This is a genomic window from Streptomyces sp. NPDC101194, from assembly GCF_044767885.1.
Classification (GTDB): domain Bacteria; phylum Actinomycetota; class Actinomycetes; order Streptomycetales; family Streptomycetaceae; genus Streptomyces.
In genome coordinates this window covers 249,743-361,084 of the sequence record NZ_JBIWOS010000002.1, presented here as the reverse complement: position 1 = coordinate 361,084, position 111,342 = coordinate 249,743, and the positions used below count along the sequence as shown (strand labels likewise).

General features: G+C 71.8%; 105 protein-coding genes and 1 pseudogene. 46 read left to right on the top strand and 60 right to left on the bottom strand.

What is annotated here, in order from left to right:
- Nucleotides 1-381: 381 nt before the first annotated feature.
- Nucleotides 382-2,610, top strand: coding sequence for an acetate--CoA ligase family protein (locus tag ACIRP2_RS08310; protein ID WP_404247800.1), 2,229 nt, complete (start codon nt 382-384; stop codon nt 2,608-2,610).
- A gap of 67 nt (nt 2,611-2,677) precedes the next feature.
- On the top strand, nt 2,678-3,508 hold the full coding sequence (locus ACIRP2_RS08305) for an enoyl-CoA hydratase/isomerase family protein (protein ID WP_404247798.1): 831 nt from the start codon (nt 2,678-2,680) through the stop codon (nt 3,506-3,508).
- A gap of 142 nt (nt 3,509-3,650) precedes the next feature.
- Here the strand turns inward: ACIRP2_RS08305 and ACIRP2_RS08300 are convergent, their stop codons facing one another.
- The 3 genes from ACIRP2_RS08300 to ACIRP2_RS08290 all read right to left on the bottom strand — a co-directional run bounded on the left by ACIRP2_RS08300 (nt 3,651) and on the right by ACIRP2_RS08290 (nt 6,251).
- Nucleotides 3,651-4,535: a hypothetical protein gene (locus tag ACIRP2_RS08300; RefSeq protein ID WP_404247796.1), complete on the bottom strand. Its 885-nt coding sequence runs from the start codon at nt 4,533-4,535 to the stop codon at nt 3,651-3,653.
- A gap of 9 nt (nt 4,536-4,544) precedes the next feature.
- On the bottom strand, nt 4,545-5,534 hold the full coding sequence (locus ACIRP2_RS08295) for a helix-turn-helix domain-containing protein (protein ID WP_404247794.1): 990 nt from the start codon (nt 5,532-5,534) through the stop codon (nt 4,545-4,547).
- A 276-nt stretch (nt 5,535-5,810) separates the two neighbouring features.
- A complete protein-coding gene (locus tag ACIRP2_RS08290; protein ID WP_404247792.1) occupies nt 5,811-6,251 on the bottom strand; it encodes an ATP-binding protein in 441 nt (146 codons plus the stop codon).
- Nucleotides 6,252-6,407: 156 nt separating this feature from the next.
- Here ACIRP2_RS08290 and ACIRP2_RS08285 point away from each other — a divergent pair, with 156 nt between their 5' ends.
- Together ACIRP2_RS08285 and ACIRP2_RS08280 are read left to right on the top strand one after the other, a co-directional pair.
- On the top strand, nt 6,408-7,286 hold the full coding sequence (locus ACIRP2_RS08285; protein WP_404247790.1) for a helix-turn-helix domain-containing protein: 879 nt from the start codon (nt 6,408-6,410) through the stop codon (nt 7,284-7,286).
- Nucleotides 7,283-7,492, top strand: a complete 210-nt coding sequence (locus ACIRP2_RS08280; protein WP_404247788.1) for a DUF397 domain-containing protein — start codon at nt 7,283-7,285, stop codon at nt 7,490-7,492. Before ACIRP2_RS08285 ends, ACIRP2_RS08280 begins: the two co-directional genes overlap by 4 nt.
- Nucleotides 7,493-7,541: 49 nt before the next feature.
- On the opposite strand, the gene ACIRP2_RS08275 is transcribed toward ACIRP2_RS08280, so the two are convergent.
- Nucleotides 7,542-8,495 (bottom strand): hypothetical protein, encoded by a 954-nt coding sequence (locus tag ACIRP2_RS08275; RefSeq protein ID WP_404247786.1) that lies wholly within the window; start codon nt 8,493-8,495, stop codon nt 7,542-7,544.
- A gap of 148 nt (nt 8,496-8,643) precedes the next feature.
- Here ACIRP2_RS08275 and ACIRP2_RS08270 point away from each other — a divergent pair, with 148 nt between their 5' ends.
- Nucleotides 8,644-9,258, top strand: coding sequence for a flavin reductase family protein (locus tag ACIRP2_RS08270; protein WP_404249394.1), 615 nt, complete (start codon nt 8,644-8,646; stop codon nt 9,256-9,258).
- A gap of 184 nt (nt 9,259-9,442) precedes the next feature.
- Here ACIRP2_RS08270 and ACIRP2_RS08265 read toward each other — a convergent pair whose 3' ends face one another.
- From ACIRP2_RS08265 to ACIRP2_RS08255, 3 genes are all read right to left on the bottom strand, one after another.
- Nucleotides 9,443-12,418 carry a M48 family metallopeptidase gene (locus tag ACIRP2_RS08265; protein ID WP_404247784.1) on the bottom strand — a complete coding sequence of 992 codons (2,976 nt, stop codon included), beginning with the start codon at nt 12,416-12,418 and terminating at the stop codon, nt 9,443-9,445.
- A gap of 6 nt (nt 12,419-12,424) precedes the next feature.
- A complete protein-coding gene (locus ACIRP2_RS08260) occupies nt 12,425-12,958 on the bottom strand; it encodes a hypothetical protein (RefSeq protein ID WP_404247782.1) in 534 nt (177 codons plus the stop codon).
- Nucleotides 12,959-13,160: 202 nt separating this feature from the next.
- The gene (locus tag ACIRP2_RS08255) at nt 13,161-14,504 is read right to left on the bottom strand and encodes an MFS transporter (RefSeq protein ID WP_404247780.1); all 1,344 of its coding nucleotides are present in this window, start codon (nt 14,502-14,504) and stop codon (nt 13,161-13,163) included.
- Nucleotides 14,505-14,677: 173 nt separating this feature from the next.
- Here ACIRP2_RS08255 and ACIRP2_RS08250 point away from each other — a divergent pair, with 173 nt between their 5' ends.
- Nucleotides 14,678-15,013, top strand: a complete 336-nt coding sequence (locus tag ACIRP2_RS08250; protein ID WP_404247778.1) for a hypothetical protein — start codon at nt 14,678-14,680, stop codon at nt 15,011-15,013.
- Here ACIRP2_RS08250 and ACIRP2_RS08245 read toward each other — a convergent pair.
- The gene (locus ACIRP2_RS08245; RefSeq protein ID WP_404247776.1) at nt 14,961-15,377 is read right to left on the bottom strand and encodes a DUF2809 domain-containing protein; all 417 of its coding nucleotides are present in this window, start codon (nt 15,375-15,377) and stop codon (nt 14,961-14,963) included. The two genes, ACIRP2_RS08250 and ACIRP2_RS08245, sit on opposite strands and share 53 nt — an antisense overlap.
- Before the next feature lie 35 nt (nt 15,378-15,412).
- Complete coding sequence (locus ACIRP2_RS08240; protein ID WP_404249392.1) at nt 15,413-16,633, bottom strand: MFS transporter; 1,221 nt, start codon at nt 16,631-16,633, stop codon at nt 15,413-15,415.
- A 174-nt stretch (nt 16,634-16,807) separates the two neighbouring features.
- On the opposite strand from ACIRP2_RS08240, the gene ACIRP2_RS08235 reads away from it, so the two are divergent.
- The 3 genes from ACIRP2_RS08235 (at nt 16,808) to ACIRP2_RS08225 (ending at nt 18,549) form a co-directional block, all read left to right on the top strand.
- A complete protein-coding gene (locus tag ACIRP2_RS08235; RefSeq protein ID WP_404247774.1) occupies nt 16,808-17,791 on the top strand; it encodes a GlxA family transcriptional regulator in 984 nt (327 codons plus the stop codon).
- Between the two features lie 277 nt (nt 17,792-18,068).
- Nucleotides 18,069-18,320, top strand: coding sequence for a DUF6400 family protein (locus ACIRP2_RS08230; RefSeq protein WP_362440297.1), 252 nt, complete (start codon nt 18,069-18,071; stop codon nt 18,318-18,320).
- Nucleotides 18,304-18,549 carry a hypothetical protein gene (locus ACIRP2_RS08225; RefSeq protein ID WP_404247772.1) on the top strand — a complete coding sequence of 82 codons (246 nt, stop codon included), beginning with the start codon at nt 18,304-18,306 and terminating at the stop codon, nt 18,547-18,549. Before ACIRP2_RS08230 ends, ACIRP2_RS08225 begins: the two co-directional genes overlap by 17 nt.
- Before the next feature lie 136 nt (nt 18,550-18,685).
- Here ACIRP2_RS08225 and ACIRP2_RS08220 read toward each other — a convergent pair whose 3' ends face one another.
- A complete protein-coding gene (locus ACIRP2_RS08220; RefSeq protein ID WP_404247770.1) occupies nt 18,686-19,702 on the bottom strand; it encodes a LacI family DNA-binding transcriptional regulator in 1,017 nt (338 codons plus the stop codon).
- Nucleotides 19,703-19,816: 114 nt separating this feature from the next.
- Here ACIRP2_RS08220 and ACIRP2_RS08215 point away from each other — a divergent pair, with 114 nt between their 5' ends.
- The gene (locus ACIRP2_RS08215) at nt 19,817-21,709 is read left to right on the top strand and encodes an amidohydrolase (RefSeq protein ID WP_404247768.1); all 1,893 of its coding nucleotides are present in this window, start codon (nt 19,817-19,819) and stop codon (nt 21,707-21,709) included.
- Nucleotides 21,710-21,938: 229 nt separating this feature from the next.
- Here ACIRP2_RS08215 and ACIRP2_RS08210 read toward each other — a convergent pair whose 3' ends face one another.
- Together ACIRP2_RS08210 and ACIRP2_RS08205 are read right to left on the bottom strand one after the other, a co-directional pair.
- Nucleotides 21,939-22,988 carry a Zn-dependent alcohol dehydrogenase gene (locus tag ACIRP2_RS08210; RefSeq protein ID WP_404247766.1) on the bottom strand — a complete coding sequence of 350 codons (1,050 nt, stop codon included), beginning with the start codon at nt 22,986-22,988 and terminating at the stop codon, nt 21,939-21,941.
- Between the two features lie 43 nt (nt 22,989-23,031).
- Complete coding sequence (locus ACIRP2_RS08205) at nt 23,032-23,946, bottom strand: SDR family oxidoreductase (RefSeq protein ID WP_404247764.1); 915 nt, start codon at nt 23,944-23,946, stop codon at nt 23,032-23,034.
- A gap of 84 nt (nt 23,947-24,030) precedes the next feature.
- Here ACIRP2_RS08205 and ACIRP2_RS08200 point away from each other — a divergent pair, with 84 nt between their 5' ends.
- Nucleotides 24,031-24,957: a cyclase family protein gene (locus tag ACIRP2_RS08200; protein WP_404247762.1), complete on the top strand. Its 927-nt coding sequence runs from the start codon at nt 24,031-24,033 to the stop codon at nt 24,955-24,957.
- 50 nt (nt 24,958-25,007) lie between these two features.
- Here the strand turns inward: ACIRP2_RS08200 and ACIRP2_RS08195 are convergent, their stop codons facing one another.
- The 4 genes from ACIRP2_RS08195 to ACIRP2_RS08180 all read right to left on the bottom strand — a co-directional run bounded on the left by ACIRP2_RS08195 (nt 25,008) and on the right by ACIRP2_RS08180 (nt 29,406).
- On the bottom strand, nt 25,008-25,565 hold the full coding sequence (locus ACIRP2_RS08195) for an ATP-binding protein (RefSeq protein ID WP_404247760.1): 558 nt from the start codon (nt 25,563-25,565) through the stop codon (nt 25,008-25,010).
- Nucleotides 25,566-26,082: 517 nt separating this feature from the next.
- Nucleotides 26,083-27,036, bottom strand: coding sequence for an acyl-CoA dehydrogenase family protein (locus tag ACIRP2_RS08190; protein ID WP_404247758.1), 954 nt, complete (start codon nt 27,034-27,036; stop codon nt 26,083-26,085).
- Nucleotides 27,037-27,044: 8 nt separating this feature from the next.
- Entirely contained in the window at nt 27,045-28,199 is a 1,155-nt protein-coding gene (locus ACIRP2_RS08185) for an acyl-CoA dehydrogenase (protein WP_404247756.1), read from the bottom strand.
- Between the two features lie 7 nt (nt 28,200-28,206).
- Entirely contained in the window at nt 28,207-29,406 is a 1,200-nt protein-coding gene (locus tag ACIRP2_RS08180) for an amidohydrolase family protein (RefSeq protein WP_404247754.1), read from the bottom strand.
- A 191-nt stretch (nt 29,407-29,597) separates the two neighbouring features.
- Here ACIRP2_RS08180 and ACIRP2_RS08175 point away from each other — a divergent pair, with 191 nt between their 5' ends.
- Nucleotides 29,598-31,142 carry a class I adenylate-forming enzyme family protein gene (locus tag ACIRP2_RS08175; RefSeq protein ID WP_404247752.1) on the top strand — a complete coding sequence of 515 codons (1,545 nt, stop codon included), beginning with the start codon at nt 29,598-29,600 and terminating at the stop codon, nt 31,140-31,142.
- 96 nt (nt 31,143-31,238) lie between these two features.
- Here ACIRP2_RS08175 and ACIRP2_RS08170 read toward each other — a convergent pair whose 3' ends face one another.
- Together ACIRP2_RS08170 and ACIRP2_RS08165 are read right to left on the bottom strand one after the other, a co-directional pair.
- Complete coding sequence (locus tag ACIRP2_RS08170; protein ID WP_404247750.1) at nt 31,239-31,760, bottom strand: EF-hand domain-containing protein; 522 nt, start codon at nt 31,758-31,760, stop codon at nt 31,239-31,241.
- Between the two features lie 206 nt (nt 31,761-31,966).
- The gene (locus ACIRP2_RS08165) at nt 31,967-32,341 is read right to left on the bottom strand and encodes an STAS domain-containing protein (RefSeq protein WP_404247748.1); all 375 of its coding nucleotides are present in this window, start codon (nt 32,339-32,341) and stop codon (nt 31,967-31,969) included.
- A 280-nt stretch (nt 32,342-32,621) separates the two neighbouring features.
- Between ACIRP2_RS08165 and ACIRP2_RS08160 the strand changes: the two genes are divergently transcribed.
- Together ACIRP2_RS08160 and ACIRP2_RS08155 are read left to right on the top strand one after the other, a co-directional pair.
- Entirely contained in the window at nt 32,622-33,203 is a 582-nt protein-coding gene (locus tag ACIRP2_RS08160; RefSeq protein WP_404247746.1) for an RNA polymerase sigma factor, read from the top strand.
- Entirely contained in the window at nt 33,200-34,564 is a 1,365-nt protein-coding gene (locus ACIRP2_RS08155; RefSeq protein WP_404247744.1) for a zf-HC2 domain-containing protein, read from the top strand. The genes ACIRP2_RS08160 and ACIRP2_RS08155 overlap by 4 nt, the downstream gene beginning before the upstream one ends.
- Before the next feature lie 157 nt (nt 34,565-34,721).
- Here ACIRP2_RS08155 and purU read toward each other — a convergent pair whose 3' ends face one another.
- Nucleotides 34,722-35,600, bottom strand: a complete 879-nt coding sequence (gene purU / locus ACIRP2_RS08150) for a formyltetrahydrofolate deformylase (RefSeq protein WP_404247742.1) — start codon at nt 35,598-35,600, stop codon at nt 34,722-34,724.
- Between the two features lie 28 nt (nt 35,601-35,628).
- Nucleotides 35,629-36,075 (bottom strand): hypothetical protein, encoded by a 447-nt coding sequence (locus ACIRP2_RS08145; protein ID WP_351072820.1) that lies wholly within the window; start codon nt 36,073-36,075, stop codon nt 35,629-35,631.
- 174 nt (nt 36,076-36,249) lie between these two features.
- On the opposite strand from ACIRP2_RS08145, the gene ACIRP2_RS08140 reads away from it, so the two are divergent.
- Nucleotides 36,250-37,530 carry an ABC transporter substrate-binding protein gene (locus ACIRP2_RS08140; protein WP_404247740.1) on the top strand — a complete coding sequence of 427 codons (1,281 nt, stop codon included), beginning with the start codon at nt 36,250-36,252 and terminating at the stop codon, nt 37,528-37,530.
- A 69-nt stretch (nt 37,531-37,599) separates the two neighbouring features.
- On the opposite strand, the gene ACIRP2_RS08135 is transcribed toward ACIRP2_RS08140, so the two are convergent.
- Together ACIRP2_RS08135 and ACIRP2_RS08130 are read right to left on the bottom strand one after the other, a co-directional pair.
- The gene (locus ACIRP2_RS08135; protein ID WP_404247738.1) at nt 37,600-39,072 is read right to left on the bottom strand and encodes a hypothetical protein; all 1,473 of its coding nucleotides are present in this window, start codon (nt 39,070-39,072) and stop codon (nt 37,600-37,602) included.
- A 173-nt stretch (nt 39,073-39,245) separates the two neighbouring features.
- Nucleotides 39,246-40,628 (bottom strand): transcriptional regulator, encoded by a 1,383-nt coding sequence (locus ACIRP2_RS08130; protein WP_404247736.1) that lies wholly within the window; start codon nt 40,626-40,628, stop codon nt 39,246-39,248.
- A 286-nt stretch (nt 40,629-40,914) separates the two neighbouring features.
- Here ACIRP2_RS08130 and ACIRP2_RS08125 point away from each other — a divergent pair, with 286 nt between their 5' ends.
- From ACIRP2_RS08125 to ACIRP2_RS08115, 3 genes are all read left to right on the top strand, one after another.
- Nucleotides 40,915-41,613, top strand: coding sequence for a bifunctional DNA primase/polymerase (locus ACIRP2_RS08125; protein ID WP_404249390.1), 699 nt, complete (start codon nt 40,915-40,917; stop codon nt 41,611-41,613).
- Between the two features lie 84 nt (nt 41,614-41,697).
- A complete protein-coding gene (locus ACIRP2_RS08120; protein ID WP_404249388.1) occupies nt 41,698-42,507 on the top strand; it encodes an ABC transporter ATP-binding protein in 810 nt (269 codons plus the stop codon).
- Nucleotides 42,504-44,147, top strand: coding sequence for a transporter (locus tag ACIRP2_RS08115; protein ID WP_404247734.1), 1,644 nt, complete (start codon nt 42,504-42,506; stop codon nt 44,145-44,147). Before ACIRP2_RS08120 ends, ACIRP2_RS08115 begins: the two co-directional genes overlap by 4 nt.
- A 138-nt stretch (nt 44,148-44,285) precedes the next feature.
- On the opposite strand, the gene ACIRP2_RS08110 is transcribed toward ACIRP2_RS08115, so the two are convergent.
- Both ACIRP2_RS08110 and ACIRP2_RS08105 read right to left on the bottom strand, forming a co-directional pair.
- Nucleotides 44,286-45,185: an alpha/beta fold hydrolase gene (locus ACIRP2_RS08110; protein ID WP_404249386.1), complete on the bottom strand. Its 900-nt coding sequence runs from the start codon at nt 45,183-45,185 to the stop codon at nt 44,286-44,288.
- Between the two features lie 818 nt (nt 45,186-46,003).
- Nucleotides 46,004-46,696, bottom strand: coding sequence for a metal-dependent transcriptional regulator (locus ACIRP2_RS08105; protein ID WP_351072457.1), 693 nt, complete (start codon nt 46,694-46,696; stop codon nt 46,004-46,006).
- 207 nt (nt 46,697-46,903) lie between these two features.
- Between ACIRP2_RS08105 and ACIRP2_RS08100 the strand changes: the two genes are divergently transcribed.
- On the top strand, nt 46,904-47,659 hold the full coding sequence (locus tag ACIRP2_RS08100; protein WP_404247732.1) for an SIS domain-containing protein: 756 nt from the start codon (nt 46,904-46,906) through the stop codon (nt 47,657-47,659).
- 24 nt (nt 47,660-47,683) lie between these two features.
- Here the strand turns inward: ACIRP2_RS08100 and ACIRP2_RS08095 are convergent, their stop codons facing one another.
- Both ACIRP2_RS08095 and ACIRP2_RS08090 read right to left on the bottom strand, forming a co-directional pair.
- Entirely contained in the window at nt 47,684-48,865 is a 1,182-nt protein-coding gene (locus ACIRP2_RS08095) for a sensor histidine kinase (RefSeq protein WP_404247730.1), read from the bottom strand.
- Nucleotides 48,862-49,626: a response regulator transcription factor gene (locus ACIRP2_RS08090; RefSeq protein WP_404247728.1), complete on the bottom strand. Its 765-nt coding sequence runs from the start codon at nt 49,624-49,626 to the stop codon at nt 48,862-48,864. The genes ACIRP2_RS08095 and ACIRP2_RS08090 overlap by 4 nt, the downstream gene beginning before the upstream one ends.
- 127 nt (nt 49,627-49,753) lie before the next feature.
- Here ACIRP2_RS08090 and ACIRP2_RS08085 point away from each other — a divergent pair, with 127 nt between their 5' ends.
- Genes ACIRP2_RS08085 through ACIRP2_RS08070 form a run of 4 tightly spaced genes read left to right on the top strand, consistent with a single transcriptional unit; the run spans nt 49,754 to nt 53,341 of the window.
- A complete protein-coding gene (locus tag ACIRP2_RS08085; protein ID WP_404247726.1) occupies nt 49,754-50,278 on the top strand; it encodes a hypothetical protein in 525 nt (174 codons plus the stop codon).
- Nucleotides 50,279-50,292: 14 nt separating this feature from the next.
- Nucleotides 50,293-51,333, top strand: a complete 1,041-nt coding sequence (locus ACIRP2_RS08080) for a peptidoglycan-binding protein (protein WP_404249384.1) — start codon at nt 50,293-50,295, stop codon at nt 51,331-51,333.
- Nucleotides 51,330-52,112 carry an ABC transporter ATP-binding protein gene (locus ACIRP2_RS08075; RefSeq protein ID WP_404247724.1) on the top strand — a complete coding sequence of 261 codons (783 nt, stop codon included), beginning with the start codon at nt 51,330-51,332 and terminating at the stop codon, nt 52,110-52,112. Before ACIRP2_RS08080 ends, ACIRP2_RS08075 begins: the two co-directional genes overlap by 4 nt.
- The gene (locus ACIRP2_RS08070; protein WP_404247722.1) at nt 52,109-53,341 is read left to right on the top strand and encodes an ABC transporter permease; all 1,233 of its coding nucleotides are present in this window, start codon (nt 52,109-52,111) and stop codon (nt 53,339-53,341) included. The genes ACIRP2_RS08075 and ACIRP2_RS08070 overlap by 4 nt, the downstream gene beginning before the upstream one ends.
- 49 nt (nt 53,342-53,390) lie before the next feature.
- Here ACIRP2_RS08070 and ACIRP2_RS08065 read toward each other — a convergent pair whose 3' ends face one another.
- Complete coding sequence (locus tag ACIRP2_RS08065; RefSeq protein WP_404247720.1) at nt 53,391-54,746, bottom strand: PAS domain-containing protein; 1,356 nt, start codon at nt 54,744-54,746, stop codon at nt 53,391-53,393.
- A 360-nt stretch (nt 54,747-55,106) separates the two neighbouring features.
- Nucleotides 55,107-55,733, bottom strand: a complete 627-nt coding sequence (gene pdxH, locus ACIRP2_RS08060) for a pyridoxamine 5'-phosphate oxidase (protein ID WP_404249382.1) — start codon at nt 55,731-55,733, stop codon at nt 55,107-55,109.
- A gap of 218 nt (nt 55,734-55,951) precedes the next feature.
- Here pdxH and ACIRP2_RS08055 point away from each other — a divergent pair, with 218 nt between their 5' ends.
- The gene (locus ACIRP2_RS08055; RefSeq protein WP_404247718.1) at nt 55,952-57,061 is read left to right on the top strand and encodes a citrate synthase 2; all 1,110 of its coding nucleotides are present in this window, start codon (nt 55,952-55,954) and stop codon (nt 57,059-57,061) included.
- Nucleotides 57,062-57,232: 171 nt separating this feature from the next.
- Here ACIRP2_RS08055 and ACIRP2_RS08050 read toward each other — a convergent pair whose 3' ends face one another.
- The 10 genes from ACIRP2_RS08050 to ACIRP2_RS08005 all read right to left on the bottom strand — a co-directional run bounded on the left by ACIRP2_RS08050 (nt 57,233) and on the right by ACIRP2_RS08005 (nt 69,157).
- The gene (locus ACIRP2_RS08050; protein WP_404247716.1) at nt 57,233-57,817 is read right to left on the bottom strand and encodes a hypothetical protein; all 585 of its coding nucleotides are present in this window, start codon (nt 57,815-57,817) and stop codon (nt 57,233-57,235) included.
- A complete protein-coding gene (locus tag ACIRP2_RS08045) occupies nt 57,810-58,424 on the bottom strand; it encodes a TetR/AcrR family transcriptional regulator (protein ID WP_404247714.1) in 615 nt (204 codons plus the stop codon). The genes ACIRP2_RS08050 and ACIRP2_RS08045 overlap by 8 nt, the downstream gene beginning before the upstream one ends.
- Nucleotides 58,412-59,149: an enoyl-CoA hydratase family protein gene (locus ACIRP2_RS08040; RefSeq protein WP_404247712.1), complete on the bottom strand. Its 738-nt coding sequence runs from the start codon at nt 59,147-59,149 to the stop codon at nt 58,412-58,414. The genes ACIRP2_RS08045 and ACIRP2_RS08040 overlap by 13 nt, the downstream gene beginning before the upstream one ends.
- Nucleotides 59,150-59,219: 70 nt before the next feature.
- On the bottom strand, nt 59,220-60,827 hold the full coding sequence (locus ACIRP2_RS08035) for a 4-coumarate--CoA ligase family protein (RefSeq protein ID WP_404247710.1): 1,608 nt from the start codon (nt 60,825-60,827) through the stop codon (nt 59,220-59,222).
- Nucleotides 60,828-60,932: 105 nt separating this feature from the next.
- A complete protein-coding gene (locus tag ACIRP2_RS08030; RefSeq protein ID WP_404247708.1) occupies nt 60,933-62,093 on the bottom strand; it encodes an acyl-CoA dehydrogenase family protein in 1,161 nt (386 codons plus the stop codon).
- Nucleotides 62,090-64,084, bottom strand: a complete 1,995-nt coding sequence (locus ACIRP2_RS08025) for a biotin carboxylase N-terminal domain-containing protein (protein WP_404247706.1) — start codon at nt 64,082-64,084, stop codon at nt 62,090-62,092. The genes ACIRP2_RS08030 and ACIRP2_RS08025 overlap by 4 nt, the downstream gene beginning before the upstream one ends.
- Nucleotides 64,085-64,091: 7 nt before the next feature.
- Nucleotides 64,092-65,690, bottom strand: coding sequence for an acyl-CoA carboxylase subunit beta (locus tag ACIRP2_RS08020; protein WP_404247704.1), 1,599 nt, complete (start codon nt 65,688-65,690; stop codon nt 64,092-64,094).
- Nucleotides 65,687-67,414, bottom strand: coding sequence for an acyclic terpene utilization AtuA family protein (locus ACIRP2_RS08015; RefSeq protein WP_404247702.1), 1,728 nt, complete (start codon nt 67,412-67,414; stop codon nt 65,687-65,689). The genes ACIRP2_RS08020 and ACIRP2_RS08015 overlap by 4 nt, the downstream gene beginning before the upstream one ends.
- Nucleotides 67,411-68,205 (bottom strand): TIGR03084 family metal-binding protein, encoded by a 795-nt coding sequence (locus tag ACIRP2_RS08010; protein WP_404247700.1) that lies wholly within the window; start codon nt 68,203-68,205, stop codon nt 67,411-67,413. Before ACIRP2_RS08010 ends, ACIRP2_RS08015 begins: the two co-directional genes overlap by 4 nt.
- 343 nt (nt 68,206-68,548) lie before the next feature.
- Complete coding sequence (locus ACIRP2_RS08005; protein ID WP_404247698.1) at nt 68,549-69,157, bottom strand: TetR/AcrR family transcriptional regulator; 609 nt, start codon at nt 69,155-69,157, stop codon at nt 68,549-68,551.
- A 112-nt stretch (nt 69,158-69,269) separates the two neighbouring features.
- Between ACIRP2_RS08005 and ACIRP2_RS08000 the strand changes: the two genes are divergently transcribed.
- Nucleotides 69,270-70,046: an SDR family oxidoreductase gene (locus ACIRP2_RS08000; RefSeq protein WP_404247696.1), complete on the top strand. Its 777-nt coding sequence runs from the start codon at nt 69,270-69,272 to the stop codon at nt 70,044-70,046.
- Between the two features lie 25 nt (nt 70,047-70,071).
- On the top strand, nt 70,072-70,500 hold the full coding sequence (locus ACIRP2_RS07995) for an SRPBCC family protein (RefSeq protein WP_404247694.1): 429 nt from the start codon (nt 70,072-70,074) through the stop codon (nt 70,498-70,500).
- Between the two features lie 123 nt (nt 70,501-70,623).
- Here the strand turns inward: ACIRP2_RS07995 and ACIRP2_RS07990 are convergent, their stop codons facing one another.
- Nucleotides 70,624-71,079 (bottom strand): hypothetical protein, encoded by a 456-nt coding sequence (locus ACIRP2_RS07990; protein ID WP_404247692.1) that lies wholly within the window; start codon nt 71,077-71,079, stop codon nt 70,624-70,626.
- 95 nt (nt 71,080-71,174) lie between these two features.
- Between ACIRP2_RS07990 and ACIRP2_RS07985 the strand changes: the two genes are divergently transcribed.
- Entirely contained in the window at nt 71,175-71,705 is a 531-nt protein-coding gene (locus tag ACIRP2_RS07985; protein ID WP_404247690.1) for a GNAT family N-acetyltransferase, read from the top strand.
- Between the two features lie 123 nt (nt 71,706-71,828).
- On the opposite strand, the gene ACIRP2_RS07980 is transcribed toward ACIRP2_RS07985, so the two are convergent.
- The gene (locus ACIRP2_RS07980; protein ID WP_404247688.1) at nt 71,829-72,806 is read right to left on the bottom strand and encodes an EamA family transporter; all 978 of its coding nucleotides are present in this window, start codon (nt 72,804-72,806) and stop codon (nt 71,829-71,831) included.
- 234 nt (nt 72,807-73,040) lie between these two features.
- Between ACIRP2_RS07980 and ACIRP2_RS07975 the strand changes: the two genes are divergently transcribed.
- Nucleotides 73,041-73,976 (top strand): LysR family transcriptional regulator, encoded by a 936-nt coding sequence (locus ACIRP2_RS07975; RefSeq protein WP_404247686.1) that lies wholly within the window; start codon nt 73,041-73,043, stop codon nt 73,974-73,976.
- An 18-nt stretch (nt 73,977-73,994) separates the two neighbouring features.
- Here ACIRP2_RS07975 and ACIRP2_RS07970 read toward each other — a convergent pair whose 3' ends face one another.
- Nucleotides 73,995-74,399, bottom strand: coding sequence for a RidA family protein (locus ACIRP2_RS07970; protein ID WP_404247684.1), 405 nt, complete (start codon nt 74,397-74,399; stop codon nt 73,995-73,997).
- A 67-nt stretch (nt 74,400-74,466) separates the two neighbouring features.
- The gene (locus ACIRP2_RS07965) at nt 74,467-77,301 is read right to left on the bottom strand and encodes an FAD-binding and (Fe-S)-binding domain-containing protein (RefSeq protein WP_404247682.1); all 2,835 of its coding nucleotides are present in this window, start codon (nt 77,299-77,301) and stop codon (nt 74,467-74,469) included.
- Nucleotides 77,302-77,581: 280 nt separating this feature from the next.
- Between ACIRP2_RS07965 and ACIRP2_RS07960 the strand changes: the two genes are divergently transcribed.
- The 8 genes from ACIRP2_RS07960 to ACIRP2_RS07925 all read left to right on the top strand — a co-directional run bounded on the left by ACIRP2_RS07960 (nt 77,582) and on the right by ACIRP2_RS07925 (nt 84,988).
- Nucleotides 77,582-79,081, top strand: a complete 1,500-nt coding sequence (locus ACIRP2_RS07960) for an ATP-binding protein (protein ID WP_404247680.1) — start codon at nt 77,582-77,584, stop codon at nt 79,079-79,081.
- Nucleotides 79,078-79,518, top strand: a complete 441-nt coding sequence (locus tag ACIRP2_RS07955; protein ID WP_365691168.1) for a roadblock/LC7 domain-containing protein — start codon at nt 79,078-79,080, stop codon at nt 79,516-79,518. The genes ACIRP2_RS07960 and ACIRP2_RS07955 overlap by 4 nt, the downstream gene beginning before the upstream one ends.
- On the top strand, nt 79,515-79,877 hold the full coding sequence (locus tag ACIRP2_RS07950; RefSeq protein ID WP_404247678.1) for a DUF742 domain-containing protein: 363 nt from the start codon (nt 79,515-79,517) through the stop codon (nt 79,875-79,877). The genes ACIRP2_RS07955 and ACIRP2_RS07950 overlap by 4 nt, the downstream gene beginning before the upstream one ends.
- Nucleotides 79,858-80,508, top strand: a complete 651-nt coding sequence (locus ACIRP2_RS07945; protein WP_361445812.1) for an ATP/GTP-binding protein — start codon at nt 79,858-79,860, stop codon at nt 80,506-80,508. The genes ACIRP2_RS07950 and ACIRP2_RS07945 overlap by 20 nt, the downstream gene beginning before the upstream one ends.
- Nucleotides 80,505-81,785 carry a cytochrome P450 gene (locus ACIRP2_RS07940; protein ID WP_404247676.1) on the top strand — a complete coding sequence of 427 codons (1,281 nt, stop codon included), beginning with the start codon at nt 80,505-80,507 and terminating at the stop codon, nt 81,783-81,785. Before ACIRP2_RS07945 ends, ACIRP2_RS07940 begins: the two co-directional genes overlap by 4 nt.
- Complete coding sequence (locus ACIRP2_RS07935; RefSeq protein WP_404247674.1) at nt 81,782-82,990, top strand: cytochrome P450; 1,209 nt, start codon at nt 81,782-81,784, stop codon at nt 82,988-82,990. Before ACIRP2_RS07940 ends, ACIRP2_RS07935 begins: the two co-directional genes overlap by 4 nt.
- Before the next feature lie 119 nt (nt 82,991-83,109).
- A complete protein-coding gene (serC, locus tag ACIRP2_RS07930; protein WP_361445803.1) occupies nt 83,110-84,228 on the top strand; it encodes a phosphoserine transaminase in 1,119 nt (372 codons plus the stop codon).
- Between the two features lie 148 nt (nt 84,229-84,376).
- A complete protein-coding gene (locus ACIRP2_RS07925) occupies nt 84,377-84,988 on the top strand; it encodes a Uma2 family endonuclease (protein ID WP_404247671.1) in 612 nt (203 codons plus the stop codon).
- On the opposite strand, the gene ACIRP2_RS07920 is transcribed toward ACIRP2_RS07925, so the two are convergent.
- Nucleotides 84,989-85,390, bottom strand: a complete 402-nt coding sequence (locus ACIRP2_RS07920) for a DUF4259 domain-containing protein (RefSeq protein WP_404247669.1) — start codon at nt 85,388-85,390, stop codon at nt 84,989-84,991. It lies immediately after the preceding gene.
- Nucleotides 85,391-85,546: 156 nt separating this feature from the next.
- Between ACIRP2_RS07920 and ACIRP2_RS07915 the strand changes: the two genes are divergently transcribed.
- Entirely contained in the window at nt 85,547-86,977 is a 1,431-nt protein-coding gene (locus ACIRP2_RS07915; RefSeq protein ID WP_404247667.1) for an amidase, read from the top strand.
- A 38-nt stretch (nt 86,978-87,015) separates the two neighbouring features.
- Here ACIRP2_RS07915 and ACIRP2_RS07910 read toward each other — a convergent pair whose 3' ends face one another.
- From ACIRP2_RS07910 to ACIRP2_RS07900, 3 genes are all read right to left on the bottom strand, one after another.
- Entirely contained in the window at nt 87,016-87,531 is a 516-nt protein-coding gene (locus ACIRP2_RS07910; RefSeq protein WP_404247664.1) for a GNAT family N-acetyltransferase, read from the bottom strand.
- Between the two features lie 61 nt (nt 87,532-87,592).
- On the bottom strand, nt 87,593-88,420 hold the full coding sequence (locus ACIRP2_RS07905) for an ABC transporter permease (protein ID WP_404247662.1): 828 nt from the start codon (nt 88,418-88,420) through the stop codon (nt 87,593-87,595).
- The gene (locus ACIRP2_RS07900) at nt 88,417-89,409 is read right to left on the bottom strand and encodes an ATP-binding cassette domain-containing protein (RefSeq protein ID WP_404247660.1); all 993 of its coding nucleotides are present in this window, start codon (nt 89,407-89,409) and stop codon (nt 88,417-88,419) included. Before ACIRP2_RS07900 ends, ACIRP2_RS07905 begins: the two co-directional genes overlap by 4 nt.
- Before the next feature lie 94 nt (nt 89,410-89,503).
- On the opposite strand from ACIRP2_RS07900, the gene ACIRP2_RS07895 reads away from it, so the two are divergent.
- Entirely contained in the window at nt 89,504-90,286 is a 783-nt protein-coding gene (locus tag ACIRP2_RS07895; RefSeq protein WP_404247658.1) for a TetR/AcrR family transcriptional regulator, read from the top strand.
- A 39-nt stretch (nt 90,287-90,325) separates the two neighbouring features.
- On the opposite strand, the gene ACIRP2_RS07890 is transcribed toward ACIRP2_RS07895, so the two are convergent.
- Nucleotides 90,326-91,312 (bottom strand): WD40 repeat domain-containing protein, encoded by a 987-nt coding sequence (locus ACIRP2_RS07890; protein WP_404247656.1) that lies wholly within the window; start codon nt 91,310-91,312, stop codon nt 90,326-90,328.
- 59 nt (nt 91,313-91,371) lie between these two features.
- On the opposite strand from ACIRP2_RS07890, the gene ACIRP2_RS07885 reads away from it, so the two are divergent.
- Nucleotides 91,372-92,058 carry a GDSL-type esterase/lipase family protein gene (locus ACIRP2_RS07885; RefSeq protein WP_404247654.1) on the top strand — a complete coding sequence of 229 codons (687 nt, stop codon included), beginning with the start codon at nt 91,372-91,374 and terminating at the stop codon, nt 92,056-92,058.
- Between the two features lie 37 nt (nt 92,059-92,095).
- Here the strand turns inward: ACIRP2_RS07885 and ACIRP2_RS07880 are convergent, their stop codons facing one another.
- Together ACIRP2_RS07880 and ACIRP2_RS07875 are read right to left on the bottom strand one after the other, a co-directional pair.
- Nucleotides 92,096-92,704 carry a helix-turn-helix domain-containing protein gene (locus ACIRP2_RS07880; RefSeq protein ID WP_404247652.1) on the bottom strand — a complete coding sequence of 203 codons (609 nt, stop codon included), beginning with the start codon at nt 92,702-92,704 and terminating at the stop codon, nt 92,096-92,098.
- Between the two features lie 48 nt (nt 92,705-92,752).
- Nucleotides 92,753-93,391 carry a TetR/AcrR family transcriptional regulator gene (locus ACIRP2_RS07875; RefSeq protein WP_404247650.1) on the bottom strand — a complete coding sequence of 213 codons (639 nt, stop codon included), beginning with the start codon at nt 93,389-93,391 and terminating at the stop codon, nt 92,753-92,755.
- Nucleotides 93,392-93,817: 426 nt separating this feature from the next.
- Between ACIRP2_RS07875 and ACIRP2_RS07870 the strand changes: the two are divergent.
- A pseudogene (locus tag ACIRP2_RS07870) lies at nt 93,818-93,931 on the top strand (SAM-dependent methyltransferase); the annotation flags it as partial.
- Nucleotides 93,932-94,028: 97 nt separating this feature from the next.
- On the opposite strand, the gene ACIRP2_RS07865 reads toward ACIRP2_RS07870, so the two are convergent.
- The 6 genes from ACIRP2_RS07865 to ACIRP2_RS07840 all read right to left on the bottom strand — a co-directional run bounded on the left by ACIRP2_RS07865 (nt 94,029) and on the right by ACIRP2_RS07840 (nt 98,208).
- Nucleotides 94,029-94,682 carry a hypothetical protein gene (locus tag ACIRP2_RS07865; protein WP_404247648.1) on the bottom strand — a complete coding sequence of 218 codons (654 nt, stop codon included), beginning with the start codon at nt 94,680-94,682 and terminating at the stop codon, nt 94,029-94,031.
- Between the two features lie 151 nt (nt 94,683-94,833).
- Complete coding sequence (locus ACIRP2_RS07860; RefSeq protein ID WP_404247646.1) at nt 94,834-95,415, bottom strand: isochorismatase family protein; 582 nt, start codon at nt 95,413-95,415, stop codon at nt 94,834-94,836.
- A gap of 61 nt (nt 95,416-95,476) precedes the next feature.
- Complete coding sequence (locus ACIRP2_RS07855; RefSeq protein WP_391738533.1) at nt 95,477-96,340, bottom strand: ABC transporter permease; 864 nt, start codon at nt 96,338-96,340, stop codon at nt 95,477-95,479.
- The gene (locus ACIRP2_RS07850) at nt 96,300-97,172 is read right to left on the bottom strand and encodes an ABC transporter ATP-binding protein (RefSeq protein ID WP_404247643.1); all 873 of its coding nucleotides are present in this window, start codon (nt 97,170-97,172) and stop codon (nt 96,300-96,302) included. Before ACIRP2_RS07850 ends, ACIRP2_RS07855 begins: the two co-directional genes overlap by 41 nt.
- Nucleotides 97,169-97,624: a MarR family winged helix-turn-helix transcriptional regulator gene (locus ACIRP2_RS07845; RefSeq protein ID WP_404247641.1), complete on the bottom strand. Its 456-nt coding sequence runs from the start codon at nt 97,622-97,624 to the stop codon at nt 97,169-97,171. The genes ACIRP2_RS07850 and ACIRP2_RS07845 overlap by 4 nt, the downstream gene beginning before the upstream one ends.
- Before the next feature lie 98 nt (nt 97,625-97,722).
- A complete protein-coding gene (locus ACIRP2_RS07840; RefSeq protein ID WP_404247639.1) occupies nt 97,723-98,208 on the bottom strand; it encodes a hypothetical protein in 486 nt (161 codons plus the stop codon).
- Nucleotides 98,209-98,274: 66 nt separating this feature from the next.
- On the opposite strand from ACIRP2_RS07840, the gene pip reads away from it, so the two are divergent.
- The 3 genes from pip (at nt 98,275) to ACIRP2_RS07825 (ending at nt 102,847) form a co-directional block, all read left to right on the top strand.
- Nucleotides 98,275-99,270 carry a prolyl aminopeptidase gene (pip, locus tag ACIRP2_RS07835; RefSeq protein ID WP_404247637.1) on the top strand — a complete coding sequence of 332 codons (996 nt, stop codon included), beginning with the start codon at nt 98,275-98,277 and terminating at the stop codon, nt 99,268-99,270.
- 175 nt (nt 99,271-99,445) lie between these two features.
- A complete protein-coding gene (locus ACIRP2_RS07830; protein ID WP_404247635.1) occupies nt 99,446-101,731 on the top strand; it encodes an N-acetylmuramoyl-L-alanine amidase in 2,286 nt (761 codons plus the stop codon).
- 120 nt (nt 101,732-101,851) lie between these two features.
- Nucleotides 101,852-102,847 (top strand): aldo/keto reductase, encoded by a 996-nt coding sequence (locus tag ACIRP2_RS07825; protein ID WP_404247633.1) that lies wholly within the window; start codon nt 101,852-101,854, stop codon nt 102,845-102,847.
- Between the two features lie 26 nt (nt 102,848-102,873).
- Here the strand turns inward: ACIRP2_RS07825 and ACIRP2_RS07820 are convergent, their stop codons facing one another.
- The 4 genes from ACIRP2_RS07820 to ACIRP2_RS07805 form a co-directional block, all read right to left on the bottom strand.
- Entirely contained in the window at nt 102,874-103,197 is a 324-nt protein-coding gene (locus ACIRP2_RS07820) for a hypothetical protein (protein WP_404247631.1), read from the bottom strand.
- 354 nt (nt 103,198-103,551) lie between these two features.
- The gene (gene thpR, locus ACIRP2_RS07815) at nt 103,552-104,124 is read right to left on the bottom strand and encodes an RNA 2',3'-cyclic phosphodiesterase (RefSeq protein WP_404247629.1); all 573 of its coding nucleotides are present in this window, start codon (nt 104,122-104,124) and stop codon (nt 103,552-103,554) included.
- 156 nt (nt 104,125-104,280) lie between these two features.
- Nucleotides 104,281-105,615 carry an MFS transporter gene (locus ACIRP2_RS07810; protein ID WP_404247627.1) on the bottom strand — a complete coding sequence of 445 codons (1,335 nt, stop codon included), beginning with the start codon at nt 105,613-105,615 and terminating at the stop codon, nt 104,281-104,283.
- Between the two features lie 92 nt (nt 105,616-105,707).
- A complete protein-coding gene (locus ACIRP2_RS07805) occupies nt 105,708-106,148 on the bottom strand; it encodes a MarR family transcriptional regulator (protein ID WP_327273742.1) in 441 nt (146 codons plus the stop codon).
- 145 nt (nt 106,149-106,293) lie between these two features.
- On the opposite strand from ACIRP2_RS07805, the gene ACIRP2_RS07800 reads away from it, so the two are divergent.
- Nucleotides 106,294-106,509, top strand: coding sequence for a ribbon-helix-helix protein, CopG family (locus ACIRP2_RS07800; protein ID WP_404247626.1), 216 nt, complete (start codon nt 106,294-106,296; stop codon nt 106,507-106,509).
- On the opposite strand, the gene ACIRP2_RS07795 is transcribed toward ACIRP2_RS07800, so the two are convergent.
- On the bottom strand, nt 106,502-107,956 hold the full coding sequence (locus ACIRP2_RS07795) for an NCS2 family permease (RefSeq protein WP_404247625.1): 1,455 nt from the start codon (nt 107,954-107,956) through the stop codon (nt 106,502-106,504). The genes ACIRP2_RS07800 and ACIRP2_RS07795 overlap by 8 nt on opposite strands.
- A 220-nt stretch (nt 107,957-108,176) precedes the next feature.
- Here ACIRP2_RS07795 and ACIRP2_RS07790 point away from each other — a divergent pair, with 220 nt between their 5' ends.
- Together ACIRP2_RS07790 and ACIRP2_RS07785 are read left to right on the top strand one after the other, a co-directional pair.
- Nucleotides 108,177-108,500: a DUF2530 domain-containing protein gene (locus ACIRP2_RS07790; RefSeq protein WP_404247623.1), complete on the top strand. Its 324-nt coding sequence runs from the start codon at nt 108,177-108,179 to the stop codon at nt 108,498-108,500.
- A 206-nt stretch (nt 108,501-108,706) separates the two neighbouring features.
- Entirely contained in the window at nt 108,707-111,187 is a 2,481-nt protein-coding gene (locus tag ACIRP2_RS07785; RefSeq protein WP_404247621.1) for an HAD-IC family P-type ATPase, read from the top strand.
- The last annotated feature ends 155 nt before the right edge of the window (nt 111,188-111,342 follow it).

Genomic DNA, 111,342 nt, shown 5'->3' with positions numbered 1-111,342 from the left:
CGTCCGAGGCGTCTTCGCACACACGCTGTCCCCCGCACCGGTGCCCAGGGTGCGGGGGACAGCCCTTTTCGTGCCCCGGCGTCGCGGCGCGTCCGTCCGCCGCGGGCAGTGGCCGCTGCTCCACGGCAGTGAGGTCCGGACGGTCCGCCGGTCCGCGCCTCCGCCCGTGCGTCGGGCGCGGAAGCGGACCCGGTGGCACCGCATGCGACCGGAACGCACCGTCCGGCCGCGACCCGCACGGCACCGGGCATCCGCCCGTCTCAGCCTTTGCCTGCACACCCATTCCTGACGGAGCGTCAGTTCAGTAACCTGACAGAGTGTCAGCTTCGGGCTGGCCGAGCACGATCACCCGACGGACCTCTAGCAGGAGTGGGCGGAACGATGCTTGGATCGACTCACGGCACCCTCACCACCGACTTCCGCGCCAGGGTGGTGGCCTGCGGCGAAGAGCCGTACGCCATCGTCCACAGCATGGCGGCAGCCGCCGCGGAGGGCGATCTCGATGTCAGCGGCCGCCCGCTGCACGCGCCGGTGCCGGATCTGGACCGGTTCTTCCGGCCCGAGTCCGTCGCCGTCATCGGCGCGTCCGACACTGAGGGGCGGCCCCATACCGGGATCACCCGACAGCTGATCGGCTGGGCCGAGCGCGTCGGGGCGCGGCTGTATCCCGTGCATCCCAGCCGGGAGTCCGTGTTCGGGCGGCCCTGCTCCCCTTCCGTCGCGGACCTGCCGGAGGAGGTCGATCTGGCCGTGCTGCTGGTCGGCGATCCGCTCCCGGTCATCGAGGAACTCGCACAGGCCAAGGTGAAGTTCGCCGTCGCCTTCGCCTCCGGGTTCGCCGAGACCGGTGAGGAGGGAGCCGCCGCCCAGGCCCGGCTGGCCGCGGCGGTGGAACGGTCCGGACTGCGGCTGCTCGGGCCGAACACCAACCTCAACGCCTTCGAGCGGTTCCGGGACGACCTGGACGGGCCCGCCATCGCTCTGATCACCCAGTCCGGTCACCAGGGCCGCCCCGTCTACACCCTTCAGGAACTGGGCGTGCGGCTCTCGCACTGGGCGCCCACGGGCAACGAGGCCGATCTGGAGACCGCCGACTTCATCTCGTACTTCTCACAGCGCCCCGAGGTCGGGGCCATCGCCTGCTACGTCGAGGGGCTCAAGGACGGGCGCTCCTTCCTGCTGGCCGCGGACCGGGCGGCACGAGCCGGCGTTCCGGTGGTGGCGGTCAAGGTGGGGCGTACGGAGACGGGGGCCAGGATGGCCGCGTCACACACCGGCAAGCTGACCGGCGCCGACCAGGTGGTGGACGCGGCGATGCGGCAGTTCGGCGTGATCCGGGTGGACGGGCTCGACGAACTCCAGGACACCGCGGCCCTGCTGGCCCGCGCGCGGAAGCCGCAGGCCGACGGGGTCGTCGTGTATTCGATCTCGGGCGGCACGGGCGCGCACTTCTCGGACCTGGCGACCGGCGCGGGACTGAAGATCCCCACCCTGTCCGAGGAGAAGCAGCGCGAGCTGCACGAGTGGATCCCCGGCTATCTGAACGTGGCGAACCCGGTCGACAACGGCGGCCACCCGGTCGGCGACTGGCGCGGGCGGAAGATCATCGACGCGATCCTCGCCGACCCCGACGTCGGGGTGCTGATCTGTCCGATCACCGGCCCCTTCCCCCCGATGAGCGACAAACTCGCGCAGGACCTGGTGGACGCGGCGGAGACCACGGACAAGCTGGTGTGCGTGGTGTGGGGTTCGCCCGTGGGTACGGAGGACGCCTACCGCACGACGCTGCTGGGCTCGTCCCGCGTCGCCACCTTCCGTACCTTCGGCAATTGCATCACCGCCGTGAAGGCCTATCTGGACCACCACCGGTTCACCGCGTCCTACCGCTCCCCCTTCGACGAGGCGCCGCGCACGCCGTCGCCCTCGTTCCGCAAGGCACAGGCACTGATGCGCCCGGGACAGCAGCTGAGCGAGCACGCGGCGAAGCAGTTGCTGCGGGCGTACGGAATCCGCGTTCCGCGCGAGCAGCTGGTGACCAGCGCCGCCGCGTCCGTACGGGCGGCGGGGCTGGTCGGCTACCCGGTCGTCATGAAGGCGTCGGGCGCCCGGCTCGCCCACAAGACCGAGCTGGGCCTGGTCAAGGTCGGGCTCACCTCCGCGAGCCAGGTGCGCGACGCGTATCGGGAGCTGACCGACATCGCGCGGTACGAGGGCATCGAGCTGGACGGCATCCTGGTCTGCCAGATGGTCGAGCGGGGCGTCGAGATGATGGTCGGGGTCACGCAGGACGCGTTGTTCGGACCGACGGTGACGGTCGGACTCGGTGGCGTGCTGGTCGAGGTGCTGCACGACGCGGCGGTTCGCGTACCACCGTTCGGCGAGGACCAGGCGCGGTCGATGCTCGGCGAACTGCGCGGCCGGGCTCTGCTGGAGGGCGTACGCGGCGGCCCGCCGGTGGACGTGGACGCGCTCGTCGAGGTCGTGCTGCGGGTGCAGCGCATGGCGCTGGAACTGGGCGACGACCTCGCCGAGCTGGACATCAACCCGCTGATGGTGCTGGGGCGGGGGCAGGGCGCGGTGGCGCTGGACGCGCTGGCCGTCTGCCGCTGACCGGTCACCCCGCCGACCGCCTCGATGGCCACGCCACCGGCCACACCACTCACCCAGGAGCTGCCTCATGCCGTCCTCCCCCGAAGACACCGCCGAGTCCACCGAACCGCTTGATTCATTGGTACTCCACGCCACCGACAACGGCGTCTCCTGGATCACGCTCAACCGCCCCGAGGCGATGAACGCCGTCACCTGGGACCAGCGGGAACGCGTCATCGCTCTGCTCGCCGAGGCCTCCGCCGACCCGGCCGTCCGGGCCGTCGTCCTCACCGCCACCGGCCGCGGCTTCTGCGCGGGCGCCGACCTGCGCGGCGCCCCCGCGACGGGCGACCGGGTGCCGGGCGACGTCGCCCGCACCATCCGGCTCGGCGCCCAGCGCCTGATCGCCGCGGTTCTGGACTGCGAGAAGCCGGTGATCGCGGCCGTCAACGGCACGGCGGCCGGCATCGGCGCGCACCTCGCATTCGCCTGTGATCTGGTGCTGGCCGCCGAGTCGGCGAAGTTCATCGAGGTGTTCGTACGCCGTGGCCTCGTACCCGATGGCGGCGGAGCGTACCTTCTGCCGCGCCTGATCGGTCCGCGGCGCGCCAAGGAACTGATGTTCTTCGGCGACTCGCTCCGGGCCGCGGAGGCGGAACGGCTGGGGCTGGTCAACCGGGTCGTCCCGGACGAGGAGTTGGCGGCGACCGCCCGCGCGTGGGCGCAGCGGCTGGCCGAGGGGCCGACCCGGGCGATCGCCGCGACCAAGCAGCTCGTCAACGCATCGCTGGACTCCGACCGGGCGACGGCCTTCGCGGCGGAGGCGAATGCCCAGGAGATCAATATGACCACGCAGGACGCCAACGAGGGGGTGGCGAGCTTCGTGGAGCGGCGCACGCCGAAGTACCGGGGGCTGTGAGCGGCCCTGGGGCGCTCACAGCGTCCTCCCCTGCCGCGGGGTGCCACTGCCCGTGGTCCGTAGCCACGGGACTCCTGCCGTGCTGTGCGGTCGGGACCCGCCGGTTGACGTGGGCCACCGGCGGGTCCCGACCACAACCTGCCTACCCCTCGGCGAAGACATCCTCGACCGACGCGGCGGCGGGAGCACGCAGGAGCCAACGACTCAGAACGTCGAGATCGGCGCAGCCCAGGATGCGTTCACGCGCCTCGTCAGGCACGTCCACACCCGACTGCTCAAGGAAAAGCAGGATGCCCCGCGCAATGCCCTCCGCGCGGCCCTCTGCACGGCCTTCGTCCCGGATTTCCTCCGACATGAAGGACTTGTAAAAGGAAAGGTCCACGGCCACCAGGTTCCTCCACTGTTGTGCGGCCGGGCGGTTGCCCAGGCCTTGTGCGGTGAGTTCGACGATGGGGTTGGCGATGGTTTCCGGTACGTCCCGCAGAGCGGTGGACAGCGTTTTCAGTATGGCACCGATGTCCGGATCGCCTGCGTGTGTGATCGCCGCCAGCGTGGTCAGCGCCAGGTCCTTGCGGGCCTCCGCCACCTCCGTGATCACCGGCATGTTGTGCGGGCCCGCGACGAGGGCCTGCAGGGTGAGTGCAGGCGACTGCGGGTGGCCCACTTGGAACGGGCGGGCTGCCCATTCGGCGGTCGCTCTGTCCTGGCAGACGACCAGCAGCATGGGAGGCAGCTTGTACTTCGCCTGAAGGTACGACAGGTAGTACATCCAACTCGCGGGCTTGTCCGGGTCCTTCTTGCCCTGGGCCTCGATCGCGAGGAGGTACGACTGGTCGTCCTCCATGTCGATGCGCAGCAGGGTGTCGACACGGCGTTCGAGGGGCCTGTTCTCGGTGAGGTCCGTGGGCATGACGGTGGCCGAGGCGGGTGGGCCGATCGTGACCCCCAGTACCTCGGAGACGCGGGAGAAGAGCCCCGGGTACTCCTGAAAGATGCGGTGCATCGCCTCGTGGGACGAGCTGACCATGTGGGTTTCCTAGAGTTGTCGAACGGTCAAATGGATGTTGTCGGTCCGGCAGTCGGGGCACTCTCCTGACTGCGCCGCACGGAATGCCCGGTCGCAGCTCTCGCAGTTCTGCAGCGGGAAGGGCCGGGGCGGGAGATCGGCCGGGGATCGGAACGGAGGCAGCGGCGGAAGCCGGGCCGTCAGCCGGTGCGCGAGGAGCCCGGCGGGGCGGAGCAGCCGTTCGGGTGGGAGTTCGCTGGTCAGGGCGTGTTCCACGGCTGCGGGGCCGACCTCGCGCTCCAGCCATGTGGCGACCCCCGGGGCCAGGACGCCCACGTCCTGCACGGACAGCAGCAGGCGCGGGTCCTTGTGGTGCAGTCCGGCGAGCAGGTCGGCGGCGGTCCGGAGGAGGGACGCTGCGGGAAAGGCCGGCTGCGGCACGAGCAGGGGCGTGGACCGGCCGTGCGGGGCGCGCTCGCGACGTGGCGCGGGCTCGCGGCGCGGTGCGGGCGGAGTGCGGTCCGCAGATCCGAGCGGACACGTGTCGTCGGCTTCGGCCTCCCTGCGTGGTCGGCCGGGGGCGAGCGGCCGGGCCTTCCGTTGCGGGTGCGGCGGACAGTCGCGACCCGGCCGGGTGTCCGCGGGCCGCCGGTCGGCAGGCTGGTTGCAGGAGACGGTACGGGTGACGATGCGGCCGTCGGCCAGGCGCGTGCGGGAGCGTCGCAGGTAGCCGTGGGCTTCGAGTTCGCGTAACGCGGCGGCGATCCGGCCCTCGCTCTCGGGGAAGCGGGCGGCGAGGTCCTTGATGCCGATCCTGGCTCCGGCGGGCAGCGACTGGATGTGCGCGGCCAGCCCGATCGCGGTGAGGGAGAGCTCGCGGTGCTGGGTGAGGTGGTTGCCCACGACCGTGAAACGGCCGGTGTGCCGCGAGTTGTCGTGCACGACGCCGGAGTACGGCGTGGCGCCTCCGCGTGCACGGGACGGGGAGGGCAAGGGCGCGCTAATCTGCTGGGTATCCATCGGGAAGGTCCGTCTTCCTCGTTGGTCAGGCCCTCGATCGGGATGCCAGTCCCGGCCGGGGGCCGTCGCATGTCTGGTGGTTGATCGTCGCGGTGAGCATATTCCAGGCAACCCGCCTGAATGGCCGCCAAGTTGGCCAATCTCACCCATGTGGGTGACGGGCGGCAGGGTGGGGTCGGGAAGGTTCATTTCCCCAGTTCTTCAAGGCTTTTGATGTCGTGCGGAGCCGCGTCGCGGGCCACCGGGTCGCGGAAATCCGCGACCCGGTGGCGGCGGTCACGGCGCGAGGTCGAGTTCGGCCCAGACGGTCTTACGGGGAAGTGGTCCGGGACTCACACCCCAACGATCCGCGAGCGCCTCGACGATCAGCAGGCCGCGCCCGGATTCGGCGTCGTCACCCGGGACGGCCACGCCCGCCGGAAGAAACGGAAGGCAGTCACCACGGGCATCGCTCACCTCGATCCGCAGCAGCGCGCCGCCGTCGTGAACCGTGAGGCCCAGCCGGAAGTCCCGCCCCGGAACCCGGCCATGGACCACGGCGTTGGCCGCCAGCTCGGCAACGATCTGCGCGGCCGACTCCGACGGGATCCCCCACTCGCCCAGATGTGCGGTGACGAGCAGCCGGGCGAGCCTGGCTCCCCGGCGGGTGGGCGAGAGCAGGACGCTGAACGCGCGGCTGGGGGCGGGGGGTTGAGAGAGGGTGATTTCTTGATTCACGTCACTCAGCGTGGTCGGCAACACCTACGCTGACCAGTGATCAAGCGGATGCGTACGGTGACTGTCCGGCGCTTGTCCGGAGGTGTCCGGGCTGTCCGGAGCAGGCATGTGGGTAGGTGGTGCCGCGATCGTGACGGCACGTCGGAGGTGGCGCGAATGCGGGTGGATGCGAACAGTGCGGAACGGCCCGGGGTCGAGACGGACGAGCCCGGCTGGGAGGTCGACCCGGACGACGAGTCGGGAGCGGCCGTCGTCGCCACGGTGGGGCGGCAGTTGAGGCTGCGCCGGGAGGCGGCCGGTATGCGGGCGGCCGAGTTCGGCGTGGCGATCGGGTACGGGGAGGACCAGGTCTACAAGGTCGAGGCAGGGAAGCGGATTCCGCGCCCGGAGTTTCTGGACAGGGCGGACGAGGTGCTGGGCGCGGGCGGGCTGATCACCGCGATGAAGAAGGACGTGGCGGAGGTCCGGTACCCGAAGAAGATCCGGGACTTGGCGCGGATGGAGGCGCGGGCGGTCGAGCTGCTGTCGTACGGCGACCACAACCTGCACGGTCTCCTGCAGACGGAGGAGCATGCTCGGGCGTTGCTGAGGACGAGACGTCCGGCCCTGTCGGACGACGAAGTGGAGCGCGGTGTCGCGGCCCGCATGGCCCGACGCTCCGTCTTCGACCGCTCGCCGGCCCCGGAGCTGAGTTTTGTTCAGGAGGAGGCTACGCTCAGCCGCCCCACCGGAGGCAGGATGGTGCTGCGCAGGCAGCTGGAACACCTCTTGGAGGTAGGGCAGTTGCGCAACGTCGAAATTCAGGTGATGCCGACGGCGCACTGGGATCATCCTGGGACAGGCGGGCGGATTCAGATGCTGAAGTTCGAGGACGGCACGGCAGTCGGGCGTTCCGATGACGAGTTCGGCGGTCGCCCCGTCTCCAGCCCGAAGCAGCTACGGATCCTTGAACTCCGCTATGGCATCATCCGGGCGGAGGCTCTCAGCGCACGGGAGTCGCTGGCCTTCATCGAGCGAGCGCTGGGAGAGACATGATCCGGAAGACCTCTGCTGGGGAAGACTCCGAGCTGGCATGGTTCAGGAGCAGCTACAGCGACAGCAGCAATCCCAACGACTGCGTCGAGGTCGCAACCACGCCCGGTACGGTCCACGTCCGCGACTCGAAGAACGCGCGAGGCCCCCGGCTCGCCGTCACCCCCGACACCTGGGCGGACTTCGTCACGTACGCCGCCGGAAACTGACGCTCGAACACGCCCCGCCTCGCCTCGCCGGGAGGGAACGGGCGGCCGCTCACCGCCTGAGCGTGTACCAGTCCGGTGAGTCCAGATCGCCGTACTCCCGATTGAGTTCGGGCCGGTCCGGCGTGCCGCTGATGCGCCAGCCGTCGGCGTCGCCGCCGAAGGAGCAGCCCTCGATGTCGATCCGCACGCTCTGGCTCCAGGTGTCGGTCTCCCCGGGCTCGTAGGACCACGTACCCCGCCCAGAGCAGCGGTACTTCCCGGGTTCCGACACAGCACCGGACTCGACCGCGGAGTCGTGGGCCGTCAGCGCATCGGCGCGCGCCGTGCCGTCGGCGGCCAGTCGCAGCGTGCCGCCCTCTCCGTCGTTCCAGGCCCCGACCAGTCGAGCGGCGTCGACCCTCGGCGGGCGGTACTCCGTGATCAGTCCGGTGGTGAACACCGCCGTACCGAGCCCGAACACGGCCACGGCGGCGAGCACGCCGTAGCCGAGGATGCGCCGGAGCCGGCCCCCGCGCAGCGCGGCGTCCCGGGCCATGAGGGCCGCCCCCGTCAGCAGCACCGCCCCGGTGAACCAGCCCAGGATCAGCGGGCCGGCGCCCGGACGCCGGGCGAAGCCGAAGACCGCCGCGCCCGCGGTCATCAGCACCACGGCGACGACCGGCACCCACCACCACACGTCGCGGCCGGTGAACCGGGCGCTCGCCCAGCGGGCCGCGGACGCCGTGGGCAGCACCGCGAGCAGACTCGCCACCAGCGCGAACGGGCCACCGAAGCAGACGAGGAACGGTGTGAGGAGCAGACTCGTTCCTGGGCCGTCCGGCGGGGCGGGCGAGGGCACGGCAAGTTCCGCGAACCCCGCGACCTCGACGCCGAGCACGGCCCCCATGAACAGCGCACCCGCGCCCGCCAGGATCGACCGTCCGGTCCACAGCTCCGGCAGGCCGTGGAGCGCCTCGGCATCCCCGGGCGTCTTCTCAGCGTTTCCTGCGGCAGGTATCGGCATGTGGTCCCCTCCCCGTACGTATCCTCGCGCACGGGGGAGGGCCGGTCCCGGCACCTCGACCGGCCGGGTCGATCCGTGACCGAGCTCACGGGGGTTCCCATCTGACACATCGTCAGTTTCAATGGGAAGCGTGATGGGACACGCAGGCATGGCCGCCACCGCCGTCCGGTACCTCAGGTCCGTCGGCGCCTCCACCACTGCGGGGACGGCGCCGGTCGATCCGCTGCCGCGCCCGGATCTCCGGGCTGTCGCGGACGACGAGCGCCCCCCGGTCGACGCATCCGAATTCCGCCGTGTACTGGGTCACTTCGCCAGCGGGGTCACCCTCGTCACCGCGCACGCCCCGGACGACGAGGCAGGTCCGGCGGGCTTCGCCTGCCAGTCGTTCGCGTCGCTCTCCCTCGACCCGCCGCTGGTCACCTTCATGGTCGCCCGTACATCGACGACCTGGCCGCGCATCGCCCGCGCCGGGGCCTTCTGCGTCAACATCCTCGGCGCGGAACAGGGCGCGCTGTGCCGGAGCTTCGCGGTCAGCGGGGCCGACAAGTTCGCGGGCGTGCCGTACGAGCCGGCCCCCGCGACCGGGTCGCCGCTGCTGGACTCCGTACCGGCCTGGATCGACTGCCGCATCCACGCCGTCCACACCGGCGGCGACCATCTGATCGTGGTCGGCCGGGTGGAGGCCCTGGGGGCGGCGGACGGCGGCGATCCGCTGCTGTTCCACCGGGGGAGGTTCGGGCGGTTCGGGCCGCTGACCGGATGAGCGTGCGTCAGGACCCGGCTCCTGAGAGGCGGACCGAACGGCCCGCCCAAAGGTCGTGCCGGACGACGTCCGCGATCTCGATCGGCCGGTTGAAGGCACCACCGGAACGACGACCTCCACCGCCGGTACGGTGGCCTCCGTGGCCTCCACCGTCTCCGAGGCCCGGACGCTCCGAGCCGACCGGTCACCAGCCCGGCTCACGCGCCTTCCGCGTGGAACTCAAGTAGCCCTCGTAACCCGCATCGCGCAGCACAGTGTCGACTCTCCTCATGACTTTCACGGTGCTGTTCCCAGCCGTGATCAGTTCCCGCATCGCGCTGACGAACAGGGTGATGTCCTGCTGTTTCAGTGCGCGTTCACAGTCGGTGCTGCCCTTCTGCGCGCTGAGGCCGAGGGCCTGCCAGGCAGCCTGCGCCTCACGGTCGGGCACACGGAAGTAGGCGTGGTCCACCCAGCCGGCGATTCTGCCGAAGTCGGCGCAGGTGGGCCGGAGGCGAGCCAGATAGGGCAGCCGGGTGTTCTTGGTGTCCACCGCCGAGCGCAGGACGGCGCGCAGGTAGTCGTTGTCGGCCTTGGCATGTTCCAACAGATACCGGCCGCCCAGCCGATGCCAGGCGTGGACCTGCCGTGCCCTGGTCCCGGCGGACACCGTCACGACCGTGACATGCATCCACTGCCGAGCCGTTCGCTGGGTGGTGGCGGCGTCGGGCACCGTGGTGTGGAATTTCGCCAGGGAGACCGGTTCCACCACAGCGACCGCCATCGCCGCCACCACGGCCATGACCGTCCCCAGGCACGCGCCGAGGCGGCGGACACCGGCCGCTCGGCCGCCGGAGTGTGCGGGCTCCTCGCCCGACACGTCTGTCCGTCGCGCCCCTCGCGGGCGCACGCGTCGGACGAGTGATCCGGCTGCGGCCACCAGGAGCGCGCTGATCGCCGCGAGCGCGAGGACACTGTTGACCAGGCGCGGCAGCGTCCACGACATGGTGTCCCAGACCGGATGCCAGGAGCAACTGCTCTCCAGGGTGTTCAGCGGTCCGACGCAGCCGTCCGACGAGACGAGCAGGACCATCCCCGCGAGTCCCAGCAGGGCTGCCGACTCCGCCGCGATCAGGGCGGCGACCAGTCGGCGCCCTCGGCCCGACCGCGCCGCGGCGGCGGCCACTGCCGCTGGCACCACCAGGGCGACGAACAGCCATGCCAGATAGTTCGCTTCGTGGACGCCGGCCTGCTGCGGATCGGTCGGCGGTGCGGGCAGAAGAGCCTGCGCACCCGCGACAGCGAGCCAGCACGCGACCCCGCCCAGCGCCCCGGGCCGCAGAGCCCGGCGCAGGGGCGGCAACGGTTCCAACACCGCCGCCTTCCGGCCTCCACCGTCGGGCAGGGCGTTACTCACCCAGCGGGGAGTGCCCGGGGCCCGGCCGAGCGCCCAGGCCGTCAGCGGGACCACCCAGAGGGCCGCGATCGCGGCGGGAATCAGCGGCGAGGCGACAAATCCGCCCAGAATCGGCCAGACGGCCGCCATGGCGGTCACGACGGCCGAACGATCCGTCGCCGTACCACCGGAAGCACCAACACCGGGGAACACGTCCAGTACTCCCTGTCGCATGCCGCTGCTGCTGTACGACGCCCCGGCCGCCCAGGACGCCCCGTCCATGGTCCACCAGGCGAACCAGGCGGCCAGCACCAGCGTGGCGGACCCCAGACCGACCAGCAGCGGCGGACGGAGGGAGCGCCCGCGCCAGGTACCGACCCAGAGACGGGCGCACTGGGTGACCCACCAGGCGAACGCGACCCCGGCGCACACGACGAGGAGCAGTAGCACCGGCCGCTGCGGAAGCCATTGGGCACCGCTCAACCCGTATCCGGTCAACAGCCCGCCGACACCGAACCCAGCGCCGAGCCACAGACCGGCCCGCACTCCCGAAGGGACCCGGTCGCCCGTCAGGACCGCGTAGGACACCGACCGCCACAGCGCGGTCCCGATCACCCCTGCGACCAGAGTGGCCGGGGTCAGCGAGACCAACTGGACCCGCCACAGGCTGTACAGGTCGTAGGTCGACAGATAGGTCAGCAGATGAATGTTGACCATCGCAGCCGCGGCTCCGGTCAGAAACATCGGCAGAGCGCGGGCCCCGAACAGTGGTGCCGGATCTGCCAGAGCGCCGCGGCGTTCCTCCCACTGCGGATGCATACCCCAGAGCCCCCGCAGTGACCAGAGCGCGCCGCGGAGTCTGCCGCCAGCCGGGGGCCGTGCCGCGACGTCCCACTTGTGCGGGTCCGCGCCCCAGCGCACCGCCGCCAGATCCGCGTAGATCTCCCGGCTGCGCAGCACGTCCGACCGCGCCAAGTAGACCAGCGCGACCGTGAGGGCGGGCAGCAGCAGGACACGGGTGAGCGATGGTACGTCGCTGGGCTCACCCCACCTGGTGAGGAAGCCATGGACCTGCCTGCTGGACCAGACGAGGTAGGGAAGCAGGACCAGGGCGAGGAACACGCGCCAGACGGCGACCGTGCCGTAGGTGACGGTGATGTCCCGGTTGGCGATATGGGCGAACTCGTGGAGAATCACCGCCCGGAAGCGCTCCGGGTCACTGCGCCGACAGGCGAGCAGACCGCCGAACAGGCACACGGTCGGCCGACGGTTGCGGCCGAAAACCACGGCACCGGTGGCGAGCGAGGCCCGGTCCACGACCACCCGCGGCAGCCGGGCCAGACCTGCGGTCGCTGCCAAATCGGTCAGCAGCACCCGGATCTCGCCGTCCGGATCCGCCGATTCCAGCGGAACGGCAGACCTGTGCCGGGCCTTCCAGACGGGCAGCAGGAAGAACAGCAACGCAGCGGTGACGGACAGCAGGACCGGCCAGCTGTAGATCAGCCACTGTGCGGGCGGTGGCGCGTACTTGGCCATACAGCCCCGATAGGCCACAGCCTGGCTGAGGGCGTTGATCACCGAGACCATGTCCCCGCCCCGGTCCGGGTCAATCCCTGTCGCGAGAGAACAGCCCAACGCATCCGTACGGTGCAGAGATTTGATGACGGGCAGCATCATCGCCCCGCCCGCGGCGAGCATCAGGACCACCAGCAGGGCGAACCGCGCAGTCGTTCCCGCGCCCATCGCCCGTTCATCGACCCGGGGCCGGGGGGCCGTCGCGCCCATGGCGCCCTAGCCTTCCGGCGTGGAACCGGCGACGGCGGGCGAGTCCGGCCCGCCGTCGTTCGAAGAGGACGGATCGGCCAGGATCAGGCCGGCCACGACCGCGTTCGCGACCTCCGAGGCCTGCGCGGCGGCGAGACCGCGCTGCTCGGCGGTCTCCAGCACCAGCCGCTTCACTTCGGCAAGCTGCTCACGGGTGAGCGGGGGCACCATGACTGGCGGACGGCTTCTGCGGAACAGTCGGCGCAGCGCACCGACCGACTCCCTCGACGCGCGCTCCATGGCAATGTCGCCAATGCGCCGGGCCGCCTGGTCCAGGGCCAGCCAGGCCACCGGGGTGACCAGCACAGCGATCTCGCCCACGCCGAAGCCCAGCGGTTCCCGCCGCTGCCCGTGGCCGTTCAGACGCCGGACGGCGGTGGCGTCATCGAGTTCCAGAAGCCCTTCGAGCAGCGGAAGTTCGTCCGTTGCCAGCTTGGTGACCACCTCACGGACCAGATCGCGGACCGGGCGCCCTTGGGACGGGTGCGTCTCTGAACCCATGTGATCCCTCCCCCAGGAGCCTGGGCCTCTCCGCGATGACCGGGTCCGGCTCTGATAACCACTGTGGCACGGAAGCCAGGTGGCCGGCAGGAGAACGGTCCGACGCCCGACCGAACCGGCCACAGCCAGGGCAGCGGCCACCGCGTCCGCCCACCACCGTCAGCCGCGTCCGCCGTCAGCGTCAGCAAAGTCCGCCACACCCTCAGCCGAGTCCCGCGGCGGCGCCCGCCGGTTCCCTGACCCGTCGGATCACCAGCGCCATCAGCGCCGCCGTCGCGCACAGCGCCCCCGAGGCGTACCAGACCACGTCGTAAGAGCCGAACACGTCGCGCGCCACACCGCCCAGGAACGCCACCAGTGCCGCGCCGACCTGGTGGGAGGCGAGGACCCAGCCGAAGACGATGGCGCTGTCCTCGCCGTACTGCTCGCGGCACAGCGCCAGCGTCGGCGGGACGGTGGCGACCCAGTCCAGGCCGTAGAAGACGATGAAGAACACCATCGGCGGATGCACCGTCGGAGCCATCAGCATCGGCAGGAAGAGCAGCGAGACGCCGCGCAGCGCGTAGTAGACGGCGAGGAGACGGCGGGCGTCGAACCGGTCGGTGAGCCAGCCGGAGAAGACCGTGCCGATGATGTCGAAGACCCCGATGACGGCGAGCAGCGAGGCCGCCGCGGTGATGGGCATGCCGTGGTCGTGGGCCGACGGCACGAAGTGGGTCCGGATCAGGCCGTTGGTCGAGGCGCCGCAGATCGCGAACGTGCCCGCGAGCAGCCAGAACGGTCCGGTGCGCGCCGCGTCGGCCAGTACGCGTACGGTCCGCCTCGCCGCGCCGCGTGCGGGCGCGGGCTTGGCCACGTACGTGCCGCCGTACGGGGCGAGGCCCACATCGGCCGGGTGGTCGTGCAGCAGGAGCCAGACGAACGGGACGACGACCAGCGCGGCGAGCGCCACGGTCACCGAGGCCGGGCGCCAGCCGTGCTCGTCGACGATCCAGGCGCACAGCGGCAGGAAGACCAGCTGTCCGGAGGCGCCCGCCGCGGTGAGGATGCCGGTGACCAGGCCGCGCCGGGCGACGAACCAGCGGTTGGTGACCGTGGCCGAGAAGGCCAGCGCCATCGAGCCGGTGCCGAGGCCGACGAGCAGCCCCCAATAGATCATCAACTGCCAGGAAGCCGTCATCCAGACACTGGCCAGCGCCCCGGCCGCCACCGCGCCGAGCGCGACGACGACGACCCGGCGGATGCCGAACCGGTCCATCAGCGCGGCGGCGAACGGCGCGGTGAGCCCGTACAGCGCCATGTCGATGGAGACCGCGAGTCCGATCTCGCCGCGCGACCAGCCGAATTCCGTGTGGAGCGGGTCGATGAGGAGGCCGGGCAGGGAGTTGAACGCGGCGCCGCCGATGATCGTCACGAAGGTGACGACGGCGACGAGCCAGGCGCGGTGAACGCGCAGGCGGGAGCGCCGGCCGGGGGCTGCGGGGGTGGCCTGCCGGTCGTCGTCCCGGGCGGCGCTTTCGGTTGTCTGGGTCACGTCGCTCAGCATCCGGTCCGCGTTCCGATGCGGACGAGTGGCCGGAGGGACACCATTCGAAGAGATCGGGCCACCAGGGATCGACGTCTTCCGGCCCTGCGGTGCTCGAAGGCGCGTACGATCACCTGTCGTTCGGCGGCCGTTGCGCCGCCGCGCCTTCGCCGCGTACCGAACCGGGGGATCTCATGCAGTGGGCAGCACGCCAGCATTTCCACCACCGCTCCGCGCTGATGCAGGCCTGGGGCGCCGTGCTGCTGGTCGTCGCCTGCGTCCTGTGGGTCCGGCTGGGCTTCCTGCTGGCGGACCAGTGGGACGCGTACTGCTACCGCGTCTCGCAGTGCGAGGCGGTCACCGAGGTGCCGAAGCAGCTCACCCTTCTGGGGATCTCCGCCCTCCTGTCCGTCCTCGGCACGGCGCTGCTCGTCGCGGGCAGTGTGCGCAGGCAGACCAGCGCCCATGTCTTCGAGGTCATCGAGATGCAGAAGTCCGAGGAGCGCGAGCGGGCGAAGCAGCAGCGGTGACCGGGGCCACCACCGCCCAGGCGAACCCCGCCCCCACCGCGTACCAGAACAGATCGGGGGCGTTGAAGGTCGATCCCAGCACCAGCCGCGCGACCGCGCTGTGGCGGGAGAGTTCCGCGGGCAGCCCGGTCAGCTGCAGCAGCTCGACCGACCAGCTGAACAGGAGCGCCGCTCCGGCCTGGACGGCCGGCCGGGCGCGGGGCGCGGCCACGGCGACCAGGAAGCAGATCAGCACGGTGTAGAGCGCGTCCCCGGCGTACTTGGCGACGTCACCGTCCGCGAACGCTCTGACGCCGAGCCCGGCGAGGACGGTCAGCACCGCGGCCCCGGCTGCGACCGCGCGTGCCCGTGATGCCGTCCGCACCCCCCGGGACACCGTCCCCTCCGGCCCGCCCCCGCTCACCCGATCCGCTCCAGCCGCCGGATCGGCCGGGCCACCAGCAGTACCGCCACCACCACCAGGTTGATCACCGCTCCGGCCAGCAGCACCTCGGGAGCGCCCACCCGGTCCGCGACCGGCCCCGCCAGCGCCCGGCCCGCCGCCAGCATCAGCAGGGAGCCCGCCACGTCGTACGCGTGCAGGCGGTTCAGCGCCTCGGGCGGCACATGGGTCTGGACCGTCGTCGACCACATCACCAGCCAGAACGCGAACGCCGCGCCGGCCACGAACTGCCCCGCCCCGAGCGCGGCCACCGGCATGCCCAGGCCGAGCACCACCAGGTTCACGCAGACCGCGGTCAGCGCGACGGCTCCGGCCGCGAGCGGGCGGCGCGGTCGCAGCCGCAGGGCGAGCAGCCCGCCGACGACGCTGCCCGCGCCGTTCACCGCCATCATCACGCCGTACGTCCCCGAGCCGTGCGCCTCGGTGACCTGGACCGCGGTCAGCGGCAGCATCGGGCCGAGCACCGCGAAGCCGTACACCGTCCAGATCGCGATCACCCCCCACAGCCAGCTTCGGGCCCGGAACTCCCTCCATCCGTCGGCCAGTTCGGCAAGGAACGTACCTCGGTGCACCTCGTCCGCGGGAGCCGGGGCGAGCCGCAGCAGGAAGAGGCAGAGACCGGAGACCAGGAACGTCGACGCGTTCGCCGCGTAGACCGCGCCGGCGCTGGCGAACCCGACGAGCATGCCCGCGAAGGCCGGTCCCGCCATGGTCATGAGTGCCTCGGAGACCCGGAGCACCGCGTTGGCACGCTGCACGTCCGGGGCGACCCGGGGCACGGTCGAGGCGACGCCCGGCTGGAAGAGCGCGGCACCCACCCCGGCCACCGCGCTCAGTGCGTACACCGCCCACAGCGGCGGGTTGCCGACGGCGAAGGAGACCGCCAGCACGGAGGCCCCGACCAGCCGCAGCGCATCGGCGATGATCATCATCCGGCGAGGGGTGAACCGGTCCGCCAGTACGCCGCCGAAGAGCACGAAGAGCGCCAGCGGCCCCATCCAGGCCGCCAGCGCATACCCCACCGACGAGTGCGGCCGGCCGGCTCCCAGCAGGCCCGCGGTGAGCGCCACCGGGATCATGCCGTCACCGAAGAGCGCGGCGGTGCGGGCGACGAAGAAGAGCCGGAAGTTGCGGTTCCAGAGCTCGGCGGGCCGGATGCCCCCCAGGCCCGCGCCCAGGCCCGCACCGAGGTCACCGCCCGGCGGCTCCCCACGCGAAGAACCGGACAAAAGGGACGACGGGCTCTCGCCGCGAACGGCGGGAATGCGCGGGTGCTCCGCTGACTTTTCCTTCACGGCAGTGACATGTACCAGTTGAAGGTCTATACCACTAGGGGTGAAGGGAGTCCGCCAATGCCGCACCGAATCGCCGTCCTGGCCCTCGACGGGCTGCTCCCCTTCGAACTGGGCATCCCACAAAGGATTTTCGGCCTGTCGCTCGGTTTCGAACCGCACAACAAGGGCCGCAAACTCTATGAAGTCGTGACCTGTTCCATCCGCCCGCCGGGCCCGGTCCGCACCGACGCGGACTTCACGATCACCGTCGAACGCGGCCCGGAGACGCTGGCCACCGCCGACACGATCGTGATCCCCGCCAGTTACGAACTCGGCCCCGTCTACACGGAGGGCAGGCTCACCGACGAACTGGCCGCCGCGTTCGCGCACATCAGGCCGGGCACCCGGATGGTCTCCATCTGCACGGGCAGTTACGTGCTGGCCGCCGCCGGATATCTCGACGGGCGGCCCGCCACCACCCACTGGTCGCACGCCGACCACTTCCAGCAGCTCTTCCCCGAGATCCGGGTCGACCCGGACGTCCTGTTCATCGACGACGGGGACGTACTGACCTCCGCCGGGGTCGCCGCCGGAATCGACCTCTGCCTGCACATCGTGCGCCGCGACCACGGCACCGCCGTCGCCAACGACGTGGCCCGCCGCACGGTCGTACCCCCGCACCGGGACGGCGGGCAGGCCCAGTACATCCAGCGCCCCGTGCCCGAGGCCCAGCTCGCGACCACCACCTCGGCACGGGCCTGGGCGCTCGGCCGGCTGGAGCGTCCGATCCTGCTGCGCGACATGGCGCAGCAGGAGTCGATGAGCGTACGGACGTTCACCCGGCGGTTCCGGGAGGAGGTCGGGGTCAGCCCCGTGCAGTGGCTGACCCGGCAGCGGGTCGAGCGGGCCCGGCAGCTGCTGGAGTCGACGGACCTGTCGATCGACCAGGTGGCACGGGACGCGGGCTTCGGGACACCCACGTCGCTGCGGCAGCATCTGCAGGCGGCACTGGGAGTGTCCCCCACGGTGTACCGGCGCACGTTTCGCGCGGGGAAGGCCTGACCGGGCGCGCAGGCCGTCATTGCTTCCGCACCGCTCGGACCGCCCCGCCCCGACGCCCTGGACGACCTCATGAAGTACGTCACAGCGGCGCGGGTGGACCGCGCCCGCCGTCGGGGCCCCGTCGCCGGCAACGCCCCACCCCCGCCGACGGATCCGAGGATCGCTCCCCCCGGGCGTGGGGGCCGCTCCGCTCCAGAGCGGCTTAGGTCACCCTTCCCCGCCACCGCTCCCGCCTGATAGGCATGTGAAGCATCACCGGCACTTCGGAAGTTTCGCCATGAAAAAGGGAAATCCAGACAGTCTCATACCCTTCACCATCGATCTGACGTTCGAGGAAGCTCGGCGTCGGGCCGAGGTCGTGACCGCACTCGGACCCGACTGGGACCCGATCGCCGCCCTCCAGGGCGAGGAAGAGGCGTACGCGCTCCTCTACTCGGGCCTGGACGCCGAACAGCAGCGCACCTACGACCTGCTGGTGGCGGCCGGCGTCCTGCCGGGAAGGGGGCCGGGCCGTGCGACTGCCCATTGATCCGCAGGCGGACGTGGCCCGACGCGCCTGGATGCCCTGCCCCGTCTGCGACGACGCCCGTCACTGCGAGAACTGCGCCGACCTCCGTACCTGCCGTGAGCACTGGCGCTACCTGATCTCCAACAACGGACCGGTCGTCCATCTCCAGTGTCCGCAGTGCACCCACATGTGGTCCGTGAACACGCGCCCCGACGTCACCCCGCGCGACAGCGGCACCTTCGGCGGCTGACCGACGGCGACACTGCCGGGCGCGGTACCGGGACACGCGGGCCCGGCAGCGGGTCGAGCGGGCCCGGCAGCTGCCGGAGCCGACGGACCTGTCGATCGAGGCCCGGCTCCGGTCGTGTCCGGGCCGTCCGTCGGGATCACGGTGGCCCCTGTCGGCCGGGCCGGGTGCGGCGGCGCGAGGAGCCGCGGGGGTGCAGGACCGCCGGAACGGTCAGGGCGCCGGGGGTCGGTGGCGGGGCGGTGGGAGAGAGCCGGGAGACCAGGGCCGTCACCGCGGTCTCGGCGATCGTCGCGGGGCGCAGCGTCACGGTGCTCACCGACGGATCGCTCTCGGCGTAGGCCGGGTCCTCGCTGGCGCAGACGAGGAGCAGGTCGTCGGGGATCCGCAGGCCGTGGCGGGCCGCCGCGGCCACGACCTGACGGCCGCCGGGGTCGTAGATCGTGTAGACCGCGTCGCAGGCGCGGGCGGCGAAGACCGCGTCGAAGGCGTGGCCCGGGGTGTCGTAGGGGTCGCAGGTGAGGAACAGCGTCCTGTGGCCGTGCTCGCGGCACCACTGCTCGTACGCGCGGGTCACGGCCCGGGTGTAGTGCTCATCGCCGTACCCGGCATGCAGGGCGATCCGTCGGGCGCCCGAGGCCGCCAGGTGGCCGAGGACCTCGCGCGTGGTGGCGGTGTGGTCGTTGTCGACCCAGACGTCCTCGGGCCGCGGATCGACGGGCCGGCCGTCGAAGACGAGCGGGATGCCTCGGGCGCGCAGGGCACGCAGCACCGGGTCGCCCGCGGGGCTGTCGAGGAGCAGCATGCCGTCCACGGTGAGGGTGTGCCACGGTGTCTCGGCACCGCGGGCGGCGGGGAGGATGGTCAGGGCGTAGCCGTGGGCGTGCGCGGTGGCGGTGGCGGCGGTCAGGAGCCGGGCGAAGTAAGGGACTTCGAGGAAGTTCCAGGCCGATCCGGCGTAGGTCGTGACGGCCACGCCCAGGTTCCCCCCGGTCTGCGGGGTCCGCCGGGCGCCGTAGCCGAGCGCGGTGGCCACCTCGCGGACCCGGCGGCGCGTGGCGTCGGCGAGCCGGCCGGTCCCGTTGAGAGCGTGCGAGACGGTGGCGGTGGAGACCTCCGCGGCACGGGCGACATCGGCGAGGGTGGGCCCTGACATGGCGCCATCGTAGGGATTGCGGTGCGGATTCCGTCGTACGGGGTGGGTTCTGGTTACGGCGTTAATCAATGAGGGTCCGGCCACGGTAGACGCAGCCCAACCCTTGGAGCAGTCATGACTTCTTCTTTCGCCCGACGGAGCGTGCTCGCCGCGGGTGCGGCCGGACTGGTGGGTGCGGCAGCCGGCCCCGCGGCCGCCGCGCAGCGGGGTGCCGCGCACCGCAGTTCCGCGGCCATGGTCATCCACAACGCACGGGTGTTCACCGGGCTGCCCGGCGCCCGCCCCGTCGAGGCCGTGGCCGTCGGGCGCGACGGCCGGATTCTCGCCACCGGCCGGAATCGCGAACTGCGCCGCCTCGCCGGCCGGGACACCGAGATCGTCGATGCGCGCGGGGCCACCGTGATGAGCGGCATCCACGACGGCCATGTGCACCCGCTCGGCGCGGGCGAGCGTTCGCTGCGCCCCTCCCTGGAGGGCGCCGAGACGACCGCCGAGGAACTCCTTGCGATCCTCACGGGTTTCCTCAAGGACACGCCCGGCCAGGAGCCCGACGGCTGGCTGGTGGTCTCGGACTGGAACCCGGTCGGGCTGCTGCCGCAGGGCACCCTGCCCCACCACTCCCTGCTCGACACGCTCCCCACCCGTCGCCCGATCGCCCTCCTCGGGGGCGACGGCCACAACGCCTGGGTCAACGCCCGCGCCCTTCAGATCGCAGGCATCACCGCGGCGACCCCCGATCCGGTGGGCGGGAAGATCGTGAAGGGGCCGGACGGGAAGCCCAGCGGGGTGCTCAAGGACGACGCCCAGGACCTGGTGACCCGCCACATCCCGGAGCCGAGCGAGGCCGAACTGGTCGCCGCCTGCTCCCGGGTCCTCGCCCAGGTGGCGGCCTCCGGGGTGACCACGATGATGGACGCGGCCGTCGGGCTGGATCAGCTGAAGACATATCAGGCCCTGGCCAGAGCAGGGAAGTTGCCACAGCGGATCGTCCCCGCGATCAAGATCGACACGGGCCTGGCGAAGGACCCGGCGGCGGCGCTCGCTCATGCGCGCGGGCTGCAGCGCGCGTTCCGGGACGTACCCGGGCTGCGGTTCGGGACGAGCAAGGTGTTCCTCGACGGGGTGATCGAGTACCCGGCGCAGACCGCGGCGCTCCTGGAGCCCTATCTGGACGGCTCCGGACACCCGACGGACAACCGGGGTGAGCTGTACGTCTCCGGGCAGGACTACGGGCGGCTGACCGCGGCCTTCAACCGGGCCGGCTGGCAGATGCACGCCCACGGGCTCGGCGACCGCGCGGTGCGCACGGCACTCGACGGATATGCGTACGCCCGGCGCACGACCGGGCTGCGCGACGCCCGGAACACCATCGCACACCTCCAGTTGGTGGACCCGGCGGATCTGGGACGGTTCGCCGCGCTGGACGTCGTGGCCTGCATGCAGCTCCAGTGGGCGGAACAGGACACATGGACGATGGAGGCCCTCCTGCCGTACATCGGGCCCGAGCGGCACCGGTGGATGTACCCCGCCCGCTCCCTGGAGCGGCACGGGGCCCGGCTCTCGGGCGGCTCGGACTGGCCGGTGGACCCGCTCCAGGTGTGGAACCAGGTCCGTACGGCGATCGACCGCACGGGCGCGGAGGGCGACGGGCCGCTCCACCGGGAGCTGGAGGGGCTGAGCCGTACGTCGGCGCTGCGCATGCACACGCAGGGGACGGCATGGCAGCTGCGCATGGACCATCTGACGGGAACGGTCCGGCGCGGTCTGGCCGCGGATCTGATCGTTCTCGACCGTGATGTGACGCGCTGCCCGGTGGCGGACATCAGTGACACCCGTGTCGAACTGACCCTGGTGGACGGCCGGGTCGTCCACGACGCGCGCACCTCGGCGGGCCGGGCCGCGGCCGCGCGACTCGACCGGGCCGCCGCCGCGCCCCGCCCGTCGGCATACGCGGCGGTGCACGGCGGACGACACAACGCCTGCGGCTGCGGCAGCGACCGGCCGTAGCGGTCCTCGGCTCCGCGCCCCTGCCCGGCGAGCGGCGCCCGTCCGGGCCACGCCCCGCACGGAACGCCGTCCGGCAGGGGCGGCCGCACCAACCACTCCCTTTCGCGTCCCCCACGGCACGGCGGTGTCCCGCCGTGCCGTGGCGCGCCGCGGCTCCGCCCCACGGACCCACCCGGCCGCCCGCACCCCTCGGCACCGGACGCCCGGCGCCGACTGCACGGCACTGCCCCTAGAACACCAGCACGCCCCGCGCCACACGCCCCTGATGCGCGTCCTCCGCCGCCTTGGCGAAGTCCTCCACCGGGTAGGTCTCGGTGACGAGTTCGTCCAGCAGCAGCCTGCCCTCCCGGTACAGGTCCGCGTAGAGGGCGATGTCCCGCTGCGGGCGCGAGGAGCCGTACCGGCAGCCCAGGATGGACTTGTCCAGGAACAACGACGAGACCAGGAACGACGCCTCGGCCGTCGCCGCGGGGACGCCCAGCAGGACCGCCTGACCGTGCCGGTCCAGCAGGTCGACCGCGGTACGGATCAGCTCCGTACGGCCCACGCACTCGAAGACGTGGTCGGCGCCGTGCGGCAGGATCTCCCGCACGGCCTCTGCCGACGTCAAAAAGTGCGTCGCGCCGAACTGCCGCGCCATCGCCTCCTTCGCCGGGTTGGTGTCGACGGCGACGATCGTCAGGGCGCCGGCGATCCGGGCTCCCTGGATGGCGTTGAGTCCGATGCCGCCGGTGCCGATGACCACGACGGTGTCGCCCCGGTCGACCTTCGCCCGGTTCAGTACGGCTCCGACTCCCGTCACCACCCCGCAGCCGATCAGCGCGGCCGAGGTGAGCGGCAGGTCGGTGGGGATCTTCACCGCCTGCACGGCCTTGACCAGGGTCCGCTCGGCGAAGGCCGAGTTGGACGCGAACTGGTACAGCGGCTCTCCGCGCCGCGAGAAGGGCTGCCCCGGCATCCCGATCGCCTTGCGGCACATCGTCGGCCTGCCCCGGTCGCACTGCGCGCACGCCCCGCAACTGGCCAGCGTGGAAAGCGACACATGGTCGCCGGGCACCACGTGGCCGACGCCCGCGCCGACCGCCGCCACCACACCCGCGCCCTCGTGCCCGAGCACCACCGGTGACGGGAAAGGGATCGTCCCGTCGATCACCGACAGGTCGCTGTGGCACAGCCCGGCCGCGGCCACCGCCACCAGCACCTCGCCGGGGCCCGGGTCACGTACCTCCAGATCGTCGACGACCTCGGTCCGCTTGCCGTCGAAGACGACGCCTCTCATCTGGGCTCCCTCGGTAGGCCGAGCGCCCGCTCGGCGATGGTGTTCACGCGTTCGGTCGGGCCTTCGCCGCAGCCGCCGCGGCCATCTCCTCCAGCCGGGCCAGCATCGGCATCGGGTCCGTGCCCACCGTCCCCGGCAGGAAGTCGGCGATCCGTTCCGGTGTCCAGGCTCCGTCCGCGTACCCCGCCCGCAGCTCCCTCGGCTGGGCCCAGACCGCGATCTTCGGACCGGCGATCGTGTACACCTGGCCGGTGATCCCCTCCGTGCGGGCCCGTTCGCTGAGCAGGTAGACGACGAGCGCCGCCACGTCCTCCGGCTCGCCGATCTCCTTGAGCTCCATGGGCACGTTGGCGGACATCCGGGTGCGGGCGACCGGGGCGACGGCGTTCGCCGTGACGCCGTACTTGTGCAGGCCGAGCGCCGCGCTCCGCACCAGCGAGATGATCCCGCCCTTCGCGGCGCTGTAGTTGGCCTGGGCGACGCTGCCCTGGTGGTTGCCGCTGGTGAAGCCGATCAGCGTGCCGCCGCCCTCCTGCTTGCGCATCACCGCCGATGCGGCCCTGAACACGGTGAAGGTGCCCTTGAGGTGGGTGGCGACGACCGGATCCCACTCCTCCTCGGACATGTTGAACAGCATCCGTTCCCGCAGGATGCCGGCCACGCACACGACCCCGTCGATCCGCCCGTACCGCGCGAGCGCCGTGTCCACGATCCGCTGCCCGCCCGCCATCGTGGAGATGTCGTCGGCGACGGCCACCGCCTCACCGCCCGCCGCCTCGATCTCCTTCACGACGGACTCGGCTATCTCGCTGCTGGGCTCGCCGCCCTCGATGGAGACGCCGTAGTCGTTGACGACGACTCTCGCCCCCTCGGCCGCCGCCGCGAGCGCGACCGCCCTCCCGATGCCGCGTCCGGCACCCGTCACGGCCACCACTTTGCCTGCCAAGAAGTTCCCCATGCCCGGCCCCTTCCCGCGGTTTCTGACGGACCGTTAGATTTTATGGGCCATCGGGTTCACGAACACAAGCCCCAGGAGGTACCCATGTCACTGCCGGCCGAGTTCCACGACATCGCCAAGCGGGTCAACAACTGGGGACGCTGGGGCGCCGACGACGAGATCGGCACGCTCAACCTGATCACCGACACCGTCGTGCGGGAGGCCGCCGCCACCGTCCGCACCGGGCGGCGCGTCCCGCTCGCGCTCCCCCTCCAGCAGGACGGCGTCCAGAGCGGGCTGATCCCCGGGAGGATCAATCCGCTGCACACCATGGTCCAGATCAACCAGGAGCTCTTCGGACCCGGCACCGTCGCCACCAGCGACGACACGGCGGTCCTGAGCCTGCAGACGGCCACCCACTGGGACGCCCTCACCCATGCCTCGCACTCGGGGAGGATCTACAACGGCCGCCCGGCCGACACGATCACCGCGCACGGCGGCGCGCGGTTCAGCGGGATCGACAAGGCGCCGCACATCGTCTCGCGCGGCGTGCTGCTCGACGTGGCCCGCGCGCACGGCGTGGACCGGCTGCCCGGAGACCATGCCGTCACGCCCGAGGACCTGGAAGCGGCCGAGGAACTGGCAAAGATCCGGGTCCGGGCCGGCGACATCGTGCTCGTACGGACGGGGCAGGTGCGGGTGTACCTGGCGGGCGACAAGCACGCGTACGGCTATCCGTCGCCCGGTCTCTCGATCCGGACACCCGAGTGGTTCCGTGCGCGCGACGTGGCGGCGGTCGCCAATGACACCCTGACCTTCGAGATCTTCCCGCCCGAGATCGAGGATCTGTGGCTGGGCGTGCACGCGCTGGACCTGGTCGAGATGGGCATGCCGCAGGGCCAGAACTGGAACCTGGAGACGCTGTCCACAGCCTGTGCGGAAGAGAGGCGGTACGCCTTCCTGCTCTCCGCGATGCCGGAACCGTTCGTCGGTGCCACGGGCACCCCGGTCGCCCCGGTCGCCATTCTGTGAAGGGGTACGGACCGGCGCCGGAACACGGCCCGGACCGACTGCTTCAACCTTTATGCACGATGCGTGACGGCACGCGAAGGCTTGTGCGCCTCACGGTCCGTGTCGTCCGTGCCCCGCACACCGTGCGTGACCCCTTGGGCGCCATGAGCCCCCTGGGTGCCGTGGACGCCCGTGCCGCCGGGGTGCACCGGCACCGGCCGGACCGGCGGGACGTCGCGGTCGATCTCGCACCAGATGCGCTTCCCCGCACCCTCCGGCTGCCAGCCCCAGCGGTCGGCGAGTCCGTCGACGAGCTCCAGGCCCCGGCCGCCGGTGTCCTCACCCCGTGCGTGGCGCTGCAGCGGCGGGCGGCAGCTGGTGTCGGCCACCTCGACCCGTACGGTCCCGGTTGCGCCCGCCGAGCCGAACAGCATGCGCAGCACGGCCGGACAGCCGGTGTGCACCACCGCGTTGGTGACCAGCTCCGAGATCAGCAGGATGAGCGTCTCGGCCAGCGGCTCGTCGTCCCTTATCCCGGATCCGAGCAGTCTCGACCGCGCCCACCTGCGGGCCCGCCCGACCTCCGCGGGATCCGGCCCGACCTCCAGCTGAACCTGAAGCACCTGCACCGCTCACACCATCCAGACCGGCGGACACATCGCCTCGCGCCTCCTCAGGGTCACGGAACGTGATTCCCTTGCGAGACAGCATGGTTGACGTACAGTCACCGCAACAAGCGCTTCGGGCATATTCCAGCGCGAAGGAGTACGCGTGGTGCATACTGTGCGACGCACGTTGCGGGGAGTCGAACAGAGGCACAGCGAGGCCGCGGGAGTCGCCTCCCGGGCGGGCCCGGCGCTTCTGCCTGGGAAGCGAGCAGGGCACCTCTTCCGGGCCGGAGTCGCCGCACGGGCAACACCCGGATCGCCCGGTTCCAGAACCTCTCGCATCCCACGGAGCGTACCCGAGCCCGGCGCCGACTCCACCCCGTGACGAATGACGCAAAGGACACAAGCCGACTTCGGCCCCGACCGACTGCACTGCGTAACTCCGCAGCGTGAGGCTCAAACACCGGCCTGTCACATCCGCGCCCCCGGCGGCCACCCGTAGCGGCGCCGCCGAAGCCTGCACGGAACCCGTCCGGCTTCAGCACAGGTCCGCCGCAAGCGCTTCCTCCGCCGCCGCCGCCGCGATCCACTGACCGGACCGCAGCCATGCCCGCTTGAGGTGGAGATGGACGTCCGCCTCCCAGGTGAAGCCCATGCCGCCGTGCACCTGGAGGCAGTCCCGCGCGTTGCGGACCGCCGCCTCGTCGGCGAGCAGTTTGGCACCCGCGATCTCCGCCCGGTCCTCGGTCAGCGCCGCGGCGTAGACGGCGGCGCGGGCCAGTTCGGCGCGGACCAGCATCCCGGCGCACAGATGTTTGACCGCCTGGAAGGACCCGATCGGCGAACCGAACTGTTCGCGTTCACCGGCGTGTTGGACGGCCATCTCCGTCGTGCGCGAGGCACTGCCCAGTTGTTCGGCGGCGGCGAGCAGGGCACCCTCCTCGCGCAGCCGCTCCGCGCCGGGCAGGGGCTCACCCGGCCCGACCGGTCCGGTGACCCGCCACAGCGGTGTGAACGGATCGAGCGACCGCACGGGCCGGGCGGACTCCCGTACCCCCGCGACGTCCCGCGCCGTCCCGCCGGTCAGGACCCGTGCCTCGCCGGGCCCGAGGACCAGCAGTCCGTCCGCGTCCCCCAGGTGCCCCACCGGCTGCCCCGCGTCCAGCACGGTGACCACCGCCCCGCCCTCCGCCGCCCCCTGCACCGCGCCCGCGGCGAGGTGGGTGGCGATCAGTGGTCCCGGCAGCAGCGACCGGCCCACCTCCTCGAAGAGGAGGACCGACTCGGGCAGCCCGAGCCCGACACCGCCCTGTGCCTCCGGCAGCCGCAGCGCGAAGAAGCCGGACTCGCCGAGCTCGCGCCACAGCGCCCGGTCGATACCGGTACCGCCGTCGAGAGCCGCCCGCATCCGGTCCCTGCCGAAACGCCCGGCCAGAAGTTCCCGTATCCCCGCCCCGAGGGCCCGCTGGTCGTCCGAGAGCTGGAAGTCCATGAGTGGCGTCAGCGCCCCTTCGGCAGGCCGAGGATCCGCTCGGCGACGATGTTCCGCTGGATCTGCGAGGTGCCCGCGGCGATGGTGTACGAGAGCGAGGAGAGCCGGTCCAGGACCCACTCCCGGTCCAGGTCCCCGCTGTCCGCGCCGAGCACCTCGGCGGCCGCCTCGTACAGCTCCTGACGGGCGTGCGAGTAGCGCAGCTTGAAGACCGAACCACCGGTGCCGGGGACGCCCCCGGTGCGCTGGGCCTCGCCGACGTTCCACTGGGTGAGCCGCCACAGCGCCCGGAATTCGGCGTTCAGCCTGCCCAGCCTGCGGCGCAGGACCGGGTCGTCCCAGCGCCCGTTCGTCCGCGCCTCGGCCGCCAGGGCGTCCAGCGTGCGGCGGCAGGCGACGACCTCGCCGACGAACGCCGTACCGCGCTCGAAGGAAAGGGTGACCATGGTGACGCGCCAGCCGTCGTTCTCCGCGCCCACACGGTGCGAGACGGGCACCCGCACCTCGTCGAGGAACATCTCGGCGAACTCGGTGGACCCGGCGAGGGTGCGCAGCGGGCGGACGGTGACGCCGGGCGCGTCCATCTCCATCGCGAGCCAGCTGATGCCGCGGTGCCTGGGCGCCGTGGGGTCCGTCCGCACCAGCAGTTCGCACCAGTCGGCGACCTCCGCGTGCGAGGTCCAGATCTTGCTTCCGCTCACCACGTAGTGGTCGCCGTCGCGCACCGCCCGGGTCCGCAGCGAGGCGAGGTCCGAACCCGCGTCGGGCTCGCTGAACCCCTGGCACCAGATCTCGTCCCCGCGCAGCACCGGCGGCAGCCAGCGCGCCCGCTGTCCGGCCGTGCCCTCGGCCGCGATCGTGGGCCCGGCGTGCAGCAGCCCGACGAAGTTGGCGCCGACGTACGGGGCGCCGGCCTTCTCCGTCTCCTCCAGGAAGATCAGGTGCTGGGTCGGGGTGGCGCCCCGCCCGCCCACGTCGACGGGCCAGTGCAGGCCCGCGTAGCCGGCGTCGTGGAGCATCCGCTGCCAGCCGGTGTCGTACGCGCGCCGCCCCGGCCAGTCGTCCGGGTCGGGCTTCGCGGGCAGGGTGGGCAGCACGGACGCCAGCCACTCGCGCAGCCGCGCCCGGAACTCCTCCTCGGCCTCCGTGTACGCGAGATCCATCGCGTGCCTACTTGTCCCGGTCCAGGTCCAGATCGAGCATCCGGATCGCGTTTCCGCGCATCAGTTTGTAGACGGTCTCGTCGTCCAGTCCCTTGACGTGGTCGAGGGCGACCTCCTTCGTGTGCGGGAAGGTCGAGTCGACGTGCGGGTAGTCGGTCTCGAAGGTGGCGTTGTCCCGTCCGACGACGTCGAGCGAGGCGACCCCGTGCTTGTCACGGAAGAAGCAGCAGAACATCTGGCGGTAGTAGTACGAGGACGGCGGCTCGGGAATCAGGTCGCGCACCCCGCCCCAGGCCCGGTGCTCCTCCCAGACGTCGTCGGCGCGCTCCAGGGCGTACGGGATCCAGCCCATCTGGCCCTCGCTGTAGGCGAGCTTGAGCCGGGGAAACCTCACCAGGACGCCGCTGAACAGGAAGTCCATCATCGAGGCCATGGCGTTGTTGAACGAGAGGCTGGCCTGGACGGCGGGCGGGGCGTCGGGGGAGGCGGCGGGCATCTGGGAACTGGACCCGATGTGCATGTTGACGACCGTGCCGGTCTCCTGGCACGCCGCGAAGAACGGGTCCCAGTATCCGGTGTGGATCGACGGCAGGCCGAGGTACGTGGGGATCTCGGAGAAGGTCACCGCACGCACCCCGCGCGCCGCGTTCCGCCTGATCTCCGCCACGGCCAGGTCGATGTCCCAGAGCGGGATGATGCAGAGCGGGATGAGCCGGCCGCCGCTGTCGCCGCACCACTCCTCCACCATCCAGTCGTTGTAGGCGCGCACGCAGGCGAGGGCGACCTCCTTGTCGTGGGCCTCGGCGAACGTCTGGCCGCAGAAGCGCGGGAAGGTGGGGAAGCAGAGGCTCGCCTCGACGTGGTTGAGGTCCATGTCCTTGAGGCGCTCGGCCGGGTCCCAGCAGCCCGGCCGCATCTCGGCCCGGGTGATCCCCTCCAGCGTCATGTCGTCACGGTCGAAGCCCACGGCGGCGATGTTCCGCTTGTACGGGAACTTCAGGTCCTCGTAGATCCACCAGTCGGTGGGCGGCCCGTCCGGATCCATCGTGATGACGTACTTGCCCCCGGTGTACGCCAGCTCGCCGATGCCCGCGGTGAGCGGCTGCGGGCCGCGCTCGCGGTATTTGGCGGGCAGCCAGGTCGAGAAGAGGTGCGGCGGCTCGATCACATGGTCGTCGACGCTGACGATCCGAGGCAGTTCCGTCATGGTGTCCCCTTCGGCGCACGCTTGAGGTCTTCCGGCCGTGGTTCCGACGGGCCGTCTCCGTACGGGCATTTCTGATGGTCCGTCAGATTCATTTCGATCCTCAGGCTAGCTCCGCACCCCTGGACCGACAAGGCGCAGCGCTCTACGCTCTGCGCACGATCTGACTACCCGTCAGCTGTGAGGGGTTCGCCGTGAACGAGACCGCACACGCGCTGAGCGCATCGGGCACCTTCTGGGAGCTCGTGGAACGCCGGGCCGCCCTGACGCCGGACCGCCCGTTCCTGATCCAGGACGACCGCACCCTCACCTTCGGTGAGCTGCGCGCCCGCGGCGAAAGGGTCGCGGCCGGGCTGTGGGGCATGGGCGTCCGCCCCGGCGATGTCGTCGCCTGGCAGCTGCCGACCCGACTGGAGACGGTGCTGCTGTCGTTCGCGCTGACCAGGATCGGGGCCGTGCAGTCGCCCGTCATCCCGTTCTACCGGGACCGCGAGGCGGGGTTCGCGCTGCGCGAGTCGAAGGCCGGCTTCTTCGCGGTACCGGGCACCTGGCGCGGCTTCGACCACACGGCGATGGCGCACCGGCTGACGGCGGGGGCCGAGCACCCGCCGCTGGTCTTCGAGGCGTACGCGTCGCTGCCGGACGGCGACCCGTCCGTGCTGCCTCCCCCGCCCTCCGACGGGACTGCGGTGCGCTGGATCTACTGGACCTCCGGCACCACCTCCGACCCGAGAGGGGTCCTGCACACCGACCGCAGCCTGATCGCGGGCGGATCCTGCCTCGCCCACGCGCTGCGCCTGTCGACGGACGACATCGGCTCGGTGGCCTTCCCGTTCGCCCATGTCGGCGGGCCGGACTACGCGGTGATGCTGCTGCTGTACGGCTTCCCGGCGGTCCTCTTCGAGCACTTCGCGATGCCGGACGCGCTGGAGGGCTACCGGCGCCACGGGGTGACGGTCGCGGGCGGATCCACCGCGTTCTACTCGATGTTCCTGACCGAACAGCGCAGGACCCCGGGCCGGAAGCTGATCCCCACCCTGCGGCTGCTGGCGGGCGGCGGGGCGCCGAAGCCGCCGGAGCTCTACCACGCGGTGGTGCGGGAGATGGGCGTCCAGCTGACCCACGGGTACGGCATGACCGAGGTCCCCATGATCACGATGGGCGCCCCCGACGACACCGCGGAGCACCTCGCCTGCACGGAGGGGCGTCCGCCCGAAGGCATGGAGATACGCATCACCGACGAGGACGGCAAGGCACTGCCGCACGGCACGGAGGGCGAGGTACGGCTCCGCGGGGAGGCCGTCTGCGAGGGCTATCTGAACCCGGGGGCGACGGCGGCGGCCTTCGACGCGGAAGGGTTCCTGATCACCGGTGATGTCGGCCGCGTCGAGCCGAGCGGGCACCTGGTGCTCACCGGGCGGCTCAAGGACGTCATCATCCGCAAGGGCGAGAACATCTCCGCCAAGGAGATAGAGGACCTGCTGCACCTGCACCCGGATGTCGGGGACGTGGCGGTGATCGGGCTGCCGGACCCCGAGCGCGGCGAACGCGTCTGCGCGGTCGTGGAACAGCCCGCGGGCGCCGCGCCCCTGACCCTGCCGGGGATCACCGGCCATCTGCGGGCGGCCGGCCTCTCCGTGCACAAGCTGCCGGAACAGCTGGAGGTGGTGGCGGCGCTGCCGCGCAACGAGGCGCTGCGGAAGGTGCTGAAGTACCGGCTGCGGGAGCGGTTCTCCTGACGGGAGGGGAGGGCGGGGGTGTCGCCCCGCCCTCCCCCACCGGACGGGCCCGGTGCGGCGGGCGCCCCGCGCGGAGTGCTCCGGCGGGGCGCGCTCCTACGCGTCCGGCTCGATCACAGTGAAGTACGTGGCGAACGCCGCCACCACCCCGTCCTCGATGATCCTGCCGTCCTGGTCCGTGTCCAGGCTCCGCGCCGCGAGACCCGCCGTCTCCGGGCTCGCGCCCAGCACCCGCAGGGCCCGCTCCACGCCGGGCACGGAGGCCGCGCCCTCGTCGTCCCGGTCGGCCACGGCGAGCGCCGCGCGCAGGAAGGGGCGGGCGATCTCCGCGAAGCGCTCCGGGTTGTCGCGCAGCCGCTTCACCGCCCCGCCCACGAACTCCTCCCGGGTGACGCGCTGGTCCCCGTCGACGTCGGCGATGCCCGCCATGCCCTGCCAGAGGGCCTCGGCCCCGGTGTAGAGCGCCTGCCCCTTGTCACAGCGGGCCGGCGTACCGAATTCGCTCAGCAGGCGGGCCGCGGCGGCACTGAAATCCGCGCGATCGATGTATCCGTTGCCGTCCTGGTCGAAGGCGGCGAAGCGGAAGGCGATCTTGCGCTCATACTCTGCGCTGTCCATGCGGGGAGCGTACGACGCCGACCGGCGCCACGTGTCACTTACGGCCTCGCCCGCAGTCGTCGGCGGCGTCGCGGTGTCCGATACCTCCGCCTCGGATTCGAGAGCCCCGGACGCCGCCCCTTCGCCCACTGCCGATCGTGGGCGAGGCCGCGCTCCATCTGTGTGACGACCCGGCCTTCGACGCCACCCTCCTCCCGCCCCACGGCTCAGGCCGAGAGCGGCCGGGCCTCGTCGTCGACGGCCGCGTACCGGTCGGGGTAGACCTCGAAGAGGCGGCGTACGCCGAGGGCGGCGAGCACCCGGTTGACGTGGGACCCCTCCTCCGCGCCGCGGGCCGGAAGGATCAGTCGCAGCCGGCCCCCGCAGGAACGCATGAGGCGGCGGGAGGCGATCAGCACCCCGACACCGCTGGAATCGCAGAACAGGACCTCGGACAGGTCGAGCACCACGTCGTGGCGCCCCGCGGCGACCGCCTCATGGACGGACTGCCGCACGGCGGGCGACGTCAGCAGATCCAGTTCGCCGCGTATGCGCAGCACGGTCCAGTCGTCCTGCACGGTCTCGGCCACCTTCAGTGTCACGCGACTGGGCCTCTCGTTCCGGGGATTCCGACGATCCGGAAGTTTCCGTTCCTTCTCGCGGCTGCCCCCGCCGCCCACCCATGAAACACCGGGTCGGCCGACAGGACACAGCCGGGTTCGGGCAGAAATGATCGCTTTCGGGCCCGATCCCTCCGTCGCGGGATGCCGCATTCCTTATCATCCCGGGCCTCCTCAGGGGCGCACTTGCCGCAAAGGGGGGTACCCGATCGGTACCGCCGACTACATTCGGTGTGACGAGGGGAACAGGGCTGGGGGTCGTATGACGAAGAACGCACCACCCCGCTGGGACCGCAAGATGCAGCAACGGCTGGCACGCGGCGAGGCGGCCGCTCTCGGCGAGCTCTACGACCGGTTCGCCTCCCTCGTGCACAGCCAGGCCCACCGGATGCTCGACGACGAGACCGCCGCCGACCTCGTGACCCGCGAGGTCTTCGGTTACGTGTGGGAGAACCCGGACGCCTACGACCCGCAGCAGGGTTCGATGCGGTCCTGGGTGGCCCGGCTCACACACCGCCAGTCCGTGCGTCGGCTGTGCGAGGAGGACGGCGCGCGGGACGGGGAGAACGGGGCCGCGACCCCCGACGACCTGGAGGAGCGCGTGCGCCGGGCCACGGCCGCCGCCCGTGCCGACTACATCGTCGCGTCCATGCCCGCCCCGCTGCGGGCCGCACTGGAGCTCGCGTACGTGCAACGCCGGGACTACCGGCAGACCGCGGCCGACCTCGGGGTCACCGAGGACGAGGCCCGCCGCCGGCTCAGGCTCGGGCTGCAACTGCTCTCCACCGCGCACACCCGCCCGCTGGAGGGGTCGTCGCCACCTGGATACGGACGGCATCTGTGACCGGTGACGACGCGGACGACCGTGAGGGAGAAGGGCGCGACGACGACGTGCGGGGCGCGCCGCGCATACCCGGGCCGCGGGCCGCGGCGGACGACCTCGATCTCGACGCCGTACCCCTGCCGCCGCCCGTGCCCCCGGCCCCGCCCGGGGGACCTCGGCCGGCCCCGCAACCGACGACACCGGAACCGGAATCTGCCGTGGCACCACCGGACCCATCGGACCCGTCCGCCGCACCGGCCCCGATGCTCTCCCATCGCGTCCTCAAGGCCCTCCTCGGCGCCTGGGCCCTGGCCGCCTGCTCGGCAGCGGAGACCGAGGCCGTCGAGGCGCATCTGACCGAGTGCGCGGCCTGCGCGGACGAGGCGCTGCGGCTGCGCGATGCGGTCGGCCTGCTGCAGACCGACCACAGCCTGGATCTCGATCCGGCGCTGCGTTCCCGGGTGATCGAGACCTGTCTGAGCCGCCGCCCGGCCAGGATCCCGGTGCCGGACTGGGCCGCCCCGTACGACGCGGAGACCGCGCGGCTCGACGCGCTGCTGCGTGACATCGGCGCCTCGGAGTGGCACGCCCCGGTGCGGCTGAAGTGGTTCGAGGAGGAGCAGGAGGTCAGACGCAAGACGACGGTCGCGGGCGTCATCGGCCATCTCATGGCCGTCGACGGGCTGGTCGGTACCGCCCTCGGCCTCGACGTACCGCTCGGCGAAGGCGTCATGGGCCGGGGTGACCAGTGGCCGCTCTCCCCCACCGCGCGCACGGAGAAGCACTGGTCCGCCGCCCGGCGGCCGCCCACCCGCACGATCCGCGAACCGTGGCGGGACCAGAGCCACACCCTCATCCGTACGGTGTCCTTCGCCGGCCGCGGCGTCTGCGAGCTCTCCGTCTCGTACGGGGACTTCGCCCTTCCGATGCACGACTCCCTGCTGGACCGGGCCTTCGAGTGCTGGGTGCACGGCGGCGACATCGCGCAAGCGGTGGACTACCCGTACGAAGCGCCGTCCGCCGCCCATCTCAACCGGATGGTCGACCTGGCCGCCCGGCTCCTCCCGGCCGCCCTCGCCGAGCGCCGCAGATCCGGGCTCGCCGGGCCCGCCCGCGATCTGGTGCCGGCCGGCTCGCCGGGCCGTTCGCTGCATCTGGAGGTCGAGGGTTCGGGCGGTGGGGACTGGTACATCCCGCTGGACTCCCCGGCCGCGGTCGGCTCGCCCGCGCACGCGGTGGCGCAGGTCGCGCTGGACGGCATCGAGTTCTGCCAGCTGGTGGCCGGGCACGTGTCGCCGGTGGAGGCGGCGGCCGGCCAGGAGGGGGACCGTGAGGCGATCCGCGACATGCTCTCCGCGGCGGCGTCCCTGAGCCGCCTCTAGGAGATCGTGCTCCGAGCCGTCCGGGAGGGGACCAGGATCCTCCGCCCGGATCGGGCCGGATCCGGCGAGCGGGGCGCGCGAGCCCGGTACGACCCGGACGAGAAGCCCCGAGGGCTCTCCCGTAATCCCCGGCGGGCGCGGGATTGCGGGACAGCCCTCAGGAGAAGATCACCGTACGGCGGCCGTTGAGCAGGATGCGGCGCTCCGCGTGCCACTTCACCGCCCGCGCCAGCGCCCGGCACTCCACATCGCGGCCGATGGCGACCAGCTGGTCCGGTGTGACGTCGTGGCCCACCCGCTCGACCTCCTGCTCGATGATCGGCCCCTCGTCGAGATCCGCGGTCACATAGTGCGCCGTCGCACCGATCAGCTTCACACCACGGGCGTGCGCCTGGTGGTACGGCTTGGCACCCTTGAAACTCGGCAGGAACGAGTGGTGGATGTTGATGATCCGGCCGTTCAGCTGCTTGCACAGATCGTCCGAGAGGACCTGCATGTAGCGGGCCAGGACGACCAGCTCGACGTTCTCCTCGCGGACCAGCTCCAGCAGCTCCGCCTCCGCTTCGGCCTTGTTCTCCTTGGTCACCGGGATGTGCCGGAAGGGGATGTCGTACGAGCCGACGAGCTCGGCGAACTCCGTGTGGTTGGAGACGACGGCGGCGATCTCGATCGGCAGCGCCCCGATCCGGGAGCGGAACAGCAGGTCGTTGAGACAGTGGCCGAATTTGCTCACCATCAGCACGATCTTCATCCGCTCCGAGGCGCGGTGGATCTGCCAGTCCATCCGGAAGGAGTCGCCGATCGCGGCGAAACTGGCCCGCAGCTTCTCCACCGTGACCGGGCTGTCCGCGGAGAAGTGGACGCGCATGAAGAACAGGCCCGTGTCGTGGTCACCGAACTGCTGGCTGTCCTCGATGTTGCAGCCGGTCATGAAGAGATAACTCGACACGGCGTGCACGATGCCCTGTTTGTCCGGGCAGGAAAGCGTGAGGACGTACTGGTCGGGAGTGGTCTCAGCAGGCTGCGGCACGGTCATCTCCGTAGCGTGCCACACCGGACCGGTCTCAGGCCGACCTGGTCATGATGCGGAGCACGTCCAGGGAGCGCGGCGGGGTGTCCGGATCCTCGCCGTCGTTGGCGGCGAGCAGCACATGAGCCTCGCGTGCGGCCCGTACGGCCTCCGGCCAGCCGTGGTGTTCCAGATACGCCGAAACGGGTGCGTCCGCACCGACCTGGTGCATGATGCGCAGCACCCGGAGCACGGCGACGTCGACCAGGGCGGACTCGTTGGCGTCGCGGAAGATCGTCCCGACGTACTTCTCGGCGGACCAGTTGTCCAGCCAGGTGTCCTCGACCAGGCGGTACACGGCGTCGGTGACGTCGCCGTACCCCTCACGGCCGGCCAGCCAGCACTCGTGGTGGAAGACGGGGTCGGAGAGCATGTGCAGCGCCGAGCGCACGTTGCTGCGCCAGCGCCACCAAGGCATGTCATTCAGCGGCATGCCGCCCATGGTGGAGGAGCGACGGCCGCGACGGGAAGTGTTCTCCGAACCTTGCTGCACGATTGTCGATCGTACGTTCCCTTTCCGGCTCCCCGCACAGGCCCCCGCAATTCACCCGGATGTCACCCTGCGTTGCCCGGAGCACACTGCGGCGTTACCCCACGGGCGGAAACGTTCAGGTCCATGACCGGACGGCGACGCCTCTCTTCCCCCCGCCCCTACAAGTTCCTCACAAGTGCGGCGGCGGTCGGGGCATTGCTGGTCACCGGTTGCGGTGTGCTCCCTGGTGCGTCGGGGGACTCCAGGGAGCCCCTCACCGTGGTGACCTGGGCGCCCGGCGGCAAGAGCGGGCCGGACACGGTGAACATGTCGGGCATGACCGCCATGGCGCGCACGTACGCCCGCTGGGTCAACGGCGACGGCGGGCTCGACGGGCACAAACTGCGCGTCGTCACCTGCGACGAGTCCGACACCTCGGTCGGCGCGGGGAACTGCGCCCGGCTGGCCGTCAAGGAGAAGGCGGCGGCGGTCGTCGGCTCGTACAGCCGGCACGGGTCGTCCTTCATGGCGCCGCTGGAGAACGCCGGGATCCCGTACATCGGCGGATACGGAGCCACGGACGAGGAGTTCAGCAGCTACAGCTCCTATCCCGTCAACGGCGGCCAGGCGGCGCTGCTCGCGGGCAACGCCCGTCAGCTGGCACGCAACTGCGCACGGGTGTCCGTGGTGCGGCCCGACACCCTGGGCGGCGACGGCCAGGCCTGGCTCCTCAACACCGGTCTCACCGAGGCCGGGCGGCCCCGGCCCGCCGACATCCGGGCCGCGGAGACGGCGACTTCGTACGACGACGCCGCCGGGCGGGCGCTCCAGCAGGCGGGACCGAGCGACGGCTGCGTGACGGCCGTCCTGGGGGACAGGACGGAGACGTTCTTCGACTCCTTCCGCAGGCTCGAACCGTCGTACGGGAACGTACGGATCTCATCCGTCCTCGGCAGTGTCGGACAACCACTGATCGACAGCACCGGCGGCCGGGACAGTCCGTTCGAGGGGGCGTACCTCACCGGCTGGTACCCGGACTCGGGCGACGCCCGCTGGGACCGGATGCGGGAGGTGATCCGCAAGCATGCCTTCGGCGACAACCGGATCGACCCGGCCGACACGGGCGTCCAGACCACATGGGTCGCGTACACCGCGCTGAACGAGCTCGTGAAGGCGATCGACGCGCCACGGATCACCGCCGGGAAGCTCGTCTCCGCCCTCAACCAAGGCACCCCGGTCGACACCGGCGGCCTGACACCGGTGCTGCGCTGGCGCTTCGACGACATGATCGGCTCGTCGGCGTATCCGCGGATCGTCAACAGCAGGGTGACGTTCCAGGTGGTGCGGAACGGACGGCTCGTCGCGGACAAGAAGGGGTTCGTGGACGTCGCGAAGACGCTGTCGGACGCCAGCGCGAAGGGGTGAGACACCAAGGGCGGGCGTTCCGCCCCGGCGCTCTCACCCCTCGATCCCCGGAGGGGCCGGATTCCCCCGTCAGAGCTGGGTCGCCTCCCGCCGGGTCAGCCCGTACTTCGACGCGATCGAGTTCCACAGCCCCGACGCCTCCCGCTTCGCCTTGCTCGCCTCGCCGCTCTGGACGGTGGCCTGCTGCGTCTCGGAGGTCGTACGGGCCTTGCCGTGCTTGCACACCTTCTTGCCGTGCTTGGCCTCTTCGGCCCACGCGGCGTAGTGGTCGTCGGCGGAGGCGGACGCCTGCCAGGCCTTGGTGAGGGAGGCGGTCAGCCGCTGGTGGTTCGGCAGCTTGTCGACGTTCAGTTCCTGGAGCCGGGTCACCAGATCACGGCGCTGCTGGGCGGCGCCCTTCAGATCGGTCACGGCCTGGTCCAGATCCTTGCAGCTCTTGGTCTTCTCGACGGCCCCGATGACGGCGGCACGGCTGTTGTTGCTGTCCGCCAGCAGCTTGTCGAGCGCCTCGGCCTGCGGCTGCGCCGGATCGGCCGCGGCCTTCGCGGTGGGCTGGTCGGCGGACGGGCTCGCGGCGGCCACCGGCTGCTTGTTGTCCTTCTCCTCGTCGCCGCCGCTCATCAGCGCACCCGCGCCGAGACCGACGACGGCGCAGCCGGCCACGACCGCCGCGATGAGCGTGACGTGTGGCCGCTTCTTGCGCTCCCCGCCCCGCCCCTGCGGCGCCTCGTCCACGGGCTGGTACTGGGGCTGCGGGGCCTGCGGAGCCTGCGGGGCGTGGTGGGCGCCCTGGTACTGCTGCGTGGGATCGAGCCGGGGCATCTGCTGGGTGGCGCCCGCGGGCCCGTCGTTGCGGAACAGGTTGTCGAACTCGGCGGGCGGCTGCCGGTCGCCGGGAGCACCGGGTCTGATGTCGTACGGGGCCCCACCGGGAACCGGCGGGATGAACTGGGTCGCCTCGGCGTCGCCGCCGGGCGCGGCCGGCGGCTGCTGGTACGGCTGCTGCGGCGGCGGCGCTCCGTGGCTGAGGAACTGGGTGGCCTCCGCGGGGCTCTCCGGCGGCAGCCCGCCCGGCGGCGGTCCGGGCGGCATCGGCGCGATGTACTGGGTGGCGTCCGCGTCCCCGCCCGTGCCCGTGCTCATGCCGGGCACGGCCTCCGGCGGCAGCGGCTGCGAGTAAGGCTGCTGGGGCTGCGTGGGAGGCAACGGCTGGGCCTGCGGCTGCCCGTACGGCTGCGGCGGCTGCGGCTGCCCGTACTGGCTCTGGCCGTACTGGCCCTGCCCGTACTGACCCTGCTCGTACTGGCCCTGCCCGTACGGATCCTGCCCCTGGGCCTGCGCCTGCGGGTGCGACGAGGCGTCCTGGTGCGACGCCTGCGGCCCCCACGGCTGCCCCCACGGCCGGCCGCCCGCCGGGGCGGCCTGATCCGCGGGCCCCCCTGGTATCCAGGGCTCACCGCCACCCGCGGGCAGCACGACACCTTCGTGCGCGGGCCGTACAGCAGGGAGCTGCTGCTCGTCACCCTGTCCGCTCTGCGTCACCGGGACTCCTACGTGTCAACCTACGGAATCGTCGGCTCACGCTATCGGGTGGCCGTGGCCGTTCGCCAAGCGCGTGTTGTCAGTCACCAGCCCTTCACAAGAGCGATGACCCCCGGGGCACCCGGACGCGGTCGAGCGGGCGCTCGGACGCGGCTCGTCGGCACGGCCCGCGATCATGCCGCCTGGAGCTCCAGCCGCGCACCGAACTCCCGCACCGCCGACTCGTCCCCGTAGGGCATCAGGCGCTGCTGCAGATCGTCGAGGTACTCCGCGCCCCGGCTGGAGCGCACCGACCCCAGCAGTTCCATGGCCCGGGTGCCCGTGTGGCAGGCCTGTTCGATCTCGCGCAACTGGACCTGGGCCGTGGCGAGGAGGACCAGGCCGATGCCGCGGCGACGGGTCCGGGACTCCGGATGTCCGTCCAGGGACTCCTTCGCCCGCCGTGCGGCCGCCTCGGCCTGGCCGAGGTCGCGGTGGCAGTGCGCCAGTTCGTCGGCGAGATAGGCCTGGTCGAAGTGGGCGATCCAGTCGGGGTCGTCCCCGGTGTCCGGCTCGACGCGCTCCATGGCCGCCAGCGACCGGCCCGTCACGGCCTGGCAGGTCCGGGCGTCGCCGAGCAGGGCGTGTCCGCGCGCCTCCGCCGCGTGGAACATCGCCTCCGCCCGCGGGGTGACCCGGCCGCGCGCGCCCTCCTGAGCGGCCCGTGCCAGCTGGGCGATCTCGCGCGGATTGCCGAGCTGCGCGGCAAGATGACTCATCGACGCGGCCAGTACGTAGCCCCCGTACGCCCGGTCGCCCGCCGCCTGGGCCAGGCGCAGCGCCTGGATGTAGTAGCGCTGGGCGAGCCCCGGCTGGCCGGTGTCGACCGCCATGTACCCGCCGAGTTCGGTGAGCCGTGCCACTGCCGCGAACAGCTGCCGGCCGACCGATTCCCGGTACGCCCCCGACAACAGCCCGGAGACCACGCTGTTCAGGTAATGCACCAGGACCGGCCGCACATGTCCGCTGCCGAACCGGTGGTCGAGGTCGACCAGCGCGGTCGTCATCGCCCGCACCGCCTCCACGTCCGACATCCCGACGCGGGCCCCGGCGCCCCGCGCCACCTGTGGGTCGGCGCCGGTGATCAGCCAGTCGCGGCTGGGCTCGACCAGCGCCGACGAGGCGACCGTCGATCCGGACAGGAAGTCCCGGCGGCCGACATCGCTGCGCCACAGCTCGCAGACCTGCTCGATCGCGCCGATCACGGTCGGGGCGAACTGCAGGCCGACGCCGGACGCCAGGTTCTTGCCGTTGGCCATGCCGATCTCGTCGATCGTGACCGTGCGGCCGAGCTTGCGGCCGAGCGCCTCGGCGATGATTCCCGGTGCCCTGCCGCGTGGTTGCTGTCCACGCAGCCAACGGGCGACGGAGGTCTTGTCGTAACGCAGATCGAGCCCGCGCTCCGCGCCGACCATGTTGACGCGGCGGGCTAGGCCGGCGTTGGAGCATCCGGCTTCCTGAATGAGCGCCTGGAGCCGTTCGTTCGGCTGGCGGGCGACGAGAGGCCTGGCTGCCATGTTTCCCCCTGAGGCCGCAGTGATCGATGAGCGGATCACTGCCCGGCAATTACACGGAAAATGCGCACATTCATCGTGTTCGTCACGTCCGTCGTGTTCCTTGCCATTCCTGTCGGCATATGACAAAGGCCGACCGTTCCGGAGCTACCCGTAAGGGGCTACCCGCCCGGCCCGGCACCGCCTCACGCGCGCCCCCGCCCGTGCCTCCATGCGCCCCGCGTGCCGGATCGGTACGCCGTGACCGCGCCCGCCACGCCCGTAACCCCGGGTGGTGGTGGCAGTTGTGATGTTCGTGGACGAGCCCATCGGAGTCGAAGAGCCCAACGGAGTCACGGAAACCGCGAAGCTCCCCGGACAGCGGGGCGAGGAACTGCTCGACGCCGCGGTGCGGTACGCGCAGGAGCGGCACTGGGACGTGTGCCCCGGCACCTGGCTGAAGACGGTGGAGGGGGTCGAGAAGTGCTCGTGCGACGAGGCCGGCTGCGCCTCCCCCGGCGCCCATCCCATCGGACCCGACTGGGCGGACCGGGCGACCGGCAACGGCGCCGCCGTCCGGCGGATGTGGTCCGAGCACCCGCGGGCGTCGATCCTTCTGCCCACCGGCCGTACCTTCGACGCCATCGAGGTGCCGGAGACCGCCGGCTTCCTCGCACTGGCCCGGATCGAGCGGATGGGCCTGCCGCTCGGGCCCGTCACCCGCACTCCCGACCGGCGGATGTTCTTCCTCGTCCTGCCCGGCGCGGCGGCCGAGGTGGACGGGCTCGTGGGAAAGTCGGGCCGGCGGGCCGCCGCCATCGACCTCGTCGGCCGCGGTGAAGGCCATTGTCTGACGGGACCGCCGAGCCGGGTCGGCGGCGGCGCGGTGCAGTGGGCCCGTCGCCCCACCCCCGCCAACCGGTGGCTGCCGGACGTGGAGGAACTCATCAGTCCGCTCGCCTACGCCTGCGCGAGGGAAGCAGCCGACGCACGGGCACGCCTCTTGTAGGGGGTCCTTTCGTAGGGTGTCCCCATACACGGGGACACCGAAAGGCAGTGCATCATGCGGGACCGGACAGAGATCGACCGGGCCATGGGGGCGGGCGAAGCGGCAGCGGCGGGTGGAACGCCGGTGGCGCCACCCGCCGTTCGCGTACAGGGACTGTGGAAGCGGTTCGGGGAGCAGACGGCGGTGGCCGGGATCGATCTGGAGCTGCCCGCAGGCAGGTTCATCGGTCTGGTCGGGCCCAACGGCGCGGGCAAGACCACCACGCTGTCGATGGTCACCGGACTGCTCCGCCCCGACCACGGACTGATCGAGGTGGGCGGCCACGACGTGTGGCGCGACCCGGTCGAGGTGAAGTCCAGGATCGGCGTGCTCCCGGAGGGGCTGCGGCTCTTCGAACGCCTCTCGGGGCGCGAACTCCTCGCGTACACCGGCAGGTTGCGCGGGCTGCCGGGTGCCGAGGTGGACAAGCGGGCCACTCAGCTCCTCGACGTGCTCGGTCTGGCGGGCGCCCAGCACAAGCTGGTCGTCGACTACTCGACCGGCATGCGCAAGAAGATCGGACTCGCGGCGGCGCTGTTGCACAACCCCGAAGTGCTCTTCCTGGACGAGCCGTTCGAGGGCGTCGACCCGGTGTCGGCGCAGACCATCCGCGAGGTGCTGGAGCGATACACCCGCTCGGGGGCGACCGTCGTCTTCTCCAGCCATGTGATGGAGCTCGTGGAGTCCCTCTGCGACTGGGTGGCCGTCATGGCCGCCGGCACGATCCGGGCGCAGGGCACCCTGGCCCAGGTACGCGGCGAGGCGTCCTCGCTGCAGAACGCCTTCCTCGAACTCGTCGGCGCGAACGCCCGGACCACCGACGACTCCCTGGACTGGCTGGGCGGCGACCGATGAGCGTGCTCGACACCCCCGTGGGGACCGCCCCCCGCCCGAGCGGCGGCGAGGGGCTCGTCCCCGTCTTCGTACGGCTCAAGCTGACCCTGCTGCGCAACGGGCTGCGGCAGTCGGCCGGCCGGCGGGCCGCGTACATCACCTCCATCGTCGTCACCCTGCTGATCGCCGCGAGCCAGTTGATCGGGCTGATCGCGCTGCGCGGGCACGCGCACGTCGGCGCCCTCGTCATCCTGATGACCGGGGTGCTGGCGGTCGGCTGGGCCGTGATGCCGCTGTTCTTCCCCAGCGGTGACGAGACTCTCGACCCGAGCCGGCTGGTCATGCTGCCGCTGCGGCCGCGCCCGCTGGTCGCGGCGCTGCTGACGGCGTCACTGGTCGGGATCGGCCCGCTGTTCACGCTCTGCCTGGCGGCCGGCTCGGCGTTCGCGGTGGCACGCGGGGCGGGCGGCGCGGTCTTCGCCGTGGTGGCCGCACCGCTCACGCTGGTGCTGTGCGTGGCACTGGCACGGGCCGTGGCCACGGCCAACACCCGGCTGCTGACATCGCGCAAGGGTCGCGATCTCGCGGTGCTCAGCGGACTGGTGATCGCAGTCGGCTTCCAGGTCGTCAACTTCGGTGCGCAGCGACTCGGCCGGGTGGGCGGTCTCTCCACGCTCGAACCGGCCGCGGACGTGGTGCGCTGGCTGCCGCCCGCCTCGGCGATCGGGGCGGTCGACTCCGCCTCGCAGGGCTCGTACGGGCGGGCCGTCGTCCAGTTGCTGCTGTCCGTGGCCGCGCTGTTCGCGCTGTTGTGGCTGTGGCAGCGGAGTCTGGTGAAGCTGATGACGGCCCCGGACGGCTCGACTCTCGCCACCGCCGGGACGAGCCGCGAGAAGGCCGGCAAGGGTGACTCCAGGCTCACCGCGCTGCTGCCCGCGGGGCGTACCGGAGCGGTGATGGAGCGCAGCCTGCGGTACATCGCGCGCGACCCGAAGACCAAGGCCGCCTGGGTCACGGCACTGGCGATCGGGCTGATCGTGCCGCTGCTCAACGCGATGCAGGGCACCGGCACGATCTACTTCGCCTGCTTCGCGGCCGGAATGCTCGGCATCCAGATGTACAACCAGTTCGGGCAGGACACCTCCGCGTTCTGGATGGTCGCGCTGACGATCTCCTCCACCCGGGACGCGTACGTCGAACTGCGGGCACGCGCGCTGGCGTTGCTGCTGATCACGCTGCCGTACACGATCATGGTGACGGTGGTGACTGCGGCGGTCCTCGGCGACTGGGGTGCGCTGCCGGGAGCCATGGGGCTGTCGTTCGCCCTGCTGGGCGCGATGCTGGCGACGGGCTCCGTGGCCTCTGCGAACTTCCCGTACTCGATCCCGCAGGACGGGGCGTTCAAGAATGTGGCGCCGGGGCAGGCCGGACTCGCCTGGATCTCGCTCTTCGGCGGCATGGTCTCCGCGTCGGTGCTCTGCGCGCCCGTGATCGTGGCGGTGATCTGGCTGCACATCGGCGACTTGGAGCAGTGGCTCTGGCTGCTGCTGCCCGCCGGGGCGGTGTACGGGGCGCTGATCTCCTGGGCGGGGCTGCGGATCGCCGCTCCCCGCACGGCGAAACGGCTCCCGGAGATCCTGGCGGCGGTCAGCAAGGGCTGAGAACCGTATGAAAAGGGCCTGTCACCCGGGCGAGTTCGGAAACCGGGGGGCAGGCCCTTTCCGTGCGTGTCAGCAGTTTCGGGAGTTGTACGAATCACCTGAGCCGCTGAGCTGCTCGAGCTGCGGGGAAATACGGGCTCACGTCCACGGGGAAACGGGCTCGCGCTCCTCCTGGGGGTCCTCGGCGAACTGCTCCAGGAAGGGCTCGACCGCGGCCCGCCAGCCCTCCGGTTGGTCGTAGTGGACGAGATGACCCGCGTCGGCCACCTCCGCGTACTGCCCGTGCGGCAGCACACGGACCATCTCCTGGGCCTCCGCCCGGCCCAGCTCGCCATCGAGGCCGCGGAGCACCAGGGTCGGGCAGCGGACCTGCGCCAGCTCCTCCCAGTGCGCGTCGAACACCCAGGTCGCGCGGGACTGGAGCATCTGGCGGCGGGAGAAGACGGGGCGCCAGCCGTCGGCCCGCTCGGCCATCACCTCGGCGAAGAACGCGCCGCGGGCCGGGTTGGGCCGCTCCACCCAGGGATCGTCCTCGCCGAACCACTTCCGCACGTCGGAGAGCGTCGCGAACGGCACCGGCCAGGACGCGAACCAGTCCTCCCACTCGCGCTGGGAGGCCGCGCCGAGCGCGGAGGCCCGCATGTCGCAGATGACCAGCGCCCGGACGAGATCGGGGCGCTTCGCGGCGACCTGCCAGGCGGTGAGCGCGCCCATCGCATGCCCGACGAGGGTGACGGGGGCGAGGCCGAGCTGTTCGATCGCCGTCTCGGCGTCGGCGATGTACGCGTCACGGGTGTACGGACCGTCGGCCGGTTTCTCGCTGCGGCCGTGCCCGCGCTGGTCGAGGCCGACCGCGCGGTGCCGCTCGGCGAGCCAGCGGATGGTCGGGGCCCAGTGCGAGGCCCGGCCCATCAGGCCGTGGAGCAATAAGACCCCGGGGGCGCGCTCGCCCTCCGCATGCCCCTTGGGCGGGTCGGCGAACTCCCAGGCGGCGAGGCGTACACCGCCGGTCCCGGTCACATCGATGCGCCGCACCATGTGTTCTGGCACCCCCTTCTGGTCCTCGATCACCGCTTGATCCCGCTCGATCACCGTGTGGTCGCGTCACACCAGGCTATCGAACCTTTATTCGAAAACCGGGTTCTGGCATCCAACACCCCTCGTTCGAGTGACCGGCCCCAAGGATTGATGGCGGCTGCGGAGGGGAGATCTTCACCGGGAGGCGGGCCACTCGGGGATGAGGGCCCGTAGGGATCGACCTCGAGAGCTCGGGGCTCCGGGTCGAAGCAGGGGAGGACAGGCCCCGGCGCCGCACGGCGCCGGGGCCCTCTGCCGTTCGTGAACCGGCCGGCACGGGAGCGCCTTCACGAGCGGCGGCGCCGCGTTCGGGGACGGTGTCGAGCAAGGCGCGGGACCGGCCACGGGTCCGGCGGCCACTCGCAGAAGCCGGGAGAGCATCGACCGGGATCGCACGGGTGCCGATGGAGGCCGTGCGGACATGGGCGGACGTCGCGGAAACACCCCCGGAGGCCGTGCGGGCCCCCATCGAGGTCGCAGCGACGACAGAACCGGGCCCGTGGGCGGCCGGGGCCGTGGCGACAACCGTTCGATTCATGTGCCGGACATGCCGGACCTGCCAGTACGACGGGCGCATGCACCTGCTCCCTCCCCGACCGCGCGACCAGCTGGCCGACACTCTCAGGTATCCCTCAGCCACAGCCTGGCACGCGATCCGTCCGGGCGCTGCACTTCCGGACGGAAAAAGGGAAAGCGGACCGTGCGCTTCTACGCCCCTGACGGCACCCGGTCAACGGCCGTCGCCGCGGCGACCGCCGACGACGGCCGCGCGGCAGACGTCAGCGCTTGGCCACGAACACATGCGAGGCGACCTCGGCATCCAGCTCCGCCGCCTCACCGCTGCTGCCGACCAGTACGCCACCGGGCGACTGGGTCACGCTGACCACGGAGCCGGGCTGCACGCCCGCCCGCCGCAAGGTGTACATCAACTGGGCGTCCGTCTGGATCGGCTCACCGATCCGGCGCACGACCACCGTCTTGCCCTCCGCGCCCGGGTCGAGCTCCGACAGGCTCACCATGCCCTCGTCGAGGAACGGGTCGGCCTCGGCCTTCTCGCCCAGCTCCTCCAGCCCCGGGATCGGATTCCCGTACGGGGACTCCGTCGGGTGACGCAGCAGCTCCAGCACCCGCCGCTCCACCGCCTCGCTCATCACGTGCTCCCAGCGGCACGCCTCTGCGTGGACCTGCTCCCACTCCAGGCCGATCACATCGACGAGCAGGCACTCGGCGAGCCGGTGCTTGCGCATGACGCGGGTCGCCAGGCGACGCCCCTCGTCGGTCAGCTCCAGGTGGCGGTCGCCCGCGACCTGCACCAGGCCGTCACGCTCCATGCGTGCCACGGTCTGGCTGACCGTCGGACCGCTCTGGTCCAGCCGCTCCGCAATCCGGGCGCGCATGGGGACCACACCTTCCTCTTCGAGTTCGAGGATGGTGCGGAGATACATCTCCGTGGTGTCGATCAGTCCGGACATTCGTGCCCCTCGATGCTGTGACATGAAAACGTCGTAAGCGCTGCGCGCTGGCCCTGACCCAATTCTGACGCATACCGCTGACAACCGTGCCGTGCCGACCGGACACCGGGCGGCGGAGCGGCGTGTGCGGTATTGACAGGTCACTGGTCCAGACCGCAACGTGATCCGCGGCACGGACACCCCACCCCACCGGAAAGGGCCTCCTCGATGAGCGACAGCAAGCTGGCCGGTCAGTTCTTCGACGCAGCGATCGGCCTGCTGGAGCGCGTGCGCGACGAGGAGTCCGGCAACATCGCGGCCGCCGGTGCCGCGATCGCCGACACGGTCGCCGCGGGCGGCCGGCTGTTCGCCTTCGGTGCCGGGCACTCCTCCCTCGCCGCGCAGGACGTCGTCTACCGGGCGGGCGGACTCGCCCTGATGAACCTGCTGGCCGTACCGGGGACGGTCGGGGTCGACGTCATGCCGGCCACCCTGGGCTCGGCGCTGGAACGGGTCGACGGGCTGGCGGCAGCGGTGCTCGACTCCAGCCCCGCCGAGGCGGGCGACGTCCTCGTGATCATCTCGCTCTCCGGGCGCAACGCGCTCCCCGTGGAGATGGCGATGAACGCGCGGGCGCTCGGCTTGAAGGTCATCGGTGTCACTTCGGTGGCGTACGCGGAGGGCACCCGGTCCCGGCACGGCTCGGGCGGCTTCCTGCGGGACCACTGCGACATCGTGCTCGACAGCAAGATCTCCATCGGCGACGCGGAACTGACCGTCAAGGGCATCGAGGCGCCGTTCGCGCCCGCGTCGACGGTGGTCACCAGTGCGGTGATGCAGGCGATGATGGCCGCCGCCGCGGAGCAGCTCGTGGCACGGGGGGTCGAGCCGCCGATGCTGCGTTCCGGGAACGTCGACGGCGGCCACGAATGGAACGGGCGCGTCATGACGGAGTACCGGGACCGGATCTTCTACCGCCACTGATCGCGCCGGGCCGTCGGCCGCCCGCTACGGGCACGTCGGCAGCACGACCCGGACCGTCAGTCCGCCGCCCGGGTTCGCCGTCGCGCTCGCCTCGCCGCCGTGCGCCCTCGCGATCGACGCCACGATGGAGAGCCCGAGGCCGGCCCCCTCACCGGGAGCGTGGCGGCGGGCCTGCGCCCGGCGGAATGGTTCGAACAGCAGCGGCACGGTCGCCGCTTCCACCACCGGCCCGGTGTTGGCGACCTCCAGACCGCCCGGTCCCACCCCGATCCGTACCGTCCCGCCGGGGTGGTTGTGGCGCAGCGCGTTGGCGACCAGGTTGTGCACGAGATGGCCCAGCAGGACCGGGTCGCCCTCGACCGACACCGGCCGGGCCTCCGCCTCGACGGTGATGGACCGCGCCTTCGCCTCCGCCTCCAGCGCCTCGGTCACCGTGGCCGCGGTCGTGTCCAGGCCGACCCGTTCGCGCCGCCGCAGGCCCTCGTCGGAAACCGCGAGGAGCAACAGGCCCTCGATGAGCTGCTCGCTGTCGGCGGCGGTGTCGATGAGCTTGTCCCGGATCCAGGCGACCTTCTCGGGCGGCGGGTCGTCGGCGAGGCCGATCTCGGCTGCGGCCCGCTGCACGGCGAGCGGGGTGCGCAGCTCGTGGGCGGCGTTGGCGGCGAACCGCTGCCGGGCGGCGACCAGCTCCTCGATCCGGTCGAGCATCCCGTCGAAGGTGTCGGCCAGTTCCTTGAGCTCGCCGGGCGGGGCCTTCAGCGCGAGGCGTTCGTGCAGGTTGCTGCCGGAGAGCCGGCGGGCGCGGGCGGTGATGACGCCGACCGGCCGCAGCACCCGGCCCGCCATCCACCAGGCGAGCGCGACGGAGAGCGCCGAGTAGACGGCGAGGGAGACCCCGGAGACCGTCAGCAGCTGGTTGAGCGCGGCGTCCCCGGCCGCGGTGGTGACCCTCTTCGCCACCGCGTACTGCCCGGGTTCCATGACCACGGTCTGCGCCCAGTCCGACGGCGGCGGCTCGGGCGTGGAGGCCGCGCCCGACCGAATGGCGGGGGTGGCCCCGTCGGGGACCGCCGGGGCCACCGCGGTCAGCACACTGGCGTAGAGGCGCTCGCTGACCAGCAGGTAGACCAGCCCCATCAGCAGGGCGCCGGCCAGCACCAGCAGTCCGCCGTACAGCGCGGTGAGCCGGGCGCGCTCGCTCCTCACCGGCGCTCCCCCGGCCGGTCCGCGGAGCCGCCGCCCGGCTGGTCCGCCGGCCCGTTCACCCGTCCGGTCGCGGGGCCGTGGTGCCCCGGCCCGTCGGCGAGGCCGTCCCCGATGCGGTAGCCGGCCCCCGGGACCGTCTCGATCACCGGGGGTGCGCCCAGTTTGGCGCGGAGCTTGGACAGGGTGACCCGGACCGCGTTGGTGCGGTAGCTGGTGTCCTCCTCCCACACCTCCTCGATCAGGTCGTCGCCGCTGACGACCGCGCCCTCGGCCCGCAGCAGGGTCTCCAGCACGGCGAACTCCTTGCGGGAGAGCGAGAGGTAGCGGCCGTCGCGGCAAACCTGGCGGCGTGCGGTGTCCAGCGTCAGCCCGGCCCGCTCCAGGACCGGCGGGAGAGCGGGGCGGACACGGCGGCCGAGCGCCAGGACCCGGGCGAGGAGCTCGTCGTACGCGAACGGCTTGGTCAGGTAGTCGTCGGCGCCGAGCCCGAGGCCGGCCACCCGGTCCCGTACCGTCCCCGACGCGGTGAGCATCAGGATCCGGGTCAGCAGGCGCATGCCGACGACCCGCCGGCACACCTCGTCGCCGTGCAGCCCCGGCAGATCGCGGTCGAGGATCATCACGTCGTACGCGCCGAACCGAAGCCGGTCCAGCGCCGCCCGGCCGTCGGGGGCGATGTCCACCGCGACGGCGTCGCGGCGCAGCCCCTCGGCGATCATTCCGGCCAGGAATTCCTCGTCCTCCACCACCAGCACACGCATGGGTCCTGTGTAACCCAAAGCGATGTTTCGTCGGTGTAAGCATCCGGGCTGAGAGAAACGAAACCGCGTCCTCGCGCACGCTCGAGCCGTTCGTACCCGGCCTGTCAGCAACGGACGAGGAGCCCTCATGAATTCGACCATTTCCCGCCGGACCACCTCCCGCGCACAAAGTCGCGGCGTCGCCGCCGCCTGCCTGATCGCCGCCGTCGTCCTGTCGGCCACCGCCTGCTCGGGCGACGGCGGCGGAAGCGGAACCAAGAGCGGCGGATCGGCTTCGGACACCAAGAAGACGGACGAGGACCAGGCCCTGGAGCACCGCACGTGCCTGCGGGAGCACGGCTTGGATGTCGCCGAGCCGAAGCCGGGCGAGGACGGCCGCGGAATAACCATCGGCAACGGCGGCAAGAGCAAGACAGAGATGGAGAAGGCGTTCAAGGCCTGCCAGGACAAGGCGGTCGGCGGCGGGGCCAAGGAGCTCACCCAGGCCCAGAAGGACAAGATGCTCGCCTTCGCCCGGTGCATGCGCAAGAACGGCATCGACATGCCCGACCCGAAGTTCGACGGCGGGATGGTGCAGGCGCCCGCCGTACAGCAGAAGGACATGAAGAAGTTCGAGAAGGCCAACGCGGCGTGCGAAAGTGCCGGGCGGTGAGGCGCGGACGCGTCATGGTGGCCGCCGCGGCGGTACTCGCCGTGGCAGCCGGGGCACTGGCTCTCACCCAGTTCGGCTCCGCCGGGGAGACGGACGGCCCGAGGAGCACCGGGCTGCCCCCGGCCACCGCCTCGGTCGAGCGCCGCGACCTGCGCGACAGCGCCCAGGCGGACGGAACGCTCGGCTACGACAAGCAGCGCAAGGTCAACGCGGGCGCGGCGGGCACCATGACCTGGACCCCGCGCACCGGCTCGACCGTCAAGCGGAACGAGCGGCTGTACGAGGTCGATGGCCGGGCGGTGTGGCTGATGTACGGCTCGGGGCCGATGTACCGGACTCTGAAGCCGGGCGACCGGGGCCGGGACGTGGAGCAGCTGGAGCGCAACCTCGCGGAGCTCGGCTACACCGGCTTCACCCCGGACGACGAGTACACCGAGCTGACCGCGGCCGCCGTCAAGCGCTGGCAGAAGTCCCACGGCAGCGAGCGGACCGGAACGGTGGGGCCGCAGGACATCGCCTTCTCCCCGGCGGAGGTCCGGATCAAGAGCGTCGAGACAGCCGTCGGCGAATTGGCCCAGCCCGGCGCTCCGGTCCTCACCACCACCGGCTCCGAGCGCATCGTGACATTCGAGCTCGACGTCGCCGAGAGCCGGCTCGCCAAGGCGGGCACCGAGGTCACCGTCGATCTGCCGGACGGCAGCAGCGCGGCCGGGTCGGTCTCCTCGGTCGGCCGGACGGCGAAGCCCGGCAAGGACCCGCAGGACAACAGCCCCAAGGTCACCCTGACCGTCTCCTTCGACAAGCCGGACAAGGTCGGCGGCTTCGACCAGGCGCCGGTCACGGTGAACCTGACCGGCGAAGTGCGCAAGGACGTCCTCAGCGTCCCGGTGAACGCGCTGCTCGCGCTGCCCGGCGGCGGCTTCGGCCTCCAGGTCGTCCAGGGCGGCACGGTCCGCGACGTGAAGGTCGGGCTCGGCATGTTCGCCGAGGGCCGGGTCGAGGTGTCCGGCGGCGGGCTGCGCGAGGGCATGAAGATCGGGGTGCCGAAGATATGAGCACGGTCGTCGGCCTCAGGGGCGTCACCAAGGAGTACCCGGGCCCGGTCGCCGCCCTGCGCGGGGTGGACCTCACCGTCGAGGAGGGCGAACTCCTCGGCATCGTCGGCCCGTCCGGCTCCGGCAAGTCCACGCTGCTGCACATCATCGGCACCCTGGACCGCCCCACCGCCGGGTCGGTCCACATCGCGGGGCACGACGTGGCGGCGCTCTCCGACCGCAGGCTCTCCGCGCTGCGTGCCCAGCACGTCGGCTTCGTCTTCCAGGCGTTCCACCTGGTGCCGGGCGTCAGCGCCCGCGACAACGTCGCGGAGGGCCTGCTGTACTCGGGCCTCTCCCGTGCCGTACGCCGCCGCAAAGCCGCCGCCGCACTGGAGCGGGTCGGGCTCGCCGACCGCCTCGACCACAAGCCGCACCAGCTCTCCGGCGGACAGAAACAGCGGGTCGCCATCGCGCGGGCCGTCGTGGGGGAACCCGCGCTCCTGCTGGCCGACGAACCGACCGGGGCGCTCGACTCGGCGTCCGGGGAAGCGGTGATGAAGCTGCTGCGCGACCTCAACCGGGAGGGCGCCACCATCGCGGTCATCACGCACGACACCGAGATCGCCCGGGACCTGCCGCGCGAGGTGCGCATCCGGGACGGCCACGTGGTCGCGGACGTACGCAACCCGTCCGCGGACGTACGCGATCAGTCCCCGGGCATGCGCGATCCGTCCACGGATGTGCGCGACATCTCCGGAAACGGCCGCTCCCCCGCCACGACGGGAGCGGACCAGTGAGGGCGCGGCGCGCGGGCCGCGGCGCCGACGACGGCCGGGGGCGGCTCAAAGCGGCCCGGCTCGGCCCCCGGGATGTACTGCACGTCGGTTCGGCGGGACTGCGCAGCCGGCCGATGCGGGTCGTGCTCTCCGCCCTGGGCATCGCCATCGGCATCGCGACGATGATCTCGGTGGTGGGCATCTCCGCCTCCAGCCAGGCCCAGCTGCTCCGGGAACTCGACAAGCTGGGCACCAACCTGCTCGTGGCCTCCCCCGGCGAGTCGATGTTCGCCGGGCAGGACGTCAAGCTGCCCGAGGACGCCGTCGGGATGGTGGGCCGCATCAAGGGCGTCCAGGAGGTCGGCGCGACCGCCGACCTCGACACGACCGCACGCCGCAACGAGAAGATCGACAAGGACGACACGGGCGGGATCGTCGTCAAGGCGACCACCGGAGACCTGCTGCGGGTGCTGCGCGGCGAGGTCCACAGCGGCAGCTGGCTCAACAACGCGACCGGACGTTACCCCTCCGTCGTGCTCGGCCATGTCTCCGCGGAGCGTCTCGGCATCACCGCTCCGGGCCGCCAGGTGTGGATAGGCAACCGGTACTTCACCGTGGTCGGCATCCTCGCCCCGCTGCCGCTCGCCCCGGAGATCGAACGCTCCGCGCTGGTCGGCTGGGAGGGTGCGAAGCGCCTGCTGGGCTTCGAGGGCCACCCGACCTCGGTGTACGAGCGCTCGGCCGACGCGGCGGTGCAGGACGTGCGCAAGGTCATGGCGGCGACGGTCGACCCGCAGAACCCGCAGAACGTGAAGGTCACCGACCCGTCGTCGGCGCTCCAGGCCAAGGCGGCGACCGAGGGGGCGTTCAGCAGCATGCTGCTGGGCCTGGGCGGCATCGCGCTGCTCGTCGGCGGCGTCGGGGTCGCCAACACCATGATCATCTCGGTGCTGGAGCGGCGGTACGAGATCGGGCTGCGCCGCTCGCTCGGCGCGACCCGGGGCCAGATCCGCATCCAGTTCGTCACGGAGTCGCTGATGCTCTCCGGCCTGGGCGGCCTGGCGGGCGTGGCGCTCGGCGCGGCGGCGACCGGGGTGTACGCGTACTCCGGCGGGCTGCCCTGGGTGGTGCCACCGTGGGCGGTCGGCGGCGGCTTCGGCGCGACGCTGGTGATCGGCACGATCGCGGGCCTCTACCCGGCGGTGCGGGCGTCCCGTCTCTCACCGACGCTGGCGCTGCACGCGGCGTGAGACCGGGCCCCGGCCGGGGGCGGTGCCGGGCTCCGCGACGGGGCCCGGCCTACGGCCGCTTCGTCACCTGCGCCAGGTCCACCGCCGCCGCGACCCGGACCGCCACGCTCTCCGCGTACACCGCGTCCGGCCGCTCGAAAGCGGTGCGGTGGGCGGAGCGCAGAAACGTCACCACGCCCAGCGTGCGCCCCCTGCTCCGCAGCACCGCGCACAGCGCGTGCACCGAATCGCCCGGCCACTGCCGTTCGGCCGCCCACACCCCGGCCTCCTGCCCCGCCCCCGCACTGGTCCGCACCGAACCGGTACGGTCCACCGCCTGAAGGGCCGGATGGCCCGCCGCGTACCGCAGCGGAACGCCGCCACCGGCCACCGCCACGCACGGCCCCGGCTCACCGGACGGGGTCGCCGCCACCCGCACCAGCCGCTCCCCCGCCACGAGATCGATCAGCGCGTGGTCGGCGAAGCCCGCGAGCGCGTAGTCCAGGTGGGACGTCGCCGCCTCCATCGGGTCCTCGCACTCGGACGCGGACCGGGACGCCCGGTGCAACTGGTTCGAACGGAACCGCACCCGGTCCGCCTCCTGCGCGGCCAGCTTCTCCGTCGTCACGTCCTGGAACAGCCAGCCCACCCCCAACGGAACCGGCTCCTCCGTGAGCGGCGACGCCAACCGCAGGAATCCGCTGCGCCAGCACCGCCGCCGGTCCCCCTCCGACGTCCGGAGCGTCACCCACAACTCGGCGGGCGCCGGCGGCGCGCCTTCCGCGAGCACATGCTGCAGCGCGCCCTCCAGATCCTCGAAGCCCTGCGCGATCAGCTCCCCCAGCGGGCGCCCCAGCAGCGTCGTACGGCCACCGCCCAGCGCCCGCGCCGCGTGCGCGTTGACGACCGTCGGCCGCAGATCGGCGTCCACGAGCACCACGCCCCACGACGCGTCCTCGAACAGCGCCTCGCTCAGCGCGATCGACCGTTCCAGATCGATCTGCGCATGCACCTCGCCGAACGCGCAGTACACCCCGGCCGGCTTCCCGTCCGCGCCCCGGACCCCCGCCGACTGCGTCCGTACGAGCACCCGGCCGCCGTCCTTGCGCAGCAGCGCGAACTCGTGGACCCGGCGACCGCCCCCGTCCATGGCCGCCATCAGCCGTTCCCGGACCTCCCCCGCGTCCGCCGGCCGCACCGCCCACCCGGCGAACCCGGGCCGGCCGACGGCCTCCTGTGCGGACCAGCCGAGAATCCGCTCCGCCTCACGGTTCCAGTGGGTGATCGTGCCGTCCGCGTCGAACGCGCAGAGCGCGGTGTCCATCCCGTCGAGCAGCGCCGCGAGCAGCTCGGCCCCGGGCCCGGACCCCGGACCCTCTTCGGGCCCGAGCGCGTCGGTCGTTCCCCTGCTCGTGGACGCACTCATCCCGTACCCCCCGCAGGACGCATTTCGGCATTTCCGCACGTCAGACCATTGAACTCGAACGTGACCCCGGACACACCGACTTCCCGGAAATCGGCCGGTCCGTTAATTCGGTTGTGTGGCGCCGACGAGGTTCCTAGGGTTGCCGTACACGTTGAAAGGAGGTGATCCGAAAAGTGCAGTCTTATCGGATTCGTGAGGTGGCTGCGGGCTGACAGCCCGTCGTCGCACATCGTGCACCTCGGCAGGCTGTCTGCCGAAACCCAAGCAGTCACCGACCCGCAGGCTCGCCGGTAGATCCGGCCGGCTCCTCCGCAAGGAGGGACCAGAGCCTGCGGGTTTCTGCGTGTCCGGAGGGGTTTTCTACGGGCACAGGCGCTCGACGCGCCACTTCTGACCCTCGCGTACGTACCTCAGCCGGTCGTGCAGCCGGTTCTCGTGCCCCTGCCAGAATTCGATCGTGTCGGGGACGACACGGAACCCGCCCCACTGCGGGGGCGCGGGGACGTGTTCGCCCTCCGGGTAGCGGGCGGCGAGTTCCTCGTAGCGTGCGATCAGCTCCTCGCGGGAGCCGATCACCGTCGACTGGGCGCTCGCCCAGGCGCCCAGCTGGGAGCCGTGCGGGCGGGTGCGGAAGTAGGCGACCGTCTCGTCCCGGCCGACGCGGGCCGCCGTGCCGGTGACGATGACCTGGCGGGCCATCGGGTGCCAGGGGAAGAGCAGCGAGACGTACGGGTTGGCGGTCAGCTCGCGGCCCTTGCGGGATTCGTAGTTGGTGAAGAAGACGAAGCCGCGTTCGTCGTACTTCTTGAGCAGCACCGTGCGTGAGGACGGCCGGCCCTCGGGGGTGGCGGTGGAGACCACCATGGCGTTGGGCTCGTGGAGCATTCCGCCCACGGCCACCTGCCGGAACCAGTGGGCGAACTGCCGCATCGGGTCGGCGGCCAGCGTGTCCTCGGTGAAGGCCTCGGAGCGGTACTGCTCGCGCATGGCGGCCGGATCGGTGGTGGAATCAGAAGGTGAATCTGCGGTGGGCACGGGGCCATCCTGCCGCAGTGGCCGAACACGCCCGGTGAGGAGGGCCTCGATCCGTCGTCGATGAACGGGAAGCTGTGCCGGATGTCACGCTTCCCCGCGTCGTGGGAACCCGCCAATATCTTGGGCAGGCCACTGTGGCCTACGCAGAGCCGTCGACCGAGGGAGCCGCCATGTCCGACTTCGTACCGGGACTAGAGGGAGTCATCGCCTTCGAGACGGAGATCGCCGAACCGGACAAGGAAGGCGGCTCGCTCCGTTACCGCGGTGTCGACATCGAGGATCTCGTCGGCCATGTGTCGTTCGGAAACGTCTGGGGACTGCTGGTCGACGGGGCGTTCAACCCCGGTCTGCCGCCCGCCGAGCCGTTCCCGATCCCGGTGCACTCCGGTGACATCCGGGTCGATGTGCAGTCCGCGCTGGCCATGCTCGCGCCCGTGTGGGGCCTGAAGCCGCTGCTCGACATCGACGAGGCGACCGCGCGCGACGATCTGGCGCGGGCCGCCGTGATGGCGCTGTCGTACGTCGCCCAGTCGGCGCGCGGACAGGGGCTGCCGATGGTTCCGCAGAGCGAGATCGACAAGGCGGGGTCCGTGGTCGAGCGGTTCATGATCCGCTGGCGCGGGGAGCCGGATCCCAAGCACGTCAAGGCGGTCGACGCGTACTGGACGTCGGCCGCCGAGCACGGCATGAACGCCTCCACGTTCACCGCCCGTGTCATCGCGTCGACGGGTGCCGATGTGGCGGCGGCGCTCTCGGGCGCGGTGGGCGCGATGTCGGGGCCGTTGCACGGTGGTGCGCCGTCCCGGGTGCTCGGCATGATCGAGGAGATCGAGCGGACCGGGGATGCCACCGCGTATGTGAAGAAGGCCCTGGACAAGGGTGAGCGGCTGATGGGCTTCGGGCACCGGGTCTACCGGGCCGAGGACCCTCGGGCACGCGTTCTGCGACGTACCGCCAAGGAGTTGGGAGCACCGCGCTTCGAGGTGGCGCAGGCCCTGGAGAAGGCCGCGCTGGAGGAGCTGCACGCGCGCCGTCCCGACCGGGTGCTGGCGACGAACGTGGAGTTCTGGGCGGCGATCATGCTGGACTTCGCGGAGGTTCCGGCGCACATGTTCACGTCGATGTTCACGTGTGCGCGTACGGCGGGATGGTCGGCGCACATTCTGGAGCAGAAGCGGACGGGGCGGCTGGTGCGTCCTTCGGCGCGGTACGTCGGTCCGGGGGCGCGTGATCCCCGGGAGATCGAGGGGTACGAGCAGCTCGCGGATCTGGGGAACTGACGGTCCCGGTACCGCGCGGCCCCTGCGCGGTCCGAAAGTGCGGCCGGGTACGGCCCCGGGAAGTACGGCCGGGTACGGCCCCGGGCGGGCCGGCAGGGTCGCGACCGGTCTGCCTGGCGACAGGCCCGGGGGCTTTCGTCCTGATCGGCCGGGCCGATCCGGACGGAAGTCCTAGAGCTTGCCGCGGAGGGTGACGGTGCGGTGTCCGCCGAGGCGGCGCCGCACCTCCTGCTCGAAGCCGGAGGTCAGCTCCGCCCAGTTCCAGAAGGTGAGGCCGAGCTGCCCGCAGGCGTAGTAGTCGTCCTCCCAGCTCCAGCGGTCGATGCCGGAGGGCCGGTGGCAGGAGGGGCACTCCACGATGCCTTCGCCGCCGTTCGTCCAGGCGCCGAGCCGGCCCGCGAACGGGGCCCAGGCGCTGTCGACGGGGCACCAGGTGTCGTCGACGAGGCGGATCTCGGTGGAGCAGAGCGGGCAGGTGGCGGCTGCCGCGTCGCCCTGGCCGCTGTCGAAGACGGTGCGTCCGGTCGCGATGTGGAGGCCGTTGCTCCACAGCTCGACCGGTTCCGGGTCGTCGACGGCCTGGGCGTAGTTCGGACCGGGTGCGTTGCCGTGGCCGTCTCCGCCGAGGACGCAGTCGGTGCGCTCGGCGCCGACGATTCCGTCGGCGATCAGCCAGTCGAGGAGCCCGGCGCCGAGTTGTGCGGCGTCCTGCTCGGTGGCGTCGAGATCGACGATCGTCTGGAAGTGGTCACCCACAGGTCCCCCGGGGTCGGTCGAGTGCGTCGTCCAGCAGCGCCGCCCACTGTGCCACGACCCTCTGACGCCGGGCGGTGTCGTCGGTGAGCACGTTGGCCAGGCCGAGCCCGCGGGCCATGTCGAGGAGGCCCTGGACCGTTTCGCGCACGCCGGGCTTCGTCTCGTCGGCGGTGAGAAGTCCGACGGCGATGCGGTGGGTCTCGCGGCCGACGCGGGCTTCGAGTTCGGTGACGCGGGGACGCAGCTGTTCCTCGTTGGACGCGGCGACCCAGAGCTGGAGCGCGGCGCGGAAGAGGGGGCCCGTGTAGAGGTCGACGAGGGCGGCGACGACGGCCGCGCGGCCCTGGACGGGCAGGGCGCGCAGGGCGGCGGAGCGTTCCTCGGCGACGTATTCGACGGCTGCGGTGAACAGGTCCTCGCGGGTCGGGAAGTGGTGCTGGGCGGCACCGCGCGAGACGCCGGCGCGTTCGGCGACGACGGAGACGGTGGAGCCCGCCCAGCCGTGTTCGGCGAGGCAGGCCACCGCGGCTTCGAGGAGCCGTCGGCGGGTGGCGCGGCTGCGGTCCTGCTTGGGGGTCCGGTCGGTGGGGGGCGTCACAACACCCATGCGGGGTCCCGTCGTTCGAGGAAGGCCGTCATTCCCTCCCGTGCCTCGGCGGAGGCGAAGAGCGCCGCCGAGCGGGCGATGAGGTCTTCGGCATGCTGGTCGAAACTCCTCCGCACAGTAGCCGTGACCAGCTCCTTCGATGCTCTCAGCCCCTGGGGCGAGGCTCGGCGCAGCCCGTCCAGTACGGGCACGAGTGCCTTGTCGGTGTCCTCGGCGGCGAGCGTGACCAGGCCGATGCGGGCGGCCTCGGTGGCGTCGAAGCGTTCACCGGTGAGGTAGTAGCGGGCGGCGGCGCGCGGGTCGGTGCGGGGCAGCAGTGGCAGGGAGATGACGGCGGGGGCGAGGCCGAGCCGGGACTCGGTGAGGGCGAACGAGGCGCCGGGGCCCGCCACTGAGATGTCGCAGGCGCTGAGCAGCCCGAGGCCGCCCGCTCGTACGTGGCCGGTGACCCGGGCGACGACGGGCTTGGGCAGTGTGACGATCCGCCGCATCAGGGCGACGAAGGCCGCCGGGTCGGGCGGTCCGGTCAGGTCCGCGCCCGCGCAGAACGTGTTGCCGGTGTGGGTGAGGACGACGGCGCGCACCGTGTCGTCGGCCGCGCAGGCGTCCAGGGCGGTGGAGAGCTCGTCGACCAGGCGCGCGGAGAGGGCGTTGCGGTTGGCCGGCGAGTCGAGGGCGAGCGTGGTGATGCCCCGGTCGTGCGTGGGGCCGGCGAGCGGCGTCATGTGCGGGTCTCCTTCTCGCGGGGCTTTCGGGGCTGTAGGCGCGTCGTCCCCCGGGGCTCCCGAACGGCCTTCAGTCGGTCGTCCCACGGGGCTTCTCCCTGTCGCGCAGTTCGCGGCGCAGTATCTTCCCCGAGGTCGCGCGCGGCACCGCCGCGACGAACTCGACCTGCCGGATCTTCTTGTACGGGGCGACGCGCTCGGCGACGTACGCCATGACGTCGTCCGCCGTGAGGCGGTCGCCCGCCGGGGAGGGCCGACGGACCAGGTACGCCTTGGGAACCTCGTTGCCCTCCGTGTCGTACACCCCGATGACGGCGGCGTCCGCGATCGCTTCGTGCCCGAGCAGCAGCGCCTCGAGTTCGGCGGGTGCGACCTGGTAGCCCTTGTACTTGATCAGTTCCTTCACCCGGTCGACGACGAACAGCCAGCCGTCCGCGTCGACGCGTCCGATGTCGCCGGTGTGCACCCAGCCGTCGGCGTCGATCATGTCGGCGGTGGCCTCGGGACGGCCGAGGTAGCCCTTCATCACCTGTGGTCCACGGATCAGGATCTCGCCGTCGGTGCCGGTCGGGGCGTCCTCGCCGGTGCGGTCGAGCGAGACGATCCGCATCTCGGTGCTGGGCAGCAGCCTGCCCACCGCGCCGGGCGGCGGGTTCGGGGCGGCGAGCGGGACGACATGAGTGCCGGGCGAGAGTTCCGTCATGCCGTACGCCTGGCGGACGGGCGGCAGTCCCAGGCGCTTCGCGCAGGCGGCGGCGAGCGCCGCGTCGAGCGGGGCGGCGGCGCTGACGACGTACTCCAGCGAGGAGAGGTCGTACTGGGCGACGGACGGGTGCTTGGCCAGCGCGAGGACGATCGGCGGGGCGACGTACAGGCCGCTGATCCGGTGCTTCTCGATCGCGGCGAGGAACTGCGCGAGGTCGAAGCGCGGCAGTACGACGACAGTGGCGCCCATCCGCAGCGGGGCGTTCATCAGGGCGGTCAGCCCATAGATATGAAAGAAGGGGAGTACGGCCAGGATGCGGTCGCCGGGGCCCATGGGGATGAAGGGGCGCAGCTGCTCCAGGTTGGTGGCCATGGAGCGGTGGGTGAGCATGACGCCTTTGGGGGTTCCGGTGGTGCCGGAGGAGTACGGCAGGGCGGCGATGTCCTCGGCCGGGTCGAAGGCGACACGGGGTTCGGGGGCGGTGGTGGCGAGCATGTCGAGCACGGAGGTGTGACCCTCCGCCCGGTCGCAGACGAATATCTCCTCGATGCCGCCGACGAGTTCGGCGGCTGCGCGGGCCGTTTCGAGGAGTGGGGAGACGGTGGCGATCCAGCGGGCGGAGGAGTCGCGGAGCTGTTTGGCGAACTCCTCCGCCGTGGCCAGTGGATGGACGGTGGTGACGGTGGCGCCGGCCCGCGTCGCCCCGTAAAAGACCGCCGGGTAGGCGATGGTGTTGGGGCTGTGCAGGGCCAGCACGTCGCCCTTGCGCACGCCGGCCCCGGCGAGGGCCGCGGCGATCTTCCGGTGGAAGGAGTCGAGCTGCCGGTAGGTGAGGGTGGAGCTGTCGTTCGTCCCGTCGATCAGGGCGACCGTGTCGCCGTGATCGACGGTGGCCTTCCCGAGGACCGCGTCATGGATGGGTTCGTCGAGTGTCCGGACGGACGGGTAGTCGCTGTGGAACACATGCACCATGGCGTGGGGTCCCTTCGAAGCGGCGGCCGAAGCGGCAGGGAGGCGACGAGGCGCGGCGGGGAGCCGCGGCCGGTGCCGCGTTGTGGAGAGACAGACTGTCCTGTGTCAGTACGACTTGGGGAGACCCAGGGACTGGTGGGACACGTAGTTCAGGATCATTTCCCGGCTGACGGGCGCTATCCGGGCGACGCGGGCCGCGGTGATCAGGGACGCGAGGCCGTACTCGCGGGTGAGTCCGTTGCCGCCGAGGGTGTGCACGGCCTGGTCGACGGCTTTGACGCAGGCCTCCCCCGCCGCGTACTTCGCCATGTTGGCGGCCTCGCCGGCGCCGATGTCGTCGCCCTCGTCGTACAGCCGGGCGGCCTTCTGCATCATCAGCCGGGCCATTTCCAGTTCGATGTGGGCCTGGGCGAGGGGGTGGGCGATGGCCTGGTGGGAGCCGATGGGCTCCTTCCACACCTGACGGGTCTTCGCGTAGTCGACGGCGCGGGCGAGCGCGTAGCGGCCCATGCCGATGCCGAACGCGGCGGTCATGATGCGTTCGGGGTTGAGTCCGGCGAAGAGCTGGAGCAGTCCGGCGTCCTCATCGCCCACGAGGGCGTCCGCGGGCAGCCGCACGTCGTCGAGGACGAGCTCGAACTGCTTCTCCGGGGCCTGGAGTTCCATGTCGATCCGCGAGCGGCCGAAACCGGGGGCGTCACGCGGGACGATGAAGAGACAGGGCTTGAGCCTGCCGGACCTGGCGTCCTCGGTGCGGCCGACGACGAGGGTGGCGTCGGCGATGTCGACACCGGAGACGAAGACCTTGCGCCCGGTGAGCAGCCAGTCCTCGCCGTCCCTGCGGGCGGTGGTGGTGATGCGGTGCGAGTTGGAGCCCGCGTCGGGTTCGGTGATGCCGAAGGCCATGGTGAGGCTGCCGTCGGCGAGGCCGGGCAGCCACTGCCGCTTCTGGGTGTCGGTGCCGAAGCGGGCGATGACGGTGCCGCAGATCGCCGGGGAGACGACCATCATCAGCAGCGGGCTGCCCGCCGCGCCGAGTTCCTCCAGGACGATGGAGAGTTCGGTCATTCCACCGCCTCCGCCGCCGTACTCCTCGGGGAGGTTCACACCGAGGTAGCCGAGCTTGGCCGCTTCGGCCCACAGCTCGCGCGGGTGGGCCCCGTCGCGCACGACGGCGGTCATGTAGTCCCGCCCGTAACGCTTTCCGAGGGCGGCGACGGCGGCGCGCAGGGCCTGGTGCTCTTCGGTCTCGAGGACGGTGCTCATGCGTTCTCCTCAGGGTCTGCGGGTTCGGTGGCGCGCTCCGCGGCGTCGGTGACGGCGTCCGCGGGTTCGGTGACGACGGCGAGCAGGGTGCCGACCTCCACCTGAAGGCCGGGGGCGGCGTGCAGGGCGGTGAGGATGCCGGAGGCGGGGGCGAGGATGCGGTGTTCCATCTTCATCGCCTCCAGCCAGATCAGGGGTGCTCCCGCTTCGACCGTCGCCCCGGTCGCGAGCCCGTCCGCGACGCGGACGACGGTGCCGGGCATGGGGGCGAGCAGGGAGCCGGGTTCGGTCCGGTCGGTGGGGTCGGTGAAGCGGGGCAGGGCGGTGAGGGTGTACGAGCCGGTGGCGGTGTCCACATAGGTCGTGTCGCCGTGGACGGCGACGGCGAAGTGGCGGGTCAGGGGGCCGGTTTCGAGGGTGACGTGGTCGGGGCGGGCGGTGACGACCCGTTCTCCGGTTTCGGGGACGGGGCCGGTGCGCGTGGTGCGGTACGCGGCCCGGAGCTCGGTGCCGGCGGGTTCGGCGCGGTAGCGCTTGACCTGTGGCTGCGAGGGGATGTTGCGCCAGGCTCCGAAGCGGGTGGGGCCGGGACCGGGGCCGTGGTGCCGGCCGGCGGCGTCGGCGAGGGCGGCGGCCAGGGCGGCGAGGCGCAGCTCCGCTCCGTCCGGGGCCGGGGTGAGGGTGTCCAGGTGGCGGTCGTAGAAGCCGGTGTCGAGGCGGGCGGCACGGAAGTCGGGGTGACGCAGGGAGCGTACGAGCAGGTCGCGGTTGGTGACCGGGCCGTGGACGCGGGCGCGTTCCAGGGCGCGGGCGAGGAGGCGCACGGCCTCGGCGCGGGTGGGGGCGTGGGCGATGACCTTGGCGAGCATCGGGTCGTAGTGGACGCCGATGGTGTCGCCGCCGGTGTATCCGGTGTCGAGGCGCAGTCCGGGTTCGTCCGGCACCTCGAGTGCGAGCAGTGCTCCGGTCTGCGGCTGCCAGTCGCGGGTGGGGTCCTCGGCGTAGAGCCTGGCCTCGACGGCGTGCCCCCGCGGTTCGGGGGGCTCGGCGGTCGGCAGCGGTTCGCCCTCCGCGACACGCAGTTGCAGGGCCACCAGGTCGATCCCGAAGACCGCTTCGGTGACGGGGTGTTCGACCTGGAGACGGGTGTTCATCTCCAGGAAGTACGGGCGCCCGTCGGCGGCGAGCAGGAACTCGACGGTGCCGGCGCCCCGGTAGCCGACCGCACGGGCGGCGGCCACGGCGGCCTCGTGCAGCCGGGCCCGCAGCGCGTCGTCGAGTCCGGGTGCGGGGGCCTCCTCGACGACCTTCTGGTGGCGCCGCTGGAGTGAGCAGTCGCGGGTGCCGAGCGCCCAGACCCCACCGTGCTCGTCGGCCACGACCTGGACCTCGACGTGCCGGCCTCGCTCCACGTACGGCTCCGCGAAGACCTCACCGTCCCCGAACGCGGCGGCGGCCTCGGCGGACGCCGCGGTCGTCTCGCCCGGCAGGGAGGACAGTTCGCGGACGATCCGCATCCCACGCCCACCCCCGCCGGCCGCCGCCTTCAGCAGCAGCGGCAGGTCGTCGACGGTCGCGTTCGCCGTGTCGACGGGAGCGAGCAGCGGCACCCCGGCCGCCGCCATCAGCGACTTGGCACGGGTCTTGGACGCCATCAGCTCGATGGCCTTGACCGGCGGCCCCACCCAGACGAGTCCGGCATCCTGCACGGCCTGGGCGAATCCGGCGTTCTCCGAGAGGAATCCGTACCCGGGGTGGACGGCGTCGGCGCCCGCCGCGAGCGCGGCGGACACGACGAGATCGCCGCGCAGATAGGTGTCGGACGGAGCGGCGCCCGGCAGCCGTACGGCGGAGTCCGCCTCCCGCACATGGAGCGCGTCGGCGTCGGCGTCGGAGTACACGGCGACGGTGGCGATGCCCAGCGCACGGCAGGTACGGAAGATCCGGCAGGCGATCTCGCCCCGGTTGGCAACAAGCAGTGTGGAGATCATCTGGCCCTCACATCCGGAAGACGCCGAAGCCGCCGCGGGCGCCTTCGACCGGGGCGGTGTGGATCGCGGACAGGCACATCCCGAGGACGGTCCTGGTGTCGCGCGGGTCGATGACCCCGTCGTCGTACAGCCGGCCGGACAGGAACATCGGCAGCGACTCGGACTCGATCTGCTGCTCGACCATGGCGCGCAGCCCGGCGTCCGCGTCGTCGTCGTAGGGCCGTCCCTTGGCGGCGGCGGAGGCGCGGGCGACGATGGACAGCACCCCGGCGAGCTGCTGCGGCCCCATGACGGCGGACTTGCTGCCGGGCCAGGCGAAGAGGAAGCGGGGGTCGTACGCCCGTCCGCACATGCCGTAGTGTCCGGCCCCGTACGAGGCGCCCATCAGCACCGACAGATGCGGGACCCTGGAGTTCGACACCGCGTTGATCATCATCGCGCCGTGCTTGATGATGCCGCCCTGTTCGTACTCCTTGCCGACCATGTAGCCGGTGGTGTTGTGCAGGAAGAGCAGCGGGATGTCGCGCTGGTTGGCGAGCTGGATGAACTGGGCGGCCTTCTGCGACTCCTCGCTGAACAGCACCCCTTGCGCGTTGGCGACGATGCCGACGGGATAGCCGTGCAGCGCGGCCCATCCGGTCACCAGGCTGGTGCCGTAGAGCGGTTTGAACGCGTCGAAGTCGGAGCCGTCGACGAGCCGCGCGATCACCTCGCGCGGGTCGAAGGGCACCTTCAGATCGCCGGGCACGATGCCGATCAGCTCGTCCTCGTCGTACTTCGGCGGTTCGGCCGGGCCCGGATCGGGGTGCGCCTTGCGCCAGTTGAGCCGGGCGACGATCCGGCGGGCCTGGCGCAGCGCGTCCTGCTCGTCGACGGCGAAGTGGTCGGCGAGCCCGGAGGTGCGGGCATGCATCTCGGCGCCGCCGAGCGATTCGTCGTCGCTCTCCTCGCCGGTCGCCATCTTCACCAGCGGCGGTCCGCCGAGGAAGACCTTGGACCGCTCCTTGATCATGACCGTGTGGTCGGACATGCCGGGGACGTACGCCCCGCCGGCGGTCGAGTTCCCGAAGACGACGGCCACGGTCGGGATGCCGGCCGCCGACAGCCGGGTGATGTCGCGGAACAGCGCCCCGCCGGGGATGAAGATCTCCTTCTGCGACGGCAGGTCGGCGCCTCCCGACTCGACGAGGCTGATGCAGGGCAGCCGGTTGGCGAAGGCGATCTCGTTCGCCCGCAGGGCCTTCTTCAGGGTCCAGGGGTTGGAGGCGCCGCCGCGTACGGTCGGGTCGTTGGCGGTGATCAGGCACTCCACGCCCGACACCACCCCGATCCCGGTGACGAGCGAGGCGCCGACCGCATAGTCGCTGCCCCAGGCGGCGAGCGGCGACAGTTCGAGGAACGGGGTGTCCTCGTCGACCAGGAGCTCGATCCGCTCGCGGGCGAGGAGCTTGCCGCGCGCGCGGTGCCGCGCGACGTACTTCTCACCGCCGCCCGCCTGCGCCCTGGTGTGCTCGACGGCCAGCTCGTCGAGTTTCGCGAGCATGGCCGCGCGGTTCGCGGCGTACTCGGCTCCCGCGGTGTCGAGCCCGGTGGGCAGGACGGTCATGCGTTCACCTCCGGTGCGTGGACGGCTTCCAGCAGCGTCACGGGGATGGGCAGGTACCGGGAGCGCAGCCACTCCCCCACCGCCTTGGCCTGTGGATCGAACCGGCGCCGGGCGGCGACCCCCTCGCCGAGCAGCCCGTGCACGACGAAGTTCAGGGCGCGGAGGTTCGGCAGGACATGGCGCACGACGGTGAGGGGGGCGGTCTCCGGCAGCAGCGCCCGGAACCGGTCGACGGTCAGTTCATGGGCCAGCCACCGCCAGGCTTCGTCGTCCGCGACCCACACCCCCACGTTGGCGTCCCCGCCCTTGTCCCCGCTGCGGGCGCCCGCGATCCGGCCGAGCGGGGCGGTGCGGGTGGGGCCGGCGGGCAACGGCGCGGGCAGCGGGGGCTGTTCGACTTCCCGAAGGGGACGTGTCCGTGCGGGAGGTTCCTGGTGCTCGCGCCGCCCGTCCGGGAGCACGGCGACGTGTACGACCTCGTCGGCCGGTACGTGCCGGGCCTCGAACACGCCGTACGGGGCGCCCTCTCCGGGCGGGGCCGTGACATGGAAGCCGGGGTAGCTGCCGAGGGCGAGCTCGACCGCGGCCCCGGAGACGGCGCGTCCGACGGCCTTCGCGTCCCGGTCGCGGACGACGAGCCGGAGCAGGGCGCTCGCGGTCTCCTCGGTGGCGGCGTCGGCCCGGTCGGTGCGGGACAGCTCCCAGCACACCTCGTCCGGTTCGGTACGGGAACGGGCGAGCGCGTCCTCGAACTGGTTCCGCACGAGGCGCGCCTTGGCCTCGATGTCGAGCCCGGTGAGGACGAAGACGACCTCGTTGCGCCAGCCTCCGAGCCGGCTGAGACCGGCCTTGAGGGTGGGCGGCGGGGCCTCGCCTCGCACGCCGGAGATCCGCACCCGGTCGGGGCCGTCCCGGGTCAGCCGTACGGTGTCGAGCCGGGCGGTGACGTCCGGCCCGGCGTACCGGGCTCCACCGGTCTCGTACAGCAGTTGCGCGGTGACGGTGCCGATGTCGACGATGCCGCCGGTGCCGTCGTGCTTGGTGATGACGCAGGTGCCGTCGGCGTGGATCTCGGCGACGGGGAAGCCGGGCCGGAGCAGGTCGTGGTCCCGCTCGTGGCCGCGGAAGAACGAGTAGTTCCCCCCGGTCGCCTGGGTGCCGCACTCCAGCACGTGTCCGGCGGCGACGGCCCCGGCGAGCGCGTCGTGGTCGTCGGGGCCCCAGCCGAAGTGGGCGGCGGCGGATCCGGTGACCAGGGCGGCGTCGGTGACCCGCCCGGTGACGACGACATCGGCGCCCGCGGTCAGACAGGCGGCGATCCCGGCGCCGCCGAGGTAGGCGTTGGCGGTGAGGAACCCCTCCGGTACGGGGAGGCTGTCGCCCTCCACATGGGCGACACGCACCGGCACGCCGACCTTCCGCGCCAACTCCCGCACGGCGTCGGCCAGTCCGGCCGGGTTGAGACCTCCGGCGTTGGCGACGATCTTCACGCCGCGCTCATGGGCGAGCCCGAGTCCTTCTTCGAGCTGGCGCAGGAAGGTGGTGGCGTATCCGCGCGTGGGGTCCTTGAGCCTGCTCCGGCCGAGGATGAGCATGGTCAGCTCGGCGAGGTAGTCGCCGGTGAGAACGTCGAGGGGCCCGCCGGTGAGCATCTCGCGCACGGCGTCGAAGCGGTCGCCGTAGAACCCGGAGGCGTTGCCGATCCGCAGGACCCGCCCGGTCACTTCGCGCCTCCCCGGCGCGAGCGGCCGGGGCCGGGCGGCCCGGCGAACGCCTGGGCGATGTCGAGCCACCGGTCGGCATCGGGCCCGGTGGCCCGCACGGCCAGGTCGTCGCGGTGGGCGCGCCGGGTGACGAGGAGACAGAAGTCGACCAGTGGTCCGTCGACGCGCTGCGACGCGTCTTCGGCGCCGAACGCGATCACCTCGCCGTCGGGTGCTTCCAGTTCGACCCGGAACTCCTCCCGGGGCGCCTCGATGCCTCGTACCAGGTAGGCGTAGTCCCTGGCCCGCACGCCGATCCGGGCGACGTGCCGCAGCCGGGCGGTGGGGGTCCTGGTGACCCCGAGGGCGTCGGCGACGTCCTGTCCGTGCGCCCAGGTCTCCATGATCCGGGCGGTCGCCATGGAGGCGACGCCCATCGGCGGCCCGTACCAGGGGATACGGGCCCCGGCCGGCGCGTCCCGCAGCGCGGCCTCGAGCCGCTCCCGCCCGCGCCGCCACCGCGCGAGGAGCGTCGCCGGATCCAGCACGGCCAGCTCCTCGGCCCCCCGGTCGACAAAGGTCGCGGGGTCCTCCATCGCCTTGGCGGCCTCCCGGGCGAAGGCGTCGGCGTCGGTCGCGGCCAGCAGGGCGACCTCGTCGGTCCAGGTGAGATGGGCGATCTGGTGCGCGATGCCCCAGCCGGGGGCGGGGGTCGGCGCGGCCCACTGCGAGGCGCTCAACCCCCGTACGAGTACGTCGAGTTCCTGGCTCTCTTCGCGCAGATCGTCGAGCAAGGCTGCGACATCGGGCACGGTGCGCTCCCCTCGGGGCAAGGCGGTGTGCCCAGGAGCATGGCAGCGGACCCATAAACAAGCAAGCATGCTTGCATTATTTGTTGCCCCGCCACCGGGGCGTCGGCGGGAAGTGCGCCCGCCACATCCGGCGGCAACCCCGCGCCACCCGGGGCGGGTTCGAAGCGGGCGGCCCTGCCGCCCGGCCCATGAACGGTGCCGGCGGTCCACGACGGCGCCTGGCGCTCCACTGCCACCGAACCGCGCGTACAGGCCGGCACCTCGCACTACCGCATCGGCCGCACGGAACGGCTCACCGGCCGCGACCGGGGTGCAGCCGGGTCGCCCCTCGGCACCGGCGGAATCAGATCTCGTCGACCTTCAGGAACGCCAGCGCCCGGGCCGTCACCTCGGCGAGGTCTCCGGCGTCCTGCTCGGCCCAGTGCTCCAGCGCGACCGTCACCGCGTCGATCACCATGGTCGCCAGCAGCCGGACCTCCAGGCTGTCCGCGGCGTTCCCCGTGCGGGCCGCCAGCACCGGCAGCAACCGGTCCCGCATCTCCCGGCCGGCCACCAGCCAGCGCATCCGGATGGCCGGAACCGTGCCCATGACCCGGATCAGCCGACGGGTCCGACCGGCGCCCGCGCGGCGGCGGTCGATGGTCGTCGCGAGGAAGGCGGCCGCGACGGCCGCCCCCACGGGCTCGTCCTCGGGCCGCGCCGCCAACTCGTCGACGAGATCGGCGACACCTGCCACGAGAAGGGGCGTCAGCGCGTCCTCCTTGGCCGGGCAGTACCGGTAGAAGGTGCGCAGCGAAACCCCGGCAGCCTGTGCCACGGCCTCGACCGTCGTCGCTTCGTAGCCCCGCCCGGAGAACAGCTCCGCCGCGGCCTCGGCGATCTCCAGCCGAGTGGCCTCGCGTCGCCGTTCGGTCAGCGAGGGGGGCCGTTTGTCCGCCTTCACCACGATCACCCTCCGCACCTCGGATCTCCGCGCCCTGCCGCACCTCATCATGTCACAAACAAGCCTTATGGCACGTTGTGCCAACCAGGCGTACGCTGGCGGAACAACGAAGGAGCAGACCATGAGCCGTACCTACCTCGTCACCGGAGGAGCCTCCGGCATCGGCAGAGCCACCACCGCCCATCTCCGCGCCCAGGGCCACACCGTCATCGGCACAGACCTGAAGGGCGTCGACATCTCGGCCGACCTGTCCACGGCCGAGGGCCGTGCCGGGCTCGTCGAACAAGCCACCGAGCTGACCGGCGGGCGACTGGACGCCGTCATCGCGTGCGCCGGAATCGCGCACTTCGACCCGCTGACCGTCAAGGTCAACTACTTCGGGGCGGTCGCCACCCTCGAAGGACTGCGTCCGCTGCTGGCCGCCGGTACCGACCCGCGCGCCGTGGTCATCTCCTCGGTCGCCTCGGTGCATCCGAACGACGCCGCGATCGTGGACGCGGCGCTCGCGGGGGACGAGGCCGCGGCCACAGCCGCCGCGCAGGCCGCCGTCGACCGCGGGGAGGGGCACCTCGTCTACGCCTCCTCCAAGGCAGCCGTCGCCCGCTGGGTGCGGCGCACCGCTCCCGGTGACGACTGGGCCGGTGCGGGCATCCCGCTCAACGCCATCGGCCCGGGAACCATCGTCACGCCGATGACGCAGGGGCTCCTCGGCGAGGCCGAGGGCCGCAAGCTCGTCGACGACAGCGTGCCGATGCCCCTGCACGGGCACGCCCGCGCGGAACAGGTCGCCCCTCTGCTGGCCTGGCTGGCATCCCCCGAGAACTCCCATGTCACCGGCCAGGTCGTCTTCATCGACGGCGGAGCGGACGCCGTCCTGCGCGGCGACCGCACCTGGTGACGTCACCGACCGAGAAGAGCACCCCATGCACACGCTTCAGCGCTCAGCCGTGATCACCGCCACCCCCGACGAGGTGTGGCGGGTCATCGGCGACTTCGGCGGCCTCGCCGACTGGCACCCACAGGTCCCGCCCTCGACGATCGAGGACGGCGCGAGCCCCGAACACCCCGGCGCCGTCCGGGTGTTCGCGATCGACGGCAAGGTCCTGGCCCGCGAACGGCTCCTCGCGCTCGACGCCGAGACGCACTCGTACACCTACACGGTCATCGACCCCGTGCTGCCCGTCAGCGACTACGTGGCGACGCTCGCCGTCCATCCGCACGCCGACGGCGCCGAGGTGCGGTGGAGCGCGGCGTACCAAAGCGCCGACGACACGGTTCCCCAGGTCGAGTCGCTCTTCGGCGACGGCACGTACGGCACCGGGCTGACCGCCCTGGCGGCACGCTTCGCCTGATGCGACCGACCGGGCCGCCGGCAGGTGGGCCGAAACGGACTCGTGGGCGTCCGACCGCCCGAATCGTCCCGCGCGCGGGACGTCATGAGGTCGCTCGCGAAGCCGAACGGCCCCGGCAGGACCTCACTGCACATCGGTGCGGCCCAGCCAGCTCGGCCGGACCGGTACCCCGTCCGCGTATCGCTCCACCGGCGGCGGCGAGGACGGCGGAGGCGGCGGCACCGCGGCCTCCGGCTCGGGTGCCTGAGCCGCCGGCTCAGGCACCGCCGGCTCCGGTTCGGCCGCGGGCGTGGGCGGGGGCGGTGCGGCGCTGTCGTCCAGCAGCTCGGCCACCGTGAACCGGGTGCTGAAGGACTGCCAGGCACCGTCGATCACCAGCAGGAAGCCGCCGCCCTCCCGGAAGAGCCGACGACGCTTCGGGCTCCAGGGGTGCTCCGGCGTATGGTTCCGGGCCCGCCGCTCCAGCTCCACCAGGGCGTCTTCGCGTGTGCCCTCCAGGTGCGCCAGCACGTATGCCTCCGTGTGCTTGCGCTCCCCCGCCCCCACGGTCGTCTCCATGACCAGTCCCCAGGTCGCCATGCGCCCCGCCCCTTCCCCCTCGGATCAGGAGCAACCCTAGGGGGTTTCGCCCGGATCGGACCGGGCTCGCGTGCCACACGTGTGAGGATCGGGCCATGGGTGGGACAGAGATCCGTCGCCGCCGCGACGGTGACATCGAGGCGTGCGTCGACGCGCTGGCGACCGTGCACGAGGCGGACCGCTACCCGGCACGGTGGCCGGCCGACCCGGGAAGCTGGCTGAGCCCTCATGGGCTGCTGGACGCCTGGGTGGCCGTGGACGGTCCGACGGTGCTCGGGCATGTGGCGCTCACGCGTGCGGAGGAGGTCCTGGCGAAGGAGGCCGGTCTGCCCGTGGCCGAACTGGCTTCGGTCGCCCGGCTCTTCGCGCGCTCGCAGGCGCGTCGCCGCAAAGTGGCGAGCGCGTTGCTCGACACGGTGAGGGCTGCGGCGGCGGCCCGGGGTGTGCGGCTCGCCCTGGAGGCCGAGGAGGGCGGGTCGGCCGCCCTCGCGCTCTACGAACGTGCCGGGTGGCGGCACATCGGCAGCCGCACCGACGACTGGACCACGGCCGACGGGCGTCCGGCCCGGATGCGCGCGTACCTGGCCCCCGCGGGACCGGTCGGGCAGCCCGCCGTGATCCGGTGATCGGGCCGGTCGGGAGAGCCCCGGCCCGCGCGGCCGCCGCTCACGGGGCGGCCCGGTGGATACGGGCCGGGTCGGGTGTCCGGCGCGGACGGCCGCGGAGTGCGGGCGGCTGCGGGCGGGCCGTCAGGCGTGGTCGCGGCCCTTCCCGTTCCGCACCTGACTGCGCACCGCCCCCATGCTCGCGCCGATGACCAGGGCGATGGCCAGGGCGTCCGTCGTGGAGAGGGCCTGGTCGAGGATGAGGAAGCCGGCCGCGGCCGCGATCGCCGGTTCGAGGCTCATCAGGATCGCGAAGGTGGGCGCGGGCAGGCGACGCAGCGCCATGAGTTCGAGGGTGTACGGAAGGACCGAGCTCAGCAGTGCCACCACCGCCCCCAGCCCCAGCGTGGACGGGACCAGCAGTTTCGAGCCCGACTCCAGGAGGCCGAGGGGCAGGGAGAGGAGCGCGGCGACCACCAGGGCCAGGGCCAGGCCGTCCGCCTGGGGGAAGCGGCGGCCGGTGCGGGCGCTGAAGACGATGTACGTCGCCCACATGGCACCCGCGCCCAGTGCGTACGCGGCGCCCACCGGATCGAGGCGGTCGAATCCCCCGCCGCTCAGCAGCACCACGCCGCCCAGCGCGAGGCCCGCCCACACCACGTTGATCAGACGGCGGGAGGCGATCACCGAGAGGACGAGCGGACCCAGCACCTCCAGGGTGACGGCCGCGCCCAGCGGGATGCGGTCGGCGGCCTGGTAGAAGAGCGTGTTCATGCCGCCCATGGCCAGACCGAACGCGAGGACCGTGCCCCAGTCGGCGCGCGTGTGACCGCGCAGCTTCGGGCGGCAGACGGCCATCATGACCAGCGCGGCGACGGCCAGGCGCAGGGTGACGACCCCGAGCGCGCCGGCCCGGGGCATCAGCAGGACCGCGACCGCGGAGCCGAACTGGACGGAGAGGCCGCCGGCGACCACCAGTGCGACCGGGGCGAGCGCCGCCCTCCGGCCCCCGGGGCGTGCGGGACCTGCCGCACCGTCCAGGGCGGACACCGCCTCCGGTACGGCGACGGCTGCGGCCTGCTCCGTGGCCGCGGCCGCTGCTGCACTGCGCTGGTCGTTCACCTGTGGTGTTCCTCCCGAGTCCGAAGCCCGACGCGCGACGCCTGATGCGCGACACGCGACGCCCGATGCACGACGTCTGATGCGCGACGCGCGACGCCTGATGCACGACGGTACATTTCAATGCACTGCTCGATTGAAGATACTGCACTCTCGTCGTGCGGTACCTCCTCTTAAGGTAGGTACCTCCGCGTGGTGCGTGAAATGCCTGCTGGGCTCCCGTTATGCTCCCCGCGCATGAGCCTTGGACGCAGCGATGACGGCCGCACCGGAAACCGGTCGGGCCACGACTCCGGCCGCGGCATCGAGGTCCGCCACCTGCGTGCCTTCCTCGCCGTCGCCGACGAGGGCAACGTCACCCGCGCCGCCGCCCGCCTCCGCCTCACCCAGCCCGCGGTCTCCCGCACGCTCGCCGCCCTGGAGCAGCGCCTCGGCATCCGGCTCGTCGACCGGTCCACCCACCATCTCGCCCTCACCCCCGAGGGCGTCGCCTTCCGGGACAGGGCCGCCGCCGCGGTCGCCGCGTTCGACGCGGCGCTCGACCCCGGCGGGCTGCGCCACTGGCCGCTGCGGGTCGGGCACGCCTGGTCCGCGTTCGGTCCGTACACCACCCCGCTGCTCCGCCGCTGGCAGGAGCGGTATCCGCAGACCCCGCTCGAACTGCTGCGGATCGACGACCGCACCGCCGGACTCACCCGCGGCGAAGTCGACGCCGCGCTGCTGCGGGGGCCGGTCGAGGCGCCGGGGCTCGTCACCGAGGTGCTCCTGGAGGAGGACCGGGTGGCGGCCGTCGCCGCCGACGGACCGCTCGCCGGGCACGCCGTGCTCACGCTCACCGAACTGGCGGGCAGCACCGTCGTCCTCAACACCGTCTCCGGCACGACCACCGTCGACCTCTGGCCGCCGGACACCCGCCCCGCCACGACCCTCACCGTCGCCAACACCGACGACTGGCTGACCGCCATCGCGGCGGGGCGCGGCGTCGGGGTGTCCGCCGCGTCCACCGCCGGCATGCATCCGCACCCCGGGGTCGCCTACCGCCCGCTCGTCGACGCCCCCACCATCCCGGTCCTGCTCGCCCGGCGTGACGCCCCCGGCCATCCCGCGCTGGACGACCTCGTCGCGCTCGCCCGCGAGATCGCGCGGGGCGACGCCCCGCACCGGGCCCCGTGAACAGGCACGGGATCCACGTCAGCGGGGCGTTCCGCCGCCCGGTACGACGGCCAGCGCGTCGATCTCGACCCGGAATCCGGGGTGGACCAGGCCGGCCACCCCCACCAGGGAGCAGGCGGGCGGGCGCCCGGCGTCCTGGTGCTCGTCACGCACCCGGCGGAAGGCCGGCAGGTCCGCGAGATCGGTCAGGTACACCGTCAGCTTGACCACGTCGCGCAGATCGCATCCCGCCGCCGCCAGCGCGGCGGACAGATTCGCGTAGACCTGGCGCACCTGCGCCTCGGCGTCCTCGGCGCCCACCAGGTTTCCGTCACGGTCCACCGGCACCTGGCCCGAGACGGCGACCATGGCCCCGCTGAACGTCACCGCGTGGCTGTATCCGTTGGTCGGCGGAGACCCCTCGGGGCGTACGTGGTGTTTCACTGCTCCTCCTCGTGACGGTGTCCATCGGGAAACCCGTGCCGGTGCCCGCCGGGAAAGTGTGCCGCCCTCACTCGTCCGGCGGCATCCGAGGCAGGCCCTCCGCCAGCACCTCCGCCAGGTGACGTGCCCGCACGCCACCCAGTTGCTCCAGCTGCGTCCGGCAGGAGAATCCGTCCGCCAGCACCTGCGTGCCGGGCTCCGCGGCGCGCACCGACGGCAGCAGTTGTTCCTCGGCGCAGGCCACCGAGACATTCCAGTGGCCCCGCTCGAAGCCGAAGTTCCCGGCGAGCCCGCAGCATCCACCGCTCAACTCGCCGGTCAGACCCGCCCGTTCCCGCAACCGGCGATCCGCCGCGTCGCCCAGGACCGCGTGCTGGTGGCAGTGGGTCTGGCCGGTGACCGGGCGGTCCAGGCGAGGTGGCCGCCAGTGCGGGGCGCACTCCTCCAGGTACTGCGCCAACGTCCGCACCGATCCGGCGAGTTCGGCCGCCCGCGGGTCGTCGGGGAGGAGTTCGGGCAGGTCGGTGCGGAGGGTGGCGGCGCAGCTCGGTTCGAGGACGACGAGGGGGTCTCCCAGGACCGCACCGATCCGGTCCAGGGTTCGGCGCATCACCGTACGGGCCCTGTCGAGCTGGCCGGTCGACACGTATGTGAGACCGCAGCACAGCCCGCGACCGGGCGTCAGCACCGTCCGGCCCGCCGACTCCAGGACGCGGACCGCCGCCCGGCCCACTTCGGGCGAGAAGTGATTGGTGAAGGTGTCGGGCCACAGGAGGGCCACCCGGTCGTTGGAGAGGATCACCGTGCCCCTGGCCGACCGCCGCCGCAGCCACCGGGTGAACGTCTCGCGGGCCGGCACCGGGATCCCGCGCTCCGGCGCGATCCCGGCGAGCCGCTTGGCCAGGGCCGCCACCGGGCGCACCCGGGCCAGCACGCTCAGCACGCCCGCGAACGGGGAGGCCGTCCGCAGCCACAGCGGGAGCCATCCCATCGCGTAGTGGGCGGCCGGGCGCAGCCGCCCCCGGTAGTGGTGGTGCAGGAACTCCGCCTTGTACGTGGCCATGTCGACACCCACCGGGCAGTCGCCGCGGCAGCCCTTGCAGGCGAGGCAGAGGTCGAGCGCGTCCCGCACCTCCTCGCTCCGCCAGCCGTCCGTGATCACCTCGCCCGCGAGCATCTCGTGCAGCAGCCGGGCCCGGCCCCGGGTGGAGTGGGCCTCCTCGCCGGTCGCCCGGAACGACGGGCACATCACGCCCGCGCCCGCGGGCCGGGCGGTGCGGCACTTGGCGACGCCCACGCACCGGCGTACCGCGGCGGAGAAGTCGCCGCCGTCGTCCGGGTAGCCGAAGGCGACGTCCACCGGACGCCTCGGCAGCACCTCGAACCTGAGGTTCTCGTCGAGCCGGGCCGGGCGGACGAGGATGCCCGGGTTCATGCCGCCGTCCGGGTCCCAGATGTCCTTGAACCGGGCGAAGAGGGCGACCAGTTCGTCCCCGTACATGCGCGGGAGCAGTTCGGCGCGGGCCTGGCCGTCGCCGTGCTCCCCGCTCAGTGACCCGCCGTGCGCGACGACCAGGTCCGCAAGCTCTCCGGAGAAGCGGCGGAAGCGCGCCACCCCTTCGGGGTTCAGCAGGTCGAAGTCGATCCGGACGTGGACGCAGCCGTCACCGAAGTGTCCGTACGGGGTGCCGCGCAGGCCGTGCTCGGCGAGCAGGGCCCGGAAGTCACGGAGGTACGGGCCGAGGCGGGCGGGCGGAACGGCGCAGTCCTCCCAGCCGGGCCAGGCCTCCGTGCCGTCGGGCATCCGGGTGGCGGTGCCGGCCGCGTCCTCGCGGACGCGCCACAGGGCCCGTTGTCCGGCCGGGTCGGTGACGACGACGCCGTCCAGCGCGTCGGCCGCCCGCAGGACGCGCTCGGCGTGCGCCCCGGCCTCGGCCGGGGTGGCGCCACCCGTCTCGACGAAGAGCCAGGCACCGCCGCGCGGCAGCCCGGTCGGTTCCCGTACGAGATCGGCGGCCATGCCCTCCACGGTCAGCGGGTGGTGGGGGAGCAGGCCGGGGGCGGCCTCGGCGGCGGCGGACTCGTCGGCGTAGGCGAGTACGACGAGCGCGCGGGCCGCCGGCGCCTCGACCAGTCGTACGGACGCCTCCGTCACCACGCCGAGCGTGCCCTCGCTGCCGCAGAAGGCACGGGCGAGGTCGGTTCCGCGCTCCGGCAGGAGTGCGTCCAGCGCGTACCCGGAGATGCGGCGCGGGAGCGCCGGGAAGCCGGTACGCAGGAGAGCGAGGTCGGCACCGACGAGTTCGGGGAGTCCGACGAGCGCGGCGGGGAATCCGGCCCCGCCGCCCCGGCCCAGCCGCAGTGTGTCGCCGCCGTAGCGGGTCACGGTCAGGGCCTGCACGTTGTCGGCCGTGGTGCCCCAGGCGACCGAGTGCGCGCCGCAGGAGTTGTTGCCGATCATGCCGCCCAGCGTGCAGCGGCTGTGTGTGGAGGGGTCGGGGCCGAAGGTGAGGCCGTGTGGGGCGGCGGCGGCGCGCAGATCGTCCAGGACCACGCCCGGCTGGACGACCGCGGTGCGGGACCCGGCGTCCAGTTCGACGATCCTTTGCAGGTGGCGGGTGAGGTCGAGGACGACCCCGGTACCGGTGGACTGCCCGGCGATGGAGGTGCCGCCGCCGCGCGGGACCACGGGCACCGCGTGCGCGCGGCAGACGGCGAGCGCGGCGGCCACGTCGTCGGCGTCGCGCGGGGCGACGACGCCGAGGGGTACGCGGCGGTAGTTGGAGGCGTCCATCGTCGTCAACGCCCGCGCGGTGGGCCCGAAGTCGACCTCTCCACGGACCGCGGAGCGCAGGGCCTGTGCGAGTTCGGCGCGTTCCGCGGGTTTCTGATGTGCGGCCATGGGCTCAGGATGCCGTTGATCGGGCCGCTCGGCCTCCCGAGGCCGCGCGATTCCCCTGAATACGTCAATACGTCGGAATACGTCGGACGCGTAGTCACATACGTAACAGAGAACGCCACAAGGACTTCCCAAAGAGAGCATCAATTCTCATATAGTGACCACAACTTGGCTTGGAATTATCAGCTCCAGTTGTCGCGTTCGCCTGCGCCGTACGAAGTGTCCCGTTCTGCCCTGCCCGTCCCACCCGCCCGTTCGTCCCGTCCGCCCCCAAGGACTCCACTTGAGCCCCTCATCCCGGCCGACCGCACTGGCCCTGCTGATCTCTCTGGCCGTCACCGGATCCCTGTGCGTGTGGGCGGTCGTCGCCGCCCCCGACTCGGTACGGCCCGCGCTGGCCTGGGGGGCGGGCGCCGCCGCCGTGCTGCTGTCCGCCGCCGTGGCCACCGCCGTCCACGCCCGCGCCGCCGCGAACCGGCTGCGCGCCCGTCTCGCGGCGGAGACCCAGCGGTTCACCGGCGAGATCAGCCGGCTCGTGTCCGCCTCCGCGGCCGAGGGCCAGCGCTTCACCGCCGAGACCGCCCGGATCAAGGCCGCGGCGGAGGCCGAGACGGCGCGGATCAACGCGCAGGCCGTCGCCGAGACCGGACGACTCACCGCCGAGGCCGAGCGGCTCGGCGCCCGCGCGGCCCGCAGCGAGACCGAGCGCTCCGCCGCGATCGCCGCCTGCGCCAACGCCGCGGGCCGCATGCAGGCCCTGTCCACCAGCATGCTCGCGGACCTGCGCGAGATGGAGCACCGGCACTCCGCCGAGGACGTGCTCGGCGATCTGCTCCATCTGGACCACCGCACCGCCCAGGCCGGCCGCCTCGCCGACTCCATCGCCGTGCTGACCGGCGCCCGCTCCGGGCGGCGCTGGGCGAAGCCGATCGTGATGGAGTCGATCCTGCGCGGCGCGATGGGCCGGATCAGCGGCTATCAGCGCGTACGCCTCCACTCGACCAGCGATGTCGCGGTCGCCGGTCACGCGGCCGAGGGCGTCATGCACGCGCTCGCCGAGCTCCTGGACAACGCGGCCAACTTCTCTCCGCCCACGGCCGAGGTCCATGTGTACGTCGAGGAGGTGCCGGCCGGCATCGTCCTGACCGTCGAGGACAGCGGCCTGGTCATGAGCGATGTCCAGCTGCGCCGCGCCGAGCGTGCGGTGTCGGCCACGCACCAGGACCTGACAGGGCTCTCCGGCACCCGGCTCGGCCTCGCCGTCGTGGGCCGGCTGGCCCGCAAGCACGGTCTGACCGTCTCGTTCCGGCCATCCGCGCGCGGCGGCACGGGCGCCCTGATGATGCTCCCGCAGGAACTCCTCACCCGTGCCTCGCTGAAGGTCCCCGCCGCCCAGGCCCCGGCGTCCGGGCCGACGGCGTCCCAGCCGGTGATCCAGCCGACGGCCCAGCCGGTGTCCGAGCCGGAGCCCGCCCACGAGACGGCCGCCGCGGCCGACCCCCGGCTCCCGCAGGACCCGGCACCGGTGGACTCCGCCGCGCTCCCGGACGCCCCCACGTCCGAGACCACCCGCAACCTCCCCCGGTTCGGCGAGAGCGGACTCCCCAAGCGCCCCCGCGGCCGCACGCTCGCCGCCGCCGAGGCCCGCGCCAACGCCAACGGCACCGGCGCGACCCCGCCGCCCCGTACCGCCGACCCCAAGGAACAGGCAGCCCGCTTCAGCAGCTTCCGCCAGGCTGTCCGGCCCAATCCCCCGCACCCGGAAGAAGGCAACACCCGATGACCGCGACCACCGACGAGAAGCTCAACTGGCTGCTGGAGGGGCTCCTGGAGCGCACCCCCGGCACCCGTCATGCCCTCGTCCTGTCCAGGGACGGCCTCAAGCTGTGCCGTACCCCCGAGCTCTCCGTCGACCAGGCCGACCAACTGGCCGCGATCTCGGCCGGCATCCAGAGCCTGTCGCACGGCGCGTCCGTCGAGTTCGGTGACGGCACCGGCGGCGTACGGTCCGCCATGGCCGAGTTCTACGGCGGCGTGCTGTTCATCGTCGAGGCGGGCGCGGGCGCCCATCTCGCGGTCGTCGCCTCCGACGAGGCCGACGTCGGCCTCATCGGGCACAACATGAGCGAGCTCGTCGAGCAGCTCGGCGAGCACCTGAGCGCGCCGCCGCGCTCCTCCTCGGCCCCCGCGGCCGCCGTCGACGCGACAGCGAACGTATGACCCGCCGCCGCCCCGGCCGGGACGACGACCCGGACCGGCTGTACACCCTCACCGGTGGCCGCAGCCGGTCCGATTCGGACGCGTTCGACCTGGTGACGCTGGTGGTCTCCGAGTGCGAGCCGGTCCCCGGCATGCAGTCGGAGCACGTCACGATCCTGCGGATGTGCCAACTGCCCACCGCGGTCGTGGAGATCGCCGCGGGCCTCGGCCTGCCCGTCAGCATCGTCCGGATCATGCTGTCCGATCTGCTGGACACCGGCCGGATCAGCGCCCGCCACCCCCGTACCGCCCGTGTCGCGGACCGGCTCCCCGACCCCGAGATCCTGGAACAGGTGCTCGTTGGACTCCGCAACCTCTGACCGTGCCGCCCTGCAGGCGACGGCCGACAACGGACTGAAGATCGTCGTCGTCGGCGGCTTCGGGGTCGGCAAGACCACCATGGTCCGCTCCGTCAGCGAGATCCGTCCGCTGAACACGGAAGAGACCATGACCAGCGCGGGCGAGGCCGTCGACCACCTCGACGGTGTGCAGTCGAAGACGTCCACGACCGTCGCCTTCGACTTCGGCCGGATCTCGCTCGACGAACGCTCGGTGCTGTACCTCTTCGGCGCCCCGGGCCAGGAGCGGTTCTGGTTCCTGTGGGACCGGCTGTTCTCGGGCACGCTCGGCGCGGTCGTCCTCGTCGACACCCGCCGGCTCGCCGACTCCTGGTACGCGATCGACCGCCTGGAGCACCACGGCACGCCGTTCATCGTGGCGTGCAACGACTTCGGCGGTCCGCTCCACACCGAACAGCAGATACGGGAGGCGCTCGACCTCTCGGACGACATCCCCCTGGTGGAGTGCGACGCCCGGGACCGTTCGTCCAGCAAGTACGTACTGATCACGCTGGTCGAGTACCTGCACGCCCTCTCGCAGGGCAAGGTCTCCACCCCGTCCGCCGCCCGTCCGGAGATCACGCCGGAGAAGACCCCGGAGCCCACCTCGTGACCCAGTCCCCGGCGCCGGCCTCCGGCTGCCCCGTGTCCCAGGGCCGCGAGCCGCTCTCCGGCCCACGGTTCCAGACCGAACCGACCCGGCTGTACCGGGAGATGCGCCGCGACCACGGAGCCGTGGCGCCCGTCGTCCTCGACGGCGACATCCCCGCCTGGCTCGTGCTCGGCTACCGCGAACTGCACCAGGTCACCGCCGACCCGGTGCTGTTCAGCCGGGACTCCGACCTGTGGAACCAGTGGGAGCACATCCCCGACGACTGGCCGCTGCTGCCGATGATCGGCCGCAAGCAGCCGTCGATCCTCTACACGGTCGGCCCCCGGCACACCGAGCGCGCCGCGATGATCAGCAACGCGCTGGAGTCCGTCGACCCGTTCGCACTGAAGCGGTACGCGGAGGGGTTCGCCGACGGTCTCGTCGACCGTTTCTGCGCCACCGGCGGCACCGAGATCATCGCCGAGTACGCGATGCTGCTGCCCGCCCTCGTCCTGGCGAAGATCTACGGCTTCAGCGACACCGTCGGCCACGCGCTCGTCGGCTCGCTCAACGACATGATCGACGGCCGGGAGCGGGCGCTGGCCGGCCAGCAGCACCTCGCCTCGTCCATGTTCCAGCTGCTGGCCGACAAGCACGCCGAACCCGGCGACGACGTCGCCTCGCGGATGCTCGCCGACCGGGGCGGATTCACCGACGAGGAGGTCGCCCAGGACCTGATGGTCATGATGGCCGCGGGCCACCAGCCGACCGCCGACTGGATCGGCAACTCGCTGCGGCTCATGCTCACCGACGACCGGTTCGCCGCCTCCCTCTCGGGCGGCCGGCACAGCGTCGCCGAGGCCATGAACGAGGTCCTGTGGGAGGACACCCCGACGCAGAACGTCGCGGGACGCTGGGCCTCGCGCGACACCCGCCTCGGCGGTCGCCACATCGAGGCGGGCGACCTGCTGCTGCTGGGCATCGCCGCCGCCAACTCGGACCCGCAGGTCCGCACCGACGGCTCCGCGATGACCGGCGGCAACAACGCGTTCCTCTCCTTCGGCCACGGCGAGCACCGCTGCCCGTTCCCGGCCCAGGAGACCGCCGAGGTCATCGCCCGTACCGGCATCGAGGTACTGCTCGACCGGCTCCCGGACATCGACCTCGCCGTCCCCGCCGAGCAGCTCACCCGGCGCCCGTCCCCATGGCTGCGGGGCCTGACCGACCTGCCGTTGACCTTCACGCCCACCCTCGCCCTGGGACCCACCACGGAAACCGCCATCGGAGGCACGAGATGACCCGGATCGCGCTCGACCCCTTCGTCACCGACCTCGACGGCGAGAGCGCCCGGCTGCGCGCGGCCGGCCCGCTCGCCGAGGTGGAACTGCCCGGCGGGGTGCACTGCTACGCGGTCACCCACCACGCCGAGGCCCGCCAGCTGCTCACCGACAGCCGGATCGTGAAGGACATCAACGTCTGGAGTGCCTGGCAGCGCGGCGAGATACCGATGGACTGGCCGCTGATCGGCCTCGCCAACCCGGGGCGCTCCATGCTCACGGTGGACGGCGCGGACCACCGTCGGCTGCGCACCCTGGTCGCGCAGGCACTGACGGTGAAGCGGGTGGAACGGCTGCGGGCCGGCATCGAGGCGCTGACCACGGCGAGCCTGGACCGGCTGGCCGCGCTGCCCGAGGGCGAGAGGGTCGACCTGAAGGCGGAGTTCGCGTACCCGCTGCCGATGAACGTGATCAGCGAGCTGATGGGCGTGGACAGCGCGGACCACCCGCGGCTGAAGGAGCTCTTCGAGAAGTTCTTCTCGACGCAGACGCCGCCGGAGGAGGTCCCGCAGATGATGGCGGACCTCGGCGCGCTCTTCACGAAGATCGTCGACTCCAAGCGGGCCGAGCCGGGCGACGACCTCACCAGCGCGTTGATCGCGGCCTCCGAGGACGGAGACCACCTCACCGACGAGGAGATCGTCAACACCCTGCAGCTGATCATCGCGGCCGGTCACGAGACCACGATCAGCCTGATCGTGAACGCGGTCGTCGCGCTCCAGACCCACCCCGAGCAGCGCAAGCAGGTGCTGAACGGTGAGGTGCCGTGGGAGAACGTGATCGAGGAGACGCTGCGCTGGAACACGCCCACGTCCCACGTCCTGATCCGGTTCGCCACGGAGGACGTCGAGGTCGGCGACAAGATCCTGCCGAAGGGCGAGGCGCTGATCGTCTCCTTCGGCGCGCTCGGCCGCGACGAGGCGCAGCACGGACCGACCGCCGGTGACTTCGACATCACCCGCTCCCCCAACCGCCACATCGCCTTCGGCCACGGTCCGCACGTCTGCCCGGGAGCGGCACTCTCCCGGCTGGAGGCGGGGGTGGCCCTGCCCGCGCTGTACGAACGGTTCCCGGAGCTGGAACTCGCCGTCCCCGCGTCCGAGCTGCGGAACAAGCCGATCGTCACCCAGAACGACCTCCACGAACTGCCGGTGGAACTGGGCTGACCCCGCCCCCCGTCACACGGTCCACGGACCGGCGCACACGCCGTCCACGCACCGGAGCGGGTGTCTCATCCGACGGACACGGTCCTCGACCGTGTCCGTGAGGCACTACGCTCCGGTTCGTGGCCGATATCCAGATTCCCGCTGACATCAAGCCCGCCGACGGACGCTTCGGCGCCGGTCCTTCCAAGGTGCGGACGGAGGCGCTCGACGCGCTGGCCGCCACCGGCACGTCTCTTCTCGGTACGTCCCACCGCCAGGCCCCGGTCAAGAACCTGGTCGGCGCGGTGCGTCAGGGTGTGCGCGACCTCTTCTCCCTCCCCGAGGGCTACGAGGTGATCCTGGGCAACGGCGGCTCGACCGCCTTCTGGGACATCGCGACGCACGGGCTCATCGAGACGAAGTCCCAGCACCTCAACTTCGGCGAGTTCTCGTCGAAGTTCGCGAAGGCCGCCAAGCTCGCCCCGTGGCTGGCCGACCCGACCGTGATCGCCTCCGACCCCGGCACCCACCCGGACCCGCGGGCCGAGGCGGGCGTCGACGTCTACGCCTTCACGCACAACGAGACCTCGACCGGTGTCGCCGCACCCGTCAAGCGCGTCGCGGGCGCCGACGAGGGCTCCCTGGTCCTGGTGGACGCCACCTCCGGCGCGGGCGGCCTGCCGGTCGACATCACCGAGTCGGACGTCTACTACTTCGCCCCGCAGAAGTCCTTCGCCTCCGACGGCGGTCTCTGGATCGGTGTCTTCTCCCCGGCGGCCCTGGAGCGCGCCGCGCGCATCCACGCGTCGGGCCGTCACATCCCGGAGTTCTTCAGCCTGCCCACGGCGATCGACAACTCCCTGAAGAACCAGACGTACAACACCCCGGCCCTCGCCACGCTCTTCCTCCTGAACGAGCAGCTGAACTGGCTGAACTCCCAGGGCGGCCTGGACTTCTCGGTCCGCCGCACGGCCACCTCGGCACGAAACCTGTACGGCTGGGCCGAGGACTCCAAGTACGCGACCCCGTTCGTCTCCGACCCGGCGAAGCGCTCGCAGGTCATCGGCACGATCGACTTCGCGGACGAGATCGACGCCTCGGCGGTCGCCAAGGTGCTGCGCGCCAACGGCATCGTCGACACCGAGCCGTACCGCAAGCTGGGCCGCAACCAGCTGCGCGTGGCGATGTTCCCGGCCATCGACCCGGCGGACATCCAGGCACTGACGGCCTGCATCGACTACGTGATCGAGAAGCTGTAACGGTCACGCGTACGGAGGGCCTCGCGCACATCGGCTGCGCGGGGCCCTTCGCCGTTCGCCCGACCGGGTGACCGGGTGCCTTCCGGGCACGGGCGGCCGGATCGTCCTACGATGATGGCCTCGACATCACCCCTTCAGGAGGCCCGCAATGTCTGCAGCAGCAGTCGAGCACCCCTGTGACGGTGAGCCGGAATCGCTGCTCGAAACGGCCAACAGCCTCGCGGAGCAGCTGACGGGTTACCGCGTCGAGATCATCGGAGGCGTCATCACCGTGGCCCCACCCCCGGACGGCCCGCACGGCCGAGCGCTGACCAAGATCATGCGCCCCTTCATCGCAGCCGGTCTCGACGACGGCGAGACGGAGGTCATTCAGGGCATCGGCCTGTGGCTCCCCGGGGGCCCCGAGGACTACGCCATCCCCGACCTGTCGGTCGTCGACGCCGATTTCGACGAGCATCCGGCCGAGAACAACTGCTACGACCCCGCCGTCTTCCGCCTCGTGCTGGAGGTCACCTCCAGCAACTACAACAGCGACCTGCGCAACAAGGTCGCCGCCTACGCGGAGGCCAAGATCCCGGTCTATGTGATCGTCGACCGCAAGCACGGCCGGGTGCACGTCCTGACCGAGCCCATGGGCGGCGGCTACGACAGCCACCAGGTGTACGCCCCCGGGCAGACGGTCGCACTGCCCGATTCGATCGGCGCCCCGGTGACGCTCGATGTCGCCGAGCTCATCCGGGCCGGGCGCCGCCGTACCTGATCAACCGGCCGCCGCCAGCACCTTCCTGAGCCGGGTGACGCCCGCCGCCCACTGCTCGTCCCCCGCGTCGTCCCACAGCTCACGCAGCTCCGAGGATTCGCCCAGCACCGCGTCGAGGGCCTTCACCGCGAGGGGACGCAGGTCCGTCGACAGGGTGGGCAGCGCCTTGTCGGGGCCGTACGAGGTGGTCACCGCCTCCCCCTCCGGGCACTGGGATCCGACCAGCGCGGCTGCCGCGACCGCTTCCTCGCCCTCGTCGCTCTCCAGGTAGTCCGCCTCGATCGCGATGTCCAGAACCTTGCGGATGACCGCTTCCCGCTCGGTCTCGGGAACGGCATCCAGGCTTCCCGAGAAGTCCGCGGCAGTGTCGTTGTCGAAATGACCGGTGTCCCAGGTGCCCATGACGTCCCCTCAGCAAATGGCGGTGTCCGCCGGTGGGTTCCACCGGCGAAGATCATCCTCACAGCCACCACTGACAACGAAGGCCGGGTCGGCCGGCCTGCCGCACCGCGGCGGCCCGCACACCGGGCCCGCCCCCGCCCCAGGAGGACCACGCCCATGCCGCCGTCCGCCACCGCCGTCCCGCCGCACGAGTTCACCCTCACCCGGGCGGTCCGCGCCCTGGAGTCCGGCGAGCTGACCGCGACCGCGCTGCTCGCCGACTGCCTCGACCGGATCGACGCCCGCGAGCCGGTGGTCGGGGCCTGGGAACATCTCGACCGGGCCGCCGCCGTGCGACGGGCCGGCCTGCTGGACGACGGCCCCCGCCAAGGTCTCCTGCACGGTGTTCCGGTGGGCGTGAAGGACATCATCGACACCGCCGACCAGCCCACCGGGTACGGCTCGCCCCGCCACCGGGGCCACCGTCCCGATCGGGACGCCTGGTGCGTGGCCAGGCTGCGCGCGTCCGGCGCGGTGCTCGTCGGCAAGACGGTGACCACCGAGTTCGCGTACTTCACCCCCGGCCGGACCGCCAACCCGCACGCCCCGCACCACACGCCCGGCGGGTCCTCCAGCGGTTCGGCCGCGGCCGTCGCCGACCGCATGGTTCCCCTCGCCCTCGGCACCCAGACCGCCGCGTCGACCATCCGCCCGGCCGCGTACTGCGGCGCCGCGGGCCTCGTCGCCACGCCGGGCACCTTTCCGCTCACGGGCATCGCCGGCCTCAGCCACACGCTCGACTCGCTCGGCCTGCTGACCCGGACGGTCGAGGACCTCGCCCTGGCCCGCGCCGCCCTGCTCGGCCGCGCCGCGCACAGCCGGGACGCGGCCCTGCCGGACGTCCCGCACCCCGTGGTCCTGGTCTGCTCCGGCACGAGCCCCGGTGCGCCGGATCGGACCGCGTACGGCTTCCACCCCACCGACCCGGCCATGGACCGGGCCATGGAGGACACCCGCCGCACACTCCTGGCCGCCGGGGCCGAGGTGCGTGAGCTGGCGATCGACGCGGATCTCGCCGCGCTCGTGCGGACCCACACCACGGTCATGGCGTACGAGGCCGCCCGTGCCCTCGCGACCGAGTACGACGCGGGCGCCCTGAACACCACGCACTCCTCGGACGACACACGCGCCGCATCCGATGCGTACGAAACAGGGCCCCCCGCCGGTACCCCCGGCGAGCAGCCCCTCAGCACCCCTCTCCGCCGACTCGTCGAGGACGGCCACCGTGTCTCGCGGCTCGACTACCTGGATGCGCTGGACCACGCGGCCGCACAGCGCCGCCGCCTCCAGGCGCTGTTGGAGTCGGCGGACGCCGTCCTCGCCCCGGCCGCCGTCGGCCCCGCCCCCGCGGGCCTGGCCGCCACCGGCTCCCCGGTCCTCAGCCGGCCCTGGCAGGCGCTGGGGCTGCCGGCCGTGGCGGTCCCGGGCCACCGGGACACGGACGGACTCCCTCTCGGGGTGCAGCTGATCGGCCGCGTCGGCGGCGACGAACACCTGTTGGCCGTCGCCCATCGCGTGGAACGCCTGCTGGCCGCTTCGGCGGGCTGACCCCCCGAGCGCCGCCGTCGCGGGGCGAGGGCTCGCGCTCAGCCCGCCCGGCCCCGTTCCCAGCGCCGTTCGCCGTCGCACCACGCCTCCGTCGGCGCCAGTCCGGCGGCGGCGGCCACGGCGGCGGACGCGGTGTGGTCCGGACGGACATGGGCGACGACGGTCCGCGCCGCTCCCGTTCCCGTCAGACGGGCCACCAGCCCCGCCGCCGCCTCCTTGGCGTATCCCCGCCCCTGCCACGGCGTCCCGATCACCCAGGCGATCTCCGCCTCCGCCTCCCGCGCGTGCACCGTCGCCTGCACGTAACCGGCCAGGCAGCCCTCGTCCCGTACCCGCAGCACCCAGTTCCACCACGCCACCCCGGGATCCGGCGAACCGGCGGTCTGGCGTGCGTAGCGGACCCGCAGTTCACCTGCGGTCTCCGGGGCGCCGCCGGTGTACGTGTGCAGGGCCGGGTCGGCCAGCACGGCCGCCATCTCGTCCGCGTACGCGACCCGCAGGGGCAGGGCGTCGAGCCGCTCGGTGGAGAAGGGGTCGGGGCCGCTGTTCGTCATGGCGCCCGATCCTATGCATGCCGGTCGTCCGGCCGGCGCGCGCCGGTCGTCGGGCGGCCGCTCAGCGGCTCAGTCGCCGGAACCGTCGCACCGCCAGCGGCAGGAACACCGCGGTCAGCGCCACCGGCCACACCACCGCCATCAGCAGGGCGTGTTCCTCGACCCAGGTGCCGCCCCCCGCCACCGGGTTGCCGAAGAGTTCGCGGGTTGCCGTGACGGTCGACGAGATCGGGTTCCAGGCGGCCAGGGTGCCCAGCCAACCCGGCATCAGGGAGGGGGCGACCAGGGCGCTGGAGATCATCGTGACCGGGAACGCGACCGCGTACAGGCCGCCCGCCGACTCCGCGTTCGGGATCAGGAGCCCCAGCCAGACGCCGACCCAGATCAGGCTGGACCGGAGCAGCAGAAGCAGTCCGAACGCGCCGACGGCGGCGGCCGGCCCGCCGTCGGCCCGCCAGCCGATCGCCAGGGCGGTCGCCGCGAGAATCGTCAACTCTGCACCGGCGACCAGCAGATCGGCGAGACCGCGTCCGGCGGAGACGGCGGACGGGGCCATCGGCATGGAGCGGAATCGGTCGACGACGCCCTTGCCGACGTCCGTCACCATGGCCATCGCGGTGTTCATGAAACCCATGGCCATGGTCGTGGCGAACATGCCCGGCATCAGGAACTCCCGGTAGTCACCGCCTCCGGGCACCTTCATGGCGCTGCCGAAGACATATCCGTACAGCAGCACGGAAAGGATCGGGAAGCCCAACTGCCAGATGATCGCAGTCGGTTGGCGCTGATAGTGGGTGAGGCTGCGCCGGGTGACGTTCCAGCTGTCGGCGAGCGCCCAGCGGAGTCGGCCACGTGCGGGGCCGACCGCGTGCGGAGCGACGGCGGTCATACCACCACCTCCTCTTCGAGCGTCCGGGTACGGTGCCCGGTCAGCGCGAGGAACACATCGTCGAGGCTCGGTCTGCGCAGCCCGATGTCCTCGGCCTCGATGCCTTCGTCCTGGAGGGTGCGCGCGACATCGGTGAGCGCGGCGACCCGGTCGGCGACCCGGGCGTGGACGCGGCGGGTCGCTTCGTCGGAGACGACGACACCGCCGTCGGCGACCCGTTCCACGGCCTTCACGACCGCGGGCAGGTCGGCCGTCTCGGCCGTGACGACCTCGATCCGGTCGCCCCCCACCCGGTTCTTCAGCCCGTCCGGGGTGTCGTCGGCGATGGCCCGGCCCCGGTCCATGACGGTGATGCGCGAGGCGAGCCGGTCGGCCTCGTCCAGGTACTGGGTGGTGAGCACCACCGTCGTCCCCTCGGCCACCAACGCCCTTACGCTGTCCCAGACTTCACCCCGTCCGCGCGGATCGAGCCCGGTCGTCGGCTCGTCCAGGAACAGCACCTGGGGGGCGAGGATCATCGATGCCGCCAGGTCGAGACGGCGTCGCATTCCGCCGCTGTACCCCTTGACCCCCTCGTCGGCGGCGTCGCGCAGATCGAACCGGTCCAGCAGTTCCGCGGCCCGCCGCCGGGCCTGCGGGCCGCCCAGGTGGAAGAGGCGCCCGAACATCTCCAGGTTCTGCCGCCCGGTCAGGATCTCGTCGACGGCGGCGTACTGCCCGGTGAGCCCGATCCTCGTACGCACGAGGCGGGGCCGGCGCAGCACGTCCAGCCCGGCGACCTCGGCCCGCCCGGCGTCGAACCGCAGCAGCGTCGACAGGACGCGCACGGCGGTGGTCTTGCCGGCCCCGTTGGGTCCGAGCAGCCCGTGCACGGTGCCGGGCCGGACAGTCAGATCGAACCCGTCGAGAGCCCGTTTCCCCTCGCCGCGCTTCTGCGCGTACCGCTTCACGACTCCTGCGGCACGTACGGCACATCCGCTCGCACCCATGACAGGACCCCCTTCTCCGCAATGAACTGAGTACGCTGTACCCAAATGAGAGTACACCGTACTCAGTTTCTCTCCACAGGCTTACGCTGAGCCCATGACGAAGAACGGTTCAGCGGGTGGGGCGGACGGAACGACGGCCGGCAGCGGCGACATCGGGCGCAGCCTGGAGCTCCTGTGGGGAACCGGCGACCGCCCCAGCCGCGGCCCCAAACCGGCTCTCACACTCGGCCGGATCGTCACCGCCGCCGTGTCGATCGCCGACGCGGAGGGCCTGGACGCCCTCTCGATGCGCCGGCTCTCCACCGATCTGGGCACCGGCACGATGTCGCTCTACCGGTACGTCCCCGGCAAGGCCGAACTGCTGGACCTGATGCTCGACCACGTCCTGGGCGAACCCCTGGCCGATGCCCCTGCCGACACCCCGGCCGACTGGCGCGCCGCCCTCGACGCCATGGCGCGCACCTACCTGGAACAGTTGAGCCGCCACCCCTGGCTGCTCAAGATCAACCAGGCGCGTACGGTCCTCGGCCCCAGCGCCCTGCGGGGTCTCGAACTGGCCCTCGCCCGCATCAGGGGCATGGGTCTGACCGACCAGGAACTGATCTCGACGATCATCACGGTCAACAGCTTCGTGGAGGGCATCGCCCGCACCCGGCTCCAGACCACCGAGGCCGTGCAGCAGACCGGGCTGAGCAATGACGCCTTCTGGGAGGACCAACGCCCCTACCTGGAGCGGGCCATGAGGAGCGGCGACTATCCGCTGATGGCGGCGCTCTCCGAGGACGCGTTCAGCTACGACGTCGACCACTTCGCATTCGGCCTGCAACGGCTGCTGGACGGCTTCGACGTGCTCGTCGAACGGCGTGCCGCGGAGTGATGCGGGGCCGGGCCGCACGCGCGGGGGACCGGCCGCCGGTCAGCCGCGGCCGCGGCGCCGTCTCATGAGGACGAGCGCTCCCACGGCGGCGAGCACCAGCGCTCCGACCAGGGTGCTGCCCTTCGTCCCGTCGCCGCTCCCACCACCGGCAAAGGACGACGCGCCGCCGCCCCCCTTCGACGGCGAGGTGCCCCCGTCGCCGCCGTCGCTCCGCACGTCCACCCGCACCACATCGCTCCGCTCCCCCTCCGAGCCGAACATCAGCGCCGAGCCGTCAGCCGTGTACGTCACCGACTCGGCCTGCCGCTGGAGCGGCGCCCGGACCGCGTGGTCGGCGCCGAGCCTGCCGTTCCCGAAGGCATAGGCACGGGCGCTGAAGTACGAGCGCAGCACCAGCTCCTTGCCGTCCGGCGAGAAGGCACCGTCCGTCACCCACGGCACCTCCCCCACGCGCCGGAAGACGTTGGTGGCACCGGTGGTGAGCTTCGCGGGGCCCTCGTACAGCCCGCCGCCGTCCTCGTTCTTCGACGCGATGTAGACGCGCCCGGTCGCGGGGTGGACCATCAGCGCCTCGGCGTTGCGCGGACCGTCGGCGTACTTCACATCGAACTGCGTGGCGCGGACCGTGGCGTCCTTGAGCTGCTTCGGCTCCGGGAAGCGGTAGATCCAGACGTGGTCCCAGCTGCCGTTCAGGTTGTCGCCGATGTCACCGACGTACAGATTGCCGTCGGGCCCCAGCGAGATGGCCTCCACGTCGCGCGGCCGGCCCACCCCCTTCATGGTGATCGTCGCGACGGTCTTCCCGGTGCGGGAGTCCACGGCGTAGACGTACGGCCCGTCGTCGCTGTCGTTGTGCGTCCAGTAGACGCCGGGGTGGATACGGCTGGCCGCGAGACCGCTGGACTCGGTGATCCTGGGGTCCTCGATCGTGAAGCTCCGGTCGGCTCCGTCTCCGGCCGTCGCGGGAGCCGCCCCCGCGAGGAGAAGCAGCGCGGCGGCTCCGGACACAGTCAGGTACGAACGCATGGACCCAAGTGTCCATCGTCACGTCGCAGGCCGCAGGAGTGATCCGCGATGATGACGTCATGCGTTTCACGTTTGTCGGCGATTCCATGACGATCGGCCGCGCCGGCGACTTCACCTGGCGCTACCGGATGTGGCAGCACCTGGATTCCGCACTCGGCACAGGGTTCGAGATCGTCGGCCCGCGCAGCGAGCTGTACGACACCGGGACGAACACCCCCGTCTCGTACGCGTACGGCGCACCGGACTTCCCGGTCGGGGCCCGTGCCCATCTGGCCGGCTGGGGCGAGGGCTGGCTGCACATGGCCCCGGTGATCGCCGACACCGTCGCCGATCACCGCACGGACGTCCTGCTCGTCTCGCTCGGTCTGATAGACCTCGGGTTCTATACGGACAGTGGCCAGACCGCCCTGAACGCAAGGGCGTTCATCACGGCGGCCCGCACCGCGAACCCGCACGTCAAGATGGTGCTGCTGCCGGTGATACCGAACGTACGGGCCGAGTCGGACGCGCCGTTCGCCGCCGAGTGCGACCGCTTCAACGAGCTTCTCGCGAAGGCCGTCGCCGACCTCGACGATCCGATGTCCCCGATCCTGCTGGCCTCCCGCCCGCCGGGGTACGACATCCACCGGGACACGTACGACGGGACGCACCCCGGTCCCACCGGCGAACACAGGCTGGCGGCGGCTTTCGCCGACGCGATGCACCAGGCATGGGGTCTGGGCGGCCCGTACACGGCCCGCCGGTAGGGCCTGTCCGCCGCCCCCGCGCCCCGCCGCCGGTGTCTCACCGCCCCGAGGGCCGGGCCCGGACGTGCATCCGCTCGCCCTGCTGACCGAACAGACTGAGGAATTCGACCGGCTCGGGACCGGCGCTGGCCCAGGCGTGCGGTGTGCGCGTGTCGAACTCCGCGACCTCGCCCGCCGCGAGGACCAGATCGTGCTCGCCCAGCACCAGCCGCAGCCGCCCGGCCAGTACGTACACCCACTCGTATCCCTCGTGCACCCGCTGCTCCAGCTCGCCGGTGGCACCGCGCCCGCCGGGCAGGATCTGCTTGTAGGCGTGCAGCCCGCCGAGGTGCCGGGGCAGCGGTACGAACGTCATGCCGTCCCGGGTGAAGGGGCGGAAGTGGATCCGTGGATCGCCGGTGGGCGGGGCGCCGACGAGTTCGTCGAGCTGGACGCCGTACGCCTTGGCCAGGGGCAGCAGCAGTTCGAGCGTGGGTTTGCGGCCGCCCGACTCCAGGCGCGAGAGGGTGCTCAGCGAGATCCCGGTCGTCTCGGCGAGCCGTGCCAGGGTCGTACCGCGTTCCTGGCGCAGGGCCCGCAGCCGCGGCCCGACGCCCGTCAGTACGTTCGAGATCTCGTCGTCCGTACGCCCCGCGTGCTCGTCCATGCCGCCATTGTTCGCCGCCCGCGCTTGCCGTCCCGGCAACGGGGTGTGTCAGGACGGCAGGATCATCGCCAGCGAGAGCCGGGTCAGCTCGTCGGTCAGCCACTCGGCGTTGACCTGGCGGGGGCGACGGCCGTGGTGGGCCATGAGCTCGTCCACCGAGTGGTTCAGCACGGTGACGGTCACGTGGTGGTCGCTCGGCACCGCTTCGCCGCGGCGTACGGCACGCTCGGCCTCGGAGGTCAGGAACTCGATCCACATGGCCCGCCAGGTCGCGAGATGGTTGTCCACCTCGTGGCTGACCCCCAGCACCTCGACGAAGGCCACCCTGGCCGCGCACGGGTCCTCGGTGACCGCCTTCACATAGGCCTCGAAGAGCAGCCGGACCCGTTCCGCCGTCGGGCAGTCCTCCATGCCCTCGGCCATCAGGGCGTTCTCGGCGGCGCGCAGCCCGTAGGTCGCCACCTCGTCGTAGATCGCCATCAGGAGCACCTCCCGCGAGACGAACTCCTGCTGGAAGATGTGGACGGGCACCTTCGCCTGCTCGCACAGGTCCTCGATGCTCGTGTGCGCGTACCCGTACGCGGCGAACAACTGGCGTCCGGCCCGCAGGAGTCGGTCCCGCGCCCCCGGCCCCTCCATGGCCTGTCCGGCCGCCCCGCTCCGCTGGTTCGCCACGACACCCACCATCGGTCCTCCTTCGTCGTCCGTACCGCCGCCCCCACTCTCCACGCTCCGCGCCGCCGGTGGGGTCTCCGCCACGCCCTCGGCCACGCGTAGGACGGCACCTCGGTCAAGTCCGATTGCCCATCGAACCGTTGCTGCTACGGTCTGAATTTTGGACTCCGGAAGGTGCCCGAACCGCCGTCCCGCGGCTGCTCGTGACCGACGGACGCGACACGGACCCCCGAAAGAAACGCCCTCCGGCGGACCCGGAACCGCACTCTTCGCACCCTCTCGCGGGCGACGGCACGCCCGAAGGGGGCGGGCGCGAGGGGGTGTGGTTGCCCCGCCACCGGTCCGGGGCCGCCAGGCACCCACGAGGGGCGGGGCAGGCACCCCCCGAACCGGGTTCCACCACCCGGCACCTCTACGTTTTCCCTTCCTGGAAAGGGGATCCGCAACGACCGGAACATACGTACGACGGATGACGTGCTCAACCTCCTGGACAGCCTTTTCACCCCGGAGGCCGACCGGTGGACGGCGGACGGGGCCTCGTGGTGGGACGGTTCTCCCCGGACGCCGAACGGCCGGTGAAGCTTGTGCTTCACCGGCCGCGATGTCTCCGGGGACGGGAGGCGGACGGGGTGCGCCCGGCCGCGGACCGTCAGGCCCGGGTGGTGCAGATCGTGTTGTACGGCCGGCCCGGACTCGGGAACAGTTCCAGGGGCTTGTCGGTCCCGGACGGGCATTCGGCGGTCGTCTTGGTCAGGGCGAGCACCTTGGCCACACCGCTGCCCCCGCTGCCGCAGGCGACCTCCTTGGCCTGGTCGTCCACGCAGTCGCCCTTCACCAACTGACCGCCACCCGCTCCCGGGTCACCGGGGTGATCACCGGAAAGATTGCGGCTGCAGATGGTCTTGCTGGGGATGCCGGCACTGGCGTCGCCGGAGCCGAAGGAGACCTTCACCGAGATGATCGCGTCCGTCCCGGGCGGGCACTGGATGGAATCGGAGAAGATGGCACCGTCCTTGATCTCGAGGGCCTTGATCGTCGCCTTGGAGTCGTCGCAGTCCATGGCCTGGTAGGCGTCCTTCGACCGACTGCTGTCGGGCCCGGCGCAGTCGCCGACCTTCCAGTCCTTGGCCACGTGGCTCCCGCCGCCGGACGACTGGCTGCAGGCGGTGGCGGCCCCCAGGACGAGCGCGAGGGCGAGGACCGCCTTCGCGCCGCCCGAAAGGGCCCCGCGAGAACCGCGCCGCGACGAGGAATCGGTGCTTCGGCTGCCGCCCGGGGACCGCGTGCTGCCGTTGACGCTCATGCTGCTCCTTGATGTGTACATGTGAGTGTGGCGCGCACGTCAGGACGACAGGACCGAGCGCCGCGGTTCCCGGAACGGACAGTCCGTCCGATCAAACTCCGCACAGCTCGCCGATCAGCGAACTCCCTTTACCTGCAAGCCTCTTGACAACTCAATGACGGCCGGGCGGCACGGTGAAAACGACGTCCGCGGCATGGGCGACGACCTCGATCCCACTGCCGAGGGCCCATTCGGCGACGCGTGAGACCACGGCAGCCGGAATCGCGTCACTGATGCCGGGCGCCGCCGGGATGTCGTGCGTCGCGTGGGCGTCGTGCGGCATGACGACCCGGTGACCCAGCGCCAGGGCGGTACGGGCCGTCGCCTGGACGCACATCTCTGACATCACACCGCAGATGGCGAGTGCCCGTATCCCCGAGTCGGTCAACAGGCCCCCCAGCGCGGTCCCGTCGAAGCCGTCGTCCTCGGTCTTGCGGATCACGACCTCGGTGGGACCGGCCTCGACGGGATGATGGAGCTCCCAGCCCGGCGTATGCGCCTCGTCACCCGTCCCCGGCGCCCCGTCGTTCTGGATGTGGACGACGAGCGCCCCGCTCCTGCGCGCCCGTGCGATCAGGTCCGCCGTCCGGTCCACGAGCCGGGCCGCCTCCGGAACAGCCCTGTCGCCAAGGACCGCGGCCGACTGGACATCCACGACGAGCAGTGCCTCCACGGGCACACCATGAGGGGTCATTGCGCCATCATGTCCGCCCGTGGCGCCGGACTCCACGCGGTTTTCCGGCAGGGAGAGCCGGTCAGCGGGCGAGGCGGCCCAGCAGTGAACCGGCCGCGACGATGCCCACCAGAGCCGCGAAGGCGAGGACCGCGAGGTCGAGGCCGAGGTGCGCCTGAGTGCCGATGAGCAGTCCGCGCAGGGCGTCGACCTCGTAGCTCAGCGGGTTCACCCTGCTGACGGCCTGGAGCCAGCCGGGCATCAGGGCGACCGGGTAGAGCGCGTTGGACGCGAAGAACAGCGGCATGGTGATGGCCTGGCCGATACCCATCAGGCGGTCGCGGGTCAGGACGATCCCGGCTATCGACATCGACAGGCAGGAGAAGAACGCCGAGGCGAGCACGACCACCACGACAACACCCAGCAGCCGCAACGGGTTCCAGGTCATGCCGACACCGATGAGTGCGGCGATCACGATGACGACCGCGGCCTGGATCACCGCCTTGACCCCGGCGGCGAAGGCCTTGCCCGTCACCAGGGCGGTCCGGGGCGTGGGGGTGACCATGAGTTTGGTGAGGACGCCGGAATCCCGCTCCCAGATGATCATGATGCCGTAGAAGATCGCGATGAACATGGCGGACTGGGCGATGATGCCGGGCGCGAGGAAGTCGAGATAGGGGACGCCGCCGGTGGGGATGGCGTGGATGCGGGAGAACGTCACGCCGAAGATCAGCAGCCAGAGGGCGGGCTGGACGGCGCGGGTGTAGATCTCGGTGCGGTCGTGGCGCAGCTTCTGCATTTCCACGACACACATCGCGATGACGCGCGCGGGGACGACGCGCCAGCCGGTGCGGGGCGGCGGCGGGGTCAGCAGCAGCGCGAAGCGCTGTTCCGGAGGGCCGGACTCAGCCGAGGCGGGATGCGGTGCGACGGGTACGGCGGACATCTCGGAACGCTCCCTTCCCTTCATCGGAACCGGAGCCGGAACCGGGGTCGTCCAGTCCGCGCCCGGAGTGGTACCGGAAGACGTCCTCCAGGGACGGAGGCGGCAGGCCCGTCTCTCCGGAGTCCCGGCGATGGACGACGAGTTCCTTCTTCAGCTCGGCAGGGGTGCCGAGCGCGCGCAGCCGGCCGAGGTGCATCAGCGCGAGCCGGTCGCAGCGCTGGTCGGCCTCGTCCATGGAGTGGGTGGTGACCAGCACGGTCATGCCGGTGCCGATCCGTATCTCGGTGATGCGGTCCCAGACGCTGTCCCGCGCGATCGGGTCCAGGCCGATGGTGGGCTCGTCCAGGATCATCAGCCGGGGCGCGCTGACCAGGGCCTGCGCGAGTTCGAGGCGGCGGACCATGCCGCCGGAGTACGTGGCGACGAGCCGGTGCGCGACCTCGCCGAGGCCGACCGCGTCCAGGGCCTGGGAGACCCGTGCGGCACGCCGGCGGCGGGGCACGTCGAAGACGCGGGCGAAGAGCTGGACGTTCTCCCGGCCGGTGAGGTTCGCATCGGCGGACAGCTGCTGCGGTACGTAGCCGAGCAGACGCCGCACCGCCATCCGGTGCCGGGCCGCGTCCTGGCCGAACACCTCGATGACGCCGGGCGGTACGGGCAGCAGTGTGGTGATCGCGCGCAGGGTGGTGGTCTTGCCCGCGCCGTTGGGCCCCAGAAGGCCGAACACCTCCCCCGGGCGGACCAGCAGATCCAGGCCGTCGACGGCCTTCGCGTCGCCGAAGCTGTAGCTCAGCCCGGTGCAGTTGAGGGCGGGCGTGGTCTCCGTGGTCACGCGATCTCATCTCCTTCGCGCAGCGAGTCGGCGAGTCTGCGCAGGGCCGGGAGCGCGGCGGTCAGTGCCGCCCGGTCGGCCGCGTCCAGCCCGGCGAGGTGTTCGCGGAAGAGCGCCTCGCGGCGGACGTGCCAGTCGCGCAGCCTCCCGGTCCCCGCGGGGGTCGGGTACAGCAGCGCGGCGCGTCCGTCGCCGGGGTCCTTCTCCCTGCGCAGCAGCCCTTCGGCGACGAGGTGGTTCACCAGGGTGCTGACCGAGTTGGCGGCGAGACAGAGGTGGTGCGCGGCCGTCGAGACCCGGATGCCGGGTTCGGCGGCCACCAGCCGCAGCAGCTCGGCGTGCGCCCCTCGCACTCGGGGGACGCCCAGACCGCTCCACAGGCGTCGCCGGGCGAGCCTCTGGATGCGGGGCAGGAGTCCGGCGAGCTCATCGGGGAGATCACCCACCGCCATCTGTCCATTTTAGCTCCGTATACGAGCTAATGTCCCTCCGTGGGACGGCCCGGACAAAGCGGTGGTCCGCCGCCGCTCGACCGCCCGGGACCGTCGGCTCACCGCTCCGGGAACCGCTCCCCGCACCGGCTGCAGAACACCGGTTCCTGGTCCTGCGAGAGCCGGCCGCACTCGGGGCAGACCCGGTCCAGCGCGCAGGGCGCCTCGCCGCCCTCATGGGCCGTCGAGGACTTGATCATCAGGCCGGGGCGGCGACGGTGGACCGTCACGTACGCCAGCCCTTCCGGTCCCGCGACGAGCGCACGACGCGAGGTACGGGGCAGCCAGACGACCGTGGTAGGGGCCAGGTTCAGCACGTCGCCGCCCCCGGCCACGACCCGGCCACCGCCCGCGACGACGACGAGAAGGACGTCCAGGACGTCCTCCTGATGCTCACCGACCTCCGCGCCCGGCGCGAGACGCACCAGATTGGCATCCAACTCCCGCCCCTGCTCGGCAAGTTGCCACAGCGCACCGCGGTCGCCGTGACCGGCGGCGGTCAGCAGTTCGTCGAGTACGGCCAGTACCCGGGGTACGGAATTCACAGCGAACAGGCTACGCCCGCCCTACGCCGGCCCCTTTGCCCGCCGAGTCGAGGGAGCCGCCGCACCATGGACCGCGATCCCGACGAGAAGTACCCGCCGATCGAACCGTACGAGCACGGCATGCTCGATGTCGGGGAGGGCAACCTCGTGTACTGGGAGGTGTGCGGCAATCCGGACGGCAGACCCGCAGCCGTCGTGCACGGCGGTCCCGGCTCGGGGTGCACCGAGCGGTCCCGGCAGTACTTCGACCCGGACCGCTACCGCGTGGTCCTCTTCGACCAGCGGGGCTGCGGCCGCTCCACCCCGCACGCGAGCGACCCGGCCACCGACATGCGGTACAACACGACCGACCGGCTGATCGCCGACATGGAGCGGCTGCGCCACCACCTCGGGATCGACAACTGGCTGCTGTACGGCGGTTCCTGGGGCTCGACACTGATCCTCGCGTACGCCGAGCAGCACCCCGAACGGGTCTCCGGGATCGTGATTCCGGCGGTGACGACGACCCGGCGCAGCGAGATCGACTGGCTGTACCGGGGCGCCGGACAGATCTTCCCCGAGGAGTGGGACCTGTTCCGGGCGGGTGTGCCGGAGGCCGGGAGCGACGCGAGCGCGGACGTCCTCGCCGCGTACGCCCGGCGGATGGAGAGCCCCGACGCCGGTGTACGGGAGAAGGCGACGGCCGACTGGTGCGCCTGGGAGGACGCGGTGCTCTCCCAGGAGGCGTACACGGGACCGCCGCCGTACAGCGGGCGCCCCGACCGGGCGCGGCAGGCACTGGTGCGGATCTGCTCCCACTACTTCTCCCGGGGTGCGTGGCTGGAGGAGGGGCAGCTGATCCGGGACGCGGGGCGGCTGGCGGGGATCCCGGGCGTGCTGGTGCACGGGCGGTTCGACCTGGGCGGGCCGCTGATCACCGCGTGGGAGCTGACGAAGGCGTGGCCGGACGCGGAACTGACCGTGATCGACGGTGCGGGGCATCTGGGCGGTCCGGCGACGAGCCGGGCGGTGCTGGCGGCGCTGGACCGGTTCGCGGTACGGCCCCGGCCGGAGCGTCCCTGACGTACCGCCCGGCGCCACCCGCGTAGACACCGCGGAATCCGGACATGGCAAGCTGTGTCTCCGCTGTATGCGCGCGGTAGCACTCGTACCCCCCACTGGTCTTGTGACGACCGGTGCTGCCGCCTGACGCAGCGCGTGACGGAACGACAGTCCACAACGATCCCTGGGGTACGACTTGAGATCGAAGAAGAGAATCTGGATCACGGCTGCCGTGGCGACGGCCGGCGTGGCAGGCGTCCTGGTCTTCGAGGGAGTGACGGGCAATCCCTCGGTGGAGCCGGAAGCCAAGTCCGGCCCGGCCAGGACCGATGTGCGCGCGACCGCGCTGAAGGTCGACGGCGACGGCACCACCGCCGTGCTCGGCAGGCGGGACACCAAGCCCTTCAGCATGCTGGGTGTCACCTGGACCGACCCGGCGGCCAAGGTCGCGGGAGCCGTGGAGGTACGGACCCGGTCCGCCGCCGACGGGAAGTGGACCTCGTGGCTGCCGCTCGAAACCGACGTCGACGGGCGCGCCGAGACCGGCCGGTCCGGCGTGCGAGGGAGCACCGAGCCGCGCTGGGTCGGCCCGTCCAACGGTGTCGAGGTACGGATCAACGCGGGTGGCAAGGTCTCCACGAAGCTGCCCGCGGGGCTGCGGCTGGACACCGTGGACCCGGGGCGGACCGGCACCCTGAACGCGGACCCCGCCGCCTTCGCCGCCGACCTCCCCACGGACGCCCCCTCGACCGATCCGACCGACGGCCCCTCGGACCCGGCCACACCCGAGCCGCCCGCGCCCGGCGCCGCCACACAACCGCCCGCCGAGGCCCCGCCGACCGACCCGGCGCCGCCGTCCCCGTCCGCCCCGGCCGCGGACGTCTCGACTCCCCCGGCGAGCCCGACCCCTACGCCGTCGGTCAGTTCGTCCCCGGCCGAGACCCTGCCGCCCGCCCCGCCGTCGACCGTGCCGAAGCCGCCCATCACCCCGCGTGCGGGATGGGGCGCCGACGAGTCGATCAGCCCCGAGGCCCCGGAGTACACCGACACCGTCAAGGCCGTCTTCGTCCACCACACCGCAGGGACCAACAACTACTCGTGCGCCGACTCCGCGGCCGTCGTGCGCAGCGTGTACGCGTACCACGTCCAGAGCGAGAAGTGGAAGGACATCGGCTACAACTTCCTGGTCGACAAGTGCGGCACGATCTTCGAGGGCCGTAAGGGCGGGGTGGACCGGCCGGTCTTCGGCGCGCACACCTACGGCTTCAACCGGCAGACGGCCGGCGTCGCGGTCCTCGGCACGTACACGGACACCACCGCCCCGAGCGCGGTGACCACTTCAGTGGCCCGGATCGCCGCGTGGAAGCTCGGCCAGTACAAGGGCGACCCGGCGGGCAGCACCATGCTCACCGCGGGTGCCACCGGCGGCAACCTCGCCGGCACCAAATTCACCGCCGGTACGCAGTACTCCTTCAAGCAGATCTCCGGCCACCGCGACGGCTTCGCCACCGAGTGCCCCGGCACCAAGCTGTACGGGCAACTGCCCGCGATCCGCAGCCTCGCCGCGGGCCCCGTCACCGGACTGGCCATCAAGTCGGTGACCGGCGCCGGGCTCTCGGGCACGACGTACTACACCAAGTCCGCGGTCACCGTGGGCTGGTCGGCGACCACCCCGAGCGCGTTCGTCTCCACGTACGAACTCCTGGTCGACGGCAAGTCCGTCGCCACCACGGCAGGCACCGCCACCTCCGCCAAGGCCACGCTGGCCGTCGGCAGCCACCAGGTCCAGGTCCGCGCGACCCACCAGTCGGGCAAGGTCACCACGTCCGCGGCGGCCACCGTGGTCGCCGACCAGACGGCGCCCGCCTTCACCACCAAGCCCGGCCTGACCCTGCGCACCGGCACGGTGAACACCACGGCCGTCCCCATCACCCTGAAGTGGAAGGCCACCGACGCCGCCTCGCTCAAGGAGGTCAGGCTCACCGCCCCGGTCGCCAAGACCTACGGACCGACGACCACCAGCGCCTCGCACACCGCGAAGTCGGGTGCGGCGACCAGCTGGGCCATGACTGCGTACGACCAGGCGGGCAACACCGCCGCCGCGTCCGTCTCCGGCACCCCGGTCATCGTCCAGGAGAGCTCGGCGACGAAGACCGGCACCTGGACGACGAAGTCCTCCTCCAGCTATCTCGGCGGCAAGTCGTACTCCAGCTCGGCCAAGAACGCGAGCCTGAGCTGGACGTTCACCGGCCGCTCGGTCGCCCTGATCGCCTCCAGGGCCGCCACCTCCGGCCAGGTGTACGTCTATGTGGACGGCGTGAAGGTGTCCACGGTGGACCTGAAGTCCAGCACCACCAAGTACCGCGACGCCCTGTGGACGAAGAGCTGGTCCAGCAGCGCCAAGCACACCGTCAAGATCGTCGTCGTGGCCACGTCGGGCCGGCCGACGGTCACCACCGACGGCATCGTGTACCTGAAGTGACCGCCTGAGGCGTTCGGCCGCTCATGGGCACGACACCCTGCCCCCGGCACTCCGCCGGGGGCAGGGCGCGTCGTGGCCGGCCTTGCTTCGAGCGGACTCGAAGGCGTTGGCTTGGTGTCCATGGAGTACACGCAGCTCGGACACACCGGACTCAAGGTCAGCCGCCTCGTCCTCGGCACCATGAACTTCGGCCCGCAGACCGATGAGGTGGACAGCCACGCCATCATGGACGCGGCGCTGGAGACGGGCCTGAACTTCTTCGACACCGCCAATGTCTATGGGTGGGGTGAGAACAAGGGCCGCACCGAGGAGATCATCGGCACCTGGTTCGCCAAGGGCGGCGAACGCCGCGACAAGGTGGTCCTGGCCACCAAGATGTACGGGAACATGGGCGCCGACGGCGAGGCCTGGCCCAACCACGACAAGCTCTCCGCCGTGAACATCCGGCGCTCGGTCGAGGCCTCGCTGAAGCGGCTCCGGACGGACTACATCGACCTGTACCAGTTCCACCACGTCGACCGGAACACCCCGTTCGAGGAGATCTGGCAGGCGATCGACGTCCTGGTGCAGCAGGGCAAGATCCTCTACGCGGGCTCGTCGAACTTCGCCGGCTACAAGATCGCCCAGGCCAATGAACTGGCCGCCCGGCGCGGCTCGTTGGGACTGGTCAGCGAGCAGTGCATCTACAACCTGATCGAGCGCCGCGCCGAGATGGAGGTCATCCCGGCCGCTCAGGAGTACGGACTCGGCGTCATCCCGTGGTCCCCGCTGCACGGCGGCCTGCTGGGTGGTGTGCTGAAGAAGGAGCGCGAGGGCACGGCGGGGCGTTCGGTCTCCGGACGCAGTGCGGACGCGCTGAAGGACTCGGCGCAGCGCGCGAAGATCCAGGCGTACGAGGACCTGCTCGACAAGCACGGTCTGGAGCCGGGCGAGGTCGGCCTGGCCTGGCTGCTCTCCCGGCCGGGGGTGACGGGGCCGATCGTCGGACCGCGCAACCAGGAGCAGCTGGACTCGGCGCTGCGCGCCCTGGAGCTCGACCTCTCCGCGGAGCTGCTGGCCTCGCTGGACGAGATCTTCCCGGGGCCGGGCCCGTCTCCGGAGGCGTTCGCCTGGTGAGGACGGCCTGACGGACTGTCCGTCCGTCACGTACGGGCCGCCGTCGCCCCGTCCCCGTTCGGGGGCGAGGGCGACGGCGGCCCGTTGTGTGTCCGCGTCGGAGCGAGGCGTCGAGCTCCTCGATCGAGCGTCTCCCCGAGCCGGCGCAGCTCGGTCTCGCTGGTCGCGCGGGCGGTCCTCGGCAGGCCCGGCCGGAACGGGTCCTCGAACGTCCCGGTGTCGAGCGGCCGCTCGCCCTCGTGGAAGAAGCTGCTCGATTTCGGCCACACGCCCGAGGACCACGCCGACGCGGTGGCGGCGGCGCCGGAGGCGGCCGACGCGCGCGAGGCGGACGTGGTCGCGCACAGCATGGGCGGCGCCGTGGCCATCGCCCTCGCGGCGCGCCACCCGATGTCTGCGGCCGCTGGACGACGGGCCGCTGCCCGGCGAGGACACGCTGATCGAACACGGGGTGCGGGTCGCGGCGGTCCCGGAGTGCGGGCACGACATCATGCCGGACAACCCGGAGGCGTTCGCCGAGGCGACGGCGTCGCCCTTCGCCCTCTGAGGCGCCGCCCGCCGCGGCACCTTCGCCGCCGGCCTCGGCCGTGCGTCACTGTCCGACGGCGGCTGCCACGGCGACGACGACGAACATCAGCACGAGCACGGCCGCCATGATGCGGTTTCTGGTCTTCGGATCCACCCTTCGAGCGTAACCGCCGCTCTCAGCTTCCCAGCGACCAGGATGCGACCGTCTCGTACCGCGGCTTCTCGCCCGGCACCCCGCCGACCGGCAGGTTGCTGCGTACGAGGGCCAGCTCGCCGACCTCCCACGGCGTGCCCTCGAAGTCGGCGAGCGCCTCGACGTAGGGGCGCAGGTCGGCGTCGGTGCGGCTGCGGGCGATGGTGAGGTGGGGGCTGTAGCGGCGGTGCTCGTCCATCGCGATGCCGGTGCGACGGGCGGCGGCGTCGGCACGTTCGGCGAGGAGCCGCAACGTGTCGAGCGAGCCCGCCGCCCCCGCCCAGAGCGCCCGACCGTCGAACCGGCCGCCCCCGTGGAGGCGCAGCGGGAAGGGCTCGGTGCGGTGGGCCGCCCGCGCGAGACGCTCGTCCAGCTCGGGCAGCAGTGCCTCGTCCACGGACCCGAGGAACGCGAGGGTGAAGTGCCAGCCGGGCGTGCCTGTCCAGCGCAGCTTCCCGGCTCCGGGCAGCGAACGCAGCGCGTCAACGGCACTGTGCAGTTCCCGGACCGCCTGGTCGGGCGGCAGAACGGCGACGAAGAGTCTGAGGCTGCTCATGGGCCGAGTGTCGCACCGTGACGGCGTGTTCCGGGCCCGTACGTGTCGTTGTCCTGCGCGGCTGCCCGCGCCCGCGCGGCAGCGGGGAGGACACGTGGCACGGCCCCGCCCGGGTCTCCCCGGCCGGGGCCGTGCCGTGTGCCGCACAGGCGGCGCTCAGGCCGCCGTGGCCAGCTCCTCGCGCGGGACGAACCGCACATGGGGGCGGCCCGGCCGGAGGTCGACCTGGAGCCGGAGACCACCGACGCGGGCCAGCATGAAGCCGACGCCGAGCGCGGCCAGCAGCGAGAACGCACCGCCGACGATCATGCCCGTACGGACCCCGTAGGCGTCGCTGATCCAGCCGACGATCGGGGCACCCACCGGCGTACCGCCGGCGAAGACCATCATGTACAGGCTCATGACCCGGCCGCGCATCGCCGGGTCGGCGGCCATCTGGACGCTCGTGTTCGCGCTGATGTTGGTCGTCAGGCCGATCATGCCGATCGGGACCAGCAGGATCGCGAAGAGCCAGACGGACGGCGACATGGCCGCGATGATCTCCAGCAGACCGAACACCGTGCCCGCGGCCACCAGCATCCGCAGCCGCGAGGAACGGCGGCGGGCGGCGAGCAGGGCGCCCGCGAGGGAGCCGGCCGCCATGAGGATGTTGAAGAACGAGTACATCCCGGCGCCGCCGTGGAAGATCTCGTCCGCGAAGGCCGTGAGCCAGATCGGGAAGTTGAACCCGAACGTGCCGACGAAACCGACCAGGACGATCGGCCAGATCAGCTCGGGGCGGCCGGAGACGTAGCGCAGGCCCTCGCGCAGCTGGCCCTTGGCGCGCGGTACGACGACAGACTTGTGCAGCTCGTTCGTCCGCATCAGCATCAGGCCGATGAGCGGGGCCGCGAAGGACAGGCCGTTGAACATGAAGGCCCAGCCGCTGCCGACCGTGGTGATCAGGACACCGGCGACGGCCGGGCCGATGAGCCGGGCGGACTGGAAGTTCGCCGAGTTGAGGCTGACCGCGTTCCGCAGCTGGGCGGGGCCGACCATCTCGGAGACGAACGACTGACGGGCCGGGTTGTCGACGACCGTCACCATGCCGAGCAGGAACGCGATGAGGTAGACGTGCCACACCTGGACGACGCCGGAGAGCGTGAGCACCGCGAGGGCGATCCCGCACAGGCCGAGCGCCGCCTGGCTGACAAGGAGAAGCTTCCGCTTCGGGAGACGGTCGGCGATGACGCCGCCGTACAGGCCGAAGAGAAGCATCGGAAGGAACTGGAGGGCCGTGGTGATACCGACGGCGGCGGCGGACCCGGTGAGGCTGAGGACCAGCCAGTCCTGCGTGATGCGGGACATCCAGGTACCGGTGTTGGAGATCACGGCGCCCGTCGCGAACAGGCGGTAGTTACGGATCTTCAGCGACGAGAAGGTCCCGCCGGTCGTGCTCTCGTGGGTGGAAGTCGGTGCGGGGGCGGAGTCTGCTCCGGATCCCGTACTCAAAAGGGTTCGCCTCCTCGGGCATATACATTTCGCTGACTGACGGGATGCGGCGGTGCGGACGGCGCCGGCCATGGGCCGGCGCGGACGCCCCGCTACAGGTGGGCGAGCTTCTCCAGCACGGGCGCCGCCTTGCGCAGCGTCTCCCACTCGTCCTCGTCCAGGCCCTCGGCGAGGGTGGTCAGCCAGGCGTTCCGCTTGGAGCGGCTCTCCTCGAGCATGGCTTCCGCCTGCTCGGTCTGGCTGACCATCTTCTGGCGACGGTCATCGGGGTGCGGTTCCAGCCTGACCAGTCCCTTCGCCTCCAGCAGCGCGACGATGCGAGTCATCGACGGAGGCTGCACATGCTCCTTGCGGGCCAGCTCACCGGGCGTGGCCGAACCGCAGCGGGCGAGCGTGCCGAGCACCGACATCTCGGTGGGGCTCAGCGACTCGTCGACGCGCTGGTGCTTCAGGCGTCGGCCGAGCAGCATCACGGCGGAGCGTAGGGAGCTCACGGCGGCCGCACTGTCGCCGTCGTGGATCAGGTCAGGCATGTTTATTAGGGTAACTCATTACCTACCCTAAAGACCATTCGTGTTACACGCGCGAGAGGCAGATCACCTAATCGATCACCCAAACGAGTGAGTCGGCTCCGGAAAGTGACGCGAAACGACCTCCTGGGCCGTAACCCTGCTTGCCATGGGATCGACTGTGCTCAGCCTGCGGATAGACGGTGAGCTGCTCGACCGGCTCCGGCAGCATGCCGCCAGACGCGGAATGAGCGTCCAGGACTATGTCGTCCGGACGCTCATTCGCGATGACTTCGACGAGCGCTTCAAGGCGGCCGTCGACGAGACGGAGAAGTTCTACGGCCCGGAAGGGACCGCGGGAATCAGGGCGGAAGGGGTCACGTGAGGCCGAGGGCCGGCATCGCGTAGTAGAAGACGAACACCGCCGACACCGCGTACATGGCGAGCGGCACCTCACGCCAGCGCCCGGCCACCACCCGCAGCACGGAGAAGGCGATGAAGCCGATGCCGATGCCGTTGGTGATCGAGTAGGTGAACGGCATCATCAGCATGGCCAGGAAGGCCGGGATGGCGAGCGTGTAGTCGCTCCAGTCGATGTCGCGGACCGAACCCGAGATGATCAGGAAGCCGACCGCCAGCAGAGCCGGGGTGGCCGCCTGGGACGGGACCATGGTCGCCAGCGGCGTCAGGAACAGCGCGGCCGTGAACAGCAGACCCGTCACGATGCTCGCGAGGCCGGTACGGGCGCCCTCGCCGACACCCGCGGTGGACTCCACGAAGCAGGTGCCCGCGGAGGCGGAGCTCGCACCGCCCGCGGCGACCGCGATGCCGTCCACGAACAGCACCTTGTTGATGCCGGGGAAGTTGCCGTCCTTGTCGGTCAGCTTCGCCTCGTCGCCGACACCCAGGATGGTGCCCATCGCGTCGAAGAAGCAGGACAGCAGCACGGTGAAGACGAACAGGATGCCGGTGAGGACGCCCACCTTGTGGAAGCCGCCGAACAGGCTGACCTGTCCGAGCAGCCCGAAGTCCGGGGTGGAGACCGGGTTGCCCGGCCACTGCGGGACGGTCAGGCCCCACGCCTCGCCCGGCAGGTCGGCGATCGCGTTGATCACCAGCGCCACCGCCGTCATCGCGACGATGGAGATCAGGATGGCGCCCGACACCTTGCGGACGATCAGCGCGAGGGTGAGCAGCGCCCCGAGGACGAAGACGAGGACCGGCCAGCCGTTGAGGTGGCCGTCGCCGCCGAGCTGAAGCGGAACGGTGGTGTGCGCGGCGTCCGGTATGCGGGAGACGAAGCCCGAGTCGACCAGGCCGATCAGCAGGATGAAGAGACCGATGCCGATCGCGATGCCCTTGCGGAGCGACTTCGGTACGGCGTGCATCACGCGTTCCCGCAACCCCGTCGCGACCAGCAGCATGACCACGATGCCCGCGAGGACGACCATGCCCATCGCATCGGGCCAGGTCATCTTCGGGGCGAGCTGGAGGGCGACGACCGTGTTGACGCCGAGTCCGGCGGCCAGCGCGATGGGCACATTGCCGATGACACCCATGAGCAGGGTGGAGAAGGCCGCGGTCACCACGGTGGCGGTGACCAGCTGACCATGACTGAGGTAGTGATCGTTTATGTCTTTCGCGCTACCGAGAATGATCGGGTTCAGCACGATGATGTACGCCATGGCGAAGAACGTGGCGAATCCGCCGCGGATCTCGCGTGCGACCGACGACCCCCGCTCGGAGATCTTGAAGAAACGATCCAGTCCGCCATGCGGCTGGGGGGCCGCGGACTGGGTGGAATCGACCGGAGCGGTGGCCGAGGGGGACATGTATGACCTCAGTCGTACGTAGAGGGGGTTAAAAGTGGTCAGCTTTGGACTTTCACACGAATAAATCGAGACATCCGTAAGCAGATTCAGTATGAATACATAAGGCGAAGATCGCTATCTCCGCGCGTAGACCCTTGGGCCGACCGGCCCGACGGCCTTTATTCATGCCGCCCTCACGGGCTCCGGGAGGGCGCGACAGGGGGCGCCATACACTGAGGCCATGGCGAAGTGGACACCGAAGCACGAGGCACCCGAGCCCCTGGAGGGGCCCGTCGTCGCCACCATCACCGGCGGCACGATCCTCTGGTTCGTCCTCTTCCTGGTCCAGTTGCCGTTCTACGGCTGGTTCGACGATCACGGACACCTGTGGTGGGTCTGGACCTGTCTGGCCGGTGCCGGACTCGGCCTGATCGGCATCTGGTACGTGCGGGGGCGCGACGCGGCGCTCAAGCGGGCCGCCGCGGCGGCCGAGGCCGAGGCGTCCGGCACGTCCGCGCCGGGTGCCGGGACGGACGCCGGAGGCACGTCCGGCGTCACGACCTGACGCCACCGGCCCCGGCCGCACACACTCCGGCGCCGCGCGCGCACCGTGCGGCATCACCCGGCGCCGCCCGGAACCGCGCTGGTAGCGCCCCGCATCAGGGTCCTCGTACCACCGCAGGACCATTCCCCTCCGTTCCCCTCCTCCCCCGGTCTGATCTTCGGACTGTCAGTGGGTGAATCGGACCATCCACCCGTACCGTCGGAACCATGACGCAGCGGGCACCCCATTCCTCCGGCGAGCAGACCCCCGAGGCTTCCGGCTCCGGCGGCCTTCCCCGGCCGGCCATGATCGACGCCGGATCCGAACTCGACCCGGTCCACCCGATGAAGCTGCCGTCCACGGCCCTGAGCACCCGTGGGCTGACCGCGGCCGAGGTGGCCGAACGGATCGCCCGCGGTGAGGTCAACGACGTACCCGTCCGCTCGTCCCGCTCCGTCCGCGAGATCGTCCGCGCCAACGTCTTCACCCGGTTCAACCTGATCATCGGCGTGCTCTGGCTGATCATGCTGGTCGTCGCGCCGATCCAGGACAGCCTCTTCGGCTTCGTGATCATCGCCAACACCGGTATCGGCATCGTCCAGGAATGGCGGGCCAAGAAGACGCTGGACAGCCTCGCGGTCATCGGCGAGGCCAAACCCACGGTGCGGCGCGACGGCGTCTCGGCCGAGATCTCCACCTCCGAGATCGTCCTCGGTGATCTCGTCGAGCTGGGGCCCGGGGACAAGGTCGTCGTGGACGGCACGGTCGCCGAGGCCGACAGCCTGGAGATCGACGAATCGCTGCTCACCGGTGAGGCCGACCCGGTGCTGAAGCAGCCCGGCGATCACGTGATGTCCGGCAGCTTCGTCGTCGCCGGCGGCGGATCGTTCGCCGCCACGAAGGTCGGCCGCGAGGCCTACGCCGCGCAGCTCGCCGAGGAGGCGTCCCGCTTCACCCTCGTCCAGTCCGAGCTGCGCACCGGCATCTCCACCATCCTCAAGTACGTCACCTGGATGATGGTGCCGACCGCGATCGGCCTGATCATCAGCCAGCTCGTCGTGAACGAGAACGACTTCAAGGGGTCGGTCGCCCGGACCGTCGGCGGCATCGTCCCGATGATCCCGGAGGGCCTGGTGCTGCTCACCTCGGTCGCCTTCGCGATCGGGGTCGTACGGCTCGGCCGCAAGCAGTGCCTGGTGCAGGAACTCCCCGCCATCGAGGGACTGGCCCGCGTCGACGTCGTCTGCCTGGACAAGACGGGCACCCTCACCGAGGGCGGCATGGACGTCACCGAGGTGCGGACGCTGAGCGGTACGGACGACACCTACATCCACCGCGTACTGGGCGCTCTCGGCGCCTCCGACCCGCGCCCCAACGCCAGCCTGCAGGCCATCGTCGACGCCTACCCGGACGGCGAGGAGTGGCGGTGCACGCAGTCGCTGCCGTTCTCCTCGGCCCGCAAGTACAGCGGTGCCGCGTTCGACGAGGGCGGCGGCCGGGCGTCGGCCTGGCTGCTCGGCGCGCCCGACGTGCTGCTGCCCGACCAGGACCCGGCGCTCGCCGAGATCGAACAGCTCAACGAGCAGGGGCTGCGGGTGCTGCTGCTGGCACGTGCGCAGGGCGCGCTCGAAGGGCCGGACATGGCCACCGGGGCCGTACCGAGCGCGCTGGTCGTGCTGGAGCAGCGGCTGCGGCCCGACGCCGGTCGGACGCTGGCCTACTTCGCCGACCAGCGGGTCGCCACGAAGGTCATCTCCGGCGACAACGCGGTCTCCGTCGGCGCGGTCGCCGGAAAGCTCGGCCTGCCGGGCGCCGAGAACACCCTGGACGCCCGCCGGCTGCCCACCGACCCGGACGACATGGCCACGGCCATGGAGGAGAACGCGGTCTTCGGCCGCGTCACCCCGCAGCAGAAGCGGGACATGGTCGCCGCGCTCCAGTCCCGCGGCCACACCGTCGCGATGACCGGTGACGGCGTCAACGACGTGCTGGCGCTGAAGGACGCCGACATCGGCGTCTCCATGGGTTCCGGCTCCGAGGCGACCCGGGCCGTCGCCCAGATCGTGCTGCTCGACAACAGCTTCGCGACGCTCCCGTCCGTCGTCGCCGAGGGCCGCCGGGTGATCGGCAACATCACCCGCGTCGCCACCCTGTTCCTGACCAAGACCGTCTACTCGGTGCTGCTGGCGATCCTGGTGGTCTGCTTCCAGGTCGACTACCCCTTCCTGCCGCGCCACCTGACCCTGCTGTCGACGCTCACGATCGGCGTCCCGGCGTTCTTCCTCGCGCTGGCGCCCAACAAGGAACGGGCCCATCCGCACTTCGTGCGTCGTGTCATGCGGTACGCGATCCCGTCGGGCACCATCGCGGCCGTGGCCACCTTCGCGACGTATCTGATCGCCCGGAGCCACTACTCCGGCACGGGCGCGCTGGACGCGGAGACCAGCGTGGCCACGCTCACGCTGTTCCTGGTCTCGATGTGGGTCCTGGCGATCATCGCCCGTCCGTACACCTGGTGGCGGATCTGCCTGGTGGTGGCGATGGGGGCGGCGTTCCTGATCGTGCTGGTGGTGCCGTGGCTGCAGAACTTCTTCGCGCTGAAGCTGGTGGGAGTGACGATGCCGTGGACCGCGGTGGCGATCGCGGTGGTGGCGTCGGCCGCCCTGGAGTACGCCTGGCGGTTGGTCGGCCGCCGCTTCCCGGCATAGCGCCCCGCGACGGGGACGCGAACGGGCCGTGGCCCGGGGGGCGGGGGCCCGGCCCCCCCCCCCCCCCCGGGGTGGTGGGCGGGGGGGGGGGGGGGGTCGGGGCGGGTCCCGGGGGGTGGGTCGGGGCCACCCACATAAAGGAGACGAACTCGCCC

Bases quoted from the DNA above. Each gene is read 5' to 3' on its own strand.
- ACIRP2_RS08310 (WP_404247800.1), top strand. From the start codon at position 382: ATGCTTGGATCGACTCACGGCACCCTCACCACCGACTTCCGCGCCAGG.
- ACIRP2_RS08305 (WP_404247798.1), top strand. From the start codon at position 2,678: ATGCCGTCCTCCCCCGAAGACACCGCCGAGTCCACCGAACCGCTTGAT.
- ACIRP2_RS08300 (WP_404247796.1), bottom strand. From the start codon at position 4,535: ATGGTCAGCTCGTCCCACGAGGCGATGCACCGCATCTTTCAGGAGTAC.
- ACIRP2_RS08295 (WP_404247794.1), bottom strand. From the start codon at position 5,534: ATGGATACCCAGCAGATTAGCGCGCCCTTGCCCTCCCCGTCCCGTGCA.
- ACIRP2_RS08285 (WP_404247790.1), top strand. From the start codon at position 6,408: ATGCGGGTGGATGCGAACAGTGCGGAACGGCCCGGGGTCGAGACGGAC.
- ACIRP2_RS08280 (WP_404247788.1), top strand. From the start codon at position 7,283: ATGATCCGGAAGACCTCTGCTGGGGAAGACTCCGAGCTGGCATGGTTC.
- ACIRP2_RS08275 (WP_404247786.1), bottom strand. From the start codon at position 8,495: ATGCCGATACCTGCCGCAGGAAACGCTGAGAAGACGCCCGGGGATGCC.
- ACIRP2_RS08270 (WP_404249394.1), top strand. From the start codon at position 8,644: ATGGCCGCCACCGCCGTCCGGTACCTCAGGTCCGTCGGCGCCTCCACC.
- ACIRP2_RS08265 (WP_404247784.1), bottom strand. From the start codon at position 12,418: ATGGGCGCGACGGCCCCCCGGCCCCGGGTCGATGAACGGGCGATGGGC.
- ACIRP2_RS08260 (WP_404247782.1), bottom strand. From the start codon at position 12,958: ATGGGTTCAGAGACGCACCCGTCCCAAGGGCGCCCGGTCCGCGATCTG.
- ACIRP2_RS08255 (WP_404247780.1), bottom strand. From the start codon at position 14,504: ATGCTGAGCGACGTGACCCAGACAACCGAAAGCGCCGCCCGGGACGAC.
- ACIRP2_RS08250 (WP_404247778.1), top strand. From the start codon at position 14,678: ATGCAGTGGGCAGCACGCCAGCATTTCCACCACCGCTCCGCGCTGATG.
- ACIRP2_RS08235 (WP_404247774.1), top strand. From the start codon at position 16,808: ATGCCGCACCGAATCGCCGTCCTGGCCCTCGACGGGCTGCTCCCCTTC.
- ACIRP2_RS08230 (WP_362440297.1), top strand. From the start codon at position 18,069: ATGAAAAAGGGAAATCCAGACAGTCTCATACCCTTCACCATCGATCTG.
- ACIRP2_RS08220 (WP_404247770.1), bottom strand. From the start codon at position 19,702: ATGTCAGGGCCCACCCTCGCCGATGTCGCCCGTGCCGCGGAGGTCTCC.
- ACIRP2_RS08215 (WP_404247768.1), top strand. From the start codon at position 19,817: ATGACTTCTTCTTTCGCCCGACGGAGCGTGCTCGCCGCGGGTGCGGCC.
- ACIRP2_RS08210 (WP_404247766.1), bottom strand. From the start codon at position 22,988: ATGAGAGGCGTCGTCTTCGACGGCAAGCGGACCGAGGTCGTCGACGAT.
- ACIRP2_RS08205 (WP_404247764.1), bottom strand. From the start codon at position 23,946: ATGGGGAACTTCTTGGCAGGCAAAGTGGTGGCCGTGACGGGTGCCGGA.
- ACIRP2_RS08200 (WP_404247762.1), top strand. From the start codon at position 24,031: ATGTCACTGCCGGCCGAGTTCCACGACATCGCCAAGCGGGTCAACAAC.
- ACIRP2_RS08190 (WP_404247758.1), bottom strand. From the start codon at position 27,036: ATGGACTTCCAGCTCTCGGACGACCAGCGGGCCCTCGGGGCGGGGATA.
- ACIRP2_RS08185 (WP_404247756.1), bottom strand. From the start codon at position 28,199: ATGGATCTCGCGTACACGGAGGCCGAGGAGGAGTTCCGGGCGCGGCTG.
- ACIRP2_RS08180 (WP_404247754.1), bottom strand. From the start codon at position 29,406: ATGACGGAACTGCCTCGGATCGTCAGCGTCGACGACCATGTGATCGAG.
- ACIRP2_RS08170 (WP_404247750.1), bottom strand. From the start codon at position 31,760: ATGGACAGCGCAGAGTATGAGCGCAAGATCGCCTTCCGCTTCGCCGCC.
- ACIRP2_RS08160 (WP_404247746.1), top strand. From the start codon at position 32,622: ATGACGAAGAACGCACCACCCCGCTGGGACCGCAAGATGCAGCAACGG.
- purU (WP_404247742.1), bottom strand. From the start codon at position 35,600: ATGACCGTGCCGCAGCCTGCTGAGACCACTCCCGACCAGTACGTCCTC.
- ACIRP2_RS08145 (WP_351072820.1), bottom strand. From the start codon at position 36,075: ATGGGCGGCATGCCGCTGAATGACATGCCTTGGTGGCGCTGGCGCAGC.
- ACIRP2_RS08140 (WP_404247740.1), top strand. From the start codon at position 36,250: ATGACCGGACGGCGACGCCTCTCTTCCCCCCGCCCCTACAAGTTCCTC.
- ACIRP2_RS08130 (WP_404247736.1), bottom strand. From the start codon at position 40,628: ATGGCAGCCAGGCCTCTCGTCGCCCGCCAGCCGAACGAACGGCTCCAG.
- ACIRP2_RS08125 (WP_404249390.1), top strand. From the start codon at position 40,915: ATGTTCGTGGACGAGCCCATCGGAGTCGAAGAGCCCAACGGAGTCACG.
- ACIRP2_RS08120 (WP_404249388.1), top strand. From the start codon at position 41,698: ATGGGGGCGGGCGAAGCGGCAGCGGCGGGTGGAACGCCGGTGGCGCCA.
- ACIRP2_RS08115 (WP_404247734.1), top strand. From the start codon at position 42,504: ATGAGCGTGCTCGACACCCCCGTGGGGACCGCCCCCCGCCCGAGCGGC.
- ACIRP2_RS08110 (WP_404249386.1), bottom strand. From the start codon at position 45,185: ATGGTGCGGCGCATCGATGTGACCGGGACCGGCGGTGTACGCCTCGCC.
- ACIRP2_RS08105 (WP_351072457.1), bottom strand. From the start codon at position 46,696: ATGTCCGGACTGATCGACACCACGGAGATGTATCTCCGCACCATCCTC.
- ACIRP2_RS08100 (WP_404247732.1), top strand. From the start codon at position 46,904: ATGAGCGACAGCAAGCTGGCCGGTCAGTTCTTCGACGCAGCGATCGGC.
- ACIRP2_RS08090 (WP_404247728.1), bottom strand. From the start codon at position 49,626: ATGCGTGTGCTGGTGGTGGAGGACGAGGAATTCCTGGCCGGAATGATC.
- ACIRP2_RS08085 (WP_404247726.1), top strand. From the start codon at position 49,754: ATGAATTCGACCATTTCCCGCCGGACCACCTCCCGCGCACAAAGTCGC.
- ACIRP2_RS08080 (WP_404249384.1), top strand. From the start codon at position 50,293: ATGGTGGCCGCCGCGGCGGTACTCGCCGTGGCAGCCGGGGCACTGGCT.
- ACIRP2_RS08075 (WP_404247724.1), top strand. From the start codon at position 51,330: ATGAGCACGGTCGTCGGCCTCAGGGGCGTCACCAAGGAGTACCCGGGC.
- ACIRP2_RS08065 (WP_404247720.1), bottom strand. From the start codon at position 54,746: ATGAGTGCGTCCACGAGCAGGGGAACGACCGACGCGCTCGGGCCCGAA.
- pdxH (WP_404249382.1), bottom strand. From the start codon at position 55,733: ATGCGCGAGCAGTACCGCTCCGAGGCCTTCACCGAGGACACGCTGGCC.
- ACIRP2_RS08055 (WP_404247718.1), top strand. From the start codon at position 55,952: ATGTCCGACTTCGTACCGGGACTAGAGGGAGTCATCGCCTTCGAGACG.
- ACIRP2_RS08045 (WP_404247714.1), bottom strand. From the start codon at position 58,424: ATGGGTGTTGTGACGCCCCCCACCGACCGGACCCCCAAGCAGGACCGC.
- ACIRP2_RS08040 (WP_404247712.1), bottom strand. From the start codon at position 59,149: ATGACGCCGCTCGCCGGCCCCACGCACGACCGGGGCATCACCACGCTC.
- ACIRP2_RS08035 (WP_404247710.1), bottom strand. From the start codon at position 60,827: ATGGTGCATGTGTTCCACAGCGACTACCCGTCCGTCCGGACACTCGAC.
- ACIRP2_RS08030 (WP_404247708.1), bottom strand. From the start codon at position 62,093: ATGAGCACCGTCCTCGAGACCGAAGAGCACCAGGCCCTGCGCGCCGCC.
- ACIRP2_RS08025 (WP_404247706.1), bottom strand. From the start codon at position 64,084: ATGATCTCCACACTGCTTGTTGCCAACCGGGGCGAGATCGCCTGCCGG.
- ACIRP2_RS08020 (WP_404247704.1), bottom strand. From the start codon at position 65,690: ATGACCGTCCTGCCCACCGGGCTCGACACCGCGGGAGCCGAGTACGCC.
- ACIRP2_RS08000 (WP_404247696.1), top strand. From the start codon at position 69,270: ATGAGCCGTACCTACCTCGTCACCGGAGGAGCCTCCGGCATCGGCAGA.
- ACIRP2_RS07995 (WP_404247694.1), top strand. From the start codon at position 70,072: ATGCACACGCTTCAGCGCTCAGCCGTGATCACCGCCACCCCCGACGAG.
- ACIRP2_RS07990 (WP_404247692.1), bottom strand. From the start codon at position 71,079: ATGGCGACCTGGGGACTGGTCATGGAGACGACCGTGGGGGCGGGGGAG.
- ACIRP2_RS07985 (WP_404247690.1), top strand. From the start codon at position 71,175: ATGGGTGGGACAGAGATCCGTCGCCGCCGCGACGGTGACATCGAGGCG.
- ACIRP2_RS07975 (WP_404247686.1), top strand. From the start codon at position 73,041: ATGAGCCTTGGACGCAGCGATGACGGCCGCACCGGAAACCGGTCGGGC.
- ACIRP2_RS07965 (WP_404247682.1), bottom strand. From the start codon at position 77,301: ATGGCCGCACATCAGAAACCCGCGGAACGCGCCGAACTCGCACAGGCC.
- ACIRP2_RS07955 (WP_365691168.1), top strand. From the start codon at position 79,078: ATGACCGCGACCACCGACGAGAAGCTCAACTGGCTGCTGGAGGGGCTC.
- ACIRP2_RS07950 (WP_404247678.1), top strand. From the start codon at position 79,515: ATGACCCGCCGCCGCCCCGGCCGGGACGACGACCCGGACCGGCTGTAC.
- ACIRP2_RS07935 (WP_404247674.1), top strand. From the start codon at position 81,782: ATGACCCGGATCGCGCTCGACCCCTTCGTCACCGACCTCGACGGCGAG.
- ACIRP2_RS07925 (WP_404247671.1), top strand. From the start codon at position 84,377: ATGTCTGCAGCAGCAGTCGAGCACCCCTGTGACGGTGAGCCGGAATCG.
- ACIRP2_RS07920 (WP_404247669.1), bottom strand. From the start codon at position 85,390: ATGGGCACCTGGGACACCGGTCATTTCGACAACGACACTGCCGCGGAC.
- ACIRP2_RS07915 (WP_404247667.1), top strand. From the start codon at position 85,547: ATGCCGCCGTCCGCCACCGCCGTCCCGCCGCACGAGTTCACCCTCACC.
- ACIRP2_RS07910 (WP_404247664.1), bottom strand. From the start codon at position 87,531: ATGACGAACAGCGGCCCCGACCCCTTCTCCACCGAGCGGCTCGACGCC.
- ACIRP2_RS07905 (WP_404247662.1), bottom strand. From the start codon at position 88,420: ATGACCGCCGTCGCTCCGCACGCGGTCGGCCCCGCACGTGGCCGACTC.
- ACIRP2_RS07900 (WP_404247660.1), bottom strand. From the start codon at position 89,409: ATGGGTGCGAGCGGATGTGCCGTACGTGCCGCAGGAGTCGTGAAGCGG.
- ACIRP2_RS07895 (WP_404247658.1), top strand. From the start codon at position 89,504: ATGACGAAGAACGGTTCAGCGGGTGGGGCGGACGGAACGACGGCCGGC.
- ACIRP2_RS07890 (WP_404247656.1), bottom strand. From the start codon at position 91,312: ATGCGTTCGTACCTGACTGTGTCCGGAGCCGCCGCGCTGCTTCTCCTC.
- ACIRP2_RS07885 (WP_404247654.1), top strand. From the start codon at position 91,372: ATGCGTTTCACGTTTGTCGGCGATTCCATGACGATCGGCCGCGCCGGC.
- ACIRP2_RS07880 (WP_404247652.1), bottom strand. From the start codon at position 92,704: ATGGACGAGCACGCGGGGCGTACGGACGACGAGATCTCGAACGTACTG.
- ACIRP2_RS07875 (WP_404247650.1), bottom strand. From the start codon at position 93,391: ATGGTGGGTGTCGTGGCGAACCAGCGGAGCGGGGCGGCCGGACAGGCC.
- ACIRP2_RS07865 (WP_404247648.1), bottom strand. From the start codon at position 94,682: ATGAGCGTCAACGGCAGCACGCGGTCCCCGGGCGGCAGCCGAAGCACC.
- ACIRP2_RS07860 (WP_404247646.1), bottom strand. From the start codon at position 95,415: ATGACCCCTCATGGTGTGCCCGTGGAGGCACTGCTCGTCGTGGATGTC.
- ACIRP2_RS07855 (WP_391738533.1), bottom strand. From the start codon at position 96,340: ATGTCCGCCGTACCCGTCGCACCGCATCCCGCCTCGGCTGAGTCCGGC.
- ACIRP2_RS07845 (WP_404247641.1), bottom strand. From the start codon at position 97,624: ATGGCGGTGGGTGATCTCCCCGATGAGCTCGCCGGACTCCTGCCCCGC.
- pip (WP_404247637.1), top strand. From the start codon at position 98,275: ATGGACCGCGATCCCGACGAGAAGTACCCGCCGATCGAACCGTACGAG.
- ACIRP2_RS07825 (WP_404247633.1), top strand. From the start codon at position 101,852: ATGGAGTACACGCAGCTCGGACACACCGGACTCAAGGTCAGCCGCCTC.
- ACIRP2_RS07820 (WP_404247631.1), bottom strand. From the start codon at position 103,197: ATGCTGTGCGCGACCACGTCCGCCTCGCGCGCGTCGGCCGCCTCCGGC.
- thpR (WP_404247629.1), bottom strand. From the start codon at position 104,124: ATGAGCAGCCTCAGACTCTTCGTCGCCGTTCTGCCGCCCGACCAGGCG.
- ACIRP2_RS07805 (WP_327273742.1), bottom strand. From the start codon at position 106,148: ATGCCTGACCTGATCCACGACGGCGACAGTGCGGCCGCCGTGAGCTCC.
- ACIRP2_RS07800 (WP_404247626.1), top strand. From the start codon at position 106,294: ATGGGATCGACTGTGCTCAGCCTGCGGATAGACGGTGAGCTGCTCGAC.
- ACIRP2_RS07795 (WP_404247625.1), bottom strand. From the start codon at position 107,956: ATGTCCCCCTCGGCCACCGCTCCGGTCGATTCCACCCAGTCCGCGGCC.
- ACIRP2_RS07790 (WP_404247623.1), top strand. From the start codon at position 108,177: ATGGCGAAGTGGACACCGAAGCACGAGGCACCCGAGCCCCTGGAGGGG.
- ACIRP2_RS07785 (WP_404247621.1), top strand. From the start codon at position 108,707: ATGACGCAGCGGGCACCCCATTCCTCCGGCGAGCAGACCCCCGAGGCT.